Annotated in this window: 112 protein-coding genes and 1 riboswitch (2 of these 113 cut by a window edge); of the genes, 54 read left to right on the top strand and 58 right to left on the bottom strand. The window is 73.0% G+C overall.

Annotation, left to right across the window (positions count from 1 at the left end; all coding sequences use genetic code 11):
* Positions 1 to 316, bottom strand: the 5' end (the start) of a protein-coding gene (locus tag CFT82_RS05860) for an ArsR/SmtB family transcription factor (RefSeq protein WP_088818058.1). The gene continues 698 nt to the left of window position 1, outside the view; the window shows 316 of its 1014 coding nt (coding positions 1-316); its start codon is at positions 314 to 316; its stop codon lies off the left edge, out of view.
* Here CFT82_RS05860 and CFT82_RS05855 point away from each other — a divergent pair.
* Positions 315 to 728 (top strand): VOC family protein, encoded by a 414-nt coding sequence (locus tag CFT82_RS05855; protein ID WP_088818057.1) that lies wholly within the window; start codon positions 315 to 317, stop codon positions 726 to 728. The genes CFT82_RS05860 and CFT82_RS05855 overlap by 2 nt on opposite strands.
* A gap of 13 nt (positions 729 to 741) precedes the next feature.
* Here CFT82_RS05855 and CFT82_RS05850 read toward each other — a convergent pair whose 3' ends face one another.
* Positions 742 to 999 carry a Txe/YoeB family addiction module toxin gene (locus tag CFT82_RS05850; RefSeq protein WP_088818056.1) on the bottom strand — a complete coding sequence of 86 codons (258 nt, stop codon included), beginning with the start codon at positions 997 to 999 and terminating at the stop codon, positions 742 to 744.
* Between the two features lies 1 nt (position 1000).
* Entirely contained in the window at positions 1001 to 1750 is a 750-nt protein-coding gene (locus CFT82_RS05845; protein ID WP_234994292.1) for a TetR family transcriptional regulator, read from the bottom strand.
* A 53-nt stretch (positions 1751 to 1803) separates the two neighbouring features.
* Here CFT82_RS05845 and CFT82_RS05840 point away from each other — a divergent pair, with 53 nt between their 5' ends.
* On the top strand, positions 1804 to 2940 hold the full coding sequence (locus CFT82_RS05840; protein ID WP_088818055.1) for an FAD-dependent oxidoreductase: 1137 nt from the start codon (positions 1804 to 1806) through the stop codon (positions 2938 to 2940).
* 62 nt (positions 2941 to 3002) lie between these two features.
* Complete coding sequence (locus CFT82_RS05835; RefSeq protein WP_159461871.1) at positions 3003 to 3446, top strand: tetratricopeptide repeat protein; 444 nt, start codon at positions 3003 to 3005, stop codon at positions 3444 to 3446.
* A 37-nt stretch (positions 3447 to 3483) separates the two neighbouring features.
* Here the strand turns inward: CFT82_RS05835 and CFT82_RS05830 are convergent, their stop codons facing one another.
* From CFT82_RS05830 to CFT82_RS05820, 3 genes are all read right to left on the bottom strand, one after another.
* The gene (locus CFT82_RS05830) at positions 3484 to 4461 is read right to left on the bottom strand and encodes a DUF2332 domain-containing protein (protein WP_012801650.1); all 978 of its coding nucleotides are present in this window, start codon (positions 4459 to 4461) and stop codon (positions 3484 to 3486) included.
* Positions 4462 to 4465: 4 nt separating this feature from the next.
* Positions 4466 to 5167: a class I SAM-dependent methyltransferase gene (locus tag CFT82_RS05825; RefSeq protein ID WP_088818053.1), complete on the bottom strand. Its 702-nt coding sequence runs from the start codon at positions 5165 to 5167 to the stop codon at positions 4466 to 4468.
* Positions 5168 to 5274: 107 nt separating this feature from the next.
* Positions 5275 to 5964 (bottom strand): DUF4230 domain-containing protein, encoded by a 690-nt coding sequence (locus CFT82_RS05820; protein WP_159461870.1) that lies wholly within the window; start codon positions 5962 to 5964, stop codon positions 5275 to 5277.
* Between the two features lie 123 nt (positions 5965 to 6087).
* Between CFT82_RS05820 and CFT82_RS05815 the strand changes: the two genes are divergently transcribed.
* The 3 genes from CFT82_RS05815 (at position 6088) to CFT82_RS05805 (ending at position 8102) form a co-directional block, all read left to right on the top strand.
* Positions 6088 to 6390, top strand: coding sequence for a putative quinol monooxygenase (locus CFT82_RS05815; RefSeq protein ID WP_088818051.1), 303 nt, complete (start codon positions 6088 to 6090; stop codon positions 6388 to 6390).
* Positions 6391 to 6438: 48 nt separating this feature from the next.
* Complete coding sequence (locus CFT82_RS05810; RefSeq protein ID WP_088818050.1) at positions 6439 to 7197, top strand: dienelactone hydrolase family protein; 759 nt, start codon at positions 6439 to 6441, stop codon at positions 7195 to 7197.
* A gap of 104 nt (positions 7198 to 7301) precedes the next feature.
* Positions 7302 to 8102, top strand: coding sequence for a phosphatase PAP2 family protein (locus CFT82_RS05805; RefSeq protein ID WP_088818049.1), 801 nt, complete (start codon positions 7302 to 7304; stop codon positions 8100 to 8102).
* Here the strand turns inward: CFT82_RS05805 and CFT82_RS05800 are convergent.
* Entirely contained in the window at positions 8062 to 9444 is a 1383-nt protein-coding gene (locus CFT82_RS05800; RefSeq protein ID WP_088818048.1) for a serine hydrolase domain-containing protein, read from the bottom strand. The two genes, CFT82_RS05805 and CFT82_RS05800, sit on opposite strands and share 41 nt — an antisense overlap.
* Positions 9445 to 9555: 111 nt before the next feature.
* On the opposite strand from CFT82_RS05800, the gene trxA reads away from it, so the two are divergent.
* The gene (gene trxA, locus CFT82_RS05795) at positions 9556 to 10008 is read left to right on the top strand and encodes a thioredoxin (RefSeq protein ID WP_088818047.1); all 453 of its coding nucleotides are present in this window, start codon (positions 9556 to 9558) and stop codon (positions 10006 to 10008) included.
* Between the two features lie 108 nt (positions 10009 to 10116).
* Positions 10117 to 11643, top strand: coding sequence for a UDP-N-acetylmuramoyl-L-alanyl-D-glutamate--2,6-diaminopimelate ligase (locus tag CFT82_RS05790; protein ID WP_234994291.1), 1527 nt, complete (start codon positions 10117 to 10119; stop codon positions 11641 to 11643).
* A gap of 42 nt (positions 11644 to 11685) precedes the next feature.
* Here CFT82_RS05790 and CFT82_RS05785 read toward each other — a convergent pair whose 3' ends face one another.
* The 3 genes from CFT82_RS05785 to CFT82_RS05775 all read right to left on the bottom strand — a co-directional run bounded on the left by CFT82_RS05785 (position 11686) and on the right by CFT82_RS05775 (position 13972).
* Positions 11686 to 12153 carry a cytidine deaminase family protein gene (locus CFT82_RS05785; protein ID WP_088818046.1) on the bottom strand — a complete coding sequence of 156 codons (468 nt, stop codon included), beginning with the start codon at positions 12151 to 12153 and terminating at the stop codon, positions 11686 to 11688.
* Between the two features lie 364 nt (positions 12154 to 12517).
* Positions 12518 to 12883, bottom strand: a complete 366-nt coding sequence (locus tag CFT82_RS05780) for a hypothetical protein (RefSeq protein WP_088818045.1) — start codon at positions 12881 to 12883, stop codon at positions 12518 to 12520.
* 12 nt (positions 12884 to 12895) lie between these two features.
* Positions 12896 to 13972: an enoyl-CoA hydratase/isomerase family protein gene (locus tag CFT82_RS05775; protein WP_234994290.1), complete on the bottom strand. Its 1077-nt coding sequence runs from the start codon at positions 13970 to 13972 to the stop codon at positions 12896 to 12898.
* Between the two features lie 134 nt (positions 13973 to 14106).
* Positions 14107 to 14234, top strand: a riboswitch (FMN riboswitch).
* A 226-nt stretch (positions 14235 to 14460) separates the two neighbouring features.
* Here CFT82_RS05775 and ribD point away from each other — a divergent pair.
* The 5 genes from ribD to CFT82_RS05750 are packed head-to-tail and all read left to right on the top strand — an operon-like array spanning position 14461 to position 19071.
* Positions 14461 to 15591: a bifunctional diaminohydroxyphosphoribosylaminopyrimidine deaminase/5-amino-6-(5-phosphoribosylamino)uracil reductase RibD gene (gene ribD, locus CFT82_RS05770; RefSeq protein WP_088818356.1), complete on the top strand. Its 1131-nt coding sequence runs from the start codon at positions 14461 to 14463 to the stop codon at positions 15589 to 15591.
* Positions 15591 to 16196 (top strand): riboflavin synthase, encoded by a 606-nt coding sequence (locus CFT82_RS05765; protein WP_088818044.1) that lies wholly within the window; start codon positions 15591 to 15593, stop codon positions 16194 to 16196. Before ribD ends, CFT82_RS05765 begins: the two co-directional genes overlap by 1 nt.
* Positions 16193 to 17602 carry a 3,4-dihydroxy-2-butanone-4-phosphate synthase gene (gene ribB, locus CFT82_RS05760; protein ID WP_088818043.1) on the top strand — a complete coding sequence of 470 codons (1410 nt, stop codon included), beginning with the start codon at positions 16193 to 16195 and terminating at the stop codon, positions 17600 to 17602. The genes CFT82_RS05765 and ribB overlap by 4 nt, the downstream gene beginning before the upstream one ends.
* Positions 17599 to 18117 carry a 6,7-dimethyl-8-ribityllumazine synthase gene (gene ribH, locus CFT82_RS05755; RefSeq protein WP_088818042.1) on the top strand — a complete coding sequence of 173 codons (519 nt, stop codon included), beginning with the start codon at positions 17599 to 17601 and terminating at the stop codon, positions 18115 to 18117. The genes ribB and ribH overlap by 4 nt, the downstream gene beginning before the upstream one ends.
* 27 nt (positions 18118 to 18144) lie before the next feature.
* Positions 18145 to 19071, top strand: a complete 927-nt coding sequence (locus CFT82_RS05750) for a DUF5926 family protein (protein WP_088818041.1) — start codon at positions 18145 to 18147, stop codon at positions 19069 to 19071.
* 141 nt (positions 19072 to 19212) lie between these two features.
* Here the strand turns inward: CFT82_RS05750 and CFT82_RS05745 are convergent, their stop codons facing one another.
* Both CFT82_RS05745 and CFT82_RS11720 read right to left on the bottom strand, forming a co-directional pair.
* The gene (locus tag CFT82_RS05745) at positions 19213 to 19692 is read right to left on the bottom strand and encodes a ribonuclease domain-containing protein (protein ID WP_234994289.1); all 480 of its coding nucleotides are present in this window, start codon (positions 19690 to 19692) and stop codon (positions 19213 to 19215) included.
* Entirely contained in the window at positions 19689 to 20168 is a 480-nt protein-coding gene (locus CFT82_RS11720) for a barstar family protein (protein WP_088818040.1), read from the bottom strand. Before CFT82_RS11720 ends, CFT82_RS05745 begins: the two co-directional genes overlap by 4 nt.
* Positions 20169 to 20283: 115 nt before the next feature.
* Here CFT82_RS11720 and CFT82_RS12040 point away from each other — a divergent pair, with 115 nt between their 5' ends.
* On the top strand, positions 20284 to 21756 hold the full coding sequence (locus CFT82_RS12040) for a DUF4446 family protein (RefSeq protein ID WP_234994288.1): 1473 nt from the start codon (positions 20284 to 20286) through the stop codon (positions 21754 to 21756).
* On the opposite strand, the gene CFT82_RS05730 is transcribed toward CFT82_RS12040, so the two are convergent.
* Positions 21750 to 22688: a diacylglycerol/lipid kinase family protein gene (locus CFT82_RS05730; protein ID WP_234994287.1), complete on the bottom strand. Its 939-nt coding sequence runs from the start codon at positions 22686 to 22688 to the stop codon at positions 21750 to 21752. The two genes, CFT82_RS12040 and CFT82_RS05730, sit on opposite strands and share 7 nt — an antisense overlap.
* Positions 22689 to 22777: 89 nt before the next feature.
* Between CFT82_RS05730 and serS the strand changes: the two genes are divergently transcribed.
* From serS to CFT82_RS05710, 4 genes are read left to right on the top strand one after another with little or no spacing between them, the layout of a single operon-like run.
* On the top strand, positions 22778 to 24058 hold the full coding sequence (serS, locus tag CFT82_RS05725) for a serine--tRNA ligase (RefSeq protein WP_088818039.1): 1281 nt from the start codon (positions 22778 to 22780) through the stop codon (positions 24056 to 24058).
* Positions 24055 to 24903, top strand: coding sequence for an HAD-IIB family hydrolase (locus CFT82_RS05720; RefSeq protein ID WP_088818038.1), 849 nt, complete (start codon positions 24055 to 24057; stop codon positions 24901 to 24903). Before serS ends, CFT82_RS05720 begins: the two co-directional genes overlap by 4 nt.
* Positions 24900 to 25736, top strand: a complete 837-nt coding sequence (locus tag CFT82_RS05715; RefSeq protein ID WP_088818037.1) for an RNA methyltransferase — start codon at positions 24900 to 24902, stop codon at positions 25734 to 25736. The genes CFT82_RS05720 and CFT82_RS05715 overlap by 4 nt, the downstream gene beginning before the upstream one ends.
* A gap of 5 nt (positions 25737 to 25741) precedes the next feature.
* On the top strand, positions 25742 to 26395 hold the full coding sequence (locus tag CFT82_RS05710) for a VOC family protein (RefSeq protein WP_088818036.1): 654 nt from the start codon (positions 25742 to 25744) through the stop codon (positions 26393 to 26395).
* A gap of 95 nt (positions 26396 to 26490) precedes the next feature.
* On the opposite strand, the gene CFT82_RS05705 is transcribed toward CFT82_RS05710, so the two are convergent.
* The gene (locus CFT82_RS05705) at positions 26491 to 28521 is read right to left on the bottom strand and encodes a P-type ATPase (RefSeq protein WP_088818035.1); all 2031 of its coding nucleotides are present in this window, start codon (positions 28519 to 28521) and stop codon (positions 26491 to 26493) included.
* Between the two features lie 211 nt (positions 28522 to 28732).
* Here CFT82_RS05705 and CFT82_RS05700 point away from each other — a divergent pair, with 211 nt between their 5' ends.
* From CFT82_RS05700 to CFT82_RS05690, 3 genes are read left to right on the top strand one after another with little or no spacing between them, the layout of a single operon-like run.
* A complete protein-coding gene (locus tag CFT82_RS05700) occupies positions 28733 to 29368 on the top strand; it encodes a biotin transporter BioY (RefSeq protein WP_088818034.1) in 636 nt (211 codons plus the stop codon).
* Positions 29369 to 29409: 41 nt separating this feature from the next.
* Positions 29410 to 30099 (top strand): energy-coupling factor ABC transporter ATP-binding protein, encoded by a 690-nt coding sequence (locus CFT82_RS05695; RefSeq protein ID WP_088818033.1) that lies wholly within the window; start codon positions 29410 to 29412, stop codon positions 30097 to 30099.
* A complete protein-coding gene (locus CFT82_RS05690; RefSeq protein WP_159461869.1) occupies positions 30096 to 30728 on the top strand; it encodes an energy-coupling factor transporter transmembrane component T family protein in 633 nt (210 codons plus the stop codon). Before CFT82_RS05695 ends, CFT82_RS05690 begins: the two co-directional genes overlap by 4 nt.
* A gap of 12 nt (positions 30729 to 30740) precedes the next feature.
* Here CFT82_RS05690 and CFT82_RS05685 read toward each other — a convergent pair whose 3' ends face one another.
* From CFT82_RS05685 to CFT82_RS11715, 6 genes are all read right to left on the bottom strand, one after another.
* Positions 30741 to 31670, bottom strand: coding sequence for a nucleotidyltransferase domain-containing protein (locus CFT82_RS05685; protein WP_088818032.1), 930 nt, complete (start codon positions 31668 to 31670; stop codon positions 30741 to 30743).
* A gap of 113 nt (positions 31671 to 31783) precedes the next feature.
* A complete protein-coding gene (locus tag CFT82_RS05680; RefSeq protein WP_088818031.1) occupies positions 31784 to 32311 on the bottom strand; it encodes a short-chain dehydrogenase in 528 nt (175 codons plus the stop codon).
* Positions 32311 to 32880, bottom strand: a complete 570-nt coding sequence (locus tag CFT82_RS05675) for a PIN domain-containing protein (protein WP_088818030.1) — start codon at positions 32878 to 32880, stop codon at positions 32311 to 32313. Before CFT82_RS05675 ends, CFT82_RS05680 begins: the two co-directional genes overlap by 1 nt.
* A complete protein-coding gene (locus CFT82_RS05670) occupies positions 32877 to 33395 on the bottom strand; it encodes a helix-turn-helix domain-containing protein (protein ID WP_088818029.1) in 519 nt (172 codons plus the stop codon). The genes CFT82_RS05675 and CFT82_RS05670 overlap by 4 nt, the downstream gene beginning before the upstream one ends.
* A 140-nt stretch (positions 33396 to 33535) precedes the next feature.
* Positions 33536 to 34978, bottom strand: a complete 1443-nt coding sequence (gene purB, locus CFT82_RS05665; protein WP_088818028.1) for an adenylosuccinate lyase — start codon at positions 34976 to 34978, stop codon at positions 33536 to 33538.
* 166 nt (positions 34979 to 35144) lie between these two features.
* Entirely contained in the window at positions 35145 to 36371 is a 1227-nt protein-coding gene (locus CFT82_RS11715; protein ID WP_088818027.1) for a ribonuclease E domain-containing protein, read from the bottom strand.
* A gap of 101 nt (positions 36372 to 36472) precedes the next feature.
* On the opposite strand from CFT82_RS11715, the gene CFT82_RS05655 reads away from it, so the two are divergent.
* Complete coding sequence (locus CFT82_RS05655; RefSeq protein WP_088818026.1) at positions 36473 to 36985, top strand: hypothetical protein; 513 nt, start codon at positions 36473 to 36475, stop codon at positions 36983 to 36985.
* Here CFT82_RS05655 and CFT82_RS05650 read toward each other — a convergent pair.
* From CFT82_RS05650 to CFT82_RS05630, 5 genes are all read right to left on the bottom strand, one after another.
* The gene (locus CFT82_RS05650; RefSeq protein ID WP_088818025.1) at positions 36923 to 37951 is read right to left on the bottom strand and encodes a M56 family metallopeptidase; all 1029 of its coding nucleotides are present in this window, start codon (positions 37949 to 37951) and stop codon (positions 36923 to 36925) included. The genes CFT82_RS05655 and CFT82_RS05650 overlap by 63 nt on opposite strands.
* A gap of 30 nt (positions 37952 to 37981) precedes the next feature.
* Positions 37982 to 38377 (bottom strand): BlaI/MecI/CopY family transcriptional regulator, encoded by a 396-nt coding sequence (locus tag CFT82_RS05645; protein WP_088818024.1) that lies wholly within the window; start codon positions 38375 to 38377, stop codon positions 37982 to 37984.
* 148 nt (positions 38378 to 38525) lie between these two features.
* Positions 38526 to 42140: a thiol reductant ABC exporter subunit CydC gene (cydC, locus tag CFT82_RS05640; RefSeq protein ID WP_088818023.1), complete on the bottom strand. Its 3615-nt coding sequence runs from the start codon at positions 42138 to 42140 to the stop codon at positions 38526 to 38528.
* Positions 42141 to 42177: 37 nt separating this feature from the next.
* Complete coding sequence (cydB, locus tag CFT82_RS05635; RefSeq protein ID WP_088818022.1) at positions 42178 to 43245, bottom strand: cytochrome d ubiquinol oxidase subunit II; 1068 nt, start codon at positions 43243 to 43245, stop codon at positions 42178 to 42180.
* A gap of 23 nt (positions 43246 to 43268) precedes the next feature.
* Positions 43269 to 44705 (bottom strand): cytochrome ubiquinol oxidase subunit I, encoded by a 1437-nt coding sequence (locus tag CFT82_RS05630; RefSeq protein WP_088818021.1) that lies wholly within the window; start codon positions 44703 to 44705, stop codon positions 43269 to 43271.
* A 194-nt stretch (positions 44706 to 44899) separates the two neighbouring features.
* Here CFT82_RS05630 and CFT82_RS05625 point away from each other — a divergent pair, with 194 nt between their 5' ends.
* Positions 44900 to 45259, top strand: a complete 360-nt coding sequence (locus CFT82_RS05625; RefSeq protein WP_088818020.1) for a GntR family transcriptional regulator — start codon at positions 44900 to 44902, stop codon at positions 45257 to 45259.
* An 8-nt stretch (positions 45260 to 45267) separates the two neighbouring features.
* A complete protein-coding gene (locus CFT82_RS05620; protein WP_088818019.1) occupies positions 45268 to 46161 on the top strand; it encodes a hypothetical protein in 894 nt (297 codons plus the stop codon).
* Positions 46162 to 46203: 42 nt separating this feature from the next.
* Here CFT82_RS05620 and paaK read toward each other — a convergent pair whose 3' ends face one another.
* The 3 genes from paaK to CFT82_RS05605 are packed head-to-tail and all read right to left on the bottom strand — an operon-like array spanning position 46204 to position 49457.
* On the bottom strand, positions 46204 to 47550 hold the full coding sequence (gene paaK / locus CFT82_RS05615) for a phenylacetate--CoA ligase PaaK (RefSeq protein WP_088818018.1): 1347 nt from the start codon (positions 47548 to 47550) through the stop codon (positions 46204 to 46206).
* Between the two features lie 45 nt (positions 47551 to 47595).
* The gene (locus CFT82_RS05610; RefSeq protein WP_088818017.1) at positions 47596 to 48132 is read right to left on the bottom strand and encodes a hotdog fold thioesterase; all 537 of its coding nucleotides are present in this window, start codon (positions 48130 to 48132) and stop codon (positions 47596 to 47598) included.
* Positions 48129 to 49457 (bottom strand): 3-hydroxyacyl-CoA dehydrogenase NAD-binding domain-containing protein, encoded by a 1329-nt coding sequence (locus CFT82_RS05605; protein WP_088818016.1) that lies wholly within the window; start codon positions 49455 to 49457, stop codon positions 48129 to 48131. The genes CFT82_RS05610 and CFT82_RS05605 overlap by 4 nt, the downstream gene beginning before the upstream one ends.
* Positions 49458 to 49639: 182 nt before the next feature.
* On the opposite strand from CFT82_RS05605, the gene paaN reads away from it, so the two are divergent.
* Positions 49640 to 51388, top strand: coding sequence for a phenylacetic acid degradation protein PaaN (paaN, locus tag CFT82_RS05600; RefSeq protein WP_088818015.1), 1749 nt, complete (start codon positions 49640 to 49642; stop codon positions 51386 to 51388).
* A gap of 157 nt (positions 51389 to 51545) precedes the next feature.
* Here paaN and CFT82_RS05595 read toward each other — a convergent pair whose 3' ends face one another.
* Positions 51546 to 53060: an HNH endonuclease signature motif containing protein gene (locus CFT82_RS05595; protein ID WP_159461868.1), complete on the bottom strand. Its 1515-nt coding sequence runs from the start codon at positions 53058 to 53060 to the stop codon at positions 51546 to 51548.
* Positions 53061 to 53236: 176 nt separating this feature from the next.
* On the opposite strand from CFT82_RS05595, the gene CFT82_RS05590 reads away from it, so the two are divergent.
* A complete protein-coding gene (locus tag CFT82_RS05590) occupies positions 53237 to 55597 on the top strand; it encodes an ATP-binding cassette domain-containing protein (RefSeq protein ID WP_088818013.1) in 2361 nt (786 codons plus the stop codon).
* A gap of 73 nt (positions 55598 to 55670) precedes the next feature.
* Here the strand turns inward: CFT82_RS05590 and CFT82_RS05585 are convergent, their stop codons facing one another.
* Complete coding sequence (locus CFT82_RS05585; RefSeq protein ID WP_088818012.1) at positions 55671 to 56090, bottom strand: hypothetical protein; 420 nt, start codon at positions 56088 to 56090, stop codon at positions 55671 to 55673.
* Positions 56091 to 56515: 425 nt separating this feature from the next.
* Positions 56516 to 57316, bottom strand: a complete 801-nt coding sequence (locus CFT82_RS05575) for a VOC family protein (protein WP_088818011.1) — start codon at positions 57314 to 57316, stop codon at positions 56516 to 56518.
* Between the two features lie 75 nt (positions 57317 to 57391).
* On the opposite strand from CFT82_RS05575, the gene CFT82_RS05570 reads away from it, so the two are divergent.
* Both CFT82_RS05570 and CFT82_RS05565 read left to right on the top strand, forming a co-directional pair.
* Positions 57392 to 58060, top strand: coding sequence for a TetR/AcrR family transcriptional regulator (locus tag CFT82_RS05570; RefSeq protein ID WP_234994286.1), 669 nt, complete (start codon positions 57392 to 57394; stop codon positions 58058 to 58060).
* Between the two features lie 42 nt (positions 58061 to 58102).
* Positions 58103 to 58654, top strand: coding sequence for a DinB family protein (locus CFT82_RS05565; RefSeq protein ID WP_088818009.1), 552 nt, complete (start codon positions 58103 to 58105; stop codon positions 58652 to 58654).
* Here CFT82_RS05565 and CFT82_RS05560 read toward each other — a convergent pair.
* Positions 58648 to 59922 (bottom strand): MFS transporter, encoded by a 1275-nt coding sequence (locus CFT82_RS05560; protein WP_234994285.1) that lies wholly within the window; start codon positions 59920 to 59922, stop codon positions 58648 to 58650. The genes CFT82_RS05565 and CFT82_RS05560 overlap by 7 nt on opposite strands.
* A gap of 9 nt (positions 59923 to 59931) precedes the next feature.
* Positions 59932 to 60510 carry a helix-turn-helix domain-containing protein gene (locus CFT82_RS11710; protein WP_012801715.1) on the bottom strand — a complete coding sequence of 193 codons (579 nt, stop codon included), beginning with the start codon at positions 60508 to 60510 and terminating at the stop codon, positions 59932 to 59934.
* A gap of 214 nt (positions 60511 to 60724) precedes the next feature.
* Here CFT82_RS11710 and CFT82_RS05550 point away from each other — a divergent pair, with 214 nt between their 5' ends.
* The 6 genes from CFT82_RS05550 to CFT82_RS05525 all read left to right on the top strand — a co-directional run bounded on the left by CFT82_RS05550 (position 60725) and on the right by CFT82_RS05525 (position 65512).
* The gene (locus CFT82_RS05550; protein WP_088818008.1) at positions 60725 to 61177 is read left to right on the top strand and encodes an NUDIX hydrolase; all 453 of its coding nucleotides are present in this window, start codon (positions 60725 to 60727) and stop codon (positions 61175 to 61177) included.
* Between the two features lie 97 nt (positions 61178 to 61274).
* Positions 61275 to 62546 carry an NAD(P)/FAD-dependent oxidoreductase gene (locus CFT82_RS05545; protein WP_159461867.1) on the top strand — a complete coding sequence of 424 codons (1272 nt, stop codon included), beginning with the start codon at positions 61275 to 61277 and terminating at the stop codon, positions 62544 to 62546.
* Positions 62547 to 62613: 67 nt separating this feature from the next.
* The gene (locus tag CFT82_RS05540; RefSeq protein WP_088818006.1) at positions 62614 to 63429 is read left to right on the top strand and encodes an alpha/beta hydrolase family protein; all 816 of its coding nucleotides are present in this window, start codon (positions 62614 to 62616) and stop codon (positions 63427 to 63429) included.
* A gap of 59 nt (positions 63430 to 63488) precedes the next feature.
* Complete coding sequence (locus CFT82_RS05535) at positions 63489 to 63899, top strand: hypothetical protein (protein ID WP_143469494.1); 411 nt, start codon at positions 63489 to 63491, stop codon at positions 63897 to 63899.
* A 99-nt stretch (positions 63900 to 63998) separates the two neighbouring features.
* Complete coding sequence (locus CFT82_RS05530) at positions 63999 to 64307, top strand: helix-turn-helix domain-containing protein (RefSeq protein ID WP_088818004.1); 309 nt, start codon at positions 63999 to 64001, stop codon at positions 64305 to 64307.
* Positions 64304 to 65512 carry a type II toxin-antitoxin system HipA family toxin gene (locus tag CFT82_RS05525; RefSeq protein WP_088818003.1) on the top strand — a complete coding sequence of 403 codons (1209 nt, stop codon included), beginning with the start codon at positions 64304 to 64306 and terminating at the stop codon, positions 65510 to 65512. The genes CFT82_RS05530 and CFT82_RS05525 overlap by 4 nt, the downstream gene beginning before the upstream one ends.
* Positions 65513 to 65521: 9 nt before the next feature.
* Here CFT82_RS05525 and CFT82_RS05520 read toward each other — a convergent pair whose 3' ends face one another.
* From CFT82_RS05520 to CFT82_RS05490, 7 genes are all read right to left on the bottom strand, one after another.
* On the bottom strand, positions 65522 to 66802 hold the full coding sequence (locus tag CFT82_RS05520) for a kynureninase (RefSeq protein ID WP_088818002.1): 1281 nt from the start codon (positions 66800 to 66802) through the stop codon (positions 65522 to 65524).
* A gap of 67 nt (positions 66803 to 66869) precedes the next feature.
* Positions 66870 to 67289 carry a type II toxin-antitoxin system VapC family toxin gene (locus CFT82_RS05515; protein WP_234994284.1) on the bottom strand — a complete coding sequence of 140 codons (420 nt, stop codon included), beginning with the start codon at positions 67287 to 67289 and terminating at the stop codon, positions 66870 to 66872.
* A complete protein-coding gene (locus tag CFT82_RS05510; RefSeq protein ID WP_088818001.1) occupies positions 67286 to 67567 on the bottom strand; it encodes an antitoxin in 282 nt (93 codons plus the stop codon). The genes CFT82_RS05515 and CFT82_RS05510 overlap by 4 nt, the downstream gene beginning before the upstream one ends.
* 103 nt (positions 67568 to 67670) lie before the next feature.
* Positions 67671 to 68237 (bottom strand): hypothetical protein, encoded by a 567-nt coding sequence (locus tag CFT82_RS05505; protein ID WP_088818000.1) that lies wholly within the window; start codon positions 68235 to 68237, stop codon positions 67671 to 67673.
* A 94-nt stretch (positions 68238 to 68331) separates the two neighbouring features.
* Complete coding sequence (locus tag CFT82_RS05500; protein ID WP_088817999.1) at positions 68332 to 69318, bottom strand: IS481 family transposase; 987 nt, start codon at positions 69316 to 69318, stop codon at positions 68332 to 68334.
* Between the two features lie 104 nt (positions 69319 to 69422).
* Positions 69423 to 70076 carry an NAD(P)-dependent oxidoreductase gene (locus tag CFT82_RS05495; RefSeq protein ID WP_088817998.1) on the bottom strand — a complete coding sequence of 218 codons (654 nt, stop codon included), beginning with the start codon at positions 70074 to 70076 and terminating at the stop codon, positions 69423 to 69425.
* Positions 70073 to 70882 carry an EamA family transporter gene (locus CFT82_RS05490; RefSeq protein ID WP_234994283.1) on the bottom strand — a complete coding sequence of 270 codons (810 nt, stop codon included), beginning with the start codon at positions 70880 to 70882 and terminating at the stop codon, positions 70073 to 70075. The genes CFT82_RS05495 and CFT82_RS05490 overlap by 4 nt, the downstream gene beginning before the upstream one ends.
* Before the next feature lie 169 nt (positions 70883 to 71051).
* Here CFT82_RS05490 and CFT82_RS05485 point away from each other — a divergent pair, with 169 nt between their 5' ends.
* Positions 71052 to 71945, top strand: coding sequence for a LysR family transcriptional regulator (locus CFT82_RS05485; RefSeq protein ID WP_088478442.1), 894 nt, complete (start codon positions 71052 to 71054; stop codon positions 71943 to 71945).
* 37 nt (positions 71946 to 71982) lie between these two features.
* On the opposite strand, the gene kynA is transcribed toward CFT82_RS05485, so the two are convergent.
* The 4 genes from kynA to CFT82_RS05465 all read right to left on the bottom strand — a co-directional run bounded on the left by kynA (position 71983) and on the right by CFT82_RS05465 (position 74906).
* The gene (gene kynA, locus CFT82_RS05480) at positions 71983 to 72828 is read right to left on the bottom strand and encodes a tryptophan 2,3-dioxygenase (RefSeq protein WP_088817996.1); all 846 of its coding nucleotides are present in this window, start codon (positions 72826 to 72828) and stop codon (positions 71983 to 71985) included.
* A gap of 201 nt (positions 72829 to 73029) precedes the next feature.
* Positions 73030 to 73836, bottom strand: a complete 807-nt coding sequence (aqpZ, locus tag CFT82_RS05475; protein WP_115306684.1) for an aquaporin Z — start codon at positions 73834 to 73836, stop codon at positions 73030 to 73032.
* A gap of 51 nt (positions 73837 to 73887) precedes the next feature.
* On the bottom strand, positions 73888 to 74562 hold the full coding sequence (locus CFT82_RS05470; RefSeq protein WP_088817995.1) for a class I SAM-dependent methyltransferase: 675 nt from the start codon (positions 74560 to 74562) through the stop codon (positions 73888 to 73890).
* An 11-nt stretch (positions 74563 to 74573) separates the two neighbouring features.
* Entirely contained in the window at positions 74574 to 74906 is a 333-nt protein-coding gene (locus CFT82_RS05465; RefSeq protein ID WP_088817994.1) for a hypothetical protein, read from the bottom strand.
* Positions 74907 to 74971: 65 nt separating this feature from the next.
* On the opposite strand from CFT82_RS05465, the gene CFT82_RS05460 reads away from it, so the two are divergent.
* The gene (locus CFT82_RS05460) at positions 74972 to 75700 is read left to right on the top strand and encodes a M50 family metallopeptidase (RefSeq protein ID WP_088817993.1); all 729 of its coding nucleotides are present in this window, start codon (positions 74972 to 74974) and stop codon (positions 75698 to 75700) included.
* Positions 75701 to 75791: 91 nt separating this feature from the next.
* On the opposite strand, the gene CFT82_RS05455 is transcribed toward CFT82_RS05460, so the two are convergent.
* Positions 75792 to 77012 (bottom strand): M14 family zinc carboxypeptidase, encoded by a 1221-nt coding sequence (locus tag CFT82_RS05455; RefSeq protein WP_088817992.1) that lies wholly within the window; start codon positions 77010 to 77012, stop codon positions 75792 to 75794.
* Between the two features lie 211 nt (positions 77013 to 77223).
* On the opposite strand from CFT82_RS05455, the gene CFT82_RS05450 reads away from it, so the two are divergent.
* Together CFT82_RS05450 and CFT82_RS05445 are read left to right on the top strand one after the other, a co-directional pair.
* Positions 77224 to 78387 carry a CE1758 family FMN-dependent luciferase-like monooxygenase gene (locus tag CFT82_RS05450; RefSeq protein WP_088818348.1) on the top strand — a complete coding sequence of 388 codons (1164 nt, stop codon included), beginning with the start codon at positions 77224 to 77226 and terminating at the stop codon, positions 78385 to 78387.
* The gene (locus tag CFT82_RS05445; RefSeq protein ID WP_088817991.1) at positions 78387 to 79103 is read left to right on the top strand and encodes a CE1759 family FMN reductase; all 717 of its coding nucleotides are present in this window, start codon (positions 78387 to 78389) and stop codon (positions 79101 to 79103) included. Before CFT82_RS05450 ends, CFT82_RS05445 begins: the two co-directional genes overlap by 1 nt.
* Positions 79104 to 79407: 304 nt before the next feature.
* Here CFT82_RS05445 and CFT82_RS05440 read toward each other — a convergent pair whose 3' ends face one another.
* Positions 79408 to 80445, bottom strand: a complete 1038-nt coding sequence (locus CFT82_RS05440) for a pirin family protein (RefSeq protein ID WP_088817990.1) — start codon at positions 80443 to 80445, stop codon at positions 79408 to 79410.
* A gap of 125 nt (positions 80446 to 80570) precedes the next feature.
* On the opposite strand from CFT82_RS05440, the gene CFT82_RS05435 reads away from it, so the two are divergent.
* A complete protein-coding gene (locus CFT82_RS05435; protein ID WP_088817989.1) occupies positions 80571 to 81074 on the top strand; it encodes a low molecular weight protein-tyrosine-phosphatase in 504 nt (167 codons plus the stop codon).
* Between the two features lie 22 nt (positions 81075 to 81096).
* Positions 81097 to 81936, top strand: coding sequence for a fructosamine kinase family protein (locus tag CFT82_RS05430; protein WP_088818347.1), 840 nt, complete (start codon positions 81097 to 81099; stop codon positions 81934 to 81936).
* Between the two features lie 3 nt (positions 81937 to 81939).
* Here the strand turns inward: CFT82_RS05430 and CFT82_RS11705 are convergent, their stop codons facing one another.
* The 3 genes from CFT82_RS11705 to CFT82_RS05415 form a co-directional block, all read right to left on the bottom strand.
* Positions 81940 to 82134 carry a hypothetical protein gene (locus CFT82_RS11705; protein WP_088817988.1) on the bottom strand — a complete coding sequence of 65 codons (195 nt, stop codon included), beginning with the start codon at positions 82132 to 82134 and terminating at the stop codon, positions 81940 to 81942.
* 171 nt (positions 82135 to 82305) lie between these two features.
* Positions 82306 to 84072 carry a S8 family peptidase gene (locus CFT82_RS05420; RefSeq protein ID WP_088817987.1) on the bottom strand — a complete coding sequence of 589 codons (1767 nt, stop codon included), beginning with the start codon at positions 84070 to 84072 and terminating at the stop codon, positions 82306 to 82308.
* Positions 84073 to 84282: 210 nt separating this feature from the next.
* Entirely contained in the window at positions 84283 to 85890 is a 1608-nt protein-coding gene (locus CFT82_RS05415; RefSeq protein ID WP_088817986.1) for an alkaline phosphatase D family protein, read from the bottom strand.
* 169 nt (positions 85891 to 86059) lie between these two features.
* Here CFT82_RS05415 and hisC point away from each other — a divergent pair, with 169 nt between their 5' ends.
* The 7 genes from hisC (at position 86060) to CFT82_RS05380 (ending at position 94162) form a co-directional block, all read left to right on the top strand.
* Positions 86060 to 87169 carry a histidinol-phosphate transaminase gene (gene hisC / locus CFT82_RS05410; RefSeq protein WP_088817985.1) on the top strand — a complete coding sequence of 370 codons (1110 nt, stop codon included), beginning with the start codon at positions 86060 to 86062 and terminating at the stop codon, positions 87167 to 87169.
* Positions 87170 to 87337: 168 nt separating this feature from the next.
* Positions 87338 to 88576 carry a pyruvate dehydrogenase (acetyl-transferring) E1 component subunit alpha gene (pdhA, locus tag CFT82_RS05405; protein WP_088817984.1) on the top strand — a complete coding sequence of 413 codons (1239 nt, stop codon included), beginning with the start codon at positions 87338 to 87340 and terminating at the stop codon, positions 88574 to 88576.
* Entirely contained in the window at positions 88576 to 89565 is a 990-nt protein-coding gene (locus CFT82_RS05400) for an alpha-ketoacid dehydrogenase subunit beta (RefSeq protein WP_088817983.1), read from the top strand. Before pdhA ends, CFT82_RS05400 begins: the two co-directional genes overlap by 1 nt.
* Before the next feature lie 19 nt (positions 89566 to 89584).
* The gene (locus CFT82_RS05395; RefSeq protein ID WP_088817982.1) at positions 89585 to 91375 is read left to right on the top strand and encodes a 2-oxo acid dehydrogenase subunit E2; all 1791 of its coding nucleotides are present in this window, start codon (positions 89585 to 89587) and stop codon (positions 91373 to 91375) included.
* A 176-nt stretch (positions 91376 to 91551) separates the two neighbouring features.
* The gene (locus CFT82_RS05390; protein WP_088817981.1) at positions 91552 to 92319 is read left to right on the top strand and encodes an SDR family NAD(P)-dependent oxidoreductase; all 768 of its coding nucleotides are present in this window, start codon (positions 91552 to 91554) and stop codon (positions 92317 to 92319) included.
* Positions 92320 to 92390: 71 nt separating this feature from the next.
* Complete coding sequence (locus CFT82_RS05385) at positions 92391 to 92849, top strand: NUDIX domain-containing protein (protein WP_088817980.1); 459 nt, start codon at positions 92391 to 92393, stop codon at positions 92847 to 92849.
* Positions 92846 to 94162 carry an MFS transporter gene (locus CFT82_RS05380; protein ID WP_159461866.1) on the top strand — a complete coding sequence of 439 codons (1317 nt, stop codon included), beginning with the start codon at positions 92846 to 92848 and terminating at the stop codon, positions 94160 to 94162. The genes CFT82_RS05385 and CFT82_RS05380 overlap by 4 nt, the downstream gene beginning before the upstream one ends.
* On the opposite strand, the gene CFT82_RS05375 is transcribed toward CFT82_RS05380, so the two are convergent.
* On the bottom strand, positions 94140 to 95525 hold the full coding sequence (locus tag CFT82_RS05375) for an MATE family efflux transporter (RefSeq protein WP_234994282.1): 1386 nt from the start codon (positions 95523 to 95525) through the stop codon (positions 94140 to 94142). The genes CFT82_RS05380 and CFT82_RS05375 overlap by 23 nt on opposite strands.
* Positions 95526 to 95670: 145 nt before the next feature.
* Here CFT82_RS05375 and CFT82_RS05370 point away from each other — a divergent pair, with 145 nt between their 5' ends.
* Genes CFT82_RS05370 through CFT82_RS05350 form a run of 5 tightly spaced genes read left to right on the top strand, consistent with a single transcriptional unit; the run spans position 95671 to position 100563 of the window.
* Positions 95671 to 97260, top strand: coding sequence for a phenylacetate--CoA ligase family protein (locus tag CFT82_RS05370; RefSeq protein WP_088817977.1), 1590 nt, complete (start codon positions 95671 to 95673; stop codon positions 97258 to 97260).
* A 2-nt stretch (positions 97261 to 97262) separates the two neighbouring features.
* On the top strand, positions 97263 to 97736 hold the full coding sequence (locus CFT82_RS05365) for a DUF4188 domain-containing protein (RefSeq protein ID WP_088817976.1): 474 nt from the start codon (positions 97263 to 97265) through the stop codon (positions 97734 to 97736).
* Positions 97723 to 98844, top strand: a complete 1122-nt coding sequence (locus CFT82_RS05360) for a hypothetical protein (protein ID WP_088818346.1) — start codon at positions 97723 to 97725, stop codon at positions 98842 to 98844. Before CFT82_RS05365 ends, CFT82_RS05360 begins: the two co-directional genes overlap by 14 nt.
* Positions 98841 to 99914, top strand: a complete 1074-nt coding sequence (locus tag CFT82_RS05355) for a nitroreductase family protein (RefSeq protein ID WP_088817975.1) — start codon at positions 98841 to 98843, stop codon at positions 99912 to 99914. Before CFT82_RS05360 ends, CFT82_RS05355 begins: the two co-directional genes overlap by 4 nt.
* A complete protein-coding gene (locus CFT82_RS05350) occupies positions 99895 to 100563 on the top strand; it encodes an NUDIX hydrolase (RefSeq protein WP_088817974.1) in 669 nt (222 codons plus the stop codon). Before CFT82_RS05355 ends, CFT82_RS05350 begins: the two co-directional genes overlap by 20 nt.
* Here the strand turns inward: CFT82_RS05350 and CFT82_RS05345 are convergent.
* Entirely contained in the window at positions 100520 to 101596 is a 1077-nt protein-coding gene (locus CFT82_RS05345) for a nitronate monooxygenase (protein ID WP_088817973.1), read from the bottom strand. The two genes, CFT82_RS05350 and CFT82_RS05345, sit on opposite strands and share 44 nt — an antisense overlap.
* On the bottom strand, positions 101593 to 102573 hold the full coding sequence (locus CFT82_RS05340) for a sucrase ferredoxin (protein ID WP_088817972.1): 981 nt from the start codon (positions 102571 to 102573) through the stop codon (positions 101593 to 101595). Before CFT82_RS05340 ends, CFT82_RS05345 begins: the two co-directional genes overlap by 4 nt.
* 457 nt (positions 102574 to 103030) lie before the next feature.
* Between CFT82_RS05340 and dnaB the strand changes: the two genes are divergently transcribed.
* Positions 103031 to 104344 (top strand): replicative DNA helicase, encoded by a 1314-nt coding sequence (gene dnaB / locus CFT82_RS05335; RefSeq protein ID WP_234994331.1) that lies wholly within the window; start codon positions 103031 to 103033, stop codon positions 104342 to 104344.
* A 2-nt stretch (positions 104345 to 104346) separates the two neighbouring features.
* Complete coding sequence (locus tag CFT82_RS05330) at positions 104347 to 105075, top strand: hypothetical protein (RefSeq protein WP_088817970.1); 729 nt, start codon at positions 104347 to 104349, stop codon at positions 105073 to 105075.
* Between the two features lie 136 nt (positions 105076 to 105211).
* Here the strand turns inward: CFT82_RS05330 and CFT82_RS05325 are convergent, their stop codons facing one another.
* The 6 genes from CFT82_RS05325 to CFT82_RS12195 form a co-directional block, all read right to left on the bottom strand.
* Positions 105212 to 105775 (bottom strand): GNAT family N-acetyltransferase, encoded by a 564-nt coding sequence (locus CFT82_RS05325; protein WP_088817969.1) that lies wholly within the window; start codon positions 105773 to 105775, stop codon positions 105212 to 105214.
* Between the two features lie 168 nt (positions 105776 to 105943).
* Positions 105944 to 106768, bottom strand: a complete 825-nt coding sequence (locus CFT82_RS05320) for a spermidine synthase (protein WP_088817968.1) — start codon at positions 106766 to 106768, stop codon at positions 105944 to 105946.
* Between the two features lie 2 nt (positions 106769 to 106770).
* Positions 106771 to 107217 (bottom strand): VOC family protein, encoded by a 447-nt coding sequence (locus tag CFT82_RS05315; RefSeq protein WP_088817967.1) that lies wholly within the window; start codon positions 107215 to 107217, stop codon positions 106771 to 106773.
* A gap of 51 nt (positions 107218 to 107268) precedes the next feature.
* Positions 107269 to 108870 carry an HNH endonuclease signature motif containing protein gene (locus CFT82_RS11875; RefSeq protein WP_234994281.1) on the bottom strand — a complete coding sequence of 534 codons (1602 nt, stop codon included), beginning with the start codon at positions 108868 to 108870 and terminating at the stop codon, positions 107269 to 107271.
* A gap of 189 nt (positions 108871 to 109059) precedes the next feature.
* Positions 109060 to 110109 (bottom strand): lipoate--protein ligase family protein, encoded by a 1050-nt coding sequence (locus tag CFT82_RS05305; RefSeq protein WP_088817966.1) that lies wholly within the window; start codon positions 110107 to 110109, stop codon positions 109060 to 109062.
* A gap of 54 nt (positions 110110 to 110163) precedes the next feature.
* On the bottom strand, positions 110164 to 110341 hold the final stretch of the coding sequence (locus CFT82_RS12195; RefSeq protein WP_088817965.1) for an Ltp family lipoprotein. The gene runs 518 nt beyond the window's last position; the window shows 178 of its 696 coding nt (coding positions 519-696); the start codon falls outside the window, past its right edge; the stop codon is at positions 110164 to 110166.

The raw sequence follows: 110341 nt of genomic DNA, 5'->3' as shown, positions 1-110341 counted from the left end.
GCTCCGAGACCGAGGCGGGGTCTTCCGTCATCGGGGTGAGGAAGTCAGGGACGTAGCCCCGGGCGGTGACGACCTGGGTGAGCGTTGTGAGTGATGTGGTGGGAGCGGCGGCACGAATGTCGCGCAGGAGCGCCCGATGGGCGGGGAACCGTGCTGGCGCCACCAGTGCCCGGACGATCCGGACGAGCTCGTGGACCGGGGAGGTGGTGAACCTGGCCGAGGCGACGTCCGAGGAGTCCAGACGGATCACGATGGACTTTCGATCCATCTCGAAAGAGTAGCCGTCGCCCGGTGGGACTGACAGCGTGACGGCCATGACTGCGACCCCTTTGCCCTACGCCTCCGAGCCCGTCGCCTCACCGTTCGGGTACGGCATCCATCACGTTCAGCTGGCCATCCCACCCGGTGCCGAAGACGAGGCGCGAAGCTTCTACATCGATCTGCTCGGCCTCCTCGAGGTCGCCAAGCCACCGGTGCTGGCCGCACGAGGTGGGCTGTGGGTGCGTGCCGATCGCCTTGAGATCCATCTCGGCATCGAACAGGACTTCCGTGCCGCGGCGAAGGCTCACCCGGGGATCTTGGTCACTGACCTGGACGCACTGGACGGTCACCTGACCGGCCAGGGCGTGGCGACAACCTGGGACGCCAACTTCCCCGGCATGCGCCGGTTCTACGTGCACGACCCCTTCGGCAACCGCATCGAGTTCCTCCAGCCTGCCACGGGGTGAGGGCTCCGTCCCCTCACCCGTAGTGGTACCGGCAGGCTGCGATGCGGATCTCGTCCTCGGTGACCTTGTGGACGAGGCGGTGCTCGTCGGTGATGCGGCGGGACCAGTACCCGGCGGGGTTGTGCCTCAGGGCCTCGGGCTTGCCGGTGCCCTCGCTGCCGTTCCGGGCGACGTCCTTGAGCAGGGTGTTGATCCGCTTGAGCACCTTGCGGTCCCGGGCCTGCCACCAGAGGTAGTCCTCCCAGGCGTTCTCGTCCCAGACCAGGCGCACGTCAGTCGGTCTCGATCAGCTCGTGCTCGGTGCCGCCGCCGGCCTCGAGGCGGTCCATGGCGTCGAGCAGGCGGCGGGCGTTGGCCGGGGGCCGCATCAGGTGGGTGGCCTCCGGGGAGGGCCCGCCGTCCGGGTGAGGGACTGGTGTGACGCCTTGGCGGCCGGCGCCGGTCATCGCGCTCAGGAGCCACCCCGTGAGGTCCACGCCGTGTGTGGCCCGAGCCCACTGTCCGGCACTCAGCAGGGCGATGGCCTGGTCCGTGGTGACGACGCCGAGGGGGTCGGCTCCGGTCGTGCGGGCGACGGTCTGCCGGGCGTCGTCCACGAGCGCCACGATGCGCTGCCGTCCGTCGGCCAGTCCCGTGGCGACGTCCGGGTCGCGCAGCCCCTCGGTGGAGAGGGTCAGGCGCGCGACGAGACGGGTTCCGGCGGACTGCTGCCAGTGCCCCAGGAGGTTCGCGATCAGGTGCTGTGGGCCGGGGGCGGTGTTGCCGTGGGTCGTGCGCGAGTCGCGGAGGGTCTCGACGAGGTCCTCCAGATCCGCGACGTCTCGCGCCGCCAGCCGGTCCACCACGCCCACGACGAGCTGCTGGCGGGTGCGGAAGTGGTTGGAGGTCGAGCCGGAGGGGAGTCCCGCCTCGGCATCGACCGCGCGGTGCGTCAGGCCGCGCATCCCTTCCCGTGCCAACACCTCGATGGCGGCGTCCGTCACTGTGTCTCGCCGGCTGCTGGCCGCTGGCTTGCTGTTCACCACGACAACTGTAGTTAACTACATCTGTAGTGGTCACCTTGGAGAGTGGGGCAATGATGGACGTCGTGGTGGGTGGTGGAATCGCCGGGCTGGCGACGGCCGTCGGGCTGGCCCGAGCCGGTCGTGCCGTCACGGTCCTGGAGCGGCGGGAACGGATCGAGGAGCTGGGCGCCGGGATCATCCTGTGGCCCAACGCCCTGCGCGCCCTCGGCGAGCTGGGGCTGCGGGAGCAGGTGCACGGCGTGGCGGAGCTCGAGGCCGTCGGCGGCTTGCGACGGCCGGACGGGGAGTGGCTGAACCGTGTCGACGGCCGGCGGTTCTCCGCGGCGCACGGCGAGGTGGCCGCCATCCACCGCGGGGATCTCATCGACCTGCTCCACGAGGCCGCCGTCGAGGCGGGGGTGGAGATCCGGTGCGGGCAGGAGGTGGTCGGCGTCGAGTCCGGCCCGCAAGGCGGCGCCACGGTCGTGGCGGCCGGTGGTCGGCACCTCGTCGCGGACCTCGTCCTCGGGGCGGACGGGTTGCGCAGCGCGGTGCGGGAGGCGGTGTTCCCCGCCGCAGGGGCGCCGCAGCCGACGGGCCTCACCGCCTGGCGCTGGGTCGTCGACGCCGAGGCGCCCGGGCTGCCGGCACCCCTCGTGCCGAGCGTCACGATCGGCGCCGGCACCGAGCTCGGGATCGTGCCCCTGCCCGGGAGCCGGGCGTACTGCTACTTCTCCAGCGTCCGGAGGCCTGACGGGACGACGCCGGGGCCCGAGCAGTGCCGGGAGTGGCACGACCCCATCCCCTCCCTTGTGGCCGCGGGTGAGGCCGGCGGCATGCTCTGCCACGAGCTCTGGGACCTCCCGCCACTCCCGAGCTTCGTCCACCCGAACCTGCCGGTGGCGCTGGTGGGCGACGCGGCCCACGCCATGACCCCGCACCTGGGGCAGGGGGCGGCGCAGGGGCTCGAGGATGCAGCTGCGCTGGCGTGCCTCGTGAAGACGACCGGCGACGCCCGTGAGTTGCTGGGCGCCTACGACCGGGAGCGAGGTGACCGGGCCCGCGCCGTCCAGCGGGCCTCCCGGCAGGCGATGGGGGCGCTCACGATCACGCACCCCGCCCTCGTCGCCGTGCGGGACGCCCTGATCAGGCTCCTGCCGGGCGTCGTCGTCGAGCGCGCGATGGCCCGCTGGGTGCGAACCGGCTGAGCGCGGCCTTGAGTGTTGGGGCGGGGATCTCGCTGGACGGCGCGGGTCGGCGAGGGACGATCGTGCGCACGGATGTGGAGGACGAGATCTCAGCGGGGTGGGCCGGGGTTGACCAAGCTGATCCGACGGCGACGATCGAGTACTTCCGGGCGTGGCGTGATCGCGACCCCGGCAGCGGGGTGCTCACCTTCGAGCTGGCCAGTGCCTATGACTGGGCCGGGCGGGAGCAGGAGGCGATCCCCCTCTACGAGCAGGCGATCCGGAGTGGGCTAGCCGCTGACCGTGATCGGCAGGCGCGCATCCAGCTGGGGAGCAGCCTGCGGAACGTGGGCCATCCGGCCGAGGCGGCGGAGGTCCTGCGCGGGGCGGTCGCGGACTACCCGGACAGTGGCGCCGCGGTCTGTTTCCTGACGCTGGTCACGGAGCGGCAGGTGGACGATGACGTGGCGGACTACCGTCGGCCACTCTCGGCCTATGCGCAGGAGCTGTGGGCCGAGGGCGGCTGACCGCCGAGCCCACGTGCGGCCCTGAGCCGGCTCCGCCTCAGAGCGCCTGGGCCCAGCGCCCGTGGTGGTGGGTGAAGTACGCCGGGGTGCCGTCCTGCGCGAGCACGAAGGACGACGCTCGTGGCGAGCGCGGCATGCCCGGCAGGATGCTCGCCCCCTCGTTGGCCAGCCACAGGTCCGCCTCGGCGCGCACCAGGTCGGCGAACTCCGCCCGCACCCGGGGCGGGACGTAGGCCAGGACGGCCGAGTGCTGCACCACCACCGTGGCTCCCGGGGCCGCCCGGCGGGCCTGCGCCACCAGTGCCGGCAGCCCGGCCAGGAGGTCACCCCGCACCAGGTGGATCTCCTCGCTCCGGGCCACACCCACCGCGGCCCGGAGCCGCTCGCGGCGCTCCTCGTGCTCCGGCCAGACGAGCGTCTCGAGCCAGTCCGTCGCCTCCCGGTCCCGGACGTCCAGCGGGTTGAGATCCAGCCCACCCCGCCACACCACCTCGGGCAGACGCTCCGGCGCGGGCAGGCCGCGCAGCTCGCACTCCAGCACCACGGACGAAGGCCCGTCCACGGGATCCAGGGTCAGCTCCGCGTCACCGGTGAAGCGGTAGGAGTACCGGTCGGGCAGCAGGCAGAGACCGGCGGCCGCACCCACCTCGAGGAGCGCGACGGGGCCCTCCACCCGGGACAGGGCCGGGAGCAGCGTGGCGCAGCGGGCGGCCTCGTTGGTCTGGGTCGACCGGCTCTCGATGGTCGATCGGACGGCCGGCCACCGGGTCGTCAGCACCTTGCGCAGCGGGGCGTAGTCGGGCCGGGAGGCCTCCGCCCCGTGCGCGCGGGCGGCCGCGAACACCAGATTCGGCTGGCGCTTGGGCTCGGGCAGCTCCGTGAGCAGGGCCAGCACCTCGTCGTCCTCGGCGACCCCGGCAGCCCAGGCGGTGAATACCGGCGAGTCCCCGGCCTCGTGCGCGGCGAAGTTCCGGTAGAAGTCCCGGGTCGGCAGGTCACCTTCGACAGAACGCATGCCGTCACGCTACGGCCGCGCGGCCCGGCGCCCCCAGCTTGGTCCACTCCAGCGTGTAGCGGAAGCCCAGCCGGCGGCGGAGGCGGGCGCCTGGCAGGGCGCTCCGGGCAGCTCGACGGATCTCCCCGACGCTCTCGGCGGGGTCGGCCATCGGTACCCTTCCCCAGGGAGGCGGACCCTGCGAGACCCACGGGTGGCGCACGTACCCGATGACGGGATTGGTCACCACCGAGGCCGCCTCCCAGGCCAGATCACTCGGGCTCACCGGGCGGGCGAGCCCGACGCAGAGAAACCTCCCGCCCGGGCGCAGGATCGCGGCGACCTGGCGCAGCGCCTCGTCCAGGTCGAGATGGTGCAGCACCGCGACCATCGTGACCAGGTCGACGCCCTCCCCCTCGGTGAGCTCCCCGAGGCGCGCGTCGTCGATGGTGACGTTCGGCAGGCCTGCGCAGCGGCGAGTGGCAGCCTCCCGCATCGCCGGGTCGATGTCGGTGGCGTGGACCTGCTCGAACCGCTCGGCCAGCAGGGCGGCCAGCTCGCCTCGTCCACATCCCAGGTCGAGTGCCCGGCCACGTCGTGCGGGGAGGCGGGTGAGGACCCACGGGTGGAACGCGTCGTTGTGGTTCCACGGGTGGCGGGCGTTCAGCCGGTCGAGCCAGTGGCCAGCCCTCCTCCGGGTGTCGTCCGGCGGGTGCGGGGTGCTCATGGGCCCACTGTGCCCGAGGCCCGCCGTCCGAGCCCTGGTCCGAAGGAGCCAGCCCGAGCTGGGGACCACCCCTCCGAACCCTTGCCCTGCGGAGGGTCCCCTGGCCGTCAGCCCTTCGCGTCGTAGGTGACCTCGACGGTCTCGAAGCCGGCGGCCCCCAGCAGGCTCTCCAGCATCGCCGTGGTGTTGACCTCGGCACGCTGGACCATGCCGGTGTCACCGCCCGTGGCCGCCTCGCGCATCTGCTCCACGGCCTTCTTCTGCGCCTCGGCCTCGAGCTCCGAGCCCTTGAAGCGGTCGGCCAGGCCCCGGTCGTGCTCCACCACGTAGGACTCCTCGACGTCGAGCGAGGGCTCGTCGAGCACCGGCTCGGGCAGGCTGACCTCGACCGTGCCCCCGTCCTCCGAGACGGTCACGCTCTGCTCCCCGAGGCCGGAGAAGTCCACCACCGCGTCCACCTCGCCCTTGCCGACGTAGAGGATCCGCTCGCCGCTGATCCAGCCCGGCAGGTGCTCGGTGTCCTTCTCCAGGTCCACCACGGTCTCGAAGTACCCGGTGGCGGCGTGGAACTCCTCGATGTCCTCCAGCTGCTTGAGCACCGACGGCCCGGTCCGGTCCACCGTCTCGGTCCCGAACGGGTTGAGCCGCTGGAGCATCCCGTCGTTGAACACGGCGAGGCCGACGACCAGCAGCGCCGCCACGGCGAACAGCGTGACGGCCGCCCACAGGCAGCCCATCAGCCCGCGGCCGCCGGAAGGGCCGCCGTCCATCGCCCTCGCGCCGGTGTCCCTGGTCATGGCGAGAACGGTATCCCTCGGTGTCGGCCCACCCCTCGATCGCTCCATCCCCGGCGATGACCTCTCCAGCGGGCGCTCCGCATCGTGTTGGGTCTCCTGCAGGGTTCCCGCTAACTTGGCGGCATGACCTTCGCGAACGTGGGGACCCTCGGGGTCAAGCCCGGACACCGTGACGACGTGGTGGCGATCCTGACCCGCCACAACCCGCAGCTGGCCGAGGCCGGCTGCCTCCAGTACGAGGTGGGCGTCGACGACGAGCACCCGGACACCGTCTTCGTCACCGAGCTGTGGGAGTCGGCCGAGGCGCACCGGGCCTCGCTGCAGCTGGACTCGGTGCGAGCCGCCATCGCCGAGGCGATGCCCCTGCTCTCCGGTGAGATGGGTGGCAGCCAGTTCACCGTGGTCGGCTCCCCGCTGCAGGGCTGACCCCGGAGCCGTCCGCCACCCGTCCCGTCCAGCCCTACGATCGGTGGCATGACCCAGCACCTGACCCTCGAGGACGACGGCCTGGTCGGTGAGTTCTCCGCCGGCAACCCGTTCGCGCCCGCCATCCTGGTGCTCTCCGGCTCAGGCGGTGGACACCCCGGCGCCCGCTACCTGTCGGTGCTCAACGGGGCGGGCTTCAACGTGCTGGCCCTGAGCTACTTCGGGGCCCCGGGCCTGCCCCAGGAGCTGCACGAGATCCCGCTGGAGTACTTCGACCGCGCCTTGGACTGGCTCCGGGCACACCCGGGTGTCGACGGGTACAACGTCTTCGTCCTCGCCCGCTCCCGGGGCACGGAGGCCGCCCAGCTCCTGGCGCTGCGCCGGCCCGAGGAGGTCACCGGCCTCCTGCTGGGGTCCCCGACCTACGTGGTCGTCAAGGCGTGGCCCGGTGAGGGGGCCGCCTGGACCCGCGGTGGCGAGCCCGTGCCCTTCCACCCCGAGGGCTGGCCGACCGGCCCCTTCCCCCTCGACGCTCCCGCCCGCATCCCGCTGGAGGAGTACCCCGGCCCGGTGCTGCTGGTCTCCGGCGGCGCCGACGAGGTCTGGCCCTCCCGGGACTTCGCCGAGGCGATCGTCGCCACTCGGCAGCCACCCCGGGTGACCGAGCACCTCACCTACCCCCACGCGGGGCACGGGGCCGGCACGCTGCTCACCCTCGACCCGGAGACCGCCCTGCTCCACGACGCCGTCGCCCACGGGGACGCCTGGCCGCGGGCCCTGGCCTTCCTCAACCGGCACCGCCGCTGAGGGGTGGGTCGGCCGGGGTCGCACGGGCACACGGTGAGAAACCGACCACAGTCGGACCGTCGAGGCATCGCACCAAGGTGAACGTTGGGTAACATTCCCGCACGATGCCGACCCTGCGCCAGATCACCGCGCCCACCCCGTTGGTGGTGGCGTTCGTGGTGCTCACCCTCCTGGCGCTCGGCCCCCTGACGCCCGTGGACGCCGCCCTGCACCGCCACTGGGTGCAGGACTTCACCCCGGAGCTCTACCCCTTCTTCAAGGTGCTGGACTCCATCGCGGGGCAGGCCGTCGCCCTGCCGGTCCTGCTGGCCGTCGCGCTGCCCCTGGCCCTCGCTGCACGGTCCTGGCGCCCGCTGGTCCTCGTGGGCCTCGTCGAGGCCGCGTTCTTCGGCGGCGTCGGAGGCCTCAAGGTGCTCTTCGCCCGCCCCGCCGCCAGCCGCGGCGACCCGGCCTTCTTCAATGGCGGCATCGGCGACATGGGCCTGCACGGCATCAGCTACCCCTCGGGCCACGCCTCCGAGGCGGTCCTCCTGTACGGCATGGCCGTCTACCTGTTGTGCACCCAGCTGCCGGTGAAGCGGGAGATGCGCCGAGCCCTGGTGGTGGTGTGGGGCGGCATCATCCTGCTGGCCGTCTCGGTCTCCTACGCGCTGGGGTTCCACTGGGTCAGCGACCTGATCGGTGGTGTCATCGCGGGCGGCCTGATGCTCCACGCGGTGATCCGGCTCGACCGCTGGCACGCCGTCCGGCAGCTCACCAAGGGCCCCTCCGGGCCGCGGATCCTCCACACCCCGCCGCCGGCGCAGGTCCTCGCCTGGCCCGCCGGTCTCGACGCGGTGAACCGCCGGCAGCGGGCCGAGCGCCTCAGCGGGGACGCCGGCCGAACGCCAGCGGCTCGCGGCTGACCAGGTAGGTCGCCCAGCTGAGCTGCCGCACCGACCCGTCCTGGCGGCGGACGACGCGCAGCAGCTCGCCCCGCTCCCGGCCGGAGACGGTCCGGTACAGGTCCTCCTCGACGTGCTCGAAGACCGCCGGCGGCACATCAGGCCCGGCACCGGCCATCCGCGCCTCCAGCTTCCCCTCGCGCACCGAGAAGATGACGTGCGAACCCTCGGTGTACCAGTGGCCGAGCAACTCCTCGAGCTCCTCCGGCACGGAGCTCCCGGGCGTCCACGGCGCCCCGGCGGCGGGCTCGGCCTCCTCCAGCGCCCCGGCCAGCTCGACCGCGAGGGCCATCGGGTCCGGGGCGCTCGTGCTGTTCATGAAGGCCAGCCCTCCGGTGCCGGACTCGCGGTGGGTGAACACCCCCGTGATGTGGCCCGGCATCCCACCGGTGTGGCCCACGAGGATCCGCTTCCCGGAGCGCACCAGGAAGAAGCCCAGGCCCATCGTGACCGTCCATCCGCGGGGGTCCACGACGGTCTGCGGCTGGGTCATCTCCTCCAGCGTGTCCGGGTGGAGGACGGCCTCGTCGGGCTGGGCCACGAAGGCCGACCAACGGGCCATGTCCGCCGGGGTGGAGGCCAGACCGCCGCAGGGGGCGGTGCCGCGGAAGTCCGGCACCGGCTCGGCCACCGGCACGTCGGTGAAGGGCGGCACGAAGTAGCCCTGCACCGGCAGGCGGGTGGGGTGGGTGAAGCCGACCGTGGTGTCGCGCAGGCCGAGCGGGTCCAGCAGGCGGCGCTGCAGCGACTCCTCCCAGCTGCAGCCGTCCAGCTGGGCGACCATCTCGCCGAGCAGGCAGTACATGAGGTTCGAGTAGTGCCAGCGGGTGTGCGGGCGGCCCACCCGCTCCGCCCGGGCGTACTCGGTGACCAGCTGGTCGGCCTCGGGGAAGGCCAGCGTCTTCCACACGTCGCCGTGGGGCTCGCGCTGCATGCCCGAGACGTGGGCCAGCGCGGAGCGGACGGTCACCTCGTGCTCCGGGGTGGGCGAGGCGCCGGGCAGGTGCTGGCCGAGGGGGTCGTCCAGGTCGAGAAGGCCCTCGTCGCGGGCCTGCATCACCATCACCGCGGTGAAGGTCTTGGTGTTGGAGGCCACGAGGTACTGGTCGTGCGCGGTGGCCGCCCGGTCCCGGTGCCGCCCGGCCCCGTGGGCACCGATGCCGGCCGACCACAGCAGCTCCCCGCCGCGCTGCACGCCGGCGAAGAGCGCCGGGACCCGGCCGCTGGTCTGCGCCTCCAGGGCGATGCCGTGGAGGCGGCGGGCGGTGTCGGGGCGGACGCGGGGGCCGGTGGGGTTCGTCATGGCCCGACGGTAGCCACTCAGCGAGGGTGTGGGAACACCCGGCGGTCGGGTTCCGTTGTCCCCGGTGTACCCGGCGCTGGCGCGCCACCCCGAGACACCGAGGAGGCCACCGTGGCCACCGTTGAGCTGACCGCCGAGAACTTCGAGAAGACCATCCTGGAGAACCCGATGGTCGTGGTGGACTTCTGGGCCACCTGGTGCGGCCCGTGCAAGCAGTTCGGCCCGATCTTCGAGGAGGCCTCCGAGCAGCACGAGGACATCGTCTTCGGCAAGGTCGACATCGACGCCCAGCCGCAGCTGGCCGGTGCCCTGGGCATCCAGTCGGTGCCCACCACCATGGCCTTCCGCGAGCAGATCGGCGTCTTCGCCCAGCCCGGCGCGATGCCGGCCAACGCCCTCGACGAGGTGCTGACTGCCGTCAAGGGTCTGGACATGGACGAGGTCCGTGCCCAGGTGGCGCAGGAGCAGGCCGCCGCCCAGCAGGCCCAGGGCCAGCAGTCCGCGCCGAACGCCGAGGGCACCCAGGCCGCCGGCGGTGCCGACCCGGCCAACCCCTTCGGCTGAGCCCGCTCGGTCGTCGGAGGAGGGGCGCTGCACCTCTCCCGCGACCGGCTCCTCACGCACGTGGCCCGGGACCTGCAGGTCCCGGGCCACGCCGCATAGGCTGGCCCGGTGCTGAACTCATCGGACATCGCCCAGACCCTTGACCTGGCCGCTGACGCCGTGCCGCAGGAGCTCCGGGGAGCGCCCGGCATCGTGGCGGTGACGAACGACTCCCGCGAGGTCGAGGCCGGGTGCGCCTTCGTGGCCGTCCCCGGGTTCAAGGCCGACGGGCTGCGCTTCGCCCCCGGCGCCCTGCGGGACGGTGCTGCGCTGGTGGTGGCCGAGCGCGAGTGGCCGACCGCGGCCGACCGCGAGGCCGACCCGTCCATCGCCGAGCTGGAGGCCGACGGGCCGCTGCCGGTGGTCCGGGTGCCGGACGCCCGGCTGGCGCTGGGCCTGCTGGCCGCCGCCGTGGAGGGCCACCCCAGCCGCACGATGCGGGTGCACGGCGTCACCGGCACGAACGGCAAGACCACCACGAGCTATGTCCTGTACAACCTGCTCGTCGGCATCCTCGGCGCCCAGAAGGTGGGGCTCTCCACGACCGTCGAGGTGATCGTCGACGGCATCGCCCGCCCCTCCCAGCGCACCACCCCGGAGGCCCCGCTGGTGCAGCAGAACCTGCGCCGCATGGTCGAGGCCGGGGCCACCGACGCCGTCCTGGAGACCTCCAGCCACGGCCTGGAGCTGCACCGCGTGGCCGGGGTGGAGTACGCCTCGGCGATCTTCACCAATCTCACCCGGGACCACCTGGACATCCACGGCGACATGGAGTCCTACTTCCAGGTGAAGCGCCAGCTCTTCGAGCGCGCGGACGGTCCGAAGGCCACGAACGTCGACGACGAGTACGGTCGCCGCCTGGCGGAGGACTTCCCGGAGGCGGTCACCTTCGGCACCTCCGAGGAGGCCGACTACCGCATCGTCGAGCCCATCGAGCTCACCCTGGAGGGGATGGGCTTCACGCTGCGCACCCCGCGCCACGGGGAGCTGCGCCTGGAGCCGCCGCTGGTGGGTGACTACAACGCCCTCAACGTGGCCGGCGCGGTGGCGGTCGCGCTGGAGTGCGGGCACGACGCCGGCGCCGTCGTCGAGTCGGTGCGGGGCCTGGCCCAGGTGCCGGGGCGTTTCCAGCGCATCCCGGAGGCGGCCGAGCACGGGTTCATGGCGGTGGTGGACTACGCCCACACCGAGGTCGGTCTGGAGCTGGTGCTCACCGTGGCCCGGAAGATCGCCGACATGTCGGGCGGGCGCCTGCTCTGCGTCTACGGCGCCGCCGGCGAGCGCGACGCGGCCAAGCGCCCGCTCATGGGTGAGGTGGTCTCCCGCATCGCGGACGTCGGCATCATCACCACCGACGACCCGTACGAGGAGGACCCTGCGACCATCGCCGACGAGGTCATGGCCGGTGCGGATCCGGCGGACACGCACATCACCCTCGACCGGCGCGAGGCCCTGCTCGAGGTCGTGGCCATGGCCCGGGAGGGTGACGTGGTCATCGCCTGCGGCAAGGGTGACGAGCCCTTCCAGCACATGCCCGGCGGCGACGTGGACCACCACGACCCGACGAGCATCCGCGAGGGCCTGGCCCGCCGCTGAGCGGGGCTGCGGTGGTCCGGCGCCCGGCCCGGCGCGGCAGGGTCAGGCCTGCGGTGCGTCGGCCTCCACCGCGAAGCTGGCCCGGTAGGCGCCGGGCAGCAGGTCGCCGATCGGGACGCTGCGCAGGTGCTCCCCGGTGGTGCCGGCCTCACCGGGCACGATGACGCGGCAGCCCGGGTGGTAGTCGGCGAGCACCTGGCGGTCGCGGCCGCAGGGGGCCAGCACGCCGCGCCCGTGGTTGCCGACGGCCACGATGGTGGTGACGACTCGGCCACCGGCGGCGCGGGCGCTCCCGAGGGCGACCAGCTCGGCGCAGGGGCCGCCGGTGAAGTGGGAGAGGTTCACGCCCGCGTGGAGGCGCCCGTCGTCGGTGCGGACCGCGGCGCCGACCGTGTGGATCCCGTCCTGGTCGACCGTGGTGGTGTCGGTCTGCGCGTCGATGGTGCGGGTGGCCAGCTCCACCAGCTGCACGTCCTCTTCGGTCAGCGGGCGGGCGTTCGGGAAGGTCATGCCCGCGAGGCTAGCCGCGGCCGCAGGGTGCCAGGTCCGGCTCAGCCCACCGAGAGGCGCACCGGTAGGCATCTCAACGGTCCCCCGCCGCGAGAACCGCACCGGTACGCACCTCGACAGTCGACATGCGCACTGGTGCGGATTTCGGTGAGGGGTGACAGGCGAGAACGGAACCGGTGCGCTTCTCGCCTGTCGCGGCGGTGCGGGGACCGCCCACACCCGGCGAGAGCGAGCCCTCGGGCCAGCACCCGCCCCTCAGGCCAGCTTCTCGCCGGCCAGGACGCCGGCCAGGTCGTCATCGCCTGCGCCGCTGACGAGGGGCCGCGCCTCCTCACCGCAGGCCGAGGGGGTTGACAGACCCGGCCTACCAGTGCGTGAGGGTGCTGCCGAGGATCGTGCCGGTCGCACAGCCGGCCAGAACCCGGACGACCAGCGATCGCAGATCCTCGCCCCGCATCGCGTCGGAGACCCAGACGCTCACGGCCCACGCGGCGTACCCCAGGACCAGGCACACGGTCAGTACCGTCCCCGGTGGCTCGGGGAGTGTCCAGGAGCCGAAGCGGATGGCCCGTGCCGCGACCACGCCGAGGACGACGCCGCCCGTCGCCACCACGTGCTGCGCGAGTGACCAGAAGGGGACGTTCCGTCCACTGCTGCGGGCGCGCCACGCGAGGACGACATGGGTCACGCTGATCACCAGCGCCACCCCCAGAGTCAGGGCTGCGGCCATGATCGGTGGCCCTCAGCCCAGCTTCTCGCCGGCGAGGACGGCCTCGACGTCGGCGGCCGGGACCTCGGCGATGCTGGCGTGGCGCCAGGCGGCGTCGTTGGTGCGGTCGATGAGTACCGCGCGCACGCCCTCGGCGAAGTCGCCGGACTGGAGCATCCCGTGGGCCATCTTCGTGTCGCGGGCCAAAACGCCAGCCAGGTCGTCACCGGCGGCGGCACGCAGCCCGGCCAGGGTGGCGGCGACGGAGAGCGGCGACCGGGTGCCCAGCAGCTCGGCGGCCTTCGCAGCGCCCTCGGTGCCGGCCTCGCCCTCGGCGGTCAGACGCTCCACGATGGCCGCGGCGTCGTCTCCGGCGTAGCAGCGCTCCATCCACTCGGCCTGCCCGGCCAGCGCCGACTCGCCCTGCTCGTACTCGCCGCGCAGCGCCTCCACCAGCGCGTCGGCGGACTCGCCACCGCCCAGCCGGTCGACGATCGCCTCGGGGTCCAGGGCCTCGGCGGGCACCACGACGTCGGCCAGGCCCAGCTCGACGGCGTCGGCGCCGTTGAAGCGGTCACCGGTCAGGGCCACGTGCGTGCCCAGCTCGCGCGGGGCGCGGGCCAGCAGGTGCATGGCGCCCACGTCGGGGAACAGGCCGATGCCGGTCTCCGGCATGGCGACCTTCGCGTCGGCGGCCACGAGCCGGTGGCTGCCGTGCGCGCTGATGCCGATGCCGCCACCCATGACCGGGCCGTGCATGAGGGCCACGTAGGGGATCGGGTAGTCGGCGATCTGCTGGTTCATCGCGTACTCGGTGGCCCAGAACTCCTCGGCCCCGGCCAGGTCGCCGGAGACCGCGGACTCGCGCAGCACCTTGATGTCACCACCGGCGCACAGGCCCTTGCCCTCGCCGGAGACGACCACGGCGCGCGGCTTCTCGTCGGCCTCGGCCCATTCGGTGAGCTGCTCGCCGATGGCCGCGCACATCTCGGTGGTCAGGGCGTTGAGCGCCTTCGGCCGGTTGAGGTGGATGCGGGCGACGCCGTCGCGCACCCCGAAGAGCACCTCGTCGGTCTGCGGGGCGGGGGTCATCTCGGTGGTGCCGGCCATGGGTTCCTCCTGGGTCGTGGGGTGCGGTCAGCTCGCCACAGCGTGGCACACAGGGGCGATCGCGGTCCGAGCGGAGGCGGCGGACCGGGCCGGCCGTCGCGGGGCCACCGAACGGCCCGGCGTAGACTCGGGCGCACGTGTTCCGGGGTCGGTGAGATTCCGAACCGGCGGTGACAGTCCGCGACCCGTCCGCAGCCAGCGAACGGTTGACTGGGTGGAACTCCCAGACCGACGGTGAAAGTCCGGATGGGAGGACCACGTGCGGCGTCGTTTTGCGGCGCCGTGGACGGCACAGCAGCGTGAGCCGTGCATCACCGGGCGTTCGCCGCCTGGGTAGGACGCACTGCGCGCCCAGCCGCTGCCATCCGTCGTGGGCCCACGCCCCGTTCCCCGGTGCACCCGGGCCGCCCGACCGGGCCGCCCGCCGCGTGACCGCAGTGAGGACGACCGTGAGCACCACCCCCGCCACCTCCATCTGGGAGACGCCGATGCGGCGTGCCCTGGAGCTGGCCGCCCGAGGGCCCGCCGTGGACCCCAACCCCCGCGTCGGCTGCGTGCTGCTCGACGCCGCGGGCCACACCCTCGGCGAGGGCTTCCACCGGGGCGCCGGGACCCCGCACGCCGAGGTGGCCGCGCTCGCCGATGCCGCTCGCCGGGCCGGAGGTGGGGAGGCCGCCCTCGCCGAGGCGGGGGCCCACCGGCTGCCGGCCGGCACCACCGCCGTGGTCACCCTCGAGCCCTGCAACCACACCGGCCGCACCGGACCCTGCGCCGAGGCGCTCCTGGAGGCTGGCGTCGCCCGCGTGGTCATCGCCCAGACCGACCCGACCCCGCTGGCCGCCGGAGGCGCCGAGCGCCTGCGATCCGCCGGCGTCGAGCTGCTCACCGGTCTCCTGGCCGACGAGGCCGAGCAGCTGAACCCCTGGTTCACGCAGTCCGCCCGCCTGGGCCGCCCCGTGGTGACGCTCAAGCTGGCCAGCACCCTCGACGGCCGGGTCGCCGCCGCCGACGGCACCAGCCAGTGGATCACCGGCCCCGCGGCCCGCCTCGACGTCCACCGGCAGCGCGCCACCGCCGGCGCGATCGTCGTCGGGACCGGCACCGCGCTGGCCGACGACCCGCAGCTCACCGTCCGGCTGCCCGAGGACGACCCGGCCCGGGCCCTGCTCCGCGTGCCCGCCCCCGCCGCGGACGACGCCTCCGGCTCGGCCACCCTCCGCCAGCCGCTGCGCGTCGTCGTCGGCACCCGGGAGCTCCCCGCCAGCGCCCGGCTGCGCGACGACGCCGCCGAGACCCTGCTCCTGCCCACCCACGACCCGGCCGAGGTGCTCGCCACCCTGGCTGGGCGCGGCATCCACCACGTCTGGCTCGAGGGAGGCCCCACCCTGGCGGCGGCCTTCCTGCGCGCCGGGCTGGTCGACCGCCTGGTGCACCACCTCGCCCCGGCCCTGCTCGGCGCCGGCGCGGGAATGGTCAGCGACCTCGGCATCGGCACCATCGCCGAGATCGACCGCTGGCAGCTGCAGGAGGTCGCCCGTCTCGGCGACGACCTGCGCCTCACGCTCACGCCGGGACCCGCCGGCCCCCACACGCCCACCCCCTCTGGAGAGGACGCCTGATGTTCACCGGAATCATCGAGGAGCTCGGCCGGATCGAGGCCATCGAGCCCGCCGGCGACGACCTCCGCCTCACCGTGACCGGCCCCGTCGTGACGAGCGACGCCGCCCCCGGCGACTCCATCGCCGTCAACGGGGTCTGCCTCACGGTCACCGAGCTCGGCACCACCGACGGGCAGGGCTGGTTCGCCGCCGACGTCATGCCCGAGACGCTCACCCACTCCTCGCTCGGCGCCCTGGAGCCCGGCAGCCCGGTCAACCTGGAGCGTGCCGTCCGGGTGGACGCCCGCCTCGGCGGCCACATCGTGCAGGGCCACGTCGACGGCGTCGGCCGCATCGCCCAGCGCACCCCCGGCGACCGCTGGGAGGTCGTGCGGGTGGAGATCCCCGCCGAGCTCGCCCGCTACGTGGTGCACAAGGGCTCCATCACCCTCGACGGCGTCTCGCTCACCGTGAGCGGGATCGGCGAGGACTGGCTCGAGGTGAGCCTCATCCCCGAGACCCTCGAGCGCACCACGCTCGGCGCCGCTGCCGTGGGCACCCCGGTGAACGTGGAGGTCGACGTGCTGGCCAAGTACGTCGAGAAGCTGACCGGAGGCACCCGATGAGCGCACAGCCCGCCCCGCAGCCGGGCGCCGCCCGCGACTACCCGGCGCTCGCCGCAGCCCTGGAGGCCCTGCGGGCCGGCCGTCCGGTGCTCGTCCTGGACGACGAGGACCGCGAGAACGAGGGCGACGTCATCCTCGCCGCCGAGGTGCTCACCCCCGAGTGGATGGCCTGGACCATCCGCCACACCTCGGGCTACGTGTGCGCCCCGATGCCGGCCGAGCGCGCCGAGGCCCTGGCGCTGCCGCTCATGGTCCGCGACAACGCCGACCCGTTCCGCACCGCGTACACCATCACCGTCGATGCGGCGCAGGGCGTGACCACCGGCATCAGCGCCGCCGACCGCACCCACACGCTGCGCACCCTGGCCGACCCGGCCGCCACCCCCGAGGCGCTCGTCCGCCCCGGCCACGTGGTCCCGCTGCGGGCCCGCGCCGGAGGCGTCCTGGAGCGCCCCGGGCACACCGAGGCCGCCGTCGACCTGTGCCGCCTCGCCGGGCTGGAGCCGGTCGGCGTCATCGCCGAGCTCGTCCACGACGACGGCACGATGATGCGTGCCGACGGGGTGCGCGCCCTGGCCGCCGAGCACGACCTGCCGGTGCTCACCATCGAGGCGCTGCGCGCCTGGCGGACCGTCCACGACCGCCTCGACGCGGTGGCCGCCGCCCGGCTGCCCACCCTCCACGGCGAGTTCACCGCGCACGCTTGCCTGGACCGGCTCAGCGGGGTCGAGCACCTGGCGCTCGTCGCGCCGGGCGTCGACCCGGCGGGCGTGGTCCCGGTCCGGGTTCACAGCGAGTGCCTCACCGGGGACGCCCTGGGCTCGCTGCGCTGCGACTGCGGGGCCCAGCTGGAGGACGCCCTGGCCGACGCGCAGGCCCGCGCCGGCGTCGTGCTCTACGTGCGCGGCCACGAGGGGCGCGGCATCGGTCTGGCCGCCAAGATCGCCGCCTACGCCCGACAGGACGCCGGGGCGGACACGGTCGACGCGAACACCGAGCTCGGCCTACCGGTGGACTCCCGCGAGTACGCCGTGGCCGCCGCGATGCTGGCGCACCTGGGCGTCGAGCGGGTCGAGCTCACGACGAACAACCCGGCCAAGGTGGACGCGCTCCGGGCCCTCGGGGTCGACGTGGCGGCCACCCGGCCCAGCGTCGTGGGGGTCACCGAGCACAACCTCGGCTACCTGACCACCAAGCGGGACCGGATGGGGCACACCCTCCCCGCCCGCCTCGACGTGTCCCACGCCACGTCCGCCGCGCCGCGATCCGAGTTGTCGGAACGCCCCGGGACGCGCGACGGTGGGAGCAAGCCGTCGCACCCCGCGATCGACCCACACCCGACGACTGACACGACCGACCCGGCCGGTGCGGCCGAGCGGTCCCGACCCCACGGAGGAGACGCATGAGCGGCGCCGGTTCGCCCACCCAGGACATCGCCACCCGACTGAAGGCAGAGCTCGCGGAGGACCGCGCCGACGGTGCCCTCCCGCTGCGCGTCGCCGTCGTGGCCGCCAGCTGGCACACGCAGGTCATGGACGGCCTGCTCGACGGTGCCCTGAAGGCCCTGGCCGAGCTGGAGATCACCCCCCACGTCCTGCGCGTGCCGGGCTCCTTCGAGCTGCCCGTCGCCGCCTCCCGCCTGGCCCGCACGCACGACGCGGTGGTGGCCCTCGGCGTGGTCATCCGCGGCGGCACCCCCCACTTCGAGTACGTCTGCTCGGCGGCCACCCAGGGCCTGACCGACGTCTCGGTCTCCAGCGGCGTGCCGGTCGGCTTCGGCCTGCTCACCTGCGACACCGAGGAGCAGGCCCTCGACCGCGCCGGGCTGGAGGGCTCCAGCGAGGACAAGGGGGCCGAGGCCGCCCTGGCGGCCGTCGACACCGCCGCCTCGCTGCGTCGCGCCCGCGCCACCTTCGGCTGAGGCGGGCGCTGCGTAGACTCCGGCCCCATGGGTAAGGCATCTCGTCGCAAGAACCGCGACGCCAAGGGTCCGAAGCTCCTCCCCGCGCCGTTCGAGGCGCGCCCGTTCGAGGGGCTGCCGCACGAGACCGAGTGGGTCGCGATGCGGGAGATCATCCCCGCCGCCACGGCCACCGTGACCGTCCGCGTGCCGGAGGACGCCGCCCCCGAGGGTGCGCCGGCCCCGGCGTGGGCCGGTCTCGAGGCGGGCAGCGAGCACGAGGTCACCCTGGCGACCGTGCTGCCGCTGGCTTGGCCGGGTCTCCACCGGGCCGAGGGCGACGCGCTCACGGCGCTGCAGACCGGGTCGACGACCGGTGACCCGAGCCGCGACATCGCGCAGGCGATCCTCACCACCCTGGCGGCCCAGCCCGGTCAGCCGGTGACCACCCTGCCGCAGGCCATGGCCCACACGCCGCGGCTGCAGGACATCGTCGTGAGCGACGCGATGGTGCCCGAGCTGCGCGAGGACTTCGGCTTCTGGGTCTCCGGCGACGGGGACGCCCTGGACGACGCCGGGCAGCTCTCGCTGGAGCGGGCCAACGAGGCCATCGTGCCCACCGAGCGCCTGGACTCCGTGGACTCCGCCTTCTGGTGCCGGATGGGTGACCGCACCTACATCCGCTGGCTGCTGCCGCACACCGAGGACGCCGCCACCACCGCGCTGGCCCGGCTCAAGGCCGCCGGGGAGCACACCCTGGGCGGGGAGTCGACCCTGCTCGGGGCCTTCCGCGCCGCGGGTGTGCTCGTGCCGGTCTTCGAGGTGGACCCCGCCGTGGACCCGCAGGAGTGGAACGCTCCGCTCGGGGAGCTGGCCGCCCGCCTGGAGGCCCGTCTCGGCGACGACAGCCCGCTCACCCCGGACGAGCGCCGCGCCCGTGAGGGCTTCTCCAGCCGGCAGGTCACCATCCGCTGACCCCCCCCGGCGGGAGGGGGCAGTCAGGCCCACGGTCCTCGCCGCAGACCCACCGCTCTACCTCAGAATCACCGTGAGAGAGCCGTGATTCCGGGGTGGAGCGGTGGGTCTGCGTTGTGGGCGGCCCAGGGGCCCGGGCGGTCAGGCGGAGAACTCGCAGAAGCTCTCGTAGTGGTCGTCCGTCCAGTACCAGTGCTCGGGGTCGGTGTCGCCGGAGCGGGGGGTGGTGTCCCCACCGGTGACGATGCGTCGGGCGCCTCGATCCGACTCGCCCGGCGTGGGGACGGTGTACTCGGCGTAGTAGCCGTGGTCCTCGTCGGGCAGCAGGCCCTCGCGGTTGCCGAAGGTGCTGCCGTCCTTGTCGGGGTGCTCGAAGGATCCCCCGTCGTCGATCATGTCGACGACCTCCCTCGCCTCGGGGGTCAGCTCGTCCGGGTCACAGGCCTCGACGCCGCTGCCGTCCCCACCGCCCCCGCTGCTCAGCCCGTCCCGTCCCGGCAGGCCATCACGACCGAGGAGCAGGATGGCGGCCAGCGCGCAGAAGAGCAGGATCCGCAGCACCATCGACGCCCCGGAGATGCCACTCAGGCGACGCCGTCCCCCGTGGGGCAGGGGACTCATGCGCTCTCCTCGTCGGCCAGCTGCCCGGCGATGAGGTCGCTGGCCACCATGACCTTCAGCCCCCGCGACCCGCGCCCGGTCTCCGCGGCGACCTCGGCCAGGAGCTCGATCAGGTCGGCCACCGCGTCGGACTCCAGCCCCGCGGCCGCCGCGGGCGTCCACACGAGCAGCGTGCCGGCCGAGTCCTCGTCCCGGTCCGGGAGATCGCGCAGGGCGTCGGCGAAGGCGTCCCAGCTCGTCGCGGCGTTCCCCGGGAGGTCGAGCTGGTCGGCCAGCGTCCGCTGCACCGCACGGGCCTCCACCTCTTCGGCGCTGCCCCCCAGCAGGACCGCCCAGCCCAGCGTGCGGGCCGTCGCCGCGTCGAGCTCGGCCTCGTCCGCGGGCACCACGGCCAGCGGCTCGGCGCCGGTGAGGAAGCGGGCGACCGGGGTGTCGGGCGAGGGCGTGCCGGAGGGCTGCGCAGCGAGGGAGGACATGCCGCCATGATGCCTGCCCGCACCCGGTCCCCCTCGCACGAGGCCCCGCATCCGCCCCGGGGGCGGCGCCGCACGCCCCCGGCCGGCCACCACCTCGGTGCGTATCCTTGGCAGGGTGTCTGACCAACTCCAGAACGCCCTGCTGATCGCGGCCGTCGTGTGTGCGGTGCTCGCCCTGTTGCTGGGCGGGTGGCTGGTGGCGCAGGTGACCTCCCTGCGCCGGCAGCGCTTCGTCTCCGTGCGCGCCCTGGCCGAGGGTTCCCGTCGCTCGCTGTCGAGCCGCCAAGGGGAGCAGCCGCGCTTCGCGGCCCCGGCGGTGCGGACGGGTGTGGACTCGCTGGCCCTCAAGCGCGCCCTGGACCGGGCCGCCAGCCGCCAGCAGAAGGCGCTGGAGCAGATGAGGGCCGAGATCGAGGACGCGCGACGGCAGGTGCAGGAGGTGAGCCGCGAGTTCGGCAGCGTCCGCCAGCAGGCCTCCACGGACACGCAGTCGATCCAGCAGGTCAGCACCCAGACCACCTCCCGGGTGCAGACCATGGAGGAGCAGGTGGAGTCGCTGCGCACCCAGATCGAGTCGCTGGGCTCCCAGCTGAACCGGGCCGAGCAGCAGATCGGTGAGCACGAGCAGGCGGTCGGTCGGCTCGGCCACGCCACCGACGAGCTGCGCACCCGGCAGGACTCCTCGCTGGAGGACCTCCGCTCCCAGCAGCAGTCCGAGACGCAGGCCATCCGCACCCTGGCGCAGAACGAGACCCAGGAGCTCCGGGCCCGGCACGAGGAGACCCGGCAGGACCTCCGGGCCCGGCAGGAGGAGGCCCAGCGGGAGCTGCGCCGCCTGGAGGACGAGCAGGTCGCCCTGACCGAGGCCGTGCGCAAGGACCGCTCCCTCGTGGACGTCCTCGACCGCGGCCTGGGCGGTGTGGCCACGGCGGTCGACGAGCTCCGGGCCGGGCAGAGCGCGGTGAGCGAGCGCGCGGAGCGCCTCGACCAGCGGGTCGGGACGGTGGAGCAGGAGCTCGGCGGTCGCGTCGACACGGTGGAGCGCAGCCTGGCCGACCGGATCGAGCAGGCCGTGGGCCAGCTCGCCGAGCGCATCGGGGGCGTGGAGCAGGGCCTCGGTGAGCGGGTCGGGACGGTGGAGCAGGACCTCGGGCAGCGCATCGGTCTGGTGGACACCGAGGCCCGCTCGCAGGCCGAGCGGCTCGTCACCCTGGAGGGCCACGCGGAGAAGGCCGACTCCCGGCTGGTCTCCCTCGACGAGGCCGTGCGCGAGCTCTTCGGCGTCACCGCCGCCCACGACGAGCGCATCAAGGTCACCGAGCACCGCACCACCGGTGCCATCGCCGACATCGCGCTGGTCCGGTACGACGCCTTCGGCGACATGGGCGGGCGCATGTCCTTCTCCGTGGCCCTCCTCGACGCGGTGGGTGATGGCATCGTCATCAGCAGCCTCAACGGCCGGGCCCACTCGCAGACCTACGCCAAGAGCGTCACCGAGGGTCGGGGCAACACGAAGCTCACCGACGAGGAGCTGCAGGCCGTGACCGCCGCACGCGGGATGGACAGCCGGAACGTCGCGCGTCAGTGATCTGAGCGCACCCGGACGGTGAGCGCCCCGGGCAGCACCCGGGCGGCCATCCGCGTGACCCGGCCGAGGGGGTCGCCGTCCACCTGGGCGGGGGTCGGCTCGGCCAGGCGCACGTCCACCCGGTCGCCCTGGTGGTAGGTGGCGTTCTGCCCGCCGAGGCTGCCGCGGGTCAGCATGCTGGCGGCCACGCCGGGCCAGCCGGTGATGCCCCGGGGGGCCACGATCGCGGTGTCCAGCCGGCCGTCGTCCACCAGGGCGTCCGGCAGCACGGGCATGCCGCCCTGCACGCGCCCCACGTTCCCGAAGACCACGCTGCGCACCTTCCGGGTCACCAGCTCCTCGTCGTCGAGCCGGATGCCGGCCACCACCGGCTGGTCGCCGGAGAGCCGCACGGCCGAGCCCAGGTAGGCCAGCCATCCCATCCGGCGCTTCACCTCGGCGTCGGTGGCCTCCATGACGGCGGCGTCCATGCCCACCCCGGCCATCACGAGGAAGTGCTCCTCGTGGAGGGTCCCGTCCTCCTCCCAGGCGCGCACCTGGCCGACGTCGATGCGCCGGTCCCGCCCGGTGATCGCCACGGCCAGCGCCTCCCGCCGGGAGTGGACGGGCAGGTCGAGATTCCGGGCCAGGAGGTTGCCGGTGCCACCGGGCACGAGGCCGAGCGGGACGTCGGTGCCGATCAGCGAGCTGGCCACGGCGCGGACCGTGCCGTCACCCCCGACCGGGACGACGAGATCGCAGCCGGCCTCCAGTGCCCGCTCGGTCTGCGTACCGCCGGGGTCCTCCACGGTGGTGAGCGCCCACCACGGGTCGTCCCAGCCGTGCTCGCGGCAGACCTGGGTGAGCTGGTGACGCAGCAGGTCGACGTCGGGGAACTTCACCGGGTTGGCGATGACGGCAGCGCGTCGCAGGGCGCCGTGGGGGCTCCGCACAGGGTCCCTCCTTCCGTGGGGGCCGGGGGTGCGCGTGGTGGCGCCCACGGTACGCGGGGACGGCGGGGGCCGGGCGATAGTCTGGCCGGGTGATCGACATCCGAGAGCTCCGTGAGAATCCCGACGTCGTCCGCGCCAGCCAGCGCGCCCGAGGGGAGGACGAGTCCCTGGTCGACCGCGTCCTGGAGGCCGAGCAGCAGTCCCGCGCGAAGCTGGCCGAGTTCGAGCGGCTGCGCGCGGAGCAGAAGACCTTCGGCAAGCAGATCGCCCAGGCCCCGGCCGAGGAGAAGGCCGAGCTGGCCGCCCGCGGCAAGGAGCTGGCCGCCCGCGTGAAGTCCCTCGAGGCCGAGGCGAACGCGCTCGGCGAGGAAGCCGAGCGCCTGCTGCGCCGGATCGGCAATGTCATCAAGGAGGGCGTCCCGGCCGGTGGGGAGGACGACTTCGAGCTCCTCCAGGAGGTCGGCACCCCGCGCGACTTCGCCGCCGAGGGCTTCGAGCCCCGGGACCACCTCGCGCTGGGCGAGATGCTCGGCGCGATCGACATGGAGCGCGGGGCCAAGGTCTCCGGCTCCCGCTTCTACTTCCTCACCGGCATCGGCGCCCGCCTGGAGCTGGCGATGCTCAACCTGGCGATGGACGTGGCCCTGGAGCGCGGCTTCACCCCGATGATCACCCCCACCCTGGTGAACACCGACGTGATGGCCGGGGCGGGCTTCATCGACGCCCACGAGGACGAGGTCTACCGCCTGCGCGACGACGACCAGTACCTCACCGGCACCTCCGAGGTGGCCCTGGCCGGCTACCACGCCGACGAGATCCTCGACCTCTCCGACGGCCCGCGCCGCTACGCCGGCTGGTCCACCTGCTACCGCCGCGAGGCCGGCTCCCACGGCAAGGACACCCGCGGGATCATCCGCGTGCACCAGTTCAACAAGCTGGAGATGTTCGTCTACTGCACCGCCGAGCAGGCCGAGGCCGAGCACGACCGGCTGCTGGAGATCGAGCAGGACATGCTGGCCCGGATGGAGCTGCCCTATCGCGTCATCGACGTGGCGGCCGGCGACCTCGGTGGCCCGGCGGCCCGCAAGTACGACTGCGAGGCCTGGGTGCCCACCCAGGAGAAGTACCGCGAGCTCACGAGCACGTCGAACTGCACCACCTTCCAGGCCCGCCGCCTGCGCACCCGCGAGCGGGCCGCCGGCGGGAAGGGCACGCAGGTGGTGGCCACCCTCAACGGCACCCTGGCCACCACGCGCTGGCTCGTGGCGATCCTCGAGAACCACCAGCAGGCCGACGGCTCGGTGCGGGTGCCCGCGGCGCTGCGCCCCTATCTCGGTGGCCTGGAGGTCATCGAGCCGGTCGCCCGATGACGAGGTTCGCCCTCCAGGACGGTCGGCGGGCGCTCATGGTCTGCCTCGACCTCGACGGCACGACCATCGACTACACGAGCACCCTGCACGAGCCGGTGCGGGAGGCGGTGCGGGCCACCTCCGCCGCGGGCCACACGGTGGTCATCGCCACCGGGCGCACGCTGCGGGCCACCCTCCCGCTGGCGACGGAGCTGGGGCTGGACTCCGGCTACCTCGTGTGCTCCAACGGTGCGGTGATCCTGCGGATCGACCCGAGCCTCCCGGACGGCTACGAGATCGTCGAGAAGATCACCTTCAACCCCGCCCCGGCGCTCGAGCTCTTCCGGGAGCACCTGCCGAACGCCCACGTGGCCGCCGAGGTGGTGGGCGTGGGGCACCGGATCGTCGAGGGCTTCCCCGAGGACGCGCTCATGGGGGAGCTGGAGGTGGTGAGCTGGGAGGAGCTCGCCGCCGAGCCGGTCACCCGGCTGACCTTTCACGACCCGGGCAGCACCGAGGAGGAGTTCCTCGCCGCCATCGACGATCTCGGCCTGCACGGGGTGAGCTGGTCGGTGGGCTTCACGGCCTGGCTGGACATCAACCCCGAGGGCGTCAACAAGGCCTCGGCGCTGGAGCAGGTGCGGCGCACCCTGCGCCACCAGCCCTTCGACACCGTGGCCGTCGGCGACCAGCGCAACGACCTGGAGATGCTCGACTGGGCGGCCCGCGGCGTGGCGATGGGGCAGGCGCCGCAGGAGGTCAAGGACATGGCCGACGAGGTGACCGGCACCGTCGACGAGCACGGCCTGGCCCAGGTGCTGCTCACCCTGGACGGCGTGCCGGAGATGCTGCAGGCGGACCGGTGAGCCAGCCGCTGCACCTCAGCTCGGCGGCCAACCCGCGCATCCGCGGCCTGCGCGACCTGCGTCGCCGGCGGGCCCGGGACACCGCCGGGGTGACCCTGGTGGAGGGCTACGAGGAGCTCGACCTGGCGCTGGCTGCCGGGGTGGCCCCGCGCGAGCTCTACCTCTGCGAGGAGCTCATGGCCGACCCGGCCGCCCAGCAGGGCGTGGTGGAACGCGCCGTGGAGCGTGGTGCGCAGCTGGTCACCACCACCCGGGCGGTCTTCGAGAAGGCCGCCTACCGGGAGGGGCCGGACGGCTTCCTGGCGGTGGTGCCCGCCCCCGGGGTGGCGCTGGCCGACCTGCCCGCGCCGGAGGGCCCGGCCCTGTACCTGGTGGCCGAGCACCTCGAGAAGCCCGGCAACCTGGGGGCCATCCTGCGGACCGCCGACGCGGTGGGGGCGCACGCGGTGATCGCCGCCGACCCGCTCACCGACTGGGGCAATCCCAACGTGGTGCGCGGCTCCAAGGGCACGGTCTTCTCCGTGTCGGTGGCCGCCGCGCCGACCGCCGAGGTGCTGGCCTTCCTCGCCGAGCGGGGCGTGTCCGTGCTGGCCACCACCCCGCACACCGAGCGGCTGCACACCGAGGTGGACTGCACCGGCCCGGTCGCGGTGGCGGTGGGGGCCGAGAAGACCGGTCTCACCGAGGAGCTGCTGGCCGCCGGGGAGCGCGTCCGCATCCCGATGGTGGGGCGGGTGAACTCCCTCAACGTGGCGACCAGCGCGGCCATCGTGCTCTTCGAGGTGGTGCGCCAGCGGTCGGTGCAGGACTTTCCCGTGGCTGTGGGAACATGAGCGGCATGCGCATCGACCACGTCTCCTTCGTCGCCGGCCCCGAGGGCCTGGACGCCGCCGTCACGCGTCTTGGTGAGGCGATCGGGGTCACCCCGGTCGACGGCGGGCACCACCCCCGCTTCGGCACCCGCAACATGGTCCTGCCGCTGGCGGACGACCGCTGGGTGGAGGTCGTGGAGCCGCTCCAGCACCCCGCCACCGACAAGGTGCCCTTCGGGCAGGCCGTGAAGGCCCGCAGCGAGGCCGGCGGCGGCTGGCTCGGGTGGGTCGTCGCGATGGACGACCTCGCCCCGGCCGAGGAGCGCCTCGGTCGTGACTCGGTGCCCGGCAACCGCCACCGCCCCAACGGCACCGAGCTCACCTGGCGCCAGATCGGCGTGAAGGGCCTCATCGCCGACCCGCAGCTGCCCTTCTTCCTGCGCTGGGACGAGGGCCAGGTGCACCCCTCGAAGGTGGGTCCGTCGGAGTCCCGTCTCACCGGGCTGCAGTTCGCCGGGGACCTGCAGCGCCTGCTCGCCTGGCTGGGCCTGGCCGGTCAGCCCTCGATCGACCGGGACGACTGGGAGCCGGACGTGGCGTTCGACTTCGTCGCCCCGAACGGCACCCCCGGCCTGCTCTCGGTGACCTTCCAGACCCCGCAGGGCGAGGTCACCGTCTGACCGGCAGCGCGTGAAGACCGGAGCCCCCTGACCAGGACGGTCAGGGGGCTCCGGCGTGGGGGGCGGTGGGTGACGGGTCGGGGCGCTGCGGACGGCTAGAGGTGGGCGCTCTCGTCGGTGGTGAGGCGGTGGCTGCCGAGCAGCACCCCGGCCAGCGGCAGCAGCGACATGAGCCCGGCCACCGCCGCGGGGATCCAGCCCAGCAGCACGAAGACCAGGACGATCACGTGGTACGCCGCCACGAGCAGCACGTTCTGCCCGATGACCGCCCCGGTGTGCCGGGTGATGGCCACGGTGTCGGCGATCGTCGACATCTCCGGGTGCACCGTCTCCACCTGGGCGAGCTCCCGGTTGGCCGGGTCGGACCAGGTCGAGGCCACCACGAGATCGGCGTGCTCGGCGCCGGGGTCCGGGGTGTCGCGCGCGAGGAGGGCCACCCGGTGACCCTCGTCGAGCATGTCGTGCACCACCTTGCCGCGCTGCCCGTCCTCCAGCCCGGCGGACACCTCCGACTCGTGGACGCCCACCCGCTCGGCCAGGGTGCGGGCCGCTCCGGCGGGCTCGGCGCACACCAGGTGGGGGACGACGTCGGCACGCAGCAGGCGCTGCACCTCCTCGGCCACGCCGGGCCGCAGCCGGTCACGGAAGCGCAGCAGGGCCTTCGGGGCGCCGCCCCAGGCCACGTAGGTGATGAGGGCGTCGTCCTCGGGGTCCGGGCGCAGGGCGGGCGGGACGTCCTCGAAGTGCCGGGCTGGCCCGAGCGTCACCTCGGTGCCCTTGATGCGGGCCCGCAGGCCACCGCCGGGCAGGATCTCCCGGTCGGTGATGGGGCGGGGGGTCATGCGCCGCTTCCGGGCGGCGGCCCCCAGCGCCCGGGAGAGGGGGCCGTCGGTGCCCTGGGCCACCGACAGGGCCGAGAGCAGGGCGGCATCGGGGGAGAGGCCGTCGACGGGCAGGACCTCCACGAGGCGCGGGTGGCCGGTGGCGATGGCCGAGGAGGGGTCGACGAGGGCCAGGTCGATCTCCCGGGCCGAGCGCAGCGGGCGGGTCCCCTTGAGCCGCAGCCCCCGCAGGGCGCCGCGCACCGCGCTGGCCTGCACCGCGGAGGGGACCGTCAGCAGCAGGGCCGCGGGGGAGCCCGCGAGGAGCACGGCAGTGGCCACCGCCGCCCCCTTCTCCGGGCCGGCGGTCAGGCCCCAGGTGAGACCGGCGACCACGGCCAGCACCCCCAGCAGGGGGACGGCCCAGCGGGCAGCGCTCTCCGTGCCGGCCTGGATGGGCAGGGTGCCGGGGCCCGGCCCTGCGCCCCGGGGCGTGAGGGGGCCGCGGGCGCGGGCGATCACCTGCTCGGTGGGGAGCAGCACCCGGGCCAGGGCCAGGTCCGCCCCCGTGCGGACCACCGTCCCCTGCAGTGCACGCTTCGGGGCCGCACCGGCCACCACGAGGTCACCGGGCAGGACGGGGTGCGCGTCGCGTCGACCGGTGATGCGGCGCAGGGTCACCACCGAACCCCCCTCGGCGAGGCGCAGGTCGGCCGGGAGCACCTGCCCGGCACGCACGTGGACCTCGTCGCCCACCTCCAGCTCCGCCCGGGGCACCACCACCCGGCGGCGGGTCCCCGCCTCCTCCACGATCCGGGTGGCCACCGGGGGGAGCACCCGGCGGCGGGTCAGGAGCATCCGCGTGAGTCCTCCCCGGAAGGTGCTGGCCGCCCACGGAGTGGCCCCGGCCAGGGCCGCGGCCACCGTGGCGGCGGTGAAGGCGCCCGCGGCGGCCGGGGCCGCGGTCGGGCCCTCGTTGCCCAGGACGTGCGTCGCCAGCGAGACGACACCGTGCAGCAGCGCCCACGAGCCACCGGCCACCGGCAGCCACAGAGGGGAGTGCCAGCCGGACTCCAGCTCCCGGTGGGCCAGCGGGGCGGCCACGCCCCAGGCCGTCAGGGCGCAGATCCCGGCCAGGGCCGAGGCCAGCCAGGGCGTGCCCGCCGGGGTCGGCAGGAGCGCCAGGAGCAGCGCCAGCACGACCAGGAGGAGCAGGATCGCCACCGGGCGGCTGCGACGCTGACGCAGGAGGTCCAGGGGGCCGCCGGAGGGGGCGGGGCGCGGCGTGCGAGGGGTGTCGGGCATGGTGGCTCAACGGTACTGCCCGCCCTCCTCCGGGGCTGGTTCGGAGTGGTCGCCCGCCCGTGCTTCAATGACGCCCACTCAGGTGTGTCCCATGACACGTCCGCCGGTGCCCTCGCCGTGCGGCGCCGGGGCAGCACCGAGGAGCTCGCCGCACCGGTCCCCGACGGGCCCCGGCCAGCCGCCACCCATGCACCGTCCGAAGGGAAATCCCATGTCCACCTCGCTCCGCCCGGAGACCGCCCCCACCGGCCGCCAGCTCGACGACCAGGACCACCACGACGACGAGTCGATCGTGCGCACCGGCGCCCAGGTGGCCGTGTTCGCCGCCCTCATCGGCGCCCTGGCGGTCGTGCCCGGTCTGCTGCTCTTCGGCTCCTCGGTCCCGGTGACCCTGCAGAGCCTCGGCGTCACGCTCGCCGCCTTGGCGCTCGGGCCGTGGGCCGGTGCGGCCGCGGTGCTCGCCTACCTGGCGCTCATCGCCATCGGCCTGCCGGTGGCCAGCGGTGGCGCGGGAGGCCTCGGCGTGCTCACCGGCCCCACCGGCGGCTACCTGGTGGGCTTCATCTTTGGGGCCGTCGTCATCGGCGCGCTGGGGCGACTGGCCCTGCGCCGCGGTGGCAAGGCCGTGACCTTGTGGCTCTTCGTGGCCGCGCTGGCCGGCCTGCCGATCTTCTACGGCGCGGGTGTGCCGTGGCTCCGGTTCGCCACCGACATGTCCTGGGGTGACGCCTGGAAGCTCGGTGCCGCGATCTTCCTGCCCGGGGACGTGCTGAAGGCCGCCCTGGGCGCGGTCGTCATCGCCGCCGTGGCCCGCGCCCTGCCCGGCACCCTGCACAACGACCGCTGAGCACGTCGGTGACGTCCACCCCACCCGGTGAGGGCCGGCCCGTGAGCGGCGCGCCCGGCATCCGCTTCGAGGGGGTCACCCTGGCCCGGCAGGGGCGGGTGGCCCTCGACGGCGTCGACCTGCAGCTCACCGAGCACCGGGTGGCCCTCATCGGGGCCAACGGGTCGGGCAAGTCCACCCTGGCGCGCTGCGTCATCGGGCTGGAGAGGCCCACCGCGGGGCGGGTGCTGGTCAACGGGGTCGACGTCCGGCGCCACGCGCGGCGGGTGCGCCGGGACGTCGGCTTCCTCTTCAGCGACCCCGACCACCAGATCGTCATGCCGACGGTGCGCGAGGACCTGGAGTTCTCCGCCCGGCGGCGCGGGTGGTCGGCGGCCCAGCGGGAGGAGGCCGTGCAGACCGCCCTGGCCCGGGCCGGTCTGGAGGGGCACGCCGACCACCCCTGCCACCTGCTCTCCGGTGGGCAGAAGCAGCTGCTGGCGCTCGGGGCGGTGCTCATGGCCGGGCCGAGCATCCTCGTGGCCGACGAGCCGACCACCCTGCTCGACCTGCGCAACCGCCGTCGGGTGTCGGCCGAGCTCATGGCCCTGGAGCAGCAGGTCGTCATCGTCACCCACCACCTGGACCTCATCGAGGAGGTGGACCGGGTGGTGGTGCTCGACGAGGCGCGCGTGGTCTGCGACGACGTGCCCTCGGTGGCGATCCCCTTCTACGAGCGGCTCATGGCGTGAACGCGCTCGGCGTGGCGGTCCCGGGGGACTCCTGGCTGCACCGGCTGCCGGCGGGGTGGAAGGTCGCCGGGCTGGCCGTGGCCACAGTGGCGATGTACCTCGTGGCCTCGTGGCAGCTGGCGGTGGGGCTGTTCGTGGTCGCGCTGCTGGTGCTCGCCTCGGCGCGGGTCGGGTGGGAGCACCTGCGGCTCCCGCTGCGGGCGGTGCTGGTCCTCGTGGTGGTGCTCGGGCTGGTGCAGTGGCTCTTCGTCGATGCGGCGCACGGCCTGCGGGCGGCCGGGCGCGTGGGGGCGGCGCTCGTGCTGGCCTGGACGGTCTCGCTGACCACACCGGTCAGCGAGATGATGCGCCTGCTGCAGCGGGCCCTGCGGCCGCTGGGGCGGCTCGGGGTGGACACCGACCACTGGGCGCTCGTGGTCTCCATGGCGGTGCGCTCGGTGCCGCTCATGGTCTCGGCCGCGCAGGCCACGAACGAGGCGCGCATCGCCCGGGGGCGGGGGCTCAGCGTGCGGAGCTTCGCCATCCCGCTGGTGGTCCGGGCGGTCCGGGCCGCGGAGATGCTGGGGGACGCGCTGCTCGCCCGGGGCTACGAGACGCAGGGGAAGGGGCGTCCCCGAGCCCGGCGATGAGCAGGGTGCCCGTCAGCGGTGCCGACGCCCCCGGTGGCGGGCGTTCCACTCCTCAATGTTCCACGCGCGGCCCGGCTCGTCGTGGGCCCGCAGGAACGCCGTGAAGGTGGGGTCCTCTCCGAACTCCGGATCGTCCTGCAGGTGTGCCAGCAGCGCCTCGTGGGCACGGGTGAGCGCCCCGGCGCGCTTCACGAAGGCTGCCCGATCGGTGCCGTCGGTCGCGACGCACCGCATCAGCAGGTCATCGCCCAGAGCCCCACGCCAGGGCAACCGGCGCAGTCCCCGCACGCCGCGGCCGCGGTACGGCATCCAGACCCGGTTGATCGCATAGGTGCCGGCCATCACGGCCTCCCACATGGCGTTCAGGGCGTCCAGGGCTTCGAGCTCGTCGCGCTCCCACAGCGTCTCGGGGTTCTCCAACAGTCCGTCTGCGGCGAGCAGCGCGGCATCGAGCGCGGTGCGCCGCTCCCGCTCGGACATCGCGATGCGTTCGACCACGAGTCTCTCGACGTCGGTGCCCGGTCGCTCGAAGGCCACCCAGCGGTGTGTGAGCGCAGCCCGGTCGGCTGGCGGCCACGGGGCGTCCCCGCGGCGTTCCTGCAGTGACACCCGGGTGAGGTCCAGCTGGAGCTCGCCCGGGACCACCGGGCGTTCGCTGAAGATGGAGCGGAAGCTGTCCTCCTCGGGGTTCCAGATGGCCTCCGCGGGCAGGAGCCACGGGTCAACGGGGTCCATGAAGACGAATGCGTCCACGTCCGAGGACTCCGTGGCCGCCCCGGACGCGACGCTGCCGTACACCACCACGGCCTTGATCGTGGGGTGGGGTGCCACGTGGCGAGTGATGAAGTCACCGAGCTGCGCGCGCAGCCGGTGGGTGGCTGCCGACAGCGGGCCGGGGTCTGATGCGGTGGGCGTGGCCTCCACGCTGTGGTGCGGGGACATGGCGGTCAGTCTGCCTGCCTGGTACAGGTCCCTCGGTCCCCGGGCATGTCGCCGGCCCCATGGTCCGTGGGTGCCGTGAGGAAAACGTCGGCCGGGGGTACGCCACCGGGCCCTTAGGGCCGGGCGGACCAGGGCTCCACGGTGCCCACGACGGTGCGTGCTGCCCCGGTGCGCCACGCCTCCAGCACGCCGGCGGCGATCTCGGGGTTGGTCAGCCAGCGGGACCGGCCGGCCTCGCGCACGAAACCCAGCACCGCGGTGCGGTAGTCCGTGCCGGCCCAACCGGGTGTGGGGTGCGGGCGGGACGGGTCCGCGGTCGCGCTGCCGAGCACGTGGAGGAACGGCCCGCTGATGTGGCGGGCCACCACCTCCGGGGCGTGCGGGGCGGAGGAGTGGGCCCATACGACGGCACCGTCGAAGGGGCCGTCCTCCTGCGTCACGGCTGTGAGGGTGTCGTCCAGCGCGGCGGCGTCGCCGTAGTCCGCCACCAGCGGGTGCAGGCGTGGGTGCTCCAGCGCCGGCGCTCGCCGGGCGAGCACCCACAGCTCATGTCCGTCGGCGAGGAGCCCCTCGACCGTGCCGAGCAACATCCCGGTGCCACCGACGACGAGGAGGCGCTGCGGTCGCGCCGCTCGGGTCATCACAAGCGCCACAGCTGGCTCCGCGCAGCCGACGCGAAGGTCGGAGCTCCTGCGTTGTGCAGACGAGTCAGGATGTCTTCCACCGTCAGTGGAGGGCACCGGGTGGCTCCTGCCTGGTCGCGCAGTGCTCCCATGACGTCACCCGGGGCCAGATCCAGCTGGTTGAGCAGGAAGGTGTCGGGGGTCTGCACCTCGATGTCCAGATCATCGAGGACCCGGGCTGGAAAGTCGCGGGTGTTGTGCGTGACGATCACGTCCGCCCGTCCCACGATCGCTGCGGCGACGACGTGCTCGTCATCGGAGTCGGGGAGACCGACGGATCCCACGAGGTGCTGCCACCCGGTGACGGAGGCGTCGGGAAAGGCTCGGTCCATGAAATCCGTACGCCGCTGAGGCATCCCCGCCGGCAGATCGGGGTGGATGCGAGTCACCGCCTGCTCCACCTCGTCGAGGATCGCGGGGCTCCACAGCGGCCGATAGTGGTCGCGCTCCGCCAGTCGCAGCAGGAGGTCGGCGAGCGTGACCGGCACGAGGACGCAGGCGTCCAGGTGCGCGGTGAAGCGGGTCATGCCTCGTGGAGGCCGGTCGTGCGCGATCGCCGTGCGTCGGCGAGCGCCTCCGCATAGTTCTCGGCGGAGGCGTCGTAGAGCCCGGCGGCTGCAGCCTCACCGCCCATCTCGTCGAGCAGCGTGCGGCGCTGCGTCCGTTGTGCCTCCTGGTACGCCACGACGTCCGCCAGGCGGACGCGTCGGTGGCGACCGCCGGCGGGGCGCTCGAAGGGGATCTGCCCCGCCTCGAGCAGCTTGACGAGAGTGGGCCGGCTGATGCCGAGAAAGTCCGCCGCCTCCTGGGTGGTCAGCGCCTGGTCGACCGGAGCCACCGTGATGCCCCGGCCCTGCCGCATCGCGTCGGCCACCTCCTTGAGCACCGTGAAGGCCTCGAGGGGGAGGGGGACGGTCTGTCCGTCGGGCCCCACGAGGGCAGCTGGCTCCGTCTGGTGGTCCAGGAAGGTCGACAGGTCCAGCATCGCCTCGAGGTCCGTGGGGGGCAGGACGGTGTGCGGGGCGCGGTCGACGGCAGGCATGCAGGCACGGTAGCGCAGTTCGAAAAATTCGAAAAGTGGGCGTCCCCTCAGTCACCGAGGGCAGGGTCACGCGATGGGCGCGACCACCCCACCTCAGCGGCGGATGCCGAGCCAGCGCAGTGCCCGGGAGAGCAGGCGCCTCACCGGTCACCCGCCTCGCTCGGGGTCACCAGGTGGTCCACCAGCTGGCTCGCCAGGCCGGTGTACGTGGCCGGGGTGAGCTCCACCAGGCGTGCCTCGTCCTCGGCCGGCAGGCCCAGGCCGCGGATGAACTCGCGCATCGCGTCACCGTCCACGCGGCGGCCGCGGGTGAGCTCCTTGAGGCGCTCGTAGGGCTGCTCCATCCCGGGCACGCCCTGGGCGGCCAGCGCGCGCATCGTGGACTGCACCGGCTCGCCGAGCACCTCCCAGTTCTCGTCGAGGTCCTGGGCCATCTGCTCAGGCACGGCGTCCAGCCCGTCGAGGCCCTTGCGCACGTTGTCCAGCGCCAGCAGCGAGTGGCCCAGCGCCACACCGATGTTGCGCTGCATCGAGGAGTCGGTGAGATCGCGCTGCAGGCGGGAGGTGACGAGCGTCGAGGCCAGCACGTCGAGCAGCGCGTTGCTCACCTCGAGATTCGCCTCGGCGTTCTCGAAGCGGATCGGGTTCACCTTGTGCGGCATCGTGCTCGACCCGACCGTGCCCTGCCCGCGCACCTGGGCGAAGTAGGCCATCGAGATGTAGGTCCACACGTCGGTGCAGAGGTTGTGCAGCACCCGGTTGAAGCGGGCGATGTCGGCGTACACCTCGGCCTGCCAGTCGTGGCTCTCGATCTGCGTGGTGAGCGGGTTCCAGTCCAGCCCCAGGTGCTCCACGAAGGTGCGGGAGAGCTCCACCCAGTCCGCGCCCGGGACGGCCACGGTGTGCGCCCCGTAGGTGCCGGTGGCGCCGTTGATCTTGCCCAGGTACTCGGTGCCCTCCACCCGGCGCACCTGGCGGCCGAGGCGGTGCGCCAGCACGGCCAGCTCCTTGCCCATCGTGCTCGGGGTGGCGGTCTGGCCGTGGGTGCGGGAGAGCAGCGGCACGTCGCGCAGCTCGCGGGCCATCGCGGCCAGCTGGTCGATCACGCCGGAGGCGGCCGGCAGCCACACCTGCTGCACGGCGCCCTGGATCATCAGCGCGTAGGAGAGGTTGTTGATGTCCTCGCTGGTGCAGGCGAAGTGCACGAGCTCGGTCGTCCGGGCCACCTGCTCCTCGCCCCGGCCGGCCAGGACCTGCGCCAGGTGGTTCTTCAGGTGGTACTCCACGGCCTTGACGTCGTGGACCGTCTCCTTCTCGATCTCGGCCAGCGCCTCGATGTCGGAGCCGTCGAAGTCGGTGACGATGCGGCGCAGCTCGGCGCGCTCGGCGTCGGTGAGGGGCTCGATGCCGTCGAAGATCCGCGCGTCGGTGAGGTGCAGCAGCCACTCGACCTCCACGTGCAGGCGCATCCGGTTGAGCGCCGCCTCCGAGAGGTGGTCCACCAGCGGACCGGCCTGGCGGCGGTAGCGGCCGTCGAGCGGACCGAGGGCGAGGGGAGGCTGCAGCGCGGAGAGATCGACCATGGGGTGCATTCTCGCAGGAGAGGACCCCTCCCCGTGCAGGCATCCACCACCCCGGCCCGCCGCTCGACCGGCCCGTCGGTGCCGTCCCCAAACGTGCGGGAGCCCGCCACCCACGCGGGGTGACGGGCTCCGGTGCGCGCGGCCCCGGGCCGCTGGCGGTGTGGCCTCAGCGGCCCTGCTGCCAGTCGGTGTACGGGTCCAGGTCGGCGGTGTCCAGCTCGGCCGGGACCTCCCCGCGGCCCAGCCACTGCGGGGTGGGGGCCGCCGGCGCGAGCTCGGCCGACTCCTCCTCCGCGGGGACCTCCACCGTGCTGCCGTCCTCGGCGTGCACGTACTCCTGGCCGGACTCGCCCTCGACGTACTCCGGCTGCTCGTCCTGGACCGGGGCCACCTCGGGCAGCGCGTCCTCGGGGGGCAGGTCGGCCTCGGGAGCGTCGATCGCCTCGCCGACCTCCGGGGCCGGCGTCTGGACGGCGGTCCACTCCTCGGCCTCGACCTGGTCGTCCCCGACCGCGTCGTACTGGTCGATGTCGTAGGCCTGCTCCTCGACCGGCTGGTCCTCCTCGGAGTCGACCGTGGCGGCGTCGGTCGTGGCGGAGTCGGCCGTGGTGCTGCGCTCGTCGCCGACGAAGGTGCTCAGCTCCTCCGGCTGGTCCTGGGCGTCACCGGCCTGCGGGGCGTCCTCGTAACCGGGGAAGTCGACATCGTCGGCCTCCTCCGGCTCGATGGCGTGCAGCTCGCCGGCCGGCAGCCCGGCCGGGCCGGCGCCGTACAGCTCGTCGGAGTACTCCTGGCCGCTGGAGGCCTCCAGCGGCTCGTCGTCCTCGTCCCCGTGGTGCTCACCGGCCGGCCCGTCCTGCGGGGCCTCCTCGCCCAGGGGGGTGCTCCCGGGGGTCTCGGCCGGCTCGTCGAGCAGGTCCACCTTGCCGTCGTGCTCGGCAGCGGGCTCGGGGGCCTCGTCGTCCTCGTCCAGGGCGTGGGCGCCCTCGGTGACCTGGGCGTCGTCCTCGTCGAAGGGCTCGTCCTCGACCACGGCCGCCGCGTCGTCGTCCGCGGTCTCCTGGTCGAAGAGCACGTCCGCGGTGCTGCTGGTGGTGCGGGGGGCCGGCTTCGGGGCGCGCTCGCGGGGCTCCTCCCCGAGGGCGTGGGCGCCATCGGTCTCGAAGTCGCCCTCGTCGAGCTCGTCGTCCTCGGCGAAGGCGCCACCGTCGAACGCCCCGTCGCGGATCTCGACCCCGGGGTCGTCGCCCTCCGGGTCGGTGAGGCGGTCACGCTCCCGCCCGGTGCCGATCCCGCCCCGGCCCGGACCGCCCTGCGTCATGAACCACACGACGGCACCGACGATCGCCAACAGGATCAACGCGATGATCCACTGGCTTCCCAAGCTGTCCATGGTGCCTCCAAAGTTGTCGGGTCCGGGCACCCGTGGGGAGCCCGGTGGCTGCGGCCCAGCCTAGACGCCGCCGGCCGGGGGTGAACGACTAACCTTCGGCCATGCCCACCCGCTCCCGCCGCGCCGACGCCCTGATGGGGCGAGTGATGGGCTCCCCCTCCTTCATCCGCTCCCGGGCGCGCAGCGAACGCATCTGCCAGGATCCCGGGGAGATGCGGGCTCTGGCCGACCGGGCCGAGGAGCACCTGCGGGGACTGCACCGGGACGGTCTGACGCGCTCCACCGACGGGCGGCTCGACACGGTCCTCGGCGAGTGCCTCGAGATCGTCCGCGGGTGCGCGCGGGCGGGGGACGGCACGCGGGGCTGGCAGGACTCCGCGAGCCCGCTCGTGCAGGCCCGGATGCGGATCATGGTGGCTGCCCTGGACTTCTTCGTCACCGAGGACGACGTGGTGCCGGACCACCACCGGCACGGCCTGCTGGACGACCTGCTGGTGCTCGAGTGGGCGCTGGAGCAGGCCCCCGAGAAGGGGGTCGTGGGGCGGTGCGGATCAGCGGAGCGCGCCGAGGCCGAGGCAGAGCGGGCCGAGGACGGCGGCGACCGCCGCCAGTGAGACGACCGCCCCCTGCAGGGTGCGCGGACGGCCGGTGGACCCCAGGGCCTCCAGGCGCACCAGGGCCGGGCTCGCGCCACCGGTTCCCTCGGGCAGCGGGGCCGCGGCGGCCATCGCCCAGTACTGCGCGGTCCTGGCCTGCCGGTCCCCTTCCCGGGCGCCCCGGTCAGGGCGACCAGCGCGGCCACCCTGCGCTGCCGGGGCCGCGGGCGTCGCGCCGGACCCGCCGAAGCCGGTGAGCACTCCCCCCGGGGCGGCCGGGTGCGGGCCCAGCCCCAGCCGGACCAGCGCCCGCCCCATCGCCCGGGATCCCACGACCCGCGCGGCCCGGCGGTCGGCCAGGAGCTCCACGAGCAGCGAGGGCTCGGCCAGGGCCCGCGGGTGCTGGACCGGGTGGGGGACGGCCGCGGTCACCACGGTGAGGAACTCCATGACCAGGTCGTGCCGGTGGCGCAGGTGGGCCCGCTCGTGGTGGTAGACCCCGTGGAGCTCCTCGTCGGTGAGCTCCTCCAGGGCCGCGGTGGACATCACGATGCGCGCACGTCGCCCTGGCAGGCACCAGGCCACCGGGTCCCCGCTGTCGATGACGCGGAGGCGGTCCCCGGCGGAGTGGCTCGGGTCGAGCAGGTCGAGGAGCTCCCGGTGGCGGCGGCGGATGGCGCGCAGGTCCGATCCCACGTGATGGGCGGCCCAGAGCAGGCGGGCCACCAGCAGGGCGGTGAGCGCCCAGGCGCCGATGCTCACGACCGGGTCCAGCCCTCCGGCGCCACCGGCTCGCTCACGCCACTCGCCGACCGCCACCAGCGGGAGCAGCGTCAGGGCGATGAGCCCCCCCAGCGCACTGGCCTGCCACAGCAGGAGCCCGGCCGCCGGGGTTCGCCGGAGCCGGGTCAGACGGGGGAGCAGCACGGGTGCGCCGAGGAGCAGGAGCACCGCCAGCGCTGCCAGCGCCAAGGTGGTGGTCATGGGTGATACCTCCGGGGTGGGTGCTCCCGGTCAGCGCGGGGCGGACTCGAGGCGGGCCAGTGCCTCGCGGAGGGCGTCGATGTCCTCGTCGCCGGCGTCGTCCACGAAGGCCAGCACGGCGGCCTTGCGGTCCTGCGGCCGCAGGTCACCCAGGGTCTCGCGCATGATCCGCGCGGCGAAGCCCTCCCGGCTCGTGGCCGGCTGGTAGACGTACGCCCGGCCGGCCTTCTCGCGGGTGAGGAATCCCTTGCGGGAGAGGCGGTCCATGACCGTCATGACCGTGGTGTACGCGATCTCGCGGGCGGCACCGAGGGTGTCGTGCACCTCGCGCACGGTGACGCCCTCGCCCTGCGCGGTGGGCGTGTCCCACAGGTGGTTCATGATCGCCTGCTCGAGGTCGCCCAGCCCGTTGGTGCTGCTCGGCATCGTGCCTCCCGGTTCGTGGGGGCGCGGCGCGCCCGGTCAACGACACTTCATAGTACAGATGCCGGTGGGTCCGTCGGTCAGGGGTGATCCGGCGAGGTGCGGCGATCCGGTGAGGTGCGTCCCTCCGCCGAGGGGGCGTGAGCCGGCGTCACCGCGGGGTGGGCCCCGGGCGGGCCGCCGCCGGGCGGGGCTCCAGGCGCACCTCGGTGTCGCACCAGTCGTGCCCCTCCTCGCGGTGGCTGACGAGCACCACCGTGCGCCCCGCGGTGGCCCGGCCGAGGTGGCCCATGACGGCGCTGGCGGTGGGGCCGTCCAGGTGGGCCACGGGCTCGTCGAGGAGCACCACCGGGCGGTCCTGGAGCAGCATGCGGGCGATGCCCAGACGGGCCTGCTCGCCACCGGAGAGGTCCCGGTGGCCGGCACCGACCATCGTGTCGAGCCCCTGCGGGAGGGCCCGGTGCCAGGCGTCCAGGCCGGCCTCGCGGAGGGTCCGCGCGAGCCGCTCGTCGTCGGCCCCGGGGGCGGCGGCGCGCAGGTTCTCGCGGAGCGTGGAGGAGAAGACGTGGGGGCTGTCGTCGAGCACGGCGACGTGGGCGCGGGCCTCGGGCAGCGGCATCGCCAGCGCGTCGCGACCGTCGAGCAGGTAGCACCCGCCCGCGGGGTCCAGGTGGCGGGCCAGGACGGCCAGCGCCGTCGACTTGCCGGTGCCGCTGGGGCCGGTGAGCGCCACCCGGCGACCGGCCGGCAGGTCGAGGTCCAGGCCCCGGAGCACCGGCTCGGCGGTGGCCGACCACCGGGCGGTGACCTGCTCCAGGGCGGCGTCGGCCCGGTCCGGGACGACGGGGGCGGCGGCGCCCCCGGCGGTGTCCTCGGGGGCTTCCCCAGCGGGCCGGTGGGCCGTCTCCCCCGTGACGGCGGCGACGGCCGGCTCCTGCCCGAGCAGCTCCTCCAGCCGCTCGGCCGCAGCCCGCGCCCGGGAGCGTGCGGCCACGGCCTCGGGCACCCCGGAGAGCACGTCGGCCAGCGCCAGCGGGGTGAGCACGAGCAGGGCGGTGAGCGGCCCCGCCAGACCGGCGTCACGGGCCACGTGCGCGGCCACGGCCACGACCAGACCGGCGGCCAGCCAGGTGCCGGCCCGGACCGCTCCGCCGGCGAGCGCCCGGCGACCGACCCAACGGGCCACCTGCCGGCCGGACTCCTGGACCGCGTCCAGGGCGTGCTGCTGGGCGTTGACGGCCCGCAGGTCGTCGGCCCGCTCGGCGGCGGTGTGGGCGTGCTCCCAGACCTGTCCGCGGGCGGCGATCTCCCGCCGGTGGGCGGTGTCGGTAGCGTGCTCGGCCCACAGGGCGCCCCCGAGGACGGCGGCGGTCCACAGCATCACGAGCAGCCCGACCAGCGGGGAGGCGACGCTCAGGGCGACCGCGGCCGCCAGACCGGTCAGACCGGCGCTGAGCGCGGGCACCCACCAGCGGACGGCCGCGAAGACGACGTCGTCGAGGTCGGCCACGACCCCGGTGAGGACCCGGGCCCGCCCCCGCTGACCGAGCCGGGCCGGGGTGAGCGGCACCAGGCGCTCGTAGACCCCGGAGCGGCGCCGGGCGAGCTGGTCGAGCGCGACGTCGTGGGAGTCGAGGCGCTCGGCGTAGCGCAGCAGCGGGCGGGCGATGCCGAAGGTGCGCACCCCGACGATCGCCACCATGAGCAGGAGGACGTTCGGCTGCTCCCAGGCCCGGACGATGAGCCAGCCGGAGGTGGCGGTGAGGGCCACCCCGGCCATGGCGGACAGGGCCCCGGTGAGAGCGGCACGCCAGAGGCGCGGGGTGGGCTCCACGAGGCGGGGCCCCCCGCCCGGCGGTGCTGGGGACGGTGAGCTCCCGGTCCCGGCGGGTGTGCCCCCCGGGCGCGTGCTGCTGGCGTGGGTGGGTTCGCAGACCGCCCCGGTGGGCGGGGCCGAGTCCTCCACGGGCTCCGGTGCGGAGACCCGCCCCTCGTGGACCTCCACCCGCTGGTCGGCCACGGCCGCCAGCTCCTCCCGGTGGGTCACCACCACGACCAGGCGCCGCTCGGCCTCCTGCCGGAGCACGGCGTGGACCTGCTCGGCGGTCCCCCGGTCCAGGTGGGCGGTCGGCTCGTCGAGCAGCAGGACGGCCGCATCGTCGAGGAGGGCACGGGCCAGCCCCAGGCGGGCGCGCTCCCCGGCGGAGAGACCCTGCCCGTCGTCCCCGAGCGGGGTGGCCCAGCCCTGCGGGAGCAGGTCGATCGTCTCGGTGAGCCCGACCCGGGCGACGGCCTCCTCCAGCAGCTCCCGGGGCGCCTCGGCCGCCGTCGGGGTCATCCGCAGGGCGGCCTCCACGTCGGCGCGGGGCAGGAAGGGGCGCTGGGTCACCAGGTGCGTGCGCGGGGCCTCCACGCTGCCGCGCTGCGGCTCGAGCAGGCCGGCCAGCAGGCCGAGGAGGGTGGTCTTGCCGGAGCCCGAGGGGCCGGTCACCGCCACCAACCCGGTTCGGGGGAGGGTCCACCTCTCCGGGGTGGTGGTCTCCGGACCGTCCGGGTGGGCAAAGGCCAGGTCGCTGGCGGTGACCAGCGGGCCGTCGGCGGGGTGCACGGTGGGGCGCTCGGAGCGTCCGGTCGGTGCGTCGCCCGCCCGGCCCGGGAGCGTCCTGCCCATGGAGTCTCCCGCGCCCGTCGCGCCCTCCGCCTCGGTGCCGGCCCGCACGGGCTCCTCCAGCAGCGGGAGCACGTCGGCCAGGGTGTCCGCCCCGTCGGCCGCCGCGTGGAAGTCGGCCCCCACCCGGCGCACCGGCCAGTAGGCCTCCGGTGCCAGCAGGATGGCCGCCAGCCCTGCCATCAGGCCGATCCCCCCGTCGGCCAGGCGGAGCCCGACGAAGACCGCCACGATCGCCACCGAGATCGTCGAGAGCAGCTCCAGCGCCGCGGTGGTGAGGAAGGCCGTGCGCAGGGTGCGGACCGTGGCCCGGCGGTGCTCCTGGCCGACCTGCGAGATGGTGCGCACCTGCTTCTCGGCCCGCCCCAGGTTCACCAGCGTGGGCAGGCCCTGCATCACGTCGAGGAAGTGCCCGGCGAGCGCCTCCAGGGTCCGCCACCGGCGCTGCGTCTCGGCCTCGGTGTGCTGGCCGATGAGGATGGCGAAGACCGGCAGCAGGGGCAGGGTGAGCACCACGACGACGGCGCTGAAGGGGTCGACCCAGAGCAGCGCCAGCACGACCATGACGGGCACCGCCCCGGCCGCCACGAGCGAGGGGAGGTACTGCGCCACGTAGGGCTCGACGTCGTCGACCCCGGCCGTGGCGCGAGCGGCGGAGCGGCCCGGACCGCCGGCCAACCAGCGGCCGACGAGGGCCTCGCGCAGCATCGCCGTCACGCGGGTCCCGGCCGTGGCGGACCGGTGGTGGGCCCACCCGTCGAGCACCCCGCGCAGGCCGAGCAGCACGGCCACGACCAGCGCCGGCACGAGCACGCCCTGGCCGGCCAGCGGGTCCCCGGCGCCCAGGGCGGTGACGCCCTCCCACGGGCCGAGCGTCCCGATGGTCGGCTCCGGCGCCCCCGGCACCCCCGCCGGCGGGGCGGCCTGGCCGGTGAGCGCGGCATAGGCCCCCTGCACCACCCGGGAGGCCAGCCAGGCCACCGCGAGGGCCTGCAGGACGGCGACGAGCCCCTGCAGCACCACCGGAAGCGCGACCGCCGCGACCTCCCCCCGGGTGCGGGGGAGGGTGCGCAGCAGTCGCGTCTCGAAGGGCTTCACAGGGTCATTCTCGGGCCCGCGTCGGGGCCCGGTCCCGTCAGCCCCGGGCGTCCCGGGCCAGGTGGCGCGTGGCCTGGGTGCCGTAGGGCTTGGCGTCGGGGATGTTGTGGGTGCTCAGACGCTTGCGGAACACCCAGTAGGTGTACGCCTGGTAGGCGATGACGACCGGGGTCAGCAGCACAGCCACCCAGGTCATGATGCCCAGCGTGTAGTCCGTCGCCGAGGCGTTCTCGTGCGTCAGCGACCACGCCGCGTTCGTGCTCGAGGGCATCACGTCCGGGAACAGGGCCACGAAGAGCGCGGCCACCACGAGGGCGATCGCCAGGAAGCTGCCCCAGAAGCCGGCCTTCTCGTTGCCCCTGGCCGCCAGGAGCAGACCGCCGGCCAGCGAGAGGGCGCCGACCACGGTGAGGACCCAGGCCACGGTGTTGCCGGTCTCCAGCATCACCAGCACCATCCACGCCACGGTGAGCACCGCGGCCACCAGGCCGATCTTCACGGCCAGCCGGCGCGCGTCCTCGCGGAGCTCGCCGGTGGTCTTCAGGGCCACGAACAGGGCGCCGTGGGTGAGGAAGACCGTCAGCGTGGCCAGGCCACCGAGCAGCGCCAGCGGGTTGAGCAGGGTGAGCAGGGTGCCGGTGTACTCCATGTTCTCGTCGATCGGCACGCCGACCACGATGTTCGTGAAGGCCACGCCCCAGAGCAGGGCGGGGAGGAAGGAGCCGACGACGCCGGCCACGTCCCAGCGGGCACGCCACGAGTCGGAGTCCTCCTTGTGGCGGTACTCGATGGCCATGCCGCGCAGGATCAGGGCCACGAGGATGAGCAGCAGCGGCAGGTAGAAGCCGCTGAACAGGGTGGCGTACCAGTGCGGGAAGGCTGCGAAGGTGGCGCCACCGGCGGTGAGCAGCCACACCTCGTTGCCGTCCCAGTGGGGGCCGATGGTGTTGAGGACCACGCGGCGCTTGCGCTCCGCGATGGCGGGGTCGGCGTCCCGGCCGAGCACCGGCACGAGCATCCCGACGCCGAAGTCGAAACCCTCCAGGACGAAGTAGCCGATCCAGAGGACCGCGATGAGGACGAACCAGATGATGGACAGATCCATGGTGATTTCTCCGCTCCCGTTGCTCAGTACGCGAACACGTGCGGTTCGTCGTCGGTGGTCTGACGCTGCGCCTGCTCGGCGTCCACGTGCTCGGCGCCGGCGCTGGCGTACTTGAGCATGAGCTTCACCTCGATGACGGCCAACGCGCCGTAGAGAAGGGTGAAGACGAGCATCGAGATGAGGACCTCGCTGGCGCTGACGCCCGGCGAGACACCGTCCTCGGTGTTCATGAGGCCGAAGACGACCCAGGGCTGACGCCCCATCTCGGTGAAGATCCAGCCGAAGGAGTTGCCCAGCAGCGGGCCGACGATCGCGCCGATCGTGGCCGGGAACCACCAGCGGTTCGTCAGGCGGTTCTCGCCCCGGGTGCCCCACAGGAGGGCGATGGCGGCGATGGTGCCGATGACGCCCATGCCGATCATCCAGCGGAAGGACCAGTAGGTCACCATGATGTTCGGGCGGTAGTCGCGGATCTCGAGGAGCTCCTCGCCCGACTCGCCGTAGACCTTGGAGTACTGCTCCTGGAGGTCGTTGATGCCCTCCACCTTGCCGTCGAAGTCACCGGTGGCCAGGAAGCTCAGCACGCAGGGGACGGTGATGGCGGCCTTCTCGCTCTTGCCGTCGGGGGTGCCGATGGTGAGGATCGAGAAGGAGGCGCAGGAGTCCTCGGTGTCGTAGAGGGCCTCGGCGGCGGCCATCTTCATCGGCTGCACGTCGGTCATCACCCGGCCCTGCAGGTCGCCGGTGATCACCACGGCGATGGAGGAGACGAGCATGATCCAGGCGCCCAGGCGGGTGCCCTTGCGGTACAGGTCGCGGTCCTCGGGGAACTTGTCCCGCCACAGGTGCCAGCCAGCGACGGCGACGACCAGGCCGGCACCGGTCATGTAGGCGGCGGCGGCCGTGTGGGGGAAGGTCACGAGCTGGACCGGGTTCGTCAGCACGGCCACGAAGTCGGTGAGCTCGGCGCGGCCGGTCTCCGGGTTGTTCGTGTAGCCGACCGGGTTCTGCATGAACGAGTTCGCCGCGAGGATGAAGTACGCGCTGAGCAGGGTGCCGATGTGCACCAGCCAGATGGCGGCGTTGTGCAGCTTCTCCGGGATGCGACCCCAGCCGAAGAGCCACAGACCGAGGAAGGTCGACTCGAGGAAGAAGGCGAGCAGGGCCTCGATGGCCAGCGGGGCGCCGAAGATGTCACCGACGAAGCGCGAGTAGTCGGACCAGTTCATGCCGAACTGGAACTCCTGCACGATGCCGGTGACCAGGCCGAGCGCGAAGTTGATGGTGAAGAGCTTGCCGAGGAACTTGCTCAGCCGCAGCCAGCGCTCGTCGCGGCTCCGCATCCAGAGCGTCTGCGTGAGGGCGACGATGAAGCTCAGGCCGATCGTGATCGGCACGAAGAAGTAGTGGTAGACGGTCGTGATGCCGAACTGCCACCTGGCGAGTTCGAGTGCGTCCATGTGTGCTCCCGGGAGGAGTGTTCCCCTTCGGGCCCGCGCGCCGGGGGGACAGGAAGACGCGCGAGGCCCCTGACGAGGCCGATCCTACGGGGTGTCGTAGAAATGCTGTTGGTGAGGGCTGCCTCACGCGGCCGCCCGAACCGATGCTGCCCAAAATGCTATTTCACCTAGAACAACCCTGCTAGGTTGCGAGCATGCTCTGGCACCTGGACCCCACCGACGACCGACCGCTGTTCACCCAGGTGGCGGACACCGTCCACCGGGGTGTCGAGGAGGGTGATCTGGCACCCGGAGACCGCCTCCCCGCGGCGCGAGAGCTCGCCGAGCTGCTCGAGGTCAACGTGCACACGGTTCTGCGGGGGTATCGGCAGCTCGCTGACGAGGGTCTGATCGACCTCCGCCGTGGCCGTGGGGCCGTGGTGCTGGTGGGCGCCGAGCGGGCCGGCACGGCTCGGCTCGCTGCCCTGGCTGCCGAGTTCGTGACCGAGTGTCGCCGGCTCGGGGTGAGCCACGAGGGCGCCGTGCGGCTGGTGCAGGGGGCGCGCGTCGCATGAGGGGATCGGTGGGTGTCTCGTGGGTCGACGGGTTCACCGGGTGGGTCCTGGGGATCGTGGCGGTCTCCTGGCTCGTTCTGCTGGGTCGCTGGGTCCTCCTGCGGCGGCGGCAACGCAGTGGGACCGGGCAGGACGCTCGGCGTGCGACGGTCGACCTTGCCGGAGGCCTCGCGGCGGGAGTCGTCGTGGTGGGGATGGCTGGTCTGGGTCGTGGCGCCGAGCTGGGGCGGCTGTCGGAGTGGCTCCTCGTGCTGCGGACCCTGCTCTTCCCGGTGGGGGCAGTGGTCTGGATCGTCGTTGCCCGGGCGGCGCGTCGGCTCCTCCCGCCCGTGCAGCTCTCGACCGCGCAATCCTCGCCGCAGGGCGTCCGGCGAGCTCCCGAGCCACCACCCGAGCAGCTCGAGGCCACGAGGCTGCGACCCGGTGAGCGCGCCGCCTGGCAGGAGACCCTGCGGCCGCTCGTGCCCCGCGGGCAGCTCCTGTGGTGGCTGGCCGTGGCGGTCGTGCTGCTCGGGGTGCAGCTCACGCATCGCGAGCCCGGTGGATGGCTGGCCATCGGCCTCTTCTGGTGCGCCTGGAGCGTCTTCCTCCTCGTCCAGGTGCTGGACGACAGCATCACCCTCAGCGTCTCCCGGCGCGGAGTGCGAGTGGCGGGGTGGTGGGGTCGAGACGTCCGGGAGGCGCTGCCTCTCGCGCTCGTGAGTGGCGCCCGGGTGCTCGGCCGCGACGAGGCGTGGGGCAGGGTGCGTCGCTACGGCCACCGTGCCCCGGGCGTCGTGGAGCTGCGGCTGGTCGACGGCTCGCAGGTGCTGGTGGGTACCCGTGATGCTCGAGCCGTGGCCGCGCTGGTCAACGGCCTGCTGCACCGGGAGTCCCGGACGGGGGCCACCACCGCAGCCTGAGTGGCCAGCCCCGCGCCCCGGGTGGGGCCGTGCTCCACGAGCTCAGTCCCGGGGGCGCTGGTCCACGATCCGGCGGGCCTTGCCGACCGACCGCTCGATCGTCTCGGGGCCGCCGACCTGCACCTTCGCGGTGGTGCCGATCCGGTTCTTCACCTCGTGCTGCACGACCATCGCCAGGTGGTCGTACTGGTGCTCCTGCACGTCGGGCTGCGCCTCGATGCGGATGGTCAGCTCGTCCATCCGGCCGGGGCGGGTGAGCACGCACTGGAAGTGCGGGGTGAGGCCGTCGAGGGCCAGGACGATCTCCTCGATCTGCGTCGGGTAGACGTTCACCCCGCGGACGATCATCAGGTCGTCGGTGCGGCCGGTGACCTTCTCCATGCGGCGCATGCCGGGGCGCGCGGTTCCGGGGAGGAGCTTGGTGAGGTCGCGGGTGCGGTAGCGGACGACCGGCATCGCCTCCTTGCTCAGGGAGGTGAAGACCAGCTCGCCGACCTGCCCCTCCCGCACCGGCTCCCCGGTGAGGGGGTTGACCACCTCGGGGTAGAAGTGGTCCTCCCAGATGTGCAGGCCGTCCTTGGTCTCCACGCACTCCTGGGCGACACCGGGGCCCATCACCTCGGAGAGGCCGAAGATGTCGGTGGCGTGCATGCCGGCGCGCTCCTGGATCTCCTGGCGCATCGCCTCGGTCCACGGCTCGGCGCCGAAGACGCCGATCTCGAGCGAGCTCTCGCGGGGGTCGATGCCCTGCAGCTCCATCTGGTCGAGCACGGCCAGGAAGTAGCTGGGGGTGACCATGATGGCGCGGGGCTGGAAGTCCTGGATGAGCTGGATCTGCTTCTCGGTCTGCCCGCCGGACATGGGGACGACGGTGCAGCCGAGCTCCTCGGCGCCGTAGTGGGCGCCCAGGCCACCGGTGAACAGCCCGTAGCCGTAGCTGTTCTGCAGGAGGTCGCCCGGGCGGACGCCGGCGGCGCGCAGCGAGCGGGCGAACACACGGGCCCAGGTGGTGATGTCGGCCTTCGTGTACCCGACCACGGTGGGGCGCCCGGTGGTGCCGGAGCTGGCGTGCACCCGGACCACCTGATCGCGGGGGACGGCGAACATGCCGAAGGGATAGTTCTCCCGCAGGTCGGCCTTCGTGGTGAAGGGGAACCGGGCGAGGTCCGAGAGCTCGGTGAGCTCGTCCGGGTGCACGCCGGCGGCGTCGAAGGACGCGTGGTAGTGCGGCACGTTCTCGTAGGCGTGCCGCACCGACCACTGGAGTCGCTCCAGCTGGTGCTCCCGGAGCTGGTCGACCGACCAGCTCTCGGCCTCGTCGTGGAGGTCCGGGCGGAAGTCGATGGTGGGGAGCTGCCCCGAGGCCTGGCTGTGACCTGCGTTACTCATTGGTCCAGGGTGCCGCAGGTCACGTCGGGAGGGCCACGGTGGGGCTCAGGCCTGCTTCGGGGAGCGGGTCAGGGCGCGGCTGCGGCCGGTGAAGATGGCCACGACCGGCCACTCGAGGATCTCCGTGGGGGTGACCCGTCCGTCCTCGTCGAAGGTCACCTCGTGGGGAAGGTGGGCTCCTTCGGGCACGCGGCGCACGACGACGTCGGTGATCCCGTTGCGCCCCCAGGCGGCGCGCTCCTGGCCAAGCCCCACCACGACCTCGCCGAGGCGCGTCGGGGCGATGAAGTCGATGTCGCAGTGCGCGGCGACCGTGGGCTGCCCGGAGGTGTTGCAGGTCAGGGCGAAGACGCTGTCGCAGAAGGCGAAGACCAGGCCTCCGTGGGTCGTGCCGTGGCCGTTCACCATCGTCTCGTTGATGGTCATGGAGGCGATGGAGCGGCCCAGGCCGCCGACCCGGTCGATCTCGTGGACCTGGATGCCCATGTGCTCGGAGGCGCCGTCGGTGCGCCACATCTCGCGGACGTGGGCGAGGTCGGTGCCGTCGGTGGCCTCCTCGCGCAGACCGTCGTGCCAGGTCATGCGGGGTCCTCCTGGGTGGGGGTCGTGGGTTCCTGGGCGGGGGCGGTCGACCCGGTGGGGGCCGGTTGGGCGGCCGTGGGCTCAGCGGTCGTGGATCCGGAGACTGCGGGGAGCGGGGTGTCGTCCTGCTCCGCCATCGCCACCAGGGCGTCGCTGGGCCGGTAGCGGCCGCCGGGGTGTGCCGCGTCGAGGAGGCGGAGGTTCTCCAGCACGTGGGCGGCGCCCAGCTCCTCGAGCCACTCGAAGGGGCCCTTCGGGTAGTTCGTGCCGAGCCTCATGGCGGTGTCCACGTCCTCCCGGGTGGCCTCCCCCCGGTGCACGAGGTCCACGGCCTCGTTGACGAGCATCGAGAGGGTGCGCTCCATGACGTTCAGCTCCACCGGGCCGTGGGCCAGGGCGCGGGCGGTGAACTCGTCGCCCTCGGCGTCCTGCGGGCGGCCGTCCGCGTCGTAGGTGTAGACGCCCCGGCCGGTCTTGCGGCCGAGCGTCCCGGCGTCCACGAGGGCCTTCTGGAAGGCGGTGGGCTCGTAGCGGGGGTCCCGGTCGGTCTGCTCCCAGACGCTCTCGCCGACCGCGTAGTTCACGTCCTGCCCGATGAGGTCGGTGAGGCGGAAGGGGCCCATGGTGAAGCCGGCGTACTCGGTCAGGGCGCGGTCCAGGTCTGCCGGGGCGTGGCCGCCGGGGCCGACCATCCGCTGGGCCTCGCCGTAGAAGGGGCGGGCGACGCGGTTCACGATGAAGCCCGGGGTGGAGGTGCAGTGCACGGGGGTCTTGCCCCAGGTGCGCATCAGCTCGGCGGCGCGCTCCAGCACCAGGGGGTCGGAGGCCTCGCCGCGGACCACCTCCACGAGCCGCATGATCGCGGCGGGGTTGAAGAAGTGCAGGCCGACGACGCGCCCGGGGTGGGGCACGTCGGCGGCGATCTGCGTGATGTCGAGGCTGGAGGTGTTGGTCGCGAGGATCGTCTCCGCGGGCTGGTGCTCGGCGAGGGTGGCGAAGATCTGCTGCTTCACGTCGAGTCGCTCGACGGCGGCCTCGACGACCAGGGACATGGGGGGCAGGGCGGCGAGGTCACCCTCGGCGGCGGGGCCGACCACCAGCCGCTGGCCGATGGCCGTGGCGTCCTCGGCGGTGAACTTCCCCTTCGACACCAGTCGGGCGAGGGTGGCCTGCAGCTTCTCGACGGCCGCGGCGGCTGCTCCCTCCCGGACGTCGACGAGGTGCACCTCGTGGCCCGCCTGCGCTGCCACCTGGGCGATGCCCGAGCCCATGGACCCGGCACCGATGACTGCGACGGGGGCGGGGTCGTTCGTGTGCGTGCTCATGGCCCCAGTAGATCAGGCCCCATGAGCCCGGCCCCGTCAGGGAGGGCGTGGCCTCGGTGGGTCATCAGCGGCCACGCGTCGGACGGTCGCCCAATCTTGGCCAGCCGCCATGCCCTGGACGGTCGCCCCGCGTCGGGCGGCCACTGCTGGGCGAATGCGATCTGCGTCACTAGTCTGGGGTCATGACTGAGACGACTGCGCCCTCTTCGAGCTCCACGACCACCCCGGCCGTGGTCCCCGACGCCGCCCAGGCGCTCGTGGAGAAGCACCGCGAGACGCTGGCCCAGGCCACCGAGGCCCTGCAGCAGCGTGCCTTCCACTCCCGTTACCCGGAGTCGCCCTCCCCGAAGGTGCACGGCGAGGAGGCCGCCCCGACCGGGCTCAAGGCCCACGAGGCCGCGCTCGGTGCCCAGTTCGAGTCGCTCGCCTCCCAGCCGACCACCGGTCAGTGGGTGGGGGCCGAGAAGTCCCCCTACGGCCCGGAGCTGGGTGTCACCTACCCGGAGCTGGACGTCGACGCCGCGATGGAGGCCGCCACCGCGGCGGCCCGCGCGTGGCGCAACGCCGGTCCGGAGGCGCGTGCAGCGGTCTGCGTGGAGATCATCGACCGCATCCACGCGCGCAGCTTCGAGATGGCCCACGCGGTCATGCACACCTCGGGCCAGCCCTTCGTCATGGCCTTCCAGGCCGGTGGCCCCCACGCGCAGGACCGCGCCCTCGAGGCGGTGACGGTGGCGCTGCAGGCCCAGCGCGAGGTGCCGGAGTCCGTGGTCTGGGAGAAGCCGGCCAAGGGCGAGCCGATCCGCATGCAGAAGGACTACCGCGTGATCGGCCGCGGTGTCGGCCTGGTCATCGGCTGCAACACCTTCCCGACCTGGAACGCCTACCCGGGCATCTTCGCCTCCCTGGCCACGGCGAACCCGGTGGTCATCAAGCCCCACCCGATGGCGATCCTGCCGCTGGCGGTCACCGTTGAGGTGGCCCGTGAGGTCCTTGCCGAGGCCGGTTTCGCCGCCGCCCTGGTGCAGCTCGCCCCGGAGAACCCGGGCGGCACCCTGGCCAAGGACCTGGCGCTCCACCCGGCCGTGAAGATCATCGACTACACCGGCGGCCCCGGCTTCGGCGGCTGGCTGGAGACCGAGGCGGCTGCTGCGGGCAAGCTGGTCTACACCGAGAAGGCGGGCCTCAACACGGTCGTCGTCGACTCGGTCGAGAACATGCGGGCTGCCACGGGCAACCTGGCGTTCTCGTTCTCGCTCTACTCGGGCCAGATGTGCACCGCACCGCAGAACGTCTACGTGAAGGCCGAGGGCATCGCCACCGACGAGGGCGAGCTGACGGCCGAGGAGTTCGGCGAGAAGCTGGGCCAGGCGATCACGCACTTCAACAAGGACGACGCCAAGGCGGTCGAGATCCTCGGCGCAACGGTGAACGACGACGTGCGTTCGCGGGCCAACGACTTCGCAGGTCTGGCCGAGCGCCTCGGCGGCACGGTCCTGCTCGCGCCCCGCGAGGTGGAGCACCCGAAGTTCCCGGACGCGGTCGTCCGCACGCCGGGCATCATCTTGCTCGAGGCCGCCGACCGCGAGGCCTACACGAACGAGTGCTTCGGCCCGGTCGTCTTCCTCATCCGGACGGAGTCGACCGAGGAGTCCTTCCAGGTCGCCACGGAGACCGTCCGGGAGCACGGCGCCATGACGATGGCCGTCTACTCCACCGACGAGGAGGTCCTCGCCGAGGCCCGCGAGGTGGCCGCCGACGCCGGTGTCGCCCTCAGCGAGAACCTGCAGGGTCAGATCTTCGTCAACCAGACGGCCGCGTTCAGCGACTTCCACGGCACCGGTGCCAACCCGGCGGCCAACGCCGCCTACGCGGACGCCGCCTTCGTGAGCAACCGCTTCCGCGTGGTGACCACCCGCCGCCACGTCTGATCCCGGCGCTGGCCACGGCCCCGGCCGGACCGGCCACGCCTGCTGCTGCCCCGTCACGAGTGCTCCGCTCGTCGCGGGGCAGCAGCGCGTGCACGCTCACCAGGGCGCCGTGCCCTGGCCCTTCGGAGCCCCCTGCAGCAGTGCGTCCGGGCAGGGGTCACCATCGGGTCCACCCTGTCCTGCGTTCGAAGCGCACCACGGCGCGTCCTTGCTCGTCCCGGTCCACGCGGTGGGTGACCTGTGGGTCCATGAGCCGCCGGTGATGTCGTCCACACAGCGGGATGGCATTGCGGAGGTCGGTCCGTCCTCCACCGGGATGGAGGACCCTCCCGTCCGGTCCGCGGACGGGAGCCCAGGGGGCGGCGTGGTGGATCTCGCACCAGGAGAACGGCCGGTTGCAGTCCTCCTCCGCGCACTGCTCGTACCGGGTGGCCAGCGCAGCCCGTTGGGAGTCGCTGAAGGTCCGCGTCTGCCGCCCCAGGTCGAGGGGCTGGCTCTCGCGGCCCATGACCACCGGGATGATTCCCGCGTTGCTGGCCAGTCGTCGGACCTCGCCGGCCGAGAGCTCGTCGCCGGAGTCGGTCACCCCGACCCGGTCGGTCTCGCCCCGCAGCGTCTCGAGGTCGGTGCGCACCAGCAGTACCGCGTTGACCTTCGAGGCGAGGTGGTCGGTGGGGAGGTGATCGATGAGCTCCGCGAAGGCCTTGCCTTTCTCATGGGCCCAGTCGATCTGCGTGTCCTTCCACGAACTCCCGGGCGCGCCAAGTGCACCTCCGTTCGCTCGCCGGGCCAGTCGACGCGGTGTGACCAGGGCGTCGAGGGCCTTCGCCAGCATCCGACCCTGGAGGACGGGGAGCACGAACTGGCCCTGCACCGTCCCGTCCCCGCGGTCGCGGAGCCAGAGCTCCGCGGCCTGCCACGCGGCTTCCTCCTCGGCGCGCACGATGCCGTCGTGGTGCTGGTCGACCGTGTCCCGGTCGGGCTCGACCAGGGCCAGCGCCCGGCGTGCCTTCCGGCGCAGGCTGTCCGGGGACATCTGGGAGGCCCACCGGACGAGCTCCTCCTCGACACGGCCGCGCTCCGCGGTGCCGAGAGCTTCCGGGAGCTGGTCGAGGGCCTGGCAGATCACGTGCGCGTGCCGCTCGGAGATCTCTCCGGTGTCCCACGCCCGGGCTGTGGGGCGCGGTGGGGTGGCTTCCGGCACGGCCTGCCCGGCGGTCGACGCCGGGGTGGCGGGCCCCGCGCCCGGGACGGTGGCCGGGGCAGCCGTCGGCTGCTCGTTCCCCAGCTCCTGCGCGAGCCGTGCCTGCCGAGCCGTCTCGGCTCCGTGGGTGCGGAGGCGGCGGGCGGCGAACTGCCCGTCGTCGTCATGAGTGGCGCAGCCGGCCTCGCGGGCGGCACGGACCACCTCGAGCGACCGGTTCCGGATCCGCTCGTGCCGGTTCGCCAGGGCCTGCGCGTGACGGAGCATGCGGTCGAGCTGGGGGCCGTCCAGGTGCTCGGGGGAGGAGCCCGCGCTGGCGATGGCGGCCATCAGCGCGTCAGCCGCTGCGTGGGCCCGGGCGAAGGCGGCCTCCAGGGCGTCGGGGGCGTTCTTCGGGGGGTCAGGCGCGCGACGGACCGGGCTGTCGGGCCGTCCGGTCAGGGCTGATGGCTCCAGCACGCTCGTCATCGCACACCCCCTCGCATGCGGTCCATGGCCGACCCCCTGTCGACCTGCAGCCAGACTAGAACACATGATCCACCTCTGTCAACATCCATATAGAACATGTGGACGAAGGGCGAGTGGCCGCCGCCCCGTCTGCCCATCCGCCAGCCGGTCCGAGGCTGTCCCCGGCCCGCCCTACGATGATCCCCGTGACCAGCCATGACACCCACCCCGCCGACCGCCACGACACCATCCGCGTCCGCGGCGCCCGCGTGAACAACCTGCAGGATGTCGACGTCGACATCCCCAAGCGGCGGCTCACGGTGGTCACCGGCGTCTCCGGGTCGGGCAAGTCCTCCCTCGTCTTCGGCGCCATCGCGGCCGAGTCGCGCCGTCTCATCGACGAGACCTACCCGTCCTTCGTGCAGCAGTTCATGCCCTCCAGCGCCCGCCCCGATGTCGACTCCCTGGAGAACCTGTCGGCCGCGGTGATCGTCGACCAGGAGCGGATCGGCGCCAACGCCCGCTCCACCGTCGGCACCGCCACCGATGCCGCGGCCATGCTCCGCACCCTGTGGTCCCACCGTTCCGAGCCGCACGTCGGCGGGGCCCAGGCGTTCAGCTTCAACGTCGCGTCGGCCTCCGGCTCGGGTGTCCTCAAGGTCGGCAAGAAGGACGCGAAGGGCGAGCAGGTGAAGGGGGAGAAGGCGACCTTTGAGGTCATCGGGGGGATGTGCCCTGAGTGCGAGGGGCTGGGCACCACGGCCGCACTCGACGAGGACCTCATCGTCGACCGCTCGAAGTCGCTGGACGACGGCGCGATCCTCGTGCCGGGCTATCCGGTCGACTCGTGGGGTTGGCGGATCTACGCCGAGTCCGGCCCCATCGACCCGGCGAAGAAGGTGGCCGACTATTCGGCCGAGGAGTGGGACTGGCTCATGTACCAGGCCCCCACCAAGGTGAAGTTCGCCGACATCAACATGACCTACGAGGGTCTGGTGACCCGCATCCGGCGCACCTGGTTCGGGGACCGGGAGCCGAAACAGGCACACATCAAGGCCTACAAGGAGAAGATCGCCACCACCGGGCCGTGCCCGGAGTGCGGCGGCACGCGCCTCAACGAGGCCGCCCGCACGGCGACCGTCGCGGGGCGGACCCTGCCCGAGGTCATGGCGATGCAGGTCGACGAGCTCGCGCAGTGGGTCGCCGGACTCGATGACCCGGGGCTGGCGCCGCTCCTGGCCCGGCTGCGGGGCGTCCTCGACGCGATGGTGGGCGTCGGGCTGGGTTACCTCTCGCTGGACCGCGCCTCCGGCACGCTCTCGGGTGGCGAGTCCCAGCGCGTGAAGATGGTGCGCCACCTCGGCTCGCCGCTCACGGACATCAGCTATGTCTTCGACGAGCCCACCGTGGGGCTGCACCCGCACGACATCGAGCAGGTGGTGCAGCTCCTCGCCGACCTCCGCGACGCGGGCAACACCGTGCTCGTCGTGGAGCACGAGCAGGCCGTCATCACCGGGGCGGACCATGTCATCGACATCGGCCCCGGTGCGGGAACCGACGGTGGGCGGGTCGTCTACTCCGGCCCGATGGAGGGGCTCGCGGCGTCCGGTTCGGTGACCGCCGCGCACCTCGGCCGGCAGCCCACCCTGCGCGAGGAGCCCCGTGTGGCGACCGGGCAGCTGGAGATCCGCGGGGCGAGCACGAACAACCTCAAGGGCGTGGACGTCGCCGTGCCGACCGGCGTGCTCGTGGCGGTCACCGGGGTGGCGGGATCGGGCAAGAGCTCGCTCATCCACGGCAGCCTCGGGAAGCGGGACGACGTGCTGGTCATCGACCAGTCGCCGATCAAGGGCTCGCGCCGGTCCAACCCGGCCACGTACACCGGCCTGCTCGATCCGATCCGCACGCTGTTCGCCAAGGCCAACGACGTGAAGCCGGCCCTGTTCAGCCCCAACTCCGAGGGAGGCTGCCCCGAGTGCAACGGTGCGGGCGTCATCTACCCGGAGGTGGCCCTGCAGAATGCCGCCCCGACCCCGTGCGAGGTCTGCGGTGGGCGCCGCTTCCGGGAGGACGTGCTCGTGCACACCTACGAGGGGCTGAGCATCGCGGACGTCTTCGGCCTCTCGGTGGCCCAGGCTGCCGAGATCTTCACGACGGGCAAGGCCAAGACCCTGCTGGCGCGGATGCTCGACGTGGGCCTGGGCTACGTGCGCCTCGGGCAGCCGCTGCCGACGCTGTCCGGCGGGGAGCGCCAGCGCCTCAAGCTCGCCGCCCAGATGAAGGACTCCGAGATCTTCGTGCTCGACGAGCCCAGCGCCGGGCTGCATATGGCGGACACGGCGAACCTCGTGGCGGTGCTGCAGCGCCTCGTCGAGGGGGGCTCGACGGTCATCGCCATCGAGCACAACCTCGACGTGGTGAGCCAGGCCGACCACGTCATCGACGTGGGGCCGGGTGCCGGCCACGAGGGTGGGCAGGTGGTCTTCACTGGCACCCCCGCGGAGCTCACGCAGGCCGACACCGCCACCGGTCGCGCGCTGAAGGCCGCCACGGCCTGATGCGGTGACCGTGGCCACCGAGGCCCGGTCTCCCTGGTGGGGGCCGGGCCTCGTCGGTCGATGGGGTCGCCGCTCAGCGGGGGATGTCCTCGTCGTGGGGCTGCACGACGTAACGGTCGCCGTCCTCGCTGACGTCCCACACGGTCACCGTCGCGACGGGGCCGTCGGCGGTGCTGACCTGCACCTGGTGGTTGCGGGCCATCTGCTCCCCGGTCAGCTCGCGGACCGTGAGCTCGGAGGCGGCGTCAGCGCCCCCCGCCTGCTCCCGCACGGCGTTCAACCAGTCGCTGGTCTTGGACTCGAACCCCTCGCCGGAGTACGCACAGACCGACTCCACCGTGGCCTCGGGCCCCGTCTCGGTCAGCAGCGCGGAGACCACCTCCGTGGGGGTCTCCCTCCCGGCCTGGCAGTCGTCCTGCGAGCACCCTGCCAGGACCGCTGTCGTCACGACCCCCAGCGCCAACAGATCTCTCACACCGGTCTTGCGGCTCATGCGCACCATCCTTCATGTCGATCCTCGGGGTGGAGCGCCCATCGCGACGTTTGCTCCACCTGATGTTGCTGGGGAGGGTGAGGGTCGCCGTGAGGCGCAGGAGTGTCGTATGAGTGGGCCCCAGTCAGCGCAGCATAGAGCCACGCGAGGGGGGGCAAGTGGGGTGGCGGATGTCCTGGGAGTGCACCACCACCTCACCCAGCCAGGCTCCGAGATCACTCGTGGGGGCGACGGTGGCGTCGATCACCTGCCGGAAGCGGTCCAGCGTCTCGGTCGGGGACCCACCGAGGTGCTCACGCAGTCGGCGTTCGTTGTGGACGTCCGGGCGGAAGCGCGCGGCGGCGACGCAGCGCAGGCACGCCCAGCGCCCGGCCTTTCACCTCGTCGTACCCGCCGGCGCCGTGGGCGAAGAGCATGCGCATGGCTCAGCCCTGCTCGGCCTGCTCGCGCATCTCCTCCGAGCCCTCGAACAGCCCGAACGCCGCACCGGCGGGCGTGGTCAGGTGCGCCGAGCGACCGAACCCGAGCTCCATCACCTCACCCACCTGGCTGGCGCCCAGCTCCTTCGCCTTCGCCAGCACCGGGTCGAGCTGCGGCACCAGCGTGTACTGCACCCACAGCGCCTCCTCGCCGGCCTCCAGCGGGCCGATGCCGAAGATCCCGTCCTGACCCAGCTGCGCCACCGAGTAGGGCGCCATCTGGTGGTCGAAGGTGAACCCGAACAGCTCGCCGTAGAACGCCTCGGCGGCCGCCACGTCCGGGGTCAGCAGGTCCTGCCAGCAGGGGAAGCCCAGCTCGTCGACCGCGCCGTAGCCCAGCATTCCGTGGCTCTCGTAGAAGGCCACCAGCGCACCGGCCGGGTCCACCACGGCGGAGAACCGTCCATGGTCCGGCACCGTGGTGGGCGCGATCTCCTCGGTCGCCCCCAGCTCCAGGGCCTTCGCGTGCGTGCCGTCGGCATCGTCGGTGGCCAGGAAGACCGCGGACACGTCGACACCGCACGGCATCGCGGGCCCGATGCCGAACACATGGCGCCCGTCGATCTGGGCCGTGGTGTATCCGCCCAGATCTGGGTCACCGGCGGGGATGTCCACGGCGATCAGCCCGGGCTCGACCTCTCGCGCGAACAGTGCACGGAAGAACGCGGCCGTGCCGTCGGGGTCGGTGGTCCAGAAGTCCCGCCACACGGGCGTTCCGGGGCGCTGGGTGGTGGTGCGTGCGGTCATGGTGCGTGTCCCTTCAGAGGAATGTGAACGGTGTCCACATATAGGATGTGTTCACCGTACACATCAAGGAGGCCCGTGCCAACCCCCCCGATCGATCCCGCCGACGCACCCCGCGAGAACCCGGCCACCCGTGAGGGCTACCACCACGGCGACCTGCGCGCCGCGCTCATCGACCAAGCGGAGGCCGTGGCCCGCACCAAGGGGCCGGAGGCAGTGACGATGCGGGCGCTCACCCGCCAGGTGGGCGTCAGCGCGAACGCGGCCTACCGCCACTTCGCTGACCGCGCCGCCCTGGTGCAGGAGGTCACTTTCCGGGCCCAGGCGGCCATGGCCCGCGCGATGGACGCCGCCCGGGCCGACCTCCCCGCGCAGGCCGATGGGGCCGCGCACCTCACCGCGGTGGGTCGCACCTACATCGAGGCCGCACGGGCCGAACCCGGGCTGTTCCGCACGGCCTTCACCGAGCCGGCGGACCTCGAGCTCTCCGCCGACCCCCGGGCCGCTGGCGATTCGGGCCTCACCCCCTTCCTGCACCTGGCCGATGCCCTCGACCGCATGGTCGCCGACGGCTCGCTGGCCGCTGAACTGCGCGAGGGCGCCGAGGCGCCGTGCTGGTCGGCCGTCCACGGGTTCTCGATGCTGGTCGTCTCCGGCCCGCTGCGCAGCGCACCGGCCGAGGTGGTCGACGCCCTGGTCGCGCGCACTGTGGCCACCGCCGTGCTCGGCATCACCCAGGCGCCGTGAAACCCGATTGACCGGCAGCGCCCCAGCGGCGAGCCTCGCCCCATGACCACCGCAGCGCAGAACCTCCCCGCCACCACCCCCGACCCGCCCGACACCCGTCCCGACCAGGCCTTCCTCGCCGGCGACCGGGAGAACCTCGAGTGGTGGGTGGAGCTGTACCGACAGACCCTGCCGCTCAAGGTCGGCGGGCTCACCGGCGAGCAGCTGGTCCAGCGCGCGGTCCCCCCGTCGACGCTGTCGTTGGCGGGCATCGTCCGCCACCTCACCGAGGTGGAGCTGTACTGGTGCGGTGAGGTCGTCGCGGGTGCGGAGGTGCCGGACGTCTACTCCACCCCCGCCTCACCGGAGGGGGACTTCCTCGATGCTGGGGCAACCACCGCCGTGCAGGACGTCGCCGCCTTCTCCGACGCGGTGGAGCGCGCTCGTGCCTGGTGTGCGGGGGTCACCGACCTCGACGCCCCCGTGGCCGGCACCCGCCACGGGAACCCGGTGAACCTGCGCTGGGTGTACGTGCACCTCATCGAGGAGTACGCCCGGCACCTGGGCCACGCGGACCTGCTGCGCGAGGTCGTCGACGGCCGCACCGGCTACTGAGCGGCGGGCTCCTGCGCCGGCCAGGAGGCATCGGCCTGGTCGGACAACACGGGCGGCGCGGGTCGGGTGTCGAACTCCCGGAAGCTGGGCACCACCAGCGGGGCGAGGGTGGCCACGAGGTAGGCCCCAGCCAGCGCCCACAGGGCCCACCGCCAGCCCAGCCCCGAGGCCAGGAGGCCGCCGAGCAGGCCACCGAGTGGCATGAGCGACCAGCCCAGGGAGGCGCTCAACGCCGAGACGCGCCCCGTGAGCCCGGCCGGGATCCGTTCGAAGATCACCGCTCCCAGGATGGGGTTGAGGAAACCGGACGCCGCGCCGGTGACGGCGAAGGCGGTGACCACCACCCACAGGGGTGCGCCGAGGGTCAGGACGGCAAAACGCACCGGTCCGGTGACGAGGAAGCCGATGACGTAGGTCCGGAACCGGGGGAGCCGATGGGCCCAGCGGGCGGCGGCCAGGGAGCTGACGGTGGCGGCGGCCGAGAAGACCGTCAGCAGCAGGCTGATGCCGGCCGCGCCGGCGCCCGTCTCGCGTGCCCAGACCGGGAACAGCACGGCCGACCAGGCCAGGTCCAGTAGGTTGGTGACCGCGACCATCCCACTGATGCCCAGGAGCACGGCATCGTGGCGGATGAAGTCCCACCCGCCCAGCAGGGAGCGCAGGTACGGCTCGCGCGTGTCGCGCTGGGCGCTCGGCCGGGACGCTGCGGCCGTGGTCGCCCCCAGGGCCGCGGCGCCGAGGACGAAGCAGGCCGCCACCACGAACAGGGTGCGGGGCGCGCCGAGCTGGGTGATGAGCAGGCCCGCGGCGGCCGCGCCCGCCATCGCGGAACCGCGGTCGATGGCGCCGTGGTAGCCGGTCACGCGTTCCAGGGGCACCCGGGCCAGCTCCGTGACGCCGGGGATCATGGCCTGCTTGGCCCCGTCGGCAGGCCCCCGCAGCGCGCCCCCGGCGGCGACGAGCAGCAGCAGGGCCCAGAAGGGCAGCGCGCCGCGCAGGTGCAGCAGCGGGATCAGTCCGAACACGGCGGCCGACCCGAGGTCGCAGACACACGCCACCCGGCGTGGGCCGAGCCGGTCGGTCAACGGTCCGCCCAGCACCTTGAAGACCACCAGGGGCAGCAGCTCGGCGGCCGAGACGAGGCCGGTCTGCGTGGCCGAGCCGGTGGTCACCAGGACGAACCACGGGATCACCACCATGCTCATCCGGGTGGCCGTGATCGTGAAGGTCTCGGCCGTCAGCAGTCCCCGCAGGGGTAGGGCGCTCACACTGGCTCCTCAGGTCTGGTCCGGGGCGGGGGGCATCGCGTGGGGCGATAGCGCCGCGTTCAGGTTGACCCAGTACGGCTGTGCCTCCGGCACGTCCTCTTCGGGCCAGGACGTGATGACCTCGATGAGGGCGTCCCGCAGCGCGTGCGCACGCTCGGGGGTCAGGCGCAGCATCCAGTCGCTCGTGGTGCCGGCTCGTCGCCACGCGGCAGGCAGTGTCTCGGCCTGCTCCACGACCTGCTGCAGCTGCTGCGAGTAGACCACCGCCACGGCTTGCTGGTACGCCCCGAAGGTCTCGCGCTCCTGGGGGGTCAACCCCTTGGAGGAGGTGCGGGTGGAGCGGTGGACCGCCCGCCACCAGCGCTCGCGCGAGGAGCCGCGGCCCTTGTCCTCCTCGATGAAGCCGTGCTGTGCCAGCTGTCGCAGGTGGTAGGACGTGGCACCGCTGTTGACGCCGAGGTGCTGCGCGAGACCCGTGGCGGTGTTGGGGCCCGAGGTGCGGAGCAGTCCCAGGAGCCGTAGGCGGACCGGGTGGGAGAGGGCTCGCAGCCCCTCGGGGCCGGGGGTGCTGATCTCGGGCGGGGTCATGCCGTGACCGTAACCGTGCAAAGGGAACTTTGCAAACATTCCTTTGGCCGCGTGGTCAGGTCCGATCCGTCTGCCCTGGCCGGGCCGCACCCATCGGTTCGTCGCGATTGGGGCGAAACGAGCTGTGAGGGCCCCACGGGCGACGAATGGATCGCGAGTCTGCCCACCCGCGACGAACCGGCGGCGACCGGCCCACGTCGCTACCCTGCCCACCATGACTGCCCCGCACGCCGCCCAGCCGCCCATCGTCGTCACCGGGGTGGTGGTGCAGGACGATGCGGGGCGCGTCCTGACCGTCCGCAAGCGCGGCACCGAGCGCTTCATGCTCCCCGGCGGCAAGCCCGAGCCAGGGGAGGACGCTGCTGCCGCGGGTGCCCGGGAGCTCGCCGAAGAGGTCGGCCTCACCGTGGACCCCGCGGCGATGGAGCTGCTCGGCCGCTACTCGGGACGCGCGGCCAATGAGCCCGACACCGCGTTGGAGAGCACCGTCTTCCTCGCCCCGCTGACGGGCGACCCGGTCCCGGCCGCCGAGATCGCGGAGATGTGCTGGATCGCCCCGGCCGAGGGCATCGGCGGCGCCGAGACCCCGGTCGCGGCGGCGGGCGGTCGCCTCCTGGCCCCGCTGCTGGCTGAGCACGTGCTGCCGGTGCTCCGGGCCCACGGCTGAGCGGCCCGAGGACGATTCGCCGACCCAGTGCGGGAGGGATAGCGTCGAGGGACGGTCCCCTCGACCGAGGGGCGGCTGCGAGTGGGAGGAGGACGCCGTGGGTGAGCACACGGACGAGATCGTGGTGGTCGGCGCGGGGGCGGTGGGGGCCACCATCGCCTACGAGCTGGGGCGGGCGGGCCTGAGCGTGCGGCTCGTCGACTCCGGGGAGGGTCCGGGCGGTGGCTGCTCGTATGCCAACGCCGGGTTGCTCACCCCGAACTACGTGGAGCCCCTGGCGACCGTGGAGAACGTCCGGCTGGGGCTGCGTTACCTCTTCGCCCCGAAGAGCCCCTTCCGGCTCTCCCCGCACCCCTCGCTGGTGCCCTGGCTGGCCTCCTTCGTGGCCTCGGCCCGGCCTGGTCGAGCGGCGCTCATGACCGAGCGGCTGCAGGCGATGGCCCGGTACAGCCTGGCCCTGCACCTCGCCTACCCCGAGCAGGGCGTGGACACCGGGGTCCGGAGGACGGGCTCGCTGGACGCCTGGACGACGCCCGAGGGCTGGGAGAAGGCCCGCGACGAGCTGCCCGAGGACACCCGCATGGACGCCGAGCAGGTCGCGGAGGTCTTCCCCGGCCTGCACGGGGTGCAGGGCGGCGTGTTCCACGAGGAGGACGCCACCTGCAACACGCTGCAGTACGTGACGGCCATGGTCGAGGCCGCGCAGGCCCACGGGGTGACCGTCCAGTGGGGCACGCGGGTCGAGCAGGTCCGGGAGGAGGACGGGCGCGTCGCCGAAGTCACCCTCTCCGACGGCACCCGCTGCCAGCCGCGCCAGCTGGTCCTCGCCGCGGGCCTCGGCACGGGCGCGCTGTGCGAGCAGCTCGGGCTGCGGATGCCGCTGAAGCCCGCCACCGGTTACGTCGTCGACGTCCCGCACGGGCCGAGCACGCCCCCGCACCCGGTCATGCTCAAGGAGCTCAAGGTGGTGCTCACCCCGCTGGCGGACCGGATGCGGGCGGCCGGCACCCTCGACCTCTCCGCGCAGCCCGGACGGTCCAAGGCGGACCGGCTCGAGTCGGTGCGGGAGGTGGCTCAGGAGGCCATGCCGGACTTCGCCTGGGACGATCCGATCGACACCTGGGCTGGCGACCGTCCGTGCACGAGCGACGGCATGCCGGTCATCGGCGCCAGCCGCCACGTGGAGGGCCTCGTCGTCGCGGCCGGCCACGGCATGTGGGGGATGATGCTGGCCCCCATCACCGCCGAGTGGGTGCTGCGCGGCCTGACGGGTGACCCCTCGGCCCTCAGCGACCCGGCGATGTCGCCGGACCGGTTCACCCACCTCCGTCGCCGCCCCACGTCGCGCGGCGGCGACCGGGCGGCCTGAGGGGCGTCGCCGGGGCGGGCGGCCGGTCGCCCGCCCCGGCGGGCCCGCTCCCGCTAGCGTGCCGGGCATGAGCGAGAGCACCAAGGAGATCGCCGCCCGCGAGGACGAGGTCATCGCCCGTCTGGTGGCCGAGGCGCCTGCACCGGGCGTGGACATCGGCACCGCCGCCACGGGGCAGCCCGGCCCCAGTGGCGATCCCTTGGTGGTGGAGACCTTCGGCGACGAGCCCCACGCCACGCCGGTGGTGCTCGTGCACGGCGGGTTCTGGCGGCCGACCATCGACCGCACCCACCTGCGGGCCGCCGCGGTGGTGCTGGGGAAGCACGGCCACCGGGTGGCGCTGCCGGAGTACCGCCGCGTGCTCGGCGACCCGCGCGTCAGCCTGACGGACCTGCTCGCCGTGGACGACCTCCTGGCCGCGGCCGGCTGGTACGACGGGCCCGCGCGCCCGATCTGGGTCGGCCACTCCGCCGGTGGCACGCTCGCCCTGCTCCGGGCGATGCAGTCCGACCGGCCCGCGGTGCCGGTGGTGTCGCTGGCCGGGGTCACCGACCTGCCGCGCGGTCACGCCGAGCAGCTGGGGAAGGGCGCGGTCACCGACTGGATGGGCGGGGGGCCCGAGGACCTGCCGGAGCTGTACGCCGAGCTGGACCCGCAGGGCGGCTGGACCGGGCGTGGCACGCCGCATGCGCGGCTCCTCCACGGGCAGCAGGACGCCACGGTGCCCGCCGCCTACTCGGCCGACCACCCGGCGCTGCACCGGATCGTGCCCGGGGCACACCACGCCGACCTGGTGGACCCGGCCTCGCCCCACTGGCACCACGTCCACACCGCGATGCTCCAGGCCCACGGGAGCCTCTGGCAGGACCTGCGCCGGTCGTGATGTCTCCCCGCAGGCCAGTCAGGGGCGCCGGGCGGCGCCTCGTCCAGGCGCTCGTGGCGTTGCCCGGAATCATTCTCCTGGCTGCGTGCATCGCCCCGGACGACCCGGAGCCCATCGACCTTCCGGCTGCGCTCGCGGAGGCTGAGGCGGAGGGGCCGGTGCTCGTGCCCGCAGAGGTCCCGGACGATGCCTTCGTCTCCTGGGCCTCACAGGTGGAGGAGAACGGGGTCACCCACTTCGTGATGACGCTCAATCGGAGCCCGTCAGGCCTCGCCCAATGGTGTGCGGCTCCGCAGGAGCACGCGGACGTCTGTGGCGAGGGGGTCAGTTCCGGGACCGTGGACGGGGTCTTCTGGAGCGTGTCGGGCGACGTCCCGGCCGAGGGGCCGCTGCGCGATGGCGAACCGACCTCCGAGTGGCAGGACCTGGAATGGGTGCGCGAGAACGGCACCCATGCCGGCCGGGGGTGAGGACTCGGGAGTTGGGCGCTGGAAGCCCGTGGATGGTCAGATCTGGGCCATTTCATTCGATAATGGCTCACATTTGACCACCCCCGCTAGAGTGGGGACATGTCGACCGCGACCCCCCGCCCCGTTGTCAGAGCGATGCGCTCGATGGGGGAGGACCTTCACCGGTGGCGTCGTCTCCAGGGCCTCTCGCGCGAGGTGGTGGCCGACCGCGCCGGTGTCTCGCTGAGCACGGTCAAGCGCATCGAGGCCGGTCAGGGGGCGTCGCTCGAGCACGTCCTGCGGGTTGCGCGTGCCTTGGGAGTCATGGATTCCCTGGTCGAGTCCGTGGACCCCTTGGCCTCGGACGTGGGGCGCATGCGGGCGGTCGAGCTGCTCGACGGAACCGCCGCAGGGGGACGGCGACGATGAGTGCGGTGGAGGTCTGGCTCGACCCGGACATCCGGGTCGGCACGCTGTTCAGCCACCGGGGGCGGAGTGCTGAGAGCTGTACCTTCACGTACTCCGCCGAGTACCTCGCCCATCCGGAGGCCTATCCCCTCGACCCGTCGCTGCCCCTGGACGCTCACCCCTTTCACTCGGTGAGGCCGCTCTTCGGGGCCATGGCGGACAGCAGCCCGGACCGGTGGGGCCGCACTCTGGTGCAGCGGACGCTGGCCGAGGAGGCGCGCGCTGCTGGCGGGGCCCCGCGTCAGCCGAGTGAGCTGGACTTCCTGCTGGGCGTGCGGGACGACCTCCGCCAGGGCGCCCTGCGCTATCGCCTTCCGCAGGACGACCCGGGCTCCTTCCGGGCCGCGGCTCAGGACGGAGTGCCCGTGCTCGCGGATCTGGGGGACCTGCTGGTGGCAGCCGACCGGGTGGGAGCTGACGAGGCGGGCCTGGCCGAGCTGCGTCGGCTGGTGGGGGCAGGGTCCTCCCTCGGGGGAGCGCGACCCAAGGCCCACGTCCGGTTGCCCGGCGGAGCGATCGGCCTCGCCAAGTTCCCCGCAGCCGCAGTCGACGACTGGAATGTCATGGCGTGGGAGCACGTGGCGCTGGGCCTGGCCGAGCGGGCGGGCATCCGAGTGCCCCCGAACCGGCTGGTCCCGGTGTCCGGTCGTGACGTCCTCGTCGTCGAGCGCTTCGACCGTCGATCCGAGCAGCGCGTCGGCTATGTCAGTGCGATGACGATGCTGGAGCTCGCGGACGGCGACCGCGGCTCCTATCTCGACATCGCCGAGGTGGTCGAGGAGGCCTCTCCGTGCGCCACGGCCGACCTGGAAGAGCTGTGGCGCCGGATCGTCCTGGGTGCGTTGATCAGCAACCGGGACGACCACCTGCGGAATCACGGCTTCCTCCGGGAGCCCAGCGGGTGGCGGCTCTCGCCGGCCTTCGACCTGAACCCCGTGCCGATGGCAGGTGACTTCGCGACCGACGTCGAGAGCCCGGGGGAGGCGGATCGCCTGGACGCGGCGCTGCGTCATGCGGAGTTCTTCCGCCTCACCGACACTCGGGCTGGCGAGGTCCTGGCCGAGGTGCGAGAAGCAGTCAGCTGGTGGCGTGACCTGGCCCGTGCAGCTGGCCTCTGCGAGGGGGAGATCCGCCGGATGGAGCCGGCCTTCGACGACGCCGCCTGAGGCCGGTCCTCAGCCTTGCTCGGCGCCCTCCAGCAGCCTGTCGAGGACGAGCAGTCCCTCGGCGACCTCGGCGAAGGAGGTGCTCAGCGGGGACATCCCGATGCGGATGCCGTCCGGCTCGCGGAAGTCGGGGATGACGCCGGCCTCCCACAGGCGGGCGGTGAGCTCCCGGGAGGAGGGGTGCCCGAGGGTGACGTGCCCGCCGCGTCGAGCCGGGTCGGTGGGGGAGTCGACCCGCACCCCGTGGCGGGCGAGCAGCCCCTCGGCCACCTCCACCACGAAGTCCGTGAGCTGCCCGGCCTTGCTGGTCACGGCCGGGAGTCCGGCCTCGTCGAGCAGCTCCACCATCTCGCCCAGCGGCACCATGCCCAGGATCGGCGGCGTGCCGGAGATGAACCGCCGCATGCCCGGCGAGGGTTCGTAGCCCGGGCCCATGACGAAGGGCACGGCGTGGCCCATCCACCCCTGGATCGGCTGGCGCATCGTGCCCTGGTGGCGGGCGGCCACGTACCCGAAGGCCGGCGCCCCCGGCCCGCCGTTGAGGTACTTGTAGGTGCACCCGACGGCCAGGTCGACCTCGTGGGCGTCGAGCTCCACCGGCACCACGCCGGCCGAGTGGCACAGGTCCCAGAGCACCAGGGCCCCGGCCTCGTGCACGATGCGGGTGATCTCCGGCAGGTCGGCGATCCACGCGGACTTGTAGGCCACGTGGCTCAGCAGCACCACCGCGGTGGTCGGCCCCACGGCCTCGCGGACCTGCTCGACGGTGACGCCGGTGGCCGGGTCGGGCTCGATCCACACCAGCTCGGCCTCGCACTCGGCGGCGATCCCCTCGGCGACGTACCGGTCGGTGGGGAAGTTCTCGGTGTCCACGACGATCTGGCGGCGGGCCGGGTCGGCGGCCCGGGCGGCGTCCAGCCCCGCGCGGAGCAGCTTGTAGAGCATCACCGTCGTGGAGTCGGCCACCACCACCTGGCCGGCCGCGGCGCTGAGCGCCACCTGGCCGACCCGGTCGCCGAGCCGGAGCGGCAGCTCCATCCACTGCTCGTCCCAGGAGCGGATCAGCCGGGTTCCCCACGCGCCGGCCACGATGTCCTGCAGCGCCTCGCCGGCGGCCTTCAGCGGCCGCCCGAGGGAGTTGCCGTCGAGATAGGCGAACACCTCGCCGGCCTCGGCGCCCTGCCCCTCGCCCATCGGGACGAAGCGCTCGCGGTACCCGGCCAGCGGGTCGGCGGCGTCGAGCTCCGCGGCGCGGGCGCGCACGGCATCGGGGGTGGTCAGCGAGGTCATGGCATCTCCAGGGCGGGTGGGCGGCGGGTGGGCCTCAGGCTAGGTGCCCGCCGGCCCGGCCGGCAGGTCAGGCCCCGGGCAGGTCGGTCGGGTGCCGCAGCGTCAGGCCGGGAACACTCTCGAAGTCACGGTCGGCCGAGACGATCTCGCTGAACCCCGCCTCGAGCGCGGTGGCGGCGTGCACGGCATCGCGGCCACCGATGGGGCAGCGCACCGTGAGCTCGGCTGAGCGACGCAGCACCTGGGCGTCGAACGCGTGCCAGACCAGGAACCCGTCCAGAGCCTCGAACTCGAGGGCCGCCTGCGCGCGTCCCACCCGCCGCATGCGGTGGAACAGGAACTCCTGGCCGGCCTCCACGCTGGCCTCGAGCTGCACGATCCCCTCGGTGGCCGCGGTCAGCCACCGGTGGCAGGGCTCTCGCAGAGGGTGCTCCTCGCCCACGGCGTACAACAGGGTGGAGGAGTCCAGGAGGTGGCGGGTCGTCACAGACGCTCCAGCTTGGCGATGAGCTCGGCATCCATGTCCTCGTGGAGGCGGCTGATGTCCTCGGGTTCGTCGGTGATCGGCGTGGCCTTGGCCGTCAGCTCGAGGAAGCGTGCCGCAGCCTCGGCCCGTCGCACCGCGGCGTCTTCCTCGAGGGCGACGTCGATGGCGTCGCGCACCACGGTCGAGACCGACACCCCCCGCTCGGCCGCTCGCTGGCGCAGCAGGGTGATGCGCCGCTCGTCGAGCAGCAGCTGCATCCGGTGCTCCAAGGTGCTCATGCACCCAACCTACACATGCCCATGTGTAGGTTCGGCTCGCCCGGACCCACCCTGTGGATGGTGGGCTGCGGCGCCGCTGGTTGCGACCTCGCCGCGCGCTCCCTCAGTCGGTGGCCGGGCTCAGCTCGCCGTGGACCCAGAGGAAGCGGTCGATCGTCGTCGGGTCGATGTCGCACTTCTTCACGTAGTCCTCGGCCTGGTCAAGGGTTCCCATGTCGGCCACGGCAGGGCCCTCGTCGGAGCCGCCGTCGCGCTCCTCCCAGCCGCCGCTGTGGAAGGGCTCGCCCAGGGCGATGGAGGTCCCGTCCGGCAGGGTGACGCCGTCGGCATCGACCGTGGAGCCCACCGGGATCGAGACCGGGTAGCGCTCGTCGGTGTCGGGGTCGACGCTGGTCAGGCACCCGTCGCGGTAGTCGAAGGTCCCGCTCATCCGGACGTCGGGGGCCTCGTCCGGCAGCTCGTGGTACAGGACGCCACCCTCCGCGGTCGGCGCCAGGAGATCGCTCTCGCTCGGACCGTCGGTCGACCTGGCGGCCTGCTCTGACGGGCTGGGCGATGTCGCGCTCGTGGTGCTGTCGCTCGATGTCGGCTGGTCCTCGGCATCGTTGTCGCAGCCGGCCACGGTGAGAGCCGCTCCCACCATCACCAGTGCTGAGAATCGCGTGAACATGGCTTCCCCTCCGAGTGGATGCGTGATTCAACGATCACACGTCGCTGAGGCTCTGTGCCTCCACCCTGGGGGGTGCGTCCAGCGCCTTGGAGTGCTAGGTGTACTGACCGGGTACGTTGGTCAAGCGTGAGAAGGGCGGCTGGTTCCCGCAAGCGGTGTGGGGCCGGTGGTGGTTGTAGTAGTGCAGCCAGCCGTCGAGTTCTCCGCGGCGTTCGGTCTCGCTGGTGTAGCAGCGGGCGTAGGCCCAGCCGTCGGCCAGAGTGCGGTGGAAGCGCTCGATCTTGCCGTTGGTCTGCGGCCGATAGGGCCTGGTGCGCTTGTGCTTGATGCCGAGCTCTGCGCAGGTGTCTCGCCACATGTGCGACCGGTAAGCGCCACCGTTGTCGGACAGGACCCGCTCGACCGTGACACCGCGCGCATTGAACCACTCGACCGCCCGGACCAGGACAGCGGTGGCGGTAAGGGCGGTTTCGTCGTCGTGGATCTCGGCGTAGGCGACGCGGGAGTGGTCGTCGATGGCGGTGTGGACGTAGGCCTTGCCCATCAACGGGTCCCGGTGCTTGTTCCTGGGCCTGTCAGGTGTGGTAGCGCGGTTGCGGTCGCCTTGTTGTCGACCGACGTAGCGCCAGCCTCCGCCGTCGGGGATGTTGCCGAGCTTCTTCACATCGACGTGGATCATCGCACCGGGGTGGTCGTGCTCGTAGTGACGGACGGGCTCTCCGGTGGCGCGATCGACGTGCGACAGCCGGTTCAGGTGCACGTCGGCCAGGATCCGGTGGGCCGTCGATGGCGCGATGCCGAGCCGGCATGCGAGCTGGACCGGGCCCTCGCGGAGGCGCAGGCGAAGTTGGATGCAACGTTTCGTCGTGGCCTGGCTGGTCTTGTTCGGTGACCGGCGGGGCCTTGAGGAGCGGTCCTGCATGGACTGGCCGGCGCGGTAGCGGTCGGCCCAGCGCTTCACAGTGGGCCAGGAAACCTGGAACCGGGCCGCGACCTCGCTGATCGGCCAGCCCTGGTCGACCACGAGCTGGCCGACGATCAAGCGGTGGCGCGGGGTCAGTGCTGCGTTGGCGTGGAGCAAGAGCGTCCCCTTGGAATAGACGGAGGGGGCCGATAGCTCGACCCCCTCACGGTTGTTAGCGTGGATTCCTCTGTTAGCGTGGATTCCTCTGTGGACCGCTGGCTCTAGGCCAGACCCTTTGCCAGCTCGATGGCGGTGAAGTGATGTACGGCGCTGGGCTGCTCGAGCTCGTCGAGCACCGCTAGGGCCAGGTCCGCAGGGGTGATCCGCGACGTGCCATCGTGGTTGATGAGGAGCGTGTCACCGCCACGGCGATAGGCGCCGGTTCCCTGTCCGGGCTCGAAGACTGCCGACGGACTCAGGTAGATCCAGTTCTGGTTCGGATGTTCGGTGCACGCGTTGAACTGGTCGAGGCTGGCCGACGCGACGTCACGCCACTGGGTCGGCACGAAGGCGGGGTCGTCCAGGACGAGCAACTCTCGATCGTGAGGTGAGCGCAAGGGCGCTGCTCCTCCCACGACCAGGACCCGGACCCCCGCGACGGCGGCGTGGTCGAGGACACGGCTGGTCAGTGGAGCCACACGGCTTTCGTCGCCGGGGGCCATGCGCACGGCGAGCACGACGGCGTCTGCGTCGTTCAGGACGGGCTGCAGGGGTGCCTCGAGGTCTGTCAGATCGAGACGAGTGACGGTGGTACGCGGGTCGTTGGTCTCCTGTGGGTTCCGCGATACGGCAGTGACGTGGTGGCCGCGGCGTGTGGCCTCCTGCGCGATCGCTGCGCCGGCCATGCCGGTGGCTCCGAGAACCGTGATGTTCATGAATTGTCCTTTCGACGATGGGTGGGTGCGGGGAGCTGGCCACAGACCATGGCGGCCAGGGCGATCGCGAAGCCGAGGTACTGGTCGGCTCCGAGGTGTTCGTGCGCGATCAGGGCGCCGAGCAGGGCGGCGACCAACGGCGAGAGAAGTCCCAGGAGGGCTGTGGACGTGACGGGCAGGCGTCGGATGCCGGTGAACCAGAGGCTGTAAGAGACCAGTGCCCCGACCAGGCCGAGCCAGGCGTACCCAAGCCAGCCACGACCGGAAATCACTGCCGGTGGCCCCTCCACCAGCAGCGCCGGGATCGCCAGCAGAAGGCCGGCGGCCGTCAGCTGCCAACCGGCCAATGCGATGGGCGAGACACCTTGGGGGAGCTTCCACTTCTTGGTCAGGACCACGCCCGTGGCCATGGCCCCTGCGCCACCGAGTCCTGCAGCCACACCCACCGGGTCCAGGGCGGCGCTCGGCCCAAGGACCACGAGAGCCACCCCCACGACACCCACGACACCCCATCCCAGGCGCCAGCCGGAGAGTTGCTCGTGGAGGACAGCCACGGCCAGCAGGGCAACGATGATGGGCTGCACCGCACCCAGCGTGGCCGCGACCCCGCCCGGAAGACGCTGCGCGGACAAGAACAACAGGGGGAAGAACGCGGCCATGTTCAGACCGCCCAACACGAAGCTCTTCCACCACCACGAGCCGCGCGGCAGCTGCCTCGACAGGCCCACCGCGATGATCCCTGCCGGCAGCGTCCTCATGAACGCGGCGAACAAGGGGTGTCCGGCTGGGAGGAGGTGGGTGGTCACGATGTACGTCGTCCCCCACGTAGCGGGGGCCAGCGCCGTCAGACAGGTCCACAGCAACGAACTGCGGGCCCCATGGGAAGAAGTGTTCACCGATCCATCGTCAGTCGCCCACCAGCGGTGAGTCCAACACATTGTTCTCACCCAAACAATGACCTGCAATCATGGTTTAGTGGAACTCCAACAGCTCAGGTACGTCGTGGCGATCGCCGAGGAGCGCAACTTCACGCGAGCAGCAGAACGCTGCTTCGTCGTGCAATCAGCACTGAGCCACCAGATCAAGGCCCTCGAACAGGAACTCGGCACGGCACTGTTCGTGCGCTCATCCCGTCGGGTGGAGCTGACCCCCGCCGGCGAAGCCTTCCTCACGGAAGCACGCGCCAGCCTCGCAGCCGCCGACCGTGCCGTGGCGGTCGCTGCCGAGGCCGTGGGCCAGGTCCGCGGAAGCCTATCGGTAGGTGTCATCCCGACGGTCACAGCCGTCAGCGTGCCCGACATCATCGCGGCCTTCCACGCCAGCCATCCCCACGTGGACCTCACCGTGCGGGGCGGGGGAAGCAATGAGTTCATGCGCGACCTCGGCAGCGGGAGACTCGACGTGGCCTTTCTCGGCGTGGACGCCGACGTCGCCCCAGCGTCCGGACTCACCGCGCACGAGATCGCCCGAGGGCGTCTCGTCGCCGTCATGGCGTCACAGCACCGGCTAGCGCACACGGGCACCCTGGCCCTGGCTGACTTGGTCGACGAGACGTTCATCGACTTCCCGGCCGGGTCACCAGGCAGACTCCAAGGCGATCGGGCATTCGCTGCCGCAGGCCTTCAGCGCCGCGTGGGCTTCGAGGCGATGTCGACCGAGTTCATGCTCGCCCTCGTCGAACGCGGGTTGGGCGTCTGCCTGCTGCCCGTCGAATGTGTGCCGGCTAACCCAGCGCTGCGAGCAGTTCCCGTGGCCGATGGCCCCTGTCGGGCCGAGTACGTCGCGTGGGGCTCTTTCAATCCGAGCCCCGCGTCTCGGGCGTTCATCGAACAGGTCAAGGAATCAATCGCCCTGCACATGGTCGGCTGATGCCGGTCCCATCGATCAACGTCTCCGGTCAGTACAGCTACGCCCCGATCTGCGTCCGCACGCTGAACAGCTCGGGGAAGAAGGTGAGGTCCAGGGCGCGCTGCAGGAAGCCCACGCCCGAGGAGCCGCCGGTGCCGGTCTTCATGCCGATGACGCGCTGCACGGTGCGCAGGTGGCGGAAGCGCCAGACCTGGAAGTTCTCCTCCAGGTCCACCAGCTCCTCGCAGGCCTCGTAGATGTCCCAGTGCTCGCCGGCGTTCTCGTAGATGCGGGTGAAGACGGCGGTGAGCTCCGGGTCCTCCTCGTGGGCCACGGTCACGTCGCGCTCCAGCACGCGGGTAGGCATCTCGATGCCGCGGCGGTGCAGGCAGCGGATGAACTCGTCGTAGAGGCTGGGTGCCTCGAGCAGCTCGGTGAGCAGAGCGTGCGCAGCGGGGTCGGCCTCGTGCACCGGCAGCATCGCGGCGTTCTTGTTGCCTAGGGCGAACTCCACGGCCCGGTACTGCCAGGACTGGAAACCGCTGGAGTGGCCCAGGGAGTCGCGGAACTCCACGTACTCGCTGGGGGTGAGGGTGGCCAGCACGCTCCACTGCTCGGTGAGCGTCTTCTGGATGTGCTTCACCCGGGCGATCCGCTTGAGCGACATGCGCATCTCGTCGGCGGCCAGCAGCTCCATCGCCGAGCGCAGCTCGTGCAGCACCAGCTTCAGCCACAGCTCGGAGGTCTGGTGCTGGATGATGAAGAGCATCTCGTCGTGGTGCACCGGGTCGCTCACCGGGTGCTGCGCGGAGAGGAGCCGGTCGAGGTCCAGGTAGGAGCCGTAGCTCATCTCCTCGCGGAAGTCGGTGTGGATGCCGGCCTCGACGTCACGGGTGTTCGCCACGGGTCCTCCTGGGGTGCGGATGGGTGTGGCCACCCTAGGTGCTGGGGGTGCAGCCGGAGGTGCAACGGGGCCAGGGGAGGCCGGGGGCCTCGGCCGTGGGCCCCCGGGCACTCGTCGGGCCGATGCGGTGAGTCCCGCATCGGCCCGACAGCGATCGTGGTCCGGCGTGCGGCGACTGGCTCGTCGCCGCGCCCGGCATGCTCAGGCGGCGTCGTGAGCGGCGGCCTCGCGGATGGCCGAACGCTTCTCCTCGCCCAGCAGTGCGTGGTAGCTGATGCCGGCGATGACCGCGCCGAGGACGGGCGCCAGCCAGAAGAGCCACAGCTGGGCCGGGGCACCGTCGCCGTGGAAGAAGGCCACGCCGGTGGACCGGGCGGGGTTCACCGAGGTGTTCGACACCGGGATGGAGATCAGGTGGATCAGCGTGAGCGCCAGGCCGATGGCCAGGGGGCCGAAGCCCTGGGGGGCGCGGTCGTCGGTGGCGCCGAGGATCACGTACAGGAAGAACGCCGTGAGGATGACCTCCGCCAGCAGGACGGCCATCATCGAGTAGCCCTCGGGCGAGTTCGCGCCGTAGCCGTTGGCCGCCATGCTGCCGACCGCCTCGAAGCCGGCCTTGCCGGTGGCGATGGCGTAGAGCGCACCACCAGCCACCAGACCGGCGATGACCTGGACGACGACGTAGGGCAGCACGTCCTTCCACGGGTGGCGGCCAGCGGTGGCCAGGCCGACCGTCACGGCCGGGTTGAAGTGCCCGCCGGAGACATGACCGACGGCGTAGGCCATGGTGACCACGGTGAGCCCGAAGGCCAGGGCGACGCCCAGGTAGCCGATGCCGACGTGGATGGGCTCGCCAGCAGCCTCCCCCATGCTGGCGGCGGCGAAGATCGCCGAGCCGCAGCCGCCGAAGACCAGCCAGAAGGTGCCCAGGGCCTCGGCGGCCAGGCGCTTCGGCATGGCGGGGAGGCTGGGGGTGGGTTCGAGGGCGTGGGTTTCGACAGTACTCATCTGCCCAGTATCTCAAGGATGTGGAAGTGCGTGGTGCCGGGTGCGGGTGAGTCAGGCCTCCGGGGCCGGCTCGCGTGCGATGAGGACCGCCTGGCGGTCGCGCTCGGTGCCCAGTGGGAGGCGGTCGAAGCGGGCCACCGAGGTCATGCCCTGCTCAGTCAGCCGCGCGCCGACCTCCTCCAGGCTCCGGTGAGCACGGAGCAGCTCCACCTCATGACCGTGCTCCCGGAAGGCCTGGGCGATGTCGCGCACGCCGGTGCCGGTCTGGAAGGCCAGGAGCAGCAGCCCGCCGGGGCGCAGGACCCGTCGCATCTCCGTGATCAGCCCGGGCAGGTCGGCATCGCCGGTGTGGATCGTGGAGTACCAGGAGAAGACCCCGTCGAAGGTGTCGTCGGCGTGCGGGAGATCGTCCAGCGACGCCACCTGCGCCGGGAACTCCGGGTGGTCGGCCCGGGCGCGCGCGACCATCCCGGGCGAGAGGTCGACGCCCTCGACCGTGCAGCCTCGCCCGGCGAGATGGGGCAGCAGCCGCCCGGCGCCGCAGCCGGCGTCGAGCACCCGCCGCTGGCCCTCGAGCAGCGAGCAGAAGAGGTCGATCATCCCCAGCTCGAGCGGGGACTCGGCCTCGGTTGCGGTGAAGTGGTCGGCGTAGGTGTCGGCCACCTCGTCGTAGGCGGCGCGGACGCCCGCGGGGTCGATGGTGGCGACGTCACGCTGAGTGCTCATTGTTCGCCCCCTCACGCCGCGTTGGCGATGACGAAGAAGCTCGGCTCCTCGTACGGGTGGGCCGCGACGAGCGCGGCGAGGATGGCCTCCTTCTCCGCGGCGGTGAAGGGCACCTCGCAGCGGCGCTCCTCGACGCGCTCGATCTCGCCCACCGTGCCGATCGTGGGGTCGGCGTCACCCACGGGCCGGAACTGTCCCACGCCGTCGACGGTGAAGGCGCACTCGGTGTAGTCACCGATGCGGCCCGCACCAGCCGCGAAGAGCGCGGCCAGGACGGCGTCCGCGTCGTCGCGCGGCACGGTGAAGACGAGGGTGTCGATGCGGGAGCTCTGGTGCGTCGTCATGCCCCCATCGTCGCAGCGGGTCCGGGCTCCGCCCCCTCCCAACCGACCGTGCCACCCTGACCTGCGTGATCGACGAGCTCTGGATCCGGGTGAGCGCCACCCAGCCGCCCCTGCACCCGCTGGCCTCGGTGCTCGTGGCGGTGCTGGCGCTCGCGGCCACCTGGAGCCCGCTCGGTCATCACCTGCTGCGCCACGCGGTGACGGTGGTGCATGAGGCGGGGCACGCCCTCGTCGCGCTGCTGGTCGGCCGCCGGCTCACCGGCATCCACCTGCACCGGGACACCTCGGGGGTGACGGTCTCCCGTGGTCGGGCGCGGGGGCCGGGGATGGTCGCCACCCTGCTGGCTGGCTACCCGGCGCCCGCGCTCCTGGGCCTGATCGGCTCGTGGGTGGTCGGCACCGGGCACGCGGCCGCCTGGCTGTGGGGCTTCGTCGCCCTGTGCGTGGTGATGCTGCTGCTCGTCCGCAATCTCTACGGGGCCTGGGTGGTGCTCGCGCTGGGGGCGGTGGTGGGTGCGCTCAGCTGGTGGTCCACCGGCCCCCTGCTCACCGCGGCCGCCCAGCTCACCGTGTGGGGGCTGCTCCTCGCCGCCCCGCGCGCGGTGCTCGACCTGCAGCGCGGCCGGGTCCGTGTCCGGCGCCGGGGCCACCGCGACACCAGCGACGCCGGTCAGCTGGCCGACCAGACGGGCGTCCCCGGCATCGCCTGGACGGTCCTCTTCGCCCTGGTCTGCCTCGGCTGCCTGGGGGTGGCGCTGTGGGCGCTGGTCGGGGAGAGCGGGCTGCGGCCCTGACACGGAGGGGCTGTGCTCCCGCCCACCGTCCCTGACGAGACGACGCCGCCCGCCCCGGGGCGGGCGGCGTCGCCGGTCGACGATCTGTCGCTCAGTACTCCGGGTAGGTGGTGAGCGGGATGTCGTCGTAGCGGGCGGGATCCTGCTGCTCCGCCGTGCCGTGGGCGACGTCCCGGACGATGCCGAGCAGCCCGGTCTCCACGGCCTTGACCAGCTGGCCCTTCTTCTTGGCACCCCACGACTGCGTCTGGCCGCGGACCTCGAAGAGCACGGTGCCCGAGCCGTTCAGTGCGAAGGAGCCCAGCGCGGTGCCCGGCAGGTCGACCTCCTGGTCGTAGAGGGAGATCTTGCCGAAGGGCGAGTTCCCGCGGCTCTGCAGGGCGTCGTAGGCGCTCAGGGTGAGCTGCTTGGAGTAGTCGAGGTCGTAGCCCTTGTCGTGCTGGGCGTGGTTCTCGATGTCGACGAACTTGCCCGAGAGCGAGAGCGTCACCTCCTCGCCGGTGTCACCGACGAGGTAGCAGGGGCCCTGGTGGTGGAGGTCGACGAAGGTGTCGACCGTCCCGAACTCGGCCTGGAGCTCCCGGTAGAGGTCGCGGATGTTCTGGCTCTCGGGGTGGATGTACCAGCCCGGGTCGTCCGAGGTGCCGGGGAAGTCCCCCGGCGAGGGCACGTAGTCGAGGTCGGGGTGGAAGTCGCGGTTGACGTCGAACCCGGGGCGGGCGGCGTAGTCGTCACCCTGGCGGGGCTGGGTGTAGTAGTTCCACGGGGCCGGGGCGTCGGCTAGCTGGGGGAAGTCCGCGAGGACCTCGTCCCAGGTGCGGTCGTTGGCGCGGCGGTCGAGCTCGCTGGCGTCGGGGTTGAGCTGCGGCACGGCCACGACGGTGATCTGCTCGCGGAGCGCCTTCGCCTCGGGGGTGTTCCCGCTCATCGTCCGGAGCAGGTTGAGGATGGCGAGGGTGCCGGTCTTCTCGTTGCCGTGGATCTCGCTCTCGATCATCACGACCTTGTCGCCGTGGCCGACTCGGGCGGCCCACACGTCGCGCCCCTGGTTGGACTGCCCGATGGTCTCCACCGAGAGGGTGCCCTTCGAGTTCCGCTCGAGCTTCTGCAGCTCGCGCTCGAGCTCGGCGTGGCTGATCCAGGCGTTCGTCCCGGTGTCACCGGTGTTGTCGTTGCAGCTCTGGCCCGCGGTGGCCGCCGACTTCGGGGTGGAGGCGGAGGGGGCGGGCTGCTGGGGGCCGGCCAGAGCCGGTGCGGTGAGGCTGGCGGCCAGAGTCAGGGCGAGGGCGGAGCCGGTCAGGCGGTGGTGCATGGGGACCTCCTGAGGGGTGGATGGTCCGGCTCATGGAAACCCCACTCCCGGGGCCTGTCAAGGGTTGAAAGTGGGGGGGCGGGTCGGGTATCCGCGCGGGCGGATGTCCTGTGCGGTGGGTGTCGGCGGGGCAGCCAGTCGGACTGTCGGAACAACTCGGTCACCGCTATTGTTGACATGTCACGAAATACCAGGAGGCATCATGAGCAGCATGCAGTTCGGCATCTTCAGCATCGGAGACCTGACGACCGACCCGCACACCGGCCGCACGCCGACCGAGCACGAGAAGATCCGCAACACCATCGCGCTCGCCGAGAAGGCCGAGGAGGTGGGCCTCGACGTCTTCGCGACCGGCGAGCACCACAACCCGCCCTTCGCCGCCCCGGCCAACCCGGCCGTGCTGCTCGCCCACCTGGCGGCCCGCACCGAGCGGATCATCCTCTCGACCGCCACCACCCTGATCACCACGAACGACCCGGTCCGCCTCGCCGAGGACTACGCCTACGCCCAGCACCTCGCCGAGGGCCGCCTCGACCTCGTGATGGGCCGCGGGAACACCGGGCCGGTCTACCCGTGGTTCGGGCAGGACATCCGCGACGGCATCGAGCTGGCCATCGAGAACTACTCGCTGCTCCACCGGCTGTGGCGCGAGGAGGTCGTGAGCTTCCGCGGCAAGCACCGCACCCCGCTGCAGGGATTCACCGCCACGCCCCGCCCGCTCGACGGGGTGGCGCCCTTCGTCTGGCACGGGTCCATCCGCAGCCCGCAGATCGCCGAGCAGGCCGCCTACTACGGCGACGGCTTCTTCCACAACCACATCTTCTGGCCGCCGGAGCACACGCAGCGCATGGTGGAGCTCTACCGCCAGCGCTTCGAGCACTACGGCCACGGGCGGGCCGAGGAGGCCATCGTCGGTCTCGGCGGGCAGGTCTACATCGCGCCCACCAAGGAGCAGGCCATGGCCGAGTTCCGGCCCTACTTCGACCGGGCCCCGGTCTACGGCGGCGGCCCCTCCCTGAAGGAGTTCACGGCCCAGACCCCGTTGACCGTCGGCACCGTCGAGGAGGTCATCGAGCGCACGCTGGGCTTCCGCGACTACGTGGGCGACTACCAGCGTCAGCTCTTCCTCATCGACCACGCCGGCCTACCGCTGGAGAAGGTGCTGGAGCAGGTCGAGATCCTCGGCACCGAGGTGGTGCCGGTGCTGCGCAAGGAGTTCGACGCCGTGCGTGCCTCCGGGGTGCCGGACGCCCCCACCCACGCCGCGCGGGTGGAGGCCGCCGGCGGGCCCGGCGCGCCGCGCTTCGGCGAGCCGGAGGCTGACCGCTGGACCGGCCGCCGGGCGGAGGACGACAACCAGCTCGGAGGTGTGTGATGACGCGACTCGTGATGGTCTCGGCCGGGCTCGGTGACCCGTCGACCACGGCCCTGCTCGCCGAGCGGATCGGCGCTGCCGCGGTGGAGGCGCTGGGTGGTGGGGCCGGTTCTGCGGCGGGGTCGGCTGGTTCCGGTTCCGTGGTGGGCGTGGACGTCCACCACGTGACCCTGCGCGGGCACGCCCACGCCATCGCCGACGCGATGCTGGCGGGGTTCCCGGCCGGGGAGCTGGCGGAAGACCTCGAGCGGGTGCGGGCGGCGGACGCCCTCGTGCTCGTGACGCCGACCTTCCAGGCCACCTTCTCGGGGTTGTTCAAGGGCTTCCTGGACCTCGTCGAGCCCGGCACGCTGCGGGGCACGCCGGTGGTGCTGGCGGCCACCGGCGGCACCGAGCGGCACTCGCTGGTGGTGGACCACGCGCTGCGGCCGCTGGCGGCCTACCTGGGGATGCTGCCGACCCCGACCGGGGTGTTCGCCGCGACGGCGGACTTCGGGGGCGAGGGTGCGGAGGCGCTGGAGCGCCGGATCGCTCGGGCGGCGGGGGAGCTGGCCGGGCTCGTGGGTGGTGGCCCGGTGGTGGGGGTGGGCCGCTCCGGCGAGGGCACGGCCAGCGGCGGGCGGACCCTGGGCTCGGGGGACCCCTTCGACCCGGAGGTCGTCACCCCCTTCGAGCAGCTCCTCGGCGACCTGGGGCAGCCCCCGCGCGACAGCTGAGAGGCGCACCGGTGCGCATCCGTGGGCGTCCCCTCCGCCACCTGCGCACCGGTGCGCACGTCGACCGTCGGGAGGGTCACCGGTACGCATCTGGCCGCTACCGGACACCCCCAATGCGCACCGGTCCGCTTTTGCGGTGTCGGCCACTCCAGAAGGCAAAGGGTCCGCATCTGGTGTGTCTGCCGTGGACGGGATGCGCACCGGTGCGCACGTCGACCGTCGAGAGGGTCACCGGTACGCATCTGGCCGATGCCGGACAGGCGAGATGCGTGCCGGTGCGCACCTCGGCTGTTGCGCCGGTCTGTCAGCCGCGGGGGCGCAGGCGGGCGTTGGGCAGGTTCGGGGCCGGAAGCGGCTCCGGCTGCCCCTCGGGCCACGGCCCGAAGAGGTCCACCTCGTCGGCCACCAGGGGGACCGGCGTGTCCGTGGGCTCCCCGGGCTCGAAGCCCAGCTCCCGCTGGTAGCGCGCCCGGAAACTCGCCACCTCCTCGTGGCTCCGCCCCACGAAGTTCCAGAACATGACGATCTCCTCGCCCAGCGGCACGCCGCCGATAAGGACCAGCCGGGCCCCCTCCGGGCCGGCCCGCAGCACGAGCTCCTCGCGCCCCACGGCCAGGTGCAGCAGGTGCCCGTCCGGCACCACGTGCTCGTCGGCCCCGCCCTCGGACGCGCCCGCCGCCCGCACCGCGAGCTCCCCGGAGTCCATCAGCAGCCCGTGCTCGAAGGCCGGGTCCACGGGCACCGTCACCTCCGCCCCGGCCCCGAGCCGGATCTCGGCCCCCACGAGCCCCTCGGTCCAGGTCTCCACCGGTGAGGTCGAGCCCAGCAGGGAGCCGATGAACACCCGAGCCTCCCCGCCCTCCAGCTCCACCGGCGGCGCCGTGTACTCCTGCAGGCCGGGGTCGCCGTGGCGCGTCGCGTCGGGCAGGGCGTACCAGAGCTGCACCCCGTGGAGCACCTCCGTCTCGGGGGTGGAGATCTCCTGGTGCGTGATGCCGCGCCCGGCGGCCATGAGGGCCAGGTCGCCCGGCTCGATGCGGGCCCGGCCGCCGGTCGAGTCGAGGTGGTCGACGCCCCCGGAGAACAGCCAGGACACGGTCGCCAGCCCGGTGTGGGGGTGCCGTGCCACGTGCATGCCGCCGGTCTCGGCCACGTCGTCGGGGCCGTAGTGGTCACAGAAGCACCAGGCCCCGATGAGGGAGATCTCCCGGTGCGGCAGGGTGCGGCGCACGGTCATCGCCCGGGGTCCGCCCAGCGGCACCTCGCGCGGGGAGAGCAGCCCGTCCACGGCGGGGTCGCCGAGGCACACGGTGTCGGTGGGGTGGGGATCGGGGTTGCTCATGGGTCCTCCTGGGCGGGTGACCAGCTACTTCACCACATCGCGGGCCTCCGGGCCAGAGGCTGCCCGTCCCGGCTCCCGGACGCCCACCGCCCCCTCGGAAGCACCGCGTCCGGCACGATGGGGGCATGCGCATCGAGGTCGTCTGCCTGGGGAACATCTGTCGCTCGCCCGCCGCCGAGGCGGTGCTGCTCCACGAGCTGGAGGCCGCCGGCCTGGAGGGGGTCGAGGTCACCTCGGCCGGCACCGGTGGCTGGCACGTCGGTGACCCGCCGTACCACCTGAGCAGCGCCGAGGGGGAGCGTCGCGGCTACCGCTTCGAGACCGTCGGGCGGCAGCTCCGCCCGGAGCACCTCACGGCCGCCGACCTGGTGCTGGTCATGGACGAGTCCAATCTCCGCGACGCCCGGGCGCTGGCGGAGACGCCCCGGGACGCCCGCAAGGTGGTCATGCTCGGGGCCTTCGCCCCCGGTGCCGTGCCCGGCTCCCCGGAGGCCGTCCCGGACCCCTACGGCCAGGACGCCCCGGCCTTCACCGCCATGTACGACCAGATCGAGCCCGCCGTTCGCGGGGTGGTCGAGGCGATCCGCTCCGACCGGGTGGACGAGGTCCTCGACGCCCACGCCGACTGACCGCCCGACGGGAGGCGTGACCGTGAGCGCACCGGACACCGGCACCACCGGCATCGAGGAGCGTGGCGGGCGGCGGGTGTTCGTCAAGGACCACCCGGACCCGCCGCCCCGGCTGCTGGAGTTCGAGGCGGTCGGGCTGCGGGCGTTGGCCGCGGCAGGTGCCCGCGTCCCACAGGTGCTGGCCGTTCGCGGGACCGAGCTCGTGACGACCGTGGTGGGTGACGAGGAGGCCGCGGGGGCGGCGGCCTGCGCGACCCCCTCCGACGCCGCGGGCCGCGCGGGCGGGGATGGGCGCGACCCGGGTGCGTTCGGCCGGGAGCTGGCCGCGCTGCACCGCACGACGAACCCGGCGGGCTCCTACGGCGCGCTCGACGGACACCCCGCCGGGTGGCTCGGCGCCTGCCCGATCGACCTCACACCACGCAGCACCCTGGCGGACTCCCTCCTGGGCGACCGGGTGCTGCCGCTGGTGCGCCGCGCCGTGGATGCTGGCGTCCTCGACCCAGCTGCCGCGCGGCTGGCCGACCGGCTAGACGCCGACCACCTGGGCCCGGCCGAGCCGCCCACCCTCGTCCATGGGGACCTCTGGGCCGGCAACCGGATGGTCGACGCCGCCGGGCGCTCCTGGCTCATCGACCCCTCCGCGCACCACGGCCACCGGGAGGAGGACCTCGCGATGATGCAGCTCTTCGGCGGCTTCACGCCGGCCGAGCTCGCCGCCTACGACGAGACCTTCCCGCTGGCCGGGGGGTGGCGCGACCGGGTGGGTACCTTCCAGCTCGTCCCGCTCCTGGTGCACGCCCTGCTCTTCGGGGGTGGCTACGGTGCCCAGACCCTGGAGGCGCTGCGGCGGGTCGCGTGACCCTCAGTGGCCGTGGCCGGACCCCTCGTGGTCGTGCTCCTCGCGGTCCCCGGAGGGCGATTCGGCGGAGGGGCTGGGCTCGGCGGGGCCGGAGCCCGCGGGGGACGCCGCCCCGCAGGCGGAGAGGGTCATCGCGCCCAGCAGGGAGAGTCCGGCAGCGGCGCGGGGCGATCGACTAGGGGTGAGAATCATTCGCATGAGCCGGACCCTACCCACTATTGGGAACGATTCTCAATCGAGGGGGGTGTGGCCCATGGGCGGGGTCCTGCTGCCGTGCCGAGCGGCCCCCGGGCGGCCGGGAGCGGCCAGGGCGTGATCGCCGCTGGCCGCTCCCGGGGGTGCTGCGGCAGGATCCGCCGCGCTCCTCGCTCAGCGCTTGTGCGGGGTCTTGCTCACCGCGCTCTGGGCGTTGATGATGCCGTGGCCGTAGAAGCCGTTGAACTGCTCGTCACCCTCGCAGGTGGCGGTGTACGCGTCGGGCAGGCCGGGGTAGGCGAACACCGGGGCGTCGCAGGCCCGCTCGTGCGCGGAGCGCTCGAGGAGCGACTGGACGCGGTCCGGCTGCATGCGCTTGCCGCCGAGCGTGTTGTCCGGCTGCCCCTTGGCGTCGATGATCAGGGCGGCCACACCCGCGGCGTGGGGGGAGGCCATCGAGGTGCCCTGCATGTACTGGTAGTAGGCGACCTCACCGTCCGGGGTCTCCTCGCGGACGACGAAGTCGTTGGTCGGCATCCCGTTCTCGTCGAGGTCGCCGGCCTCCTCCAGGACCCCCTTCGGGGCGGCGGCCAGGACGAGGTTCTCCGGGCCCTGGCTCATCTCGTCGCCCTCGAAGTCGCGGTAGGCGCCGCCGGGGGCGGCGACGCTGATCTCGCTGACGCCGTAGTTCGAGTAGTACGACTTCAGGCCGGACGGGCCGACCGCGGAGACGCCGATGACCCCGTCGCCCTGGACCGGCAGGTCGAGGCAGGAGCTGTCGATGAGGCGGTCCCGCTCGCTGCCCTCGGGCAGGCCGGGGCTGGAGCTGTCGATGCCGGGGTCGCCCAGGTCGAGGGCGGAGTTGCCCAGCGAGCCGACCAGCGTGACGCCGTGGTCGTGGGCGTGGTTCAGGGCGCGGTTGGTGGCCTCGATGGTGAAGCGCTGCTCGGCCTGCTCCTCGGGGCTGTCCGCCGGGTTGGAGGGGCAGTTGAAGGCCCACGGGTCGATGTAGTAGCTCATGTTCACCACGTCGACGCCGGCCTCGGGGGCGTAGGTCAGGGCGTCCAGGGTGGCGGCCAGGAAGAAGTAGCCGCTGTCCTGCCCGGTGCGCAGGTTGACCAGCTCGGCGTCGGGGGCGACGCCGACCATGCCCAGACCGTTGCGCGGGGAGGCGATGGTGCTGGCCACGTGCGTGCCGTGACCGCCCTCGTCGACGTCCGCGGCGTCCTTGCAGTCGGCCTCCTCGCAGGGGCCGTCGAGCTCGGGGACGTCGGTGGTGAAGTTGCGGGAGAGCTCGGCGTTGAAGTTGTCGCGGATGTCGGGGTGGTTCCCGTCGATGCCGGTGTCGAGCACGCCGACGCGCACCCCCTCGCCGGTGGTCGTGCGGTGGGCCTCGGGGGCGTCGATCATGTCGAGGTTCCACTGGCGGTCGCTCAGCGGGTCGTCGGCGGGCAGCGGGCCGGGGTGGTTCTTGTCGCGGCCCTGGCCGCCCTTCTTGCCCTTCTGGTCCGGGCCGATCGTCGAGCGGTCGGTCGCGGGGTGGGCCGGGCGCTCGGCCTGGGCGCGCTCCACCTCGTCGGCGGCGTCCATGCGCTCCTGGAGGTCCGCGCCGGGGGTGTAGCCGATGACGCGGTCGGCGATGGTGCCGTAGACGGACGGGGCGGCCTCGAGGCGCTGGGCCAGGTCGGCCGGGCCGTTCACGGTGTACAGGCCGATGGCCTCGTTCACCTCGGCGACCTCACCGCCGGCGGCCTCCACGGCGGCGGTGACCGACTCCGTGTTGGCGCCCTCCGTGCCGAGCACGAGGTGGCGGCGGGTCTCCTCGGACGTGGTGGACGGGGAGGCGTCACCGGCGGCGACGGTGGGCTGGGCGGCGGACAGCGAGCCGGCCAGGGCGATGGCGGCCACGGCGGCGCCGAGGCGCTTCGGGGTGCGCGACATGAGGGGATCCCTTCTCTGAGTGTGGCCGGCCGGCAGGGCAGCCGCCCGGCTCCCCGACCGTAGGGGGGACCCCCTGCCCGAGGGGTGCGTCGTGATGGCTTCGTGACGGAATCGTGGCCGTTTCGTTGCCGTCGCGCCCTCCGGCGGGGTGCGGCAGCGCCCGCCCCGGGCGTGGGGCGGGCGCTGCGGTGGGGTCGACCGGAGAGGAGGTCAGGCGCGGGGGGCGATCTCCTGCAGGCCGCGCTGGCCGTCCTCGATGCGGAAGGTGGCGTCCGTCCGGGCGGCGGCACCCGGGGTGGTCACGTGGTCCAGCACCCGGAAGTCGGCCGTCATCGCCTCAGGGGTGATCGTGGTGCGCACGTACCCGCGCTGGTTCTTGTAGTACTGGATGTGCTCGTTCCAGGCCATGGTCTCGTTGACCTCCGCGGCGTCGCCGTCGCCCGTCGAGGTGATGGAGCTGCAGACCAGCTCGGCGCCCACCACCTGCTCGGCCTCCGGGCCGGTGCCCTCGAAGTCGGCGAGCACGTCCGAGGCCCAGTGGCGGTGCACGTCACCGGTGAGCACCACGGGGTTGCGCACCCCGGCCTGCACCCACCCCTGGGTGATGCGGTCCCGCGACCCGGTGTAGCCGTCCCAGCCGTCCATCGAGTGGTGCTCGAGCTCCGGCTCGACCTTGCCGTCGCGCTCGGCGAAGAACACCTGCTGGCCGAGCAGGTCCCAGCGCTGCGTGGAGCGCTGGAAGTTCTCCAGCAGCCACTGCTCCTGGGCGTCGCCGGTCAGGGTGCGGGCGGGGTCCAGGCGGTCGGTGCAGTTGGTCTTCCAGCCGTCGCCGCAGGCCTGGTCGTCGCGGTACTGGCGGGTGTCCATCATGTGGAGGTTGGCCAGCTGGCCCCACTGGGTGCGGCGGTGGAGGAGCGTGTCGATGCCCTGCGGCATCGACCGGCGGCGCAGCGGCATGTTCTCGTAGTAGGCCTGCATGGCCGCCGCGCGGCGCTGCAGGAAGTTCGGCTGCGGGATGTGCGGCTTCTCGTACACCTCGTCGGCCCAGTTGTTGTCGATCTCGTGGTCGTCCCAGACCACCAGCCAGGGGGCGACGGCGTGGGCGGCCTGCAGGTCGGGGTCGGCCTTGTACTGGGCGTGCCGCTGGCGGTAGTTCGCGAGGGTCTCGGTCTCCGGGCCGCGGTGGTCGCGCGGGTTGCCGCCGTCGATGACATAGGTGTCGGCGGTGTACTCGTAGATGTAGTCGCCGAGGTGCAGCACCACGTCGGGCTGGTCCTCCGCGAGGCGGCGGTAGGCGGTGAAGTACCCGTGCTCGAACTGGGAGCAGCTGGCGAAGGCCATGGCCAGGGCGGCCGGCATCTCCCACGGGGCCGGGGTGGTGCGGGTGCGGCCGACCTCGGAGAGGTGGCGGCCGGCCTTGAAGCGGTAGAAGTACTCGCGGCCGGGCTGCAGGCCGTGCGTCTCCACGTGGACCGAGTGGGCGGACTCGGGGCGGGCCAGCTCGGTGCCGCGGGCGACCACCCGGCGCATGAGCGGGTCCGTGGCCACCTGCCACTGCACCGGGACGGTGCGGCGGGGCATGCCGCCGAGGCCGTCCTCGGCCAGCGGGTCGAGGGCCAGGCGGGTCCACAGGACCATGCCGTCGGGCTCCGGGTCGCCGGAGGCGATGCCCAGGGTGAAGGGGTTCGTGCGCAGAGGGGCACCCGGGGAGCGGTCCGGGGCCACGGCGGTGGCGCCGGTGGCGGTGGCCAGCCCGGCCGTGAGGGCCGTGGCGGAGGAGGCGACCAGCAGGGAGCGGCGGGAGAGGAGGTGGTTCATGCCGGGGACGCTATGGGCGGGCCGTGCACGCCGGGAGGCGTCGGGATGGACTGGCGGTGAACAGGATTCCAACGTTTGGTCAACGGGGGACGGTCGCCGGCACCTCTCCCCGTGCCGGTCCCCGCTCACCCGGGCAGGGTCGGGGCGTGATCCGGGTTACATTTGGGGCATGACGGAGCAGCCCAGCCAGTCCTTCACCGCCGACCGGGTGCGCCTGCGCGACGCGCTCGACGCGCTGCCGGCCTACAAGCCGGGCAAGCCGGCCCCGGCCGTCGAGGGCCTCACGAGCTACAAGATCAGCTCCAACGAGAACCCCTACCCGCCCCTGCCGAGCGTCCAGGCCGCCGTCGCCCGGGCGGCCGAGGAGTTCAACCGCTACCCGGACATGGGGGCCGCGGCGCTGCTGGCCGGCATCGCCGAGCACTGCGGCGTGGAGTCGGAGAACGTCGCCGTGGGCACCGGGTCGGTCGGTCTCCTCCAGCAGCTCGTCCAGATCACCTGCGAGCCCGGGGACGAGGTCGTCCACGCCTGGCGCTCCTTCGAGGCCTACCCGATCGTCATCGGGCTGGCCGGCGCTCGCAGCGTCCAGGTCCCGCTCGACGCCGCCGCCCGCCACGACCTCCCGGCGATGCTCGAGGCGATCACCGAGCGCACCCGGCTGGTGGTCGTCTGCACGCCCAACAACCCCACCGGGCCCAGCGTCCACACCGACGAGCTCCGCGACTTCCTCGCCCAGGTGCCGCCGGAGGTGCTCGTCGTGCTCGACGAGGCCTATCTCGAGTTCAACCGCGACGAGGCCGCGCCGGACGCCCTGGCGATGGTCCGCGAGTTCGCCAACACCGTGGTGCTGCGCACCTTCTCCAAGGCCTACGGGCTGGCCGGGCTCCGCGTGGGGTACGCCATCGGCACGCCGCGGGTGGCCGAGGCGCTGCGCAAGGCCGCCGTGCCCTTCGGTGTGAGCCAGCTCGCCCAGGACGCCGTGCTGGCCTCCTTCGAGGCCGGTGACGAGCTCGCCGAGCGGGTGGAGCACCTGGTGGCCGAGCGGACGCGTGTCGTGGAGGCCCTCCTCGAGCAGGGTTGGGAGATCCCCGAGACCCAGGCCAACTTCGTCTGGCTGCCGCTGGGCGACCGGGCGATGGAGTTCGCGGCGCTGGCCGCCGAGGGCGGTCTGGTCGTGCGACCCTTCGACGGGGAGGGAGTGCGCGTCACCATCGGGGAGGACGAGGCGAACACCCGCTTCCTCGACCTGTGTGCCCGATTCCGGGGGCAGGCCACCTGAGACACTGTGGGGCGGGCGTGTGGGGGTGATCAGCCTCCGTGCAGCCGCCCTGCGCCGACCACTATCCTGTGACCTGAGACACACTCAGGCCGACTGTCCCCCCCCGACCCCGCTGCGCCGTGCGGCGGGGTGCGGGCGGGGGCGAACCGACCAGCACGAGGAGAGATCGTGACCGACCCCAACGTCGAGCCGGGGCAGGAGGCGCTGCAGGCCAGCGCCGAGCGCGCTCCGGAGGGAGCCGAGCCGGAGCAGCAGCTGGCTGACGCCCCGCAGGACGCCGTCGACATCACCGACGGCGGCCCGGAGATGGTCCAGTTCCTGACGCCCGAGGGCGAGCGGATCGAGACCGAGCTCAACGCCCCCTACGCCCAGTACCTGCAGCACGTCGACGAGCAGGTCCTCCGCGACCTGTACCGCGACCTCGTGCTCGTGCGCCGCGTGGACGCCGAGGGCTTCGCCCTCCAGCGCCAGGGCGAGCTGGGTCTGTGGCCCTCCCTGCTCGGCCAGGAGGCCGCCCAGGTCGGCCTGGGTCGTGCGCTCAAGCCGCAGGACTACGTCTTCCCCGGCTACCGCGAGCACGGCCTGGCGTGGACCAAGGACGTCCCGCCGGAGAACCTGCTGGGCATGATGCGCGGCGTGAACAACGGTGGCTGGGACTCCGCGGAGAACAACTTCCACCTGTACACGATCGTCATCGGCAACCAGATGCTGCACGCCTCCGGCTACGCCCGCGGGGTCCAGCTCGACGGCGCCTACGCCACCGGGGACCCGGAGAAGGACGTGGCCGTGGTGGCCTGCACCGGTGACGGCGGCACCTCGCAGGGTGACTACAACGAGGCGATGGTCTTCGCGGCCGTGGCCCAGTCCCCGTGTGTCTTCTTCGTGCAGAACAACCAGTGGGCCATCTCCGAGCCCACCCACCGCAACTTCATCATCGAGCCCTACAAGCGTGCGGCCGGCTTCGGCTTCCCGGGCGTCCGGGTGGACGGCAACGACGTCCTGGCCTCGATGGCGGTCGGCGCCTGGGCGCTCGACCACGCCCGCTCCGGCAAGGGCCCGGTCCTCGTGGAGGCGTTCACCTACCGCATGGGTGCGCACACCACCTCGGACGACCCGACCAAGTACCGCGACGAGGCGCACGTCGAGGCCTGGCGCGCGAAGGACCCGATCGACCGCCTGAAGAAGCACCTGGTGGCCCACGGGATCGCGGACGACGAGTACTTCGCCGCGATCGACGCCGAGGCCGACGAGCTCGCCGCCCGGGTCCGCAAGGCCTGCCAGACCATGCCGGACCCCGAGCTCCACACCATGTTCGACCACACCTACGCGGGTGAGCACGCACAGCTGACGGCCGAGGCCCAGCAGTTCGTCGAGTACCACGCTGGCTTCGAGGGGAGCGACCACTGATGAGCGCCAAGAAGATGACGCTGGCCAAGGCCCTCAACGCCGGCCTGCACAAGGCGATGTCGGACGACGACAAGGTCGTCCTGCTCGGTGAGGACATCGGCCGCCTGGGCGGCGTGTTCCGCATCACCGAGGGTCTGATCGACGACTTCGGCGAGGAGCGCGTCATCGACACGCCGCTGGCCGAGGCCGGCATCGTCGGCACCGCGGTCGGTCTGGCCCTGCGCGGCTACCGCCCGGTCGTCGAGATCCAGTTCGACGGCTTCGTCTACCCGGCCTTCGACCAGATCGTCAGCCAGGTCGCCAAGATGCACGCCCGCTCGCTGGGCCACCTGAAGATGCCGATCGTCATCCGCATCCCCTTCGGTGGTGGCATCGGCGCCGTCGAGCACCACTCGGAGTCCAACGAGGCCTACTTCGCCCACACGGCGGGCCTCAAGGTGGTCTGCGCCTCCAACCCGGAGGACGGCTACTGGATGATGCAGCAGGCCATCGCCTCCGACGACCCGGTGGTCTTCTACGAGCCGAAGCGCCGCTACCACGAGCGGGGCGAGGTGGAGTTCTCCACCGACGGCGAGGCCTCGACCCCGCTGCACGCCTCCCGCGTGGTCCGCCCGGGCAACGACGTCACCCTGGTGACCTACGGCCCGATGGTGAAGACCTGCCTGCAGGCGGCCCAGGCCGCCGAGGAGGAGGGTCGCTCGCTGGAGGTCATCGACCTGCGGACGCTCAACCCGCTGGACCTCGGTCCGGTGGTGGAGTCGGTGAAGAAGACCGGCCGCGTGGTCGTGGTGCACGAGGCCCCCACCTTCCTGGGCATGGGCTCGGAGCTCTCGGCGCAGATCACCGAGCAGTGCTTCTACCACCTGGAGGCCCCGGTCGCCCGCTGCGGTGGGTACAACATCCCCTACCCGCCGAGCCGGTTCGAGGAGGAGTACCTCCCGAACCTCGACCGCATCCTCTTCCACGTCGACCAGGTGCTGGCGCACTGACGCCGGTGAGGAGCCACTGATGAGCATCGAGCACTATGTCCTGCCGGACCCGGGTGAGGGTCTGACCGAGGCGGAGATCGTCTCCTGGAAGGTCGCCGTGGGCGACGAGGTGAAGGTCAACGACGTCGTCGTCGAGGTCGAGACCGCCAAGTCGCTGGTGGAGCTGCCGATCCCCTTCGCCGGGCGCGTGGCGCAGATCCTCGTCTCCGAGGGGGACGAGGTGGAGGTCGGTGCGCCGATCATCGCCATCGAGACCGACGCCGACGCCCCGCTGGGTGGCGGTGAGGCTCCGGCTGCTCCGGCCGCGGAGCCCGCCCCTGCTGCCCCGGCCGCGGAGCCCGCTGCGGCTGCTCCGGCCGCTGGTGCCGCCGAGGGTGGCGTGGAGCAGTACGTCCTGCCGGACCCCGGTGAGGGTCTGACCGAGGCGGAGATCGTCTCCTGGAAGGTCGCCGTGGGCGACGAGGTGAAGGTCAACGACGTCGTCGTCGAGGTCGAGACCGCCAAGTCGCTGGTGGAGCTGCCGATCCCCTTCGCCGGTACGGTCACCGAGATCATGGCCGCCGAGGGCGAGGAGGTGGCCGTCGGCACCCCGATCATCGCGGTGCGCACCGGTGCCCCCGCCGCTGCCGGTGGCGCGAGCCGTGCCCCGGAGGCCCCCGCCGCGTCGTCCGAGGCGCCGGCCGAGGCCGCTGCCGAGGACGACGGCGACCGCGTCTCGAACCTGGTGGGCTACGGCGCGCTGGCCGGTTCCACGACTCGCCGCCGCCGCAAGGGTGCGTCGGCCCCGGCCGGTGCCCCGAGCGCCCCGGCCGCCGCGGTCCCCGCGCAGCTCCACGCCGAGGTCGGTCACGCCGCCTCCGGTGGTGAGCGGCCGAAGGCCAAGCCGCCGGTGCGGAAGTTCGCCAAGGACAACGGCATCGACCTGCGCACGGTCGCCCCGACCGGTCCGAACGGGATCATCACCCGGCAGGACGTCGAGCAGGCCCTGGCCGGTGGCGGGTCCGCCGCGGCCGGTGCGGCGCCGGCGGCTGCTGCCGCCCCGGTGGCCGCTGCGGCCGAGCGTCCGGCCCCGCAGGCCCCGGCCGTCCAGCCGGGCGAGCGCGAGACCCGCACCCCGATCAAGGGCGTCCGCAAGATCACCGCGCAGGCGATGGTCAACAGCGCCTTCACGGCCCCGCACGTCACCGAGTTCATGACGGTCGACGTCTCGGCCACGATGGAGCTCGTCGAGCGCCTCAAGAAGGACCGTGCGTTCAAGGACGTCAAGGTCACCCCGTTGCTGTTGGTGGCCAAGGCCGTCGTGCTGGCAGCGAAGCGCAACCCGGAGATCAACGCCAAGTGGGACGAGGCGAACCAGGAGATCGTCCAGTACGCGGATGTGAACCTGGGCATCGCCGCGGCCACCCCGCGCGGCCTGATCGTGCCGAACATCAAGGGTGCGCAGGACAAGTCGCTGGCCGAGCTGGGCACGGACCTGGGCGACCTGGTCTCCACCGCCCGTTCGGGCAAGACCCCGCCGGCCGACATGTCCGGCGGCACCATCACGATCACCAACGTGGGTGTCTTCGGGGTCGACTCCGGCACGCCGATCCTCAACGCCGGCGAGGCCGCGATCCTGTGCTTCGGTGCGATCAACCGTCGCCCGTGGGTGGTCACCGACGCCGAGGGCAACGAGACGATCGAACCGCGCTGGGTCACCGAGCTGGCGCTCTCCTTCGACCACCGTCTGGTGAACGGTGACCTCGGCTCGCGCTACCTGGCCGACGTCGCCGCGCTCCTGAACGACCCGGGGGCCGCCTTCACCTGGTGAGGCTCCTCGCGTCGATCGACGGCCGTCCCGGACTCGTTCCGGGGCGGCCTTCGCCGTCGGCACGGGCGGGTGGGGTGCGTCGGCCCGCCCCGGCGGTGGACCGTTTCGGGGGACCGGGCCAGACTGGGAGGAGGCGGCCCTGTCCGGGGCCGACCATGCGAGCACAGGAGGCAGACATGACCGAGGTCACGAAGTACGCAGGCATGGAGGGCAAAGCGGCCCTGGTGACCGGTGGTGGTTCCGGCATCGGCGAGGCCTGCTGCCGCAAGCTGGCCCAGCAGGGGGTGAAGGTCGCGGTGACCGACCTGAACCTGGAGGCCGCCCAGAGGGTGGCCGGCGCGATCACCGCCGAGGGCGGCGAGGCCATCGCCATCGAGCTGGACGCCTCCTCGCCGGAGGCCAACGAGAAGGCCGTCGCCCAGACCGTCGAGACCTTCGGCCGGCTCGACTACGCGGTGAACAACGCCGGCATCGGCGGCAGCACCGACGCCGCCGGCGAGCTGGACCTGGACGGCTGGCGCAAGGTCGTGGACATCAACCTCAACGCCGTCCTCTACGGCATGCGCTACGAGCTGCCGGAGATCGAGAAGCACGGTGGCGCCGTGGTCAACATGGCCTCCATCCACGGCACCGTGGCCACGGGCGTCGGCAACTCGGCCTACACCGCCACCAAGCACGGCGTGGTCGGCCTGACCAAGCAGGCCGGCGTGGACTACGGCAAGCGCGGGGTCCGGATCAACGCGGTGGGCCCGGCCTACATCGACACCCCGCTGCTGCAGAACCTCGAGCAGGAGGCCCGTGACGGCCTCGCCGCCCTGCACCCGATCGGTCGTCTGGGCAAGGCCGAGGAGGTCGCCCACCTGGTGGTCTTCCTGCTCTCCCCGGACGCCTCCTTCATCACCGGCTCCTACCACCTGGTGGACGGCGGCTACACCGCCCCGTGACCACGCGCTGCGGGGCCCGGGCACGCAGGTGCCCGGGCCCCCGGCCACCCCGGGGGCGTAATCTTCGGTCCATGCAACTGGTCGTCGGCGCGATGCTCGTGGACGACCTCGACGTACCCACCCGACTGCTCGCCGCCCAGCGGACCGCCGAGCGGGACGTCCCGGTGGCCGCCGGCCCCGACGGGCGCCTGCCGCTCTGGGAGTTCCCCGGCGGCAAGGTGGAGCCCGGCGAGACGCCGCGGGCCGCGCTGGCCCGGGAGCTGGCCGAGGAGCTGGGGATCGCGGTGGAGCTGGGGGACGAGCTCGAACCACCCGACCGCCCGACCTGGCCGATCAACCACCGCTACGAGCTGCGGATCTTCCTCGCCCGCCTCGCCCCGGGCAGCGCGCCCCCCGACCCGCAGCGGGCGCCCGACCCCTCCCACCAGCAGGTCCGGTGGCTGGGGGTCGAAGAGATCCCCGACTGGCCGTGGCTGCCCACGAACCGGGTGCCGGCCTGCCTCATGGCCGATCGGATGCGCTGGTCGTGAGCTCCCCGGCCAGGGAGGACCCGCCGCCCCCGGCCTCCGGGGGGCTGCGGGCGGCCTGGCGGCAGCCGGTCACCCCGGGCGGCCCCACCCTGGGGGCCCTGGCGGTCTCGGCCTACGCCCCGGCCCTGCTCTGGTCGGTCGCGCTGGCCGGGGTGCTTCCGGTGCTTGCCCTCCTGGCCCTGCGCATCGGGGCGACCCCGGGCCAGGCCGCCCTCGTGGTCTCCCTCCACGGCCTGAGCTCGATGGTGCTCGGCATGCCCGCCGGGATGCTCACCGAGCGGATCGGGGAACGACGCGCCATGACCGGGGCCGCCCTGCTGGGGGCGGTGGCGATGGCGGTGGTGGCGGTCACGGACTCGGTGCCCCTCCTCGCCCTCGGGGTGATGATGCTGGGGGCCGCCGCGTGCGTCTTCATGCTCGCGCGGCAGAGCTATCTCACCGGCGCCTTCCCCCGCCACCAGCTCGCCCGGGCGATGTCCACGCTCGGTGGCATGGCGCGGGTGGGCTTCTTCGTCGGCCCGGTGGTGGCCGCGGGGGCCATCTCCCTGTGGGGCCTGCGCGGCCCGGTGGTCGTCTCCCTGGTGCTGCTCGCGCTGCTCTCCCTGGCGACCCTGCGGCTGCCCGCCCTCCCCGGGGAGGAGCGTGTGGTGCGGAGCTCCCCGCGTCGAGCCGGCAGCGCCCCGGTGCGGATGCGGGACGTGGTGCGGGAGCACCGGCGGACCATCGTCACCCTGGGGTTCGGCTTCGTGCTCTGCGCGGCGGCGCGCTCCTCCCGCACGGTGCTCATGCCGCTGTGGGGCGCCCACATCGGGGTGAGCGAGGAGCTCATCAGCCTCCTGGTGGGCCTGGCCGGCCTGGTGGAGGTGCTGACCTTCTACCCGGCCGGGCTCATCATGGACCGGGTCTCCCGCCGGGCAAACGCCATCCCGTCCATGGCGATCCTCGGGCTGGGCATCGCCCTGGTGCCCCTCACCGGGACGGCCGGTGCGCTGGCGCTGGTGGTCGTGGTCATCGGCTTCGGCAACGGGCTGGGCTCCGGCATCGTCATGACCCTCTCGGGGGACGCCGCCCCGGAGCGGGGGCGCACGTCCTTCCTGGCGGTCATGCGCACCCTCTCGGACGCCGGGGCGGCAGGTGGTCCGCTGGTGCTCTCCGGGGTCACCGCGGTGGCCGGCCTGGCCGCCGGCGTGTGGGCGGCCTCCGCCTTCGGGTTCGGTGCGGCGGCCGCCTTCGCCCGCTGGGTGCCCCGTGCCCGCCCTGCCGGCCCCGCCCGCACCGGTCCCACTCGGGTCAGTCCCGCGCGGCGCCGGTGACCATCCACGCGTCCCCGCGAGCCCGCCAGAGCAGGGCCGCCGAGCGCAGCACCATGAACATCGCGAAGGCTCCCCACAGCCACCACATCGCCCGGTCGGGGGCGATGTCCGCCGGCGGCAGCTCCCGGACCACCCACACCACGGGCAGGTAGGCCACCAGCACGAGGAGCTGGGCAACGGCCAGCCAGCGGGCGTCCCCGGCGCCGATGAGCACCCCGTCGAGCACGTAGGCGATGCCGGCCACGGGGGTGGCCAGGCCGACGACGACCAGCGCGGTGGCCAGGGTGCGCTGCACCTCGGGGTCGTCGCTGAAGAGCGGCGGGAGCAGGTCGCGCCCCAGCACGAGCAGCACGCCCAGCAGCACGCCGGCCCAGACGCCCCACCGAGTCATGAGGCCGGTCATGGCACGGGTGCCGCGGGTGTCCCCGGCGCCGAGGGCCTTGCCGGTGAGGGCCTGGGCGGCGATCGCCAGGGCGTCCAGGGCGAAGGCGAGGAAACCCCAGATGGTCATGGCCACCTGGTGGGCGGCCAGGGAGACGTCCCCGAACCCGGCGGCCAGCCAAGTGGTGAGGAGGATGACGCCGCGCAGGCTGAGGGTGCGGACGAGCAGCGGGACCCCGTCGAGGGCCGCGGTGAGGACGCCCCGCGGGGTGAAGGATGTGGGTGCCCGGTGGTGGCGGACGTGGCGCCCGAGCAGGGCCAGCAGGCCGACGGCCATCCCCACCTGGGCGATGACGGTTCCCCAGGCTGCCCCGGCGATCCCCCAGCCCATCTCGAAGATCAGCCAGGCGTTCAGCGCGGCGTTGGCACCGAACCCGAGCACGGCGGCCACCAGCGGGGAGCGGGTGTCCTGCAGCCCGCGCAGCACGCCCGTCACAGCCAGTGTCACGAGCATCGGGGGGATGCCCAGAGCGGAGATGCGCAGGTAGGTGGCCCCCTCGTCGGTGGCGGCCGCGGAGGCCCCGAAGAGCTCCACGATCCCCGGGGCCGCCAGGGCCGTCACCGCGGCGGTCGCGCCGCCCAGGAGGAGGGCCAGCCACACCCCGTCGACGCCGGCGGCCAGGGCGCCCCGGGTGTCCCCGGCGCCGAGCCGACGGGAGACCACGGCGGTCGTGCCGTAGGCCAGGAAGACGAAGATCCCCACCATCGTCATGAGGGCGGTGCTCGCCACGCTGAGCCCGGCCAGCGCCTCGGTGGAGACGCGCCCGATCATCGCCGTGTCGAGCAGCAGGAAGAGCGGCTCGGCGATGAGGGCGAAGAAGGCCGGCACCGCCAGCGCGAGGATCTCCCGGGCCCGGGACCCGGCGTCGGTGGGGGTCCCCCCGGGGGTGGGGTCGGGGTCGGCGGCAGGGCTAGGGGTCACGCGCGGAGTGTGGCAGAGGTCGGTCGGGAGGATGACGCCGCGGTCCGTCGCCTCCTGCGATGCTGCTGAGACCGCTAACCCCGACCGGGGAGCCGGGGACCCCGCGCCCGCGGGGAGCGAACCGGCACCGGAGAGGAGTCGCCCCATGGCCGTTCGTGAGCTCGCCCACCGGGCCTGGCACTCTCGGGCCGCGATGCTGGTGCGCCGCGGCACCCTGCGGGCCGGGGCGCAGGCCCTGAGCCGCGCCTACAGCCTGTACAAGGTGCACCCCGAGACCTGGCGCCTCACCGCCACGAACTACCAGCCGTGGATGGGAAACTTCGCGCGCTTCCACGCCTGGATGGCCTGCCAGATGGGCTACCTGCGGGTGCCGGCCTACCAGCAGTTCCTCGCCGAGCACGACTGGGAGTTCCGGTGGTGGGACCTGGAGAACTACCCGGTGACGGACAAGGACTCCTACGTCCGGCGCTTCGACGAGACGGAGCGCTGCCGGGAGGGGCGGCTCTCGATGGTGGGCACCATCGTCGACGAGTCCTCCGGCTCCTCGGGCCGCCCGTTCAACTGGGTGCGCGGGCGGGACGAGCTGGCCGACGTGCACCGCAACCTGGCCGGGTTCACCCGCATGCTGCACCGGGGGGAGCCGCTCTTCGTGATCAACGCCTACTCGATGGGCGCGTGGGCCACCGGCACGAACACCGGGATCGCGATGTCCCGGATCGGGATGGTGAAGAACACCGGTCCGGACCTGGACAAGATCGTCGACACCATCGCCCACTTCGGACCGGGGTACACCTACCTGGTGGCGGCCTACCCGCCCTTCCTCAAGGACCTGCGCGACCGGCTCGACGCCGACGGATTCGACTGGGACGCCCACACCCTGCACGGCCTGGTGGGCGGGGAGGCCATGACCGAGGGGCTGCGCGACTACTGCGAGGAGCGCTTCGCCACCGTGCGCTCGGGCTACGGGGCCTCGGACCTGACGATCGGCATCGGCGGGGAGACGGATCTGACCGTCTGGCTGCGCAAGCGGCTCCTCACCGACCCGGCGCTCCGGGAGGCGGTCCTCGGCGAGGGGGAGGACCGCACCCCGATGATCTTCCAGTACAACCCGCTGGAGACCTACCTGGAGACCACCGCGAACCGGCACCTGGTGTGCACGCTCACCTCCACCTCGGTGCTCTCCCCGAAGCTCCGCTACGACATCGGGGACGAGGCGGTGCTGCTCGACTGGCACGACCTGCAGCGCATCCTGGCCCGCGACCCGCGCTGGGCGCAGGAGGCGCGGGAGGCCTTCGAGCGTGCCCCGATGAAGCTGCCGCTCCTGCTGCTCTTCGGCCGGGCGGACTCCACCGTCTCCTTCATGGGCGCCAACATCTACCCGCAGGACGTGGAGAACGGGCTCTACGAGGACTCCGCGCGCGCCGCCGCGATCGCGGCTTTCACCGTCACCCTGCAGGAGGTGCCCGGCGACGCCGTGGCGCAGCGGCCCACGCTCCACCTGGAGCTCCGTGAGGGCGTCGAGCTGCCGGCAGCCGAGCGGGAGGCGCTCGCGGACTCGGCCCGGCGGGGCGTGGTGGCCTACCTGGCGCGGGTCAGTCGCGACTACGCCGAGTCGCTCACCGAGAGCCCCCGGGCCGGGGAGATCGCCGTGGAGGTCCACGACGCCGGGACCGGCCCGTTCCACGACACCGGCGCGCGCATCAAGCGCCGCTACCTGCAGACCCCGGAGGGATGACGATGAGGACGACCGATTTCAGCAGGGCGCCGCGCAAGGCGCAGGCCACGGCGATGTTCGTGGGGGCCACCCGGTACAGCGGCCCGCTGGCCTGGGCCCGGCTCACGCCGCGCTGGCTGCGCATGGTGCGGCAGATGAAGCGGATGCCCGGGTACTGCGGGCACCAGGTCTTCTACGAGGCGCCGTGGACCCTGGGGACCATCGGCTGGTTCGAGACCCGCGACGACCTGCTGCGCTTCGCGCGGACCGGGGAGCACCGGGAGCTGGTGCAGTGGGTGACCTCCCCGGACCGGAAGCAGGCCACCGGAGGCTGGATCCGCCTGTGGAGCGCCGAGGAGGCGGGCTACTCCAACGGGGTGTGGCGGGCCGAGGGCGACGAGCTGGACCACATCGAGCGCTTCACCCCGGTGACCGGTGAGGTCGAGGGGCCGCCGGTGGCCCGGGAGCGGCGGGGGCGTGCTCGTGCCCGGGGCTGAGCTCCGTGTCGAGCCGGTGCGCTCCGGGCGGGACCTGGCGGCCTTCCGGGAGCTCCCGCTGCGCCTGCACCCGGCGCAGAAGGTGGTGCCGCTGCTGGAGCCGACCCTGCGCTCCTGGCACGAGGGCACCGGTCCGCACGCCGAGCACGGGGAGCTGGAGATGCTCCTGGTCCGCGACGGCCGCGGGCGCGTGGTGGGGCGCACCACCCTGCACTCCGACGACCGGATGGACGCCCGCCGGGGCGAGATGACGGCCCTGCTGGGGGCCACCGAGTTCGCCTCGACGGAGGTGCTGGAGGCGATCGTCGCCCACGCCGAGTGGTGGGCCCGCGAGGAGGGCCGCACCGCCCTGCTCGGACCGGTCTCGCTGCTGCCCAACCAGACCGGCGGGGTGGTCACGGCCGGGCACGAGGAGCCGGGCTTCCTCGACTCGGCCTGGAATCCCGACTGGTACCCGGCGGCCTGGGAGGCCTGCGGTTTCGCGCCCCTGTGGCCCGGCGCCACGTGGCTCTGCGAGGACCTCGGCTCCCGCGACCCCGAGGTCGACCTGGGACCGGCCGGGCCGCTGCCCGAGGGGGTGGAGCTCCACCGGGGGAGCCGTCGGCGCCTGGCCGAGCAGCTGCCGCTGCTGCGCACCATGCTCAACGCGAGCTTCGCCGAGCTGCCCTACTTCACGCCCATCTCCGCCCCGGAGCTCGAGGCGGCCACCGACGGGCTGGCGCACCTGCTCGACGAGGACCTGCTGCTCTACCTCACCGACCACGGGCGTCCGGTGGCCTTCGTGCTCGTGGTGCCGGACATCACCGCCTTCGTCCGCAGCACCGGGGGCCGGATGCGCTGGCGCGACCAGGCCCGGCTCTGGCTCACCCGCGGTCGCTACCGGCGGGAGGCGATCCTCGTCATCAAGGGCACGGTGCCGGACCAGCGGGGGCGGGGACTCATGCGGGCCCTCTCCCGGGAGCTGCTCGTGAACCTGCAGGCAGGTGGGTACGAGCAGCTCCGGGTCACCCAGGTGGGGCGGGAGAACGCCGGCTCGGCCGCGCACTTCGCCGCCATCGGTGGGCGTCCCCTCCACGAGCTGTGTTTCTACCGCAAGGGGCTGGTGTGAGCACCCCCGCCCAGCGGCTGCTGGCCCGGGAGGCCGACTGGGGCCGGGCGCCGAGCGCCCACAACAGCCAGCCGTGGGCGCTGCGGGCCGTGGGCGCCGACCGGCTGATGCTCGGGTGGGATCCGTCGCGCTCCCTGCCGCTGGGCGACCCGACCGGGCGGGACCTGCTGCTCTCGCTGGGGTGTGTGGTGGAGGCGCTCGCGGTGGTGGCGGCCGACCTCGGGCTCGGGCTGGACGTCCGTTGGGAGGTCGACCGGGCCGCCCACCACGCCGCCACCCTGGTGGTGCGGAAGAGGACGGGCGACAGGGGCGGTGCGGTGGCCAGGCTCGGTGCCGCCGCCGCGCTGGAGGCCCTGCGGCACCGCCGGACCGCCCGCGGCGTCATGGCGGTGATCCCCACGGAGGCCGAGGTCGCGGACCTCGCGGAGTCCGTGGGGGTGGGCCTGCAGGTGCTGCCGGGGGCCTGGGTCGACGAGCACCTGCTCACCGCCGACCGCTGGTCGTTGGAGGGGCCGGCTGCCGAGGAGCTCGCCGACTGGCTGCGGCTGGACCCCACCGCTCCGCGCTACGGGCAGGACGGTCTGAGCGACGTGGCCCTGGGCCTGAACGGTCTCGAGGCGCGGGTGCTGCGGGCCGCGCTGCGCCCGGGGGTGCGGCCCCGGCTGGCGCGGGTCGGGCTGACCGGGGTGCTGGCCCGCTTCTCCACGACCCGGCCGGTGGGGCCGGTGGTGGCCTTCCGGGGGGTGGCGGCCGGGGGCACTTCCGCGGAGGGCGGTCCGTCCGGCTGCGTCGCCGCGGCCGACGACGCAGACGTCGCCGAGGCGGGCCGGCTGCTGCTGCGCACCTGGTTGGTGGCCGACCGGGCCGGGTGGAGCGTCCACCCGCTCAGCCAGCTGCTGGACTGCCCGCAGACCGCTGCGGCGATGCCGGAGGTGCTCCCGGGCGCTGGTGGCTCCCTCCCGCTGGCGGTCTTCCGCATCGGTCGTCCCCGTCGGCGCCCGCCGGCCAGCGCCCGGCTGGGTGGGGCGGGCGGTCCCTACGATCGGGACCATGGCGGAGATCCTGCGTGACGACCGGCCGCACCTGCTGCGGCTCACCGACGAGCCCCTGACGCTGCCGCCGGAGGTGGCAGCGCTCGCGGCGGAGAACTGGGAGCGGCGGCTGGCCGAGCAGCCCGCCCTGTTCGACGGTCCCACGCTCGTGGCGGCCCCCGGCACGGACGCCCGCACCCTGGAGGTCCCGGTGGCCCGCTCCTGCTACTCGCACTACCTGGCGGTGAGTGACGGGGTGCTGCCGTCGGAGTGGTGTCACCGCCACGTCTGGGCCGGCGTGCTGGTCCGCGCCGCGGACGGGGCCTGTCTGCACGGCCGGATGTCGGACACCACCAAGCGGCCGGGGCACTGGCAGCTGCCGGGTGGAGCGATCGACCTCGACGACGTGGACGGTGACCGCATCGACCCCGCCGACTGTGCCCGGCGCGAGCTGCTCGAGGAGGTCGGGCTGGACCTGGGCGCGATCGGTGACCCGCCGCTCGTGCCCTGGGCCGTGGCCGACCGGCCGAACGGCAACATCGGCTATCTCTACGAGGTGCGCACCGGGCTGGAGCAGGGGCAGGTCGAGGAGATCTTCGCGGCCCACCTGCGAGCCGAGGAGGCGGCCGGCCGGGCGCCGGAGTTCACCGCGATCCGCTGGGTCGCCCCGGGGCAGGAGTGGGTGTGAGCGCCTCGACGACGCCGGCGGCGGGCCCCGGACGGGCCTGACGCCATCCCGTGCCGGCCCAGGCGCTCACGCGGTGGTGGTCACCGGCTCGGGCGGCGGCGGTGCGCAACGGGCGGGTCAGCTGGTTGACCGTGGGGTACGCGGCGGGGGCGTGGGCGTCGTGCGCGGCGACGAAGCGGGAGCGCAGACCACGGGCCGGGCGGCCCGAGAAGGCCCGGGTGACGACGGTCTCGGTGATCTCCGGGTCCTGCAGGGCGGCGGCGTGGGCGGTGCTGGTGCCGGCCTCGTCGGTGAGCAGGAAGAGGGTGCCCACCTGCACGCTCTCGGCCCCGGCGGTCAGGAGGGCCTCGACCTCGGCGCGGTCCGTGACGCCCCCGGCCGCGGTGATGAGCGGGACGGGTGCGGTGGGGCCCAGGGCCCGCACGACCTGCTGCACCAGCTGGGTCGTGGTGAGCCTGTTGGGCTCCTCGCCGGTCGTCAGCGTGCCGCGGTGGCCGCCGGCCTCGGCGCCCTGCACGCAGAGTCGGTCGACGCCCTGCGTGGCGGCACACCGGGCGGCGTGGTGGTCCGCGACGGTGGCGGCCACGGCCGTTCCCGCGGCGTGGAGACGTTCCACGACCTCGGGACCGGGGAGGCCGAAGGTGAAGGAGACCTCGGCGACCGGGTCGGAGAGCAGGAGGTCGAGCTTCTCCGACGCGCGGTCGAGATCCTCCCAGTCCAGCTCCGGTGCGGTGACGTCGAGGGCAGCGAGCTCGGGGGCCAGGAGCTCGGCATACTCCTGCACCGCGGCGCGTGCCGCGGGCTCGGCGGGCTCGTACCAGAAGAGGTTCACGCCGAAGGGCCGGTCGGTGAGCTCCCGGGTGCGGGCGATCTGGTCGGCCAGCGCCTCGGGAGTGAGATTGCCCCCGGAGAGGTAGCCGCTCCCGCCGGCCCCGGCGACCGCGGCCACGAGCTCCGGGGTCGAGGGGCCGCCGGCCATCGGGGCCACGAGCACGGGCACCGGTGGGGCCAACGGTGCGGGTGCGGGGCTCATGCGAGCTCCCCCTCGATCTCCTCCACGACCTCGGCGACGGCGTGGGTGGAGGGCTTGAGCGCAACGGCCCGACAGGTGAGCTGGTGGGGCTCGGTGGTCACGAACCGCCCGGTGACCCGCAGGTGCCGGGGCGGGGCGTCGGAGGAGCCACTGGCCACGGCGAGGTCCACGCTCCAGCGCTCGGCGCCGGCTTCCTCGCGGCGGGTGGACATCGCGCCCCAGGGGAGCGGACCGAGCTCCTGCAGCGCGACCGCCTGGGCCACCTGCACGTGCTGGGGCTCGCCGCACCGGCCGCGCAGCCGAGTGGGGTCCACCCGGCCGTCGGTGTGGGCGCTCAGGTCGGCCACCGCGGTGCCGGGGTCGGTGCCGCCGTAGACCGCGCCGTCGGGCAGGAGGATCACGTTGGCGGCGAAGCGGTCGCCGCCGGTGTGGGTGGTCTCCCAGGTCTCCTCCGGCCAGAGGGCGGCCAGGGAGCTGGCCACCGGCCGGCCGTGGATGGCGCAGCAGACGTCCTTGCGGCCGTGGGTGCACACCAGCACGATGCCCGGCGAGCCCGGGCGGACGGCCTCCGGCGGGCAGGGACCGCCCAGGAGGCGGGCGGCCTCGAGGAGCTCGGCGTCGGTGGTGGCGGTGCCCCACAGGACGGGGCGATCCCAGTCCACGTCGACCAGGCACCAGCGACGGGTGGCCAGGGTGCGGTCCGGGCGGGCGCCGGGGCGGCGGATGAGCTGCAGCCGGCCGTTCACGGACTCCAGGTGCTCCTGCATCTCCACCGCGAGGGCCGCCTCGACCTCCAGGCCCTCCCAGGTGGTGCGGCCCCAGTGGGCGTCCTGCTCGACGAGGAGCCAGCGGCGGGCCTCGGGGGCGGTGCCGACCATCTGGTCGCCGCGGGCCCGGGCGGCGACGGAGCAGCGGAAGCCCGCGGTGCCCTCGAGGCCCTCGGTCGGCGGTGCGGCGGTCGGCTGGAGGTCACCCATGGACGTCCAGTATTCCCCACGGTCCCGCTGCGGAGGCCTTCGGGGCCGCTGTGGGCGTTGTGGACGAAATTCACCTCGAGTTCACATGGAGCTTCGGGCGTTCTCGCAGGTCAGGGGTGGTTTCGAGTGGTCGAGGGTGAACGGGTGGGGTGTTCCCCCACAGGGTCGTCCACAGGCTGTGGCCACTGTTCCCGTCGTTCCTCCACAGGTTCGTCCACAGGTCTGTGGGGAGGCGGGCCGCGCCGATTTGGTGACCGGTCACGGTGGTCCTAGCGTGTGCGCCCCGAGGGCTGTCGGCGCTGTCCGTGTGCGGTGCGACGATGCTCCTCGAGGGGGCCACGCGTGGTGACGGCAGCAGGTCGTCGCAGCAGTCGGTCGGGCCCTGACGGAACAGGAGTGAGTGGTGAGCGATCACGAGTTCGAGCCGCCGCCGGACGAGGGCCCCGGCCTGGACCGGATGCCCCCGCAGGACCTCGACGCCGAACGCTCGGTCCTGGGCGGCATGCTCCTGAGCAAGGACGCCATCGCCGACGTGCTGGAGACGGTGCGCGGGCAGGACTTCTACCGCCCCTCCCACGAGCTCATCTACGACGCGATCCTCGACATCTTCGGGCGCGGCGAGCCGGCCGATGCCATCACCGTGGCCGACGAGCTCACGAAGCGGGGCAACCTCCAGCGGGCCGGGGGGCAGGCCTACCTGCACGAGCTCATGCAGGCGGTGCCGACGGCCGCGAACGCCGGGTACTACGCCGAGATCGTCGCCGAGCGGGCCATCCTGCGGCGCCTCGTGGAGGCCGGGACCCGGATCGTGCAGATGGGCTACGGCCAGGGCGGGGGCGAGGTCGAGGAGGTCGTGAACGCCGCCCAGGCCGAGGTCTACGCGGTGGCGGACAAGCGGAGCTCCGAGGACTACCAGGTCATCGGCGACATCTTCGACGCCACGGTCGACGAGATCGAGCACGCCTCCGGGACCCAGGGGGAGATGCTCGGGGTGCCGACCGGGTTCGCCGACCTGGACGCCCTGACCAACGGGCTGCACGGTGGGCAGATGGTCGTCCTGGCAGCCCGGCCGGCGATGGGAAAGTCCACCCTCGGCCTGGACATCTGCCGGGCGGCGAGCATCGAGCACGGGCTGACCAGCGCGATCTTCTCGCTGGAGATGAGCAAGTCCGAGATCGTCATGCGCATGCTCTCGGCGGAGGCGTCGATCCCGCTGCAGAAGCTGCGCAAGGGTGACCTGGACGAGAATGACTGGGCGAAGATCGCCGACATCCAGGGGCGGCTCAGCTCGGCTCCGCTGTTCATCGACGACTCGCCGAACCTGTCGCTCATGGAGATCCGGGCCAAGGCGCGGCGGCTCAAGCAGCAGCACAACCTCAAGCTCGTGGTCATCGACTACCTGCAGCTCATGACCAGCGGCAAGAAGGTCGAGAGCCGCCAGCAGGAGGTGTCGGAGTTCTCCCGTGCGCTCAAGCTGCTGGCCAAGGAGATCGAGGTGCCGGTCATCGCGCTCTCGCAGCTGAACCGTGGGCCGGAGCAACGGACCGACAAGAAGCCGCAGATGAGCGATCTGCGTGAGTCGGGGTCGATCGAGCAGGACGCCGACATGGTGATCCTGCTGCACCGGGAGGACGCCTACGAGAAGGAGTCCCCCCGTGCGGGAGAGGCGGACTTCATCGTGGCCAAGCACCGCAACGGTCCGACGGCGACGATCACCGTGGCCTTCCAGGGTCACCTCAGCCGGTTCAAGGACATGGCGCAGGGATTCTGACGGTGGAGGATGTCTTCTGGGCCGGGTCTTGGGGTGCCGTGGTCGCGGTCCTCCTCAGGGCATTCTATTCCCACATCTCCGTGAGCTGGCCGGAAAGGTACATGGACCCGGAGGATGTTGTCGCCCGGTACGTGAGTTCAGAGTGGTGGCGATATGCTCTCTTCAGGTCTGTTCCTGTGGTTCTTGCGGCCATTTTGGTGGTGCATGGGGCTGGGCAGATCGGCGTCAGGTCGGACGTGTCCGCTGGTTCCTTCGCGGTTGCGCATGTCCTGATCGGGCCTCTCGTCGCCGCTCTGCGGGTGCCCCAGGGCGTGTGGGGTCGCAGGCGGATCCTCGAGATCCATCTCATGAGCACCGTGATCGTTGCGCTCTCGACAGTGGCTGTGTGGGTGACACGGGGGAGGGCGGCGTGGCTGGCTCCACGGTTAGAAGATATCTCGACCAATATCTGGTCGACATTGATTGCGATCGCCTTGGCAAAGTTCTTCTACGACCGTTTGGGGGAGCGTCCGGTTGACTCCAGCCCGGCCGATGTGGCTTTCTCTCGGGTCAGGCCGGAAAAGCTGGATGTGCTCAGGGGTGTGGAGTGTGGTCATGGCGACGCGATGGTTACGATTGCCATGGCGGAGGCTGTCAATAGGCCCTTGTGGTTTCGTCGGATTGAACAGATTCTTCCGGGGGGTCCGAACCCGGGGGCTGATGCAGGTCCGCTCGTCCAGACCCCTGACTGACGAGGAGTCGGTGCGGAGGTATACCGATGACCATCGGGCGTGGTGCCAGTCGGCTGGCGGGGATATCTCGTTCGAGGAGTGTGTGGGGCGGCACAATGCTGATCCGAAGTTCCTTGAAATGTGCCGGGTGATGCGTTCACGAGCCCAAGCCGCGCCCTTCTGAGGGCGCGTTCACCCATTCCTCGGCGAGCAGCCCGTACCAGCACCCGTCGATCCACCCGAGCTCGGCGTGCCACGAGTCCTGCCGCCCATACTGCTCGCGGCGCAGGCCGGCCTTCTCCAGCACGCGGACCGAGGCGAGGTTGTCGGCGTAGCATCCGGCGATGACGCGCCGCACGCCGAGGTGCACAAAGGCTGCCTCCACGATGCCTCGGGCGATGGATGTCGCGATGCCCCGCCCCTCGAAGCCTGGACGCACCATGTATCCGACCAGAGCTTCTGTCCTGCGCGGGGCGCCGGGCTGGCCGGACCCGTCGATGATCTCGAGGAAGCCCACCCCTGCGTGTTCGCCATCCACCTCAGCCACGCAGGAGAAATCCGTCTCCGACGCGGTGATCCCCTCCCAGCGGGTCCGGAGCTCGGATGGCTCCTCGTGAGTCGCGACCATCCAGCGGTTCACCTCTGGCAGGTTGCGGTACTCCAGAAGGGAGTCGATGTCGCCGGGCCTGGGGTCGCGGAGCAGGACATCAGACACGGTCATTGGCCAGGGGGAGGGGCCACAGGGGTGCGGGGAGGGGGGGGCAGGACGCCGTCATGCTCGGCAGAATGGCACCCGGTGATCCTTCGGGTCAAGGGATTTTGTGCTGCCGTGAGAGCGTCGGTTACCGGACCGGTCAGTGCCGGACCGCGCCTCACCGTCCCGTGTGCCTCACCGGGCCCGGATCCGCTCGACCAGCGCCGCCTCCTCCGGCCCCAGCACCGCGGCCGGGTGGGGGCCGGCGGCGACGAGCCGGTCGCGGGCGTCGGCCAGCGGGGCGCCCACGGCCAGCACCGCGTTGCCGAGGGCGCGACGCTCCAGCATCCCGGAGTCGGCGAGCAGCCACACGCCGTCGTGACCCAGGGCGTCGGCGGCCTCACCGAGCGACTCGACCTGGGTGGCCAACCAGGCCAGCCCGTCGTCGTCCCCCACGTTGACCAGCAGCACGCCGTCCTCGGTGAGCAGATCGAGCAGCTCGAGGTGGAAGTCCGGCCCGGCGAGGTGCTCGGTCTCGGGGAGGTCGCTCGGCACGTCGAGGACCACGGCGTCCCAGGTCCCGTCGGGGAGCTCGGCCACGGCGGCCCGGGCGTCGGCGACCACGGAGGTGAGGTCGGTCCCGGGCGGCATCGGGAGGGTGTCGAGGACGAACCCGACGAGTGCGGGCTCGAGGTCCACCACCGTCTGCGTGGAGTCCGGGCGGGTGGCCTGCACGTAGCGCGGCAGGGTGAGCGCCCCGGCGCCCAGGTGCAGGACCCGCAGCGGGATGCCGGCCGGAGCCGTCGCATCGAGGACGTGGGCGATCCGGGCGAGGTACTCGTAGCGGACCGTCGTGGGGGAGGCGGGGTCGACGTGGGACTGCACGGCCGGGCCGATGAAGAGCTCCCAGCCCGTGCCGTGCTCCGCCGGGGCCAGTCGGGCCTGCTGGCCGGAGACGGAGAGCTGCAGGGTGCGCTGGGGCTGGGGCTGGGGCTGGGGCTGGGGCTGAGTCGCGGGCACGCTCAGGCCCCGCTGCGGGCGAGCTGCCAGGTGACGCCGAAGCGGTCGCCCACCCAGCCGAAGCGGCCGAAGCCGTAGTCGTCGATCGGCATGAACACCCGGCCGCCCTCCCCGAGACCGGTGAAGAGGCGGTCCTGCTCGGCGTCGGAGGTGCACTCCACCCAGATCGACAGGGCGGGGGTCATGTCCCACGCGTGGTCGATGAAGGTGTCGCTGCAGCGGACGGTCAGGCCGGCGATGCGGAGCTCGCCCACCATGACCGTGCCCGCGCCGGGTGTGCCCTCCGGGTACTCCTGGACGCTGACGACCTCGCCGTCGAAGAGGCCCGCGTAGAGCTCCATCGCCTCCCGGGCGGACTGTCCCTTCGAGGGCTGGAAGGTCAGGAACGGGGTGGCGGCGGGGGTAGGGCGTGCCGGGTCGGGGGCGGTGGGGTCGGGAGTGTCGCTCATGGCCCCAGTCTCCCGCGTCCGGGCCGGGCTGGCTCCGGGAGCTGCGACCCCTCACGCGTCGCGGTAGTCCAGTGGCTCGCTGCGGTACCGGCGACCGGTGGCGCTCGTCCACGTCAGCTCGCCGTTGGCGTCACCCTCCACCCTCCACTGCCGCTTGGTCTTGCGGGCGTGGCCCCGTCGGGAGAGGGCCTGCAGGTTCTCGGGCGTGGTGGCGCCACCGGCCTCGAAGGGCTCGACGTGGTCGATCTCGCAGTCCTCGGCCGCGGTCGCCCCGAAGGAACCGGACCCCGGGTCGCGCGCCACCCCGTCCCGTGCCCGGACGAACCGGGCCACGCTGGCCGTGGGGCGGTAGGTGAACGGCGACACGTTCAGGGCATGGCCGGTCAGCGGGTCGGCCACCAGCCGACGCCACACCGAGCCCTCCCGCACCGCCACCCGGCGGACGTGGTCGGGGTCGAGGTAGCCGAAGCCGGGCATCCACCCGAGGGCAACCCCTCGCGTCCCGCCTCGGGGTCCTGCTGTCGGGGGTGACTCATCGGGTGGTCGTGAGGGTGCGGGGCCGGGCGGTCGTTCCCGAGCCCCGTCCAGGAGGAGGTCGAGGCCGACCACCACCGTGCACCGGGCCGGCGGCAGCACCGGGTCGCCCACCGTGGGGAAGGGAAGGTAGTCGTTCGAGACCGTGCCGCAGCTCGTGCAGACCGGCGGGGCGGTGGGTGCTGGCGTCGCGCTGGGCACCGGCAGGGCTGGCGTGTCCGATGAGTCGGGGCTGGCGCTGCTGTCTGTCGTCTTTGCGGGGCGTGGTGTCCCTGCCGTGTCCAGCGGCAGCGGGGTCGCCGGGCCCGGCAGCTGCCCCACGAGGAGCAGGTCCAGGTGGAGGTCGCTGCGGAGCTGGCTCAGGGTGCGCTGGTCCCCGGCAGCCTTGGCGCGTCGTGCCGCCGCGTCCAGCCGGGCGTGGGCGGCGGCGACCCGCGTGGCCTCGCCCGTGACCGTCAGGGCCCCGGTGCCGTCCTGCCCCGGTGAGGACCACGACCCCCGCTGTCGCAGGGCCTCCTCGATGCCCCGGCGGCGTGCCTCCCGGTCCTCCGCCTCCACCTGCCGCACCCGCTTGGTGAGCAGCCGGCGGAACTCGCTGGCCGTCCGCGGTGCACCGTCCTTGCGTGGGGAGAACACGGAGTCCCCCACGGCCAGCGCGTCGTCCTCGCGGAGGTGCTCGGTGGCCTCGTGCCAGTCGATCACCCGCCGCAGCTCCACCTGCTCGTCAGTCACCGCCTCGCGGCCGCGGGCCCGCCGTGCAGGCGGCGCCCCAGCCAGGCGCACGAGCCCGCCGGTGTACAGCCGGGACATGCCCGAGGCGGTGACGAGCTCGTCCACCGTGGCGGCGTCCACGTCCGCCGACCGGCACTGGGAGGTGGCGCCCCACAGGGAGGTCTCACCGTTCCCGAAGAGCTGGTCGTCGAGCTCCGAGCGCAGGGCCATGACCGCGTCGAGCAGACGGGCCTCGGCTGCCCGGGCCTCGGCCAGGGCGCTCAGGCAGCGGTCCAGCAGCAGGGCAGAGCGTCCGTGGGGCGTGCCCGGGTCAGGTGTGAGACCGGCCGACAGGCCACTGGCAGAGGCGCTTCCGCCCCAGCCGTGCCCGACGTTCTCCCTGCGCATGTCCCGTCACCCCCTCGCTTGTGGTACAAGCGTACCACATTCCAGAACATGTGTACTATGTGAACCGGGTTGTGGATGACGGGGCTGCAGGCACGCGAGGGGACGGGGACGCGGGGGGGGGGCCAGTGCGGGACGGTGGGCGCGCCAAAGGGGCGCGGGGCGGCCCGCATCGCCCCCACCCCGCCCGGCTCACGGGATCCGGTGCGTCCACTCCTCGGTGCTGAACTTCGTCTCCACCAGCTCCCGGGCGGCATCGAGCTCCGCCTGCGAGTAGTCACGCCGCGTCGTGGCGTACCGACCCTCGAAGTGGCGCAGGAAGCCGTCGATGATCTCCTCGCGCGGCAGGCCGCTCTGCGAGCGCATCGGGTCCACGCGCTTCCTCGCCGAGCGGGTGCCCTTGTCCGACATCTTCTCCTTGCCGATGCGGAGGACCTCCATCATCTTGTCGGCGTCGATGTCGTAGGCCATCGTCACGTGGTGCAGCACCACCCCACCGGCCAGGCGGCGCTGTGCGGCCCCGGCGATCTTCCCGTGCTCGGAGGCGATGTCGTTGAGCGGCACGTACCGCGCGTTGATGCCGATCTCCGCTAGGGCGCCCATTACCCAGTCGTCGAGGAACTCGTACGAACGCTGGAAGCTGAGCCCCTCCACGAGCGACTCCGGCACCACCAGGGAGTAGGTGATGCAGTTGCCCGGCTCCATGAACATCGCGCCGCCACCGGTGATCCGACGGACGACGTTGATGCCCTGCGCCGCCCGGCCCTCGTCGTCGATCTCGTTGCGGTACGACTGGAAGGAGCCGATGACCACCAGCGGCTGATCCCAGTCCCAGAAGCGCAGGTGGGGGCGGATCTCCCCCCGGGCCACCGAGCGGGCCAGCACCTCGTCGAGGGCCACGTGCATCCGCGGGTCCATGCTCACCGGGCCGATGACGTCGAACTCGTGGTCCTCCCAGCTGGTCGCCTTCCCCAGGGCGCGGCGCACCGCGATGCCGACGGCCTCCGGGGTGAAGCCGATGAGGGAGACCTCGTCGCTGAGCCGCCCGCGGATCGCGGCGGCGATGTCGTCGACGGACGCCTCGACGGGGAGCCCCTGCAGGGCGCCGTTGAGGTCCTCCAGGGCCTCGTCCGGCTCCAGGAAGAAGTCACCGGAGACGAACGCGGAGCTGATCCGCCCGTCGGTGGTCTCGATCTCGGCGGCGACCAACTTGCCGCCCGGCACCTTGTACTCGGCTCGCATGGCTCCACGGTAGTCGTCGGGCTGCGACGACAGGATCGGCCGGGCAGCGGCCGGTCAGCCCCGGGCGGCCTTCGCCCCGGCCCTCGCCTGGGCGGACGTGTACCCGTCCTCCCGCAGCATCTCGACCAGCTCCTTCTCCGGGACCTTCTTCTCCTGCAGGTGCTTCGTGGCCGACTTCTCGGCCTGCTCCCGATAGTCCACGTCCAGGCCCTGCACCGCCCGGGTGGCCTCG

This window comes from Kytococcus aerolatus (assembly GCF_900187395.1).
GTDB classification, from domain to species: Bacteria; Actinomycetota; Actinomycetes; order Actinomycetales; family Dermatophilaceae; genus Kytococcus; species Kytococcus aerolatus.
This window is presented reverse-complemented; position numbering and strand designations above follow the sequence as displayed.

Bases quoted from the DNA above. Each gene is read 5' to 3' on its own strand.
- CFT82_RS05855 (WP_088818057.1), top strand. From the start codon at position 315: ATGACTGCGACCCCTTTGCCCTACGCCTCCGAGCCCGTCGCCTCACCG.
- CFT82_RS05840 (WP_088818055.1), top strand. From the start codon at position 1,804: ATGATGGACGTCGTGGTGGGTGGTGGAATCGCCGGGCTGGCGACGGCC.
- CFT82_RS05830 (WP_012801650.1), bottom strand. From the start codon at position 4,461: ATGCGTTCTGTCGAAGGTGACCTGCCGACCCGGGACTTCTACCGGAAC.
- CFT82_RS05825 (WP_088818053.1), bottom strand. From the start codon at position 5,167: ATGAGCACCCCGCACCCGCCGGACGACACCCGGAGGAGGGCTGGCCAC.
- CFT82_RS05820 (WP_159461870.1), bottom strand. From the start codon at position 5,964: ATGACCAGGGACACCGGCGCGAGGGCGATGGACGGCGGCCCTTCCGGC.
- CFT82_RS05815 (WP_088818051.1), top strand. From the start codon at position 6,088: ATGACCTTCGCGAACGTGGGGACCCTCGGGGTCAAGCCCGGACACCGT.
- CFT82_RS05810 (WP_088818050.1), top strand. From the start codon at position 6,439: ATGACCCAGCACCTGACCCTCGAGGACGACGGCCTGGTCGGTGAGTTC.
- CFT82_RS05805 (WP_088818049.1), top strand. From the start codon at position 7,302: ATGCCGACCCTGCGCCAGATCACCGCGCCCACCCCGTTGGTGGTGGCG.
- CFT82_RS05800 (WP_088818048.1), bottom strand. From the start codon at position 9,444: ATGACGAACCCCACCGGCCCCCGCGTCCGCCCCGACACCGCCCGCCGC.
- CFT82_RS05785 (WP_088818046.1), bottom strand. From the start codon at position 12,153: ATGACCTTCCCGAACGCCCGCCCGCTGACCGAAGAGGACGTGCAGCTG.
- CFT82_RS05780 (WP_088818045.1), bottom strand. From the start codon at position 12,883: ATGGCCGCAGCCCTGACTCTGGGGGTGGCGCTGGTGATCAGCGTGACC.
- CFT82_RS05775 (WP_234994290.1), bottom strand. From the start codon at position 13,972: ATGGCCGGCACCACCGAGATGACCCCCGCCCCGCAGACCGACGAGGTG.
- ribD (WP_088818356.1), top strand. From the start codon at position 14,461: ATGCGGCGTGCCCTGGAGCTGGCCGCCCGAGGGCCCGCCGTGGACCCC.
- CFT82_RS05765 (WP_088818044.1), top strand. From the start codon at position 15,591: ATGTTCACCGGAATCATCGAGGAGCTCGGCCGGATCGAGGCCATCGAG.
- ribB (WP_088818043.1), top strand. From the start codon at position 16,193: ATGAGCGCACAGCCCGCCCCGCAGCCGGGCGCCGCCCGCGACTACCCG.
- ribH (WP_088818042.1), top strand. From the start codon at position 17,599: ATGAGCGGCGCCGGTTCGCCCACCCAGGACATCGCCACCCGACTGAAG.
- CFT82_RS05750 (WP_088818041.1), top strand. From the start codon at position 18,145: ATGGGTAAGGCATCTCGTCGCAAGAACCGCGACGCCAAGGGTCCGAAG.
- CFT82_RS05745 (WP_234994289.1), bottom strand. From the start codon at position 19,692: ATGAGTCCCCTGCCCCACGGGGGACGGCGTCGCCTGAGTGGCATCTCC.
- CFT82_RS11720 (WP_088818040.1), bottom strand. From the start codon at position 20,168: ATGTCCTCCCTCGCTGCGCAGCCCTCCGGCACGCCCTCGCCCGACACC.
- CFT82_RS05720 (WP_088818038.1), top strand. From the start codon at position 24,055: ATGACGAGGTTCGCCCTCCAGGACGGTCGGCGGGCGCTCATGGTCTGC.
- CFT82_RS05710 (WP_088818036.1), top strand. From the start codon at position 25,742: ATGCGCATCGACCACGTCTCCTTCGTCGCCGGCCCCGAGGGCCTGGAC.
- CFT82_RS05705 (WP_088818035.1), bottom strand. From the start codon at position 28,521: ATGCCCGACACCCCTCGCACGCCGCGCCCCGCCCCCTCCGGCGGCCCC.
- CFT82_RS05700 (WP_088818034.1), top strand. From the start codon at position 28,733: ATGTCCACCTCGCTCCGCCCGGAGACCGCCCCCACCGGCCGCCAGCTC.
- CFT82_RS05685 (WP_088818032.1), bottom strand. From the start codon at position 31,670: ATGTCCCCGCACCACAGCGTGGAGGCCACGCCCACCGCATCAGACCCC.
- CFT82_RS05680 (WP_088818031.1), bottom strand. From the start codon at position 32,311: ATGACCCGAGCGGCGCGACCGCAGCGCCTCCTCGTCGTCGGTGGCACC.
- CFT82_RS05675 (WP_088818030.1), bottom strand. From the start codon at position 32,880: ATGACCCGCTTCACCGCGCACCTGGACGCCTGCGTCCTCGTGCCGGTC.
- CFT82_RS05670 (WP_088818029.1), bottom strand. From the start codon at position 33,395: ATGCCTGCCGTCGACCGCGCCCCGCACACCGTCCTGCCCCCCACGGAC.
- purB (WP_088818028.1), bottom strand. From the start codon at position 34,978: ATGGTCGATCTCTCCGCGCTGCAGCCTCCCCTCGCCCTCGGTCCGCTC.
- CFT82_RS11715 (WP_088818027.1), bottom strand. From the start codon at position 36,371: ATGGACAGCTTGGGAAGCCAGTGGATCATCGCGTTGATCCTGTTGGCG.
- CFT82_RS05655 (WP_088818026.1), top strand. From the start codon at position 36,473: ATGCCCACCCGCTCCCGCCGCGCCGACGCCCTGATGGGGCGAGTGATG.
- CFT82_RS05650 (WP_088818025.1), bottom strand. From the start codon at position 37,951: ATGACCACCACCTTGGCGCTGGCAGCGCTGGCGGTGCTCCTGCTCCTC.
- CFT82_RS05645 (WP_088818024.1), bottom strand. From the start codon at position 38,377: ATGCCGAGCAGCACCAACGGGCTGGGCGACCTCGAGCAGGCGATCATG.
- cydB (WP_088818022.1), bottom strand. From the start codon at position 43,245: ATGGATCTGTCCATCATCTGGTTCGTCCTCATCGCGGTCCTCTGGATC.
- CFT82_RS05630 (WP_088818021.1), bottom strand. From the start codon at position 44,705: ATGGACGCACTCGAACTCGCCAGGTGGCAGTTCGGCATCACGACCGTC.
- CFT82_RS05625 (WP_088818020.1), top strand. From the start codon at position 44,900: ATGCTCTGGCACCTGGACCCCACCGACGACCGACCGCTGTTCACCCAG.
- paaK (WP_088818018.1), bottom strand. From the start codon at position 47,550: ATGAGTAACGCAGGTCACAGCCAGGCCTCGGGGCAGCTCCCCACCATC.
- CFT82_RS05610 (WP_088818017.1), bottom strand. From the start codon at position 48,132: ATGACCTGGCACGACGGTCTGCGCGAGGAGGCCACCGACGGCACCGAC.
- CFT82_RS05605 (WP_088818016.1), bottom strand. From the start codon at position 49,457: ATGAGCACGCACACGAACGACCCCGCCCCCGTCGCAGTCATCGGTGCC.
- paaN (WP_088818015.1), top strand. From the start codon at position 49,640: ATGACTGAGACGACTGCGCCCTCTTCGAGCTCCACGACCACCCCGGCC.
- CFT82_RS05595 (WP_159461868.1), bottom strand. From the start codon at position 53,060: ATGACGAGCGTGCTGGAGCCATCAGCCCTGACCGGACGGCCCGACAGC.
- CFT82_RS05590 (WP_088818013.1), top strand. From the start codon at position 53,237: ATGATCCCCGTGACCAGCCATGACACCCACCCCGCCGACCGCCACGAC.
- CFT82_RS05585 (WP_088818012.1), bottom strand. From the start codon at position 56,090: ATGAGCCGCAAGACCGGTGTGAGAGATCTGTTGGCGCTGGGGGTCGTG.
- CFT82_RS05575 (WP_088818011.1), bottom strand. From the start codon at position 57,316: ATGACCGCACGCACCACCACCCAGCGCCCCGGAACGCCCGTGTGGCGG.
- CFT82_RS05565 (WP_088818009.1), top strand. From the start codon at position 58,103: ATGACCACCGCAGCGCAGAACCTCCCCGCCACCACCCCCGACCCGCCC.
- CFT82_RS11710 (WP_012801715.1), bottom strand. From the start codon at position 60,510: ATGACCCCGCCCGAGATCAGCACCCCCGGCCCCGAGGGGCTGCGAGCC.
- CFT82_RS05550 (WP_088818008.1), top strand. From the start codon at position 60,725: ATGACTGCCCCGCACGCCGCCCAGCCGCCCATCGTCGTCACCGGGGTG.
- CFT82_RS05540 (WP_088818006.1), top strand. From the start codon at position 62,614: ATGAGCGAGAGCACCAAGGAGATCGCCGCCCGCGAGGACGAGGTCATC.
- CFT82_RS05530 (WP_088818004.1), top strand. From the start codon at position 63,999: ATGTCGACCGCGACCCCCCGCCCCGTTGTCAGAGCGATGCGCTCGATG.
- CFT82_RS05525 (WP_088818003.1), top strand. From the start codon at position 64,304: ATGAGTGCGGTGGAGGTCTGGCTCGACCCGGACATCCGGGTCGGCACG.
- CFT82_RS05520 (WP_088818002.1), bottom strand. From the start codon at position 66,802: ATGACCTCGCTGACCACCCCCGATGCCGTGCGCGCCCGCGCCGCGGAG.
- CFT82_RS05510 (WP_088818001.1), bottom strand. From the start codon at position 67,567: ATGAGCACCTTGGAGCACCGGATGCAGCTGCTGCTCGACGAGCGGCGC.
- CFT82_RS05505 (WP_088818000.1), bottom strand. From the start codon at position 68,237: ATGTTCACGCGATTCTCAGCACTGGTGATGGTGGGAGCGGCTCTCACC.
- CFT82_RS05495 (WP_088817998.1), bottom strand. From the start codon at position 70,076: ATGAACATCACGGTTCTCGGAGCCACCGGCATGGCCGGCGCAGCGATC.
- aqpZ (WP_115306684.1), bottom strand. From the start codon at position 73,836: ATGAGTACTGTCGAAACCCACGCCCTCGAACCCACCCCCAGCCTCCCC.
- CFT82_RS05470 (WP_088817995.1), bottom strand. From the start codon at position 74,562: ATGAGCACTCAGCGTGACGTCGCCACCATCGACCCCGCGGGCGTCCGC.
- CFT82_RS05465 (WP_088817994.1), bottom strand. From the start codon at position 74,906: ATGACGACGCACCAGAGCTCCCGCATCGACACCCTCGTCTTCACCGTG.
- CFT82_RS05455 (WP_088817992.1), bottom strand. From the start codon at position 77,012: ATGCACCACCGCCTGACCGGCTCCGCCCTCGCCCTGACTCTGGCCGCC.
- CFT82_RS05450 (WP_088818348.1), top strand. From the start codon at position 77,224: ATGCAGTTCGGCATCTTCAGCATCGGAGACCTGACGACCGACCCGCAC.
- CFT82_RS05445 (WP_088817991.1), top strand. From the start codon at position 78,387: ATGACGCGACTCGTGATGGTCTCGGCCGGGCTCGGTGACCCGTCGACC.
- CFT82_RS05440 (WP_088817990.1), bottom strand. From the start codon at position 80,445: ATGAGCAACCCCGATCCCCACCCCACCGACACCGTGTGCCTCGGCGAC.
- CFT82_RS05435 (WP_088817989.1), top strand. From the start codon at position 80,571: ATGCGCATCGAGGTCGTCTGCCTGGGGAACATCTGTCGCTCGCCCGCC.
- CFT82_RS11705 (WP_088817988.1), bottom strand. From the start codon at position 82,134: ATGCGAATGATTCTCACCCCTAGTCGATCGCCCCGCGCCGCTGCCGGA.
- CFT82_RS05420 (WP_088817987.1), bottom strand. From the start codon at position 84,072: ATGTCGCGCACCCCGAAGCGCCTCGGCGCCGCCGTGGCCGCCATCGCC.
- CFT82_RS05415 (WP_088817986.1), bottom strand. From the start codon at position 85,890: ATGAACCACCTCCTCTCCCGCCGCTCCCTGCTGGTCGCCTCCTCCGCC.
- hisC (WP_088817985.1), top strand. From the start codon at position 86,060: ATGACGGAGCAGCCCAGCCAGTCCTTCACCGCCGACCGGGTGCGCCTG.
- CFT82_RS05400 (WP_088817983.1), top strand. From the start codon at position 88,576: ATGAGCGCCAAGAAGATGACGCTGGCCAAGGCCCTCAACGCCGGCCTG.
- CFT82_RS05395 (WP_088817982.1), top strand. From the start codon at position 89,585: ATGAGCATCGAGCACTATGTCCTGCCGGACCCGGGTGAGGGTCTGACC.
- CFT82_RS05390 (WP_088817981.1), top strand. From the start codon at position 91,552: ATGACCGAGGTCACGAAGTACGCAGGCATGGAGGGCAAAGCGGCCCTG.
- CFT82_RS05385 (WP_088817980.1), top strand. From the start codon at position 92,391: ATGCAACTGGTCGTCGGCGCGATGCTCGTGGACGACCTCGACGTACCC.
- CFT82_RS05370 (WP_088817977.1), top strand. From the start codon at position 95,671: ATGGCCGTTCGTGAGCTCGCCCACCGGGCCTGGCACTCTCGGGCCGCG.
- CFT82_RS05365 (WP_088817976.1), top strand. From the start codon at position 97,263: ATGAGGACGACCGATTTCAGCAGGGCGCCGCGCAAGGCGCAGGCCACG.
- CFT82_RS05350 (WP_088817974.1), top strand. From the start codon at position 99,895: ATGGCGGAGATCCTGCGTGACGACCGGCCGCACCTGCTGCGGCTCACC.
- CFT82_RS05345 (WP_088817973.1), bottom strand. From the start codon at position 101,596: ATGAGCCCCGCACCCGCACCGTTGGCCCCACCGGTGCCCGTGCTCGTG.
- CFT82_RS05340 (WP_088817972.1), bottom strand. From the start codon at position 102,573: ATGGGTGACCTCCAGCCGACCGCCGCACCGCCGACCGAGGGCCTCGAG.
- dnaB (WP_234994331.1), top strand. From the start codon at position 103,031: ATGCCCCCGCAGGACCTCGACGCCGAACGCTCGGTCCTGGGCGGCATG.
- CFT82_RS05325 (WP_088817969.1), bottom strand. From the start codon at position 105,775: ATGACCGTGTCTGATGTCCTGCTCCGCGACCCCAGGCCCGGCGACATC.
- CFT82_RS05315 (WP_088817967.1), bottom strand. From the start codon at position 107,217: ATGAGCGACACTCCCGACCCCACCGCCCCCGACCCGGCACGCCCTACC.
- CFT82_RS11875 (WP_234994281.1), bottom strand. From the start codon at position 108,870: ATGCGCAGGGAGAACGTCGGGCACGGCTGGGGCGGAAGCGCCTCTGCC.
- CFT82_RS05305 (WP_088817966.1), bottom strand. From the start codon at position 110,109: ATGCGAGCCGAGTACAAGGTGCCGGGCGGCAAGTTGGTCGCCGCCGAG.